Source organism: Neobacillus niacini, assembly GCF_030817695.1.
Classification (GTDB): domain Bacteria; phylum Bacillota; class Bacilli; order Bacillales; family Cytobacillaceae; genus Neobacillus; species Neobacillus niacini_F.
Genome location: NZ_JAUSZQ010000002.1, coordinates 3,656,494 through 3,771,836 on the forward strand (window position 1 = coordinate 3,656,494; position 115,343 = coordinate 3,771,836).

The window sequence follows — 115,343 nt, forward strand, 5'->3', positions numbered from 1 at the left end:
AGCCGTATCAATTTGTCCAAGATAGGAGTTCTTTGTATGATATGGAGTTGGTTCTCCAATATAGTCAAATCCAGTCCAGATAAATTGCCCCAGTGAGAAAGGTGCATCTCTATCGGCAATAATACATGCTTCTGTTGACTTTGCCCCCCAGCTTGTTGAACTATTCCCAAGGGCGGAACATTGCTCGTCATCATCAGCAAGTATCGATTTTTCAAATGGAAAGTGATAGATTCCCCTGCTTTGTACGACAGATGCGGTTTCACTGCCATAGATAATCCAATCAGGATGCTCTGCATGATGTTTATGATAATATTTTTCTGCATAATTATATCCAGCAACCTTCACGATATCAGCACATTTTTGTGCATTTTCCCACGGCATATAATTCGATCCAATGGTAACCCTTCCATTTTCCTTCGGATCAAATTCCAATACAAATGCCCTAAGCATTTTGGTTACTTCTTGCCCTCTTTCGTCAGCATGTGTATCATAAATTTCATTTCCAATACTCCACATGATTAAGCTTGGATGATTTCGGTCACGCATAACCCAGCTTCTTATATCCCTATAAGCCCAATCTTTAAAAAATCTAGCATAATCATAAGGTGTTTTGGATCTCTCCCACATATCAAATGCTTCCGAGACAACAAGGATTCCCATCTGATCAGCCAGTTCCATCAATTCTTTTGCCGGCATATTATGAGCAGTTCGAATGGAATTTACTCCCATGTCTTTTAAGATTACAAACCTTCTTTTAAGCGCGGTCTTATTAAATGCAGCTCCTAAGGCTCCTAAATCATGATGTTCACAGACGCCGTTCAGCTTCATCCTTTCTCCATTTATATAAAAACCTGAATTTGGGTCAAGGACGATGGTACGAAATCCCAGATTTTGAGTAATCGATTCAATTTCTTTCCCTCCTTGATTGACCAGGAGCATAGTGGTAACAATTTGATATAGATTAGGTTCATCCGGGCTCCAGAGATATGGATCATCCACAAGAATACTTTGCCGGTTACAAGAAATAGGATTAGTTCCCGCAGCTACTTTTTCAGAAGAAATAGCTATCATTTTTCCCTTATAAAGAATCGTATGTGAAATTTCTACCTCCTCGTAGATTTTTACTTCTGTATCAACTTCTACTTGCCACCCATGGTCGTTTTTAGTGGTTGAGATGTATATACCATCTGTTATTATATGATTCTTGTTTCTTTCCTTAAGCCAAACATTACGGTAAATCCCAGCTCCTGAATACCACCGGCTATTGGGGCTTTGATGAACCACTTTTACTAAAATCTCATTTTCGTCTTCTATCAACTGTTTTGTAATATTATGTTCAAAAGAGGAATATCCATTTTTCCATTCTCCTGCAAGTTTTTGATTTACGTATACAGTAGAATCCATATAAACTCCATCAAAACACAAGAGTATCTCATCACTTTCTTTGTTCCATAGAAATTTTTTTCGATACCAGCCAATACTGTTTTCATATAGATTTAGTGTATTATAAATCAGCCAGTCATGGGGCAAGTCTACTGGCTCAAATGCCAAAGTAGTATTTGATGTATTTTCAAGGCTGCTTTTGGCAAATTCCCATCCATCGTTATAAAGTACTTTCTTATTCATGTATGGTACACTCTCCCTTTCTTCTGTGTAGTCATTTCACATTGTTTAACAATTAAACAAAGTTTAGCTTAATGAATATACTAACAGAGGTTGAAGGATATGTATCTATATTTTCTAATTTTTTTGACTATTATTTTCCATCCGTCGAGCCCAAGTGAACAAAAAAATCGGATGAGCAACCTCATCCGTTTTTTAACCTTTTACTCCGCCTAGGGTTAACCCTTTAACAAAGTATTTTTGCAGGAATGGATAAACCATAATGATTGGAAGACTTGCAACGATGGTCATCGTAGCCCTAATGGATGTTGGCGAAACCATGTTGGCACTTGCATTGGCATTGGCAAATGCGTCTGCAGCGGTTTTACCAGACATCGAAGCATTTGAATTCTGCAGAATCTTCATTAGCTCATACTGAAGGGTAGACAGGTTTGCACTTGATGAATTGTATAAGAATACATCAAACCAAGAATTCCATTGGTAAACCGCTACAAACAATGATACAGTCGCTAATACCGGCAGGGACAACGGCAGGACAATTTTTATAAAAATGGTAAAATCCCCCGCGCCATCTATTTTTGCAGATTCGAATAAACTTTCTGGAATTCCCTCGATAAAGGAACGAATCACGATTAAATTAAATACTCCAATAATGCCTGGAATAATATAAACCCAAAAACTATCTAATAAATTTAATTCTTTCACTAATATATAGTTCGGAATCAATCCACCGTTAAAATACATCGTTAAAACGAACGCAATCGTCACAAATTTCTTAAGAACGAAATCCTTTCGGCTAATGGTATAAGCGACCATTGCCGTACCCAAAACGGATGTTAATGTACCAATAATGGTTCTTAAAACTGAAATGAAGAAAGAATTTACGATACTCGCTTCACCAAAAACGTGTTCATAATTTGCCCAAGTAAATTCTCGCGGCCAGAGATAAATACCTCCCCTTAACGAATCACTAGCTTCATTTAAGGAAACAGCCAGCTGATTAAGAAATGGATATAACATCACCACGCATAGCAAAACTAAAAAAGTATAATTGAAAATATCAAATAAATAATCGCCTACACCGGAGTAATGTCGAGTAGCTTTGAAAAATCGTTTCTGTGCCATATAGTTCCCCCCTAGAATAGCCTTGGCTGACCAAATCGTTTGGCAATATGGTTTGCGGTAAATAAGAAGATGAAACTCACAACGGTTTTAAAGATACCGGCAGCGGTTGCAAGTGAGAAGTTCCCCATTGACATACCGTACTTTAATACATAAATATCAAGGTTTTCTGAGTAAGCTAGGTTCATAGGATTTCCTAATAAATACTGTGCTTCAAAGCCTGATTCTAAAATGTAACCTAAGTTCATGATGAGCAAGATGATAATCGTTGGCTTTAAAGATGGTAGTGTAATATGTCTAATTCGTTGGAATCTAGATGCTCCATCAATATCGGCAGCCTCATATTGTTCTGGATCAATCATGGTAATAGCTGCTAAATAAATAATCGTATTCCAGCCTACATTCTTCCAAACCTCTGTTAGTCCGTTGATTACCCAGAACCATTTTTCCTTACCAAGCCATAGAATGGGTTCATCAATAATCCCCAAATTTACCAATACGATATTAACGATTCCGTTTTCGAGCGAAAGGCTGTAAGAGACAATACTTGCGGCAACTACCCATGATATAAAGTGCGGCAGATAACTGATGGTTTGTACTGACTTCTTAAACCTTGTATGCCTAATTTCATTAATCAGAAGGGCAAGACAAATAGCTGTAACGAAACCTAATACCAGGTTAATCGTGCTCATGCCGAGTGTATTCCGAAGGACGCGCCAAAAATTATCATCGGTAAATAAAAACTTAAAATGTTCTAACCCTATCCATTCCTGGTCAAATAAACTTCTTGCTGGCTTAAAGTCCTGAAAGGCAATCGACCAACCCCACAACGGAATATACTTAAAAATAATTAACCAAACCAAGAATGGCAGACTCATGGCCAACAATGCTTTTTGTGACATCATCCTCTGAAAGAAGGATTTTTTAGATTTTGTAGAGATGGAAACTGAAGGATTTATTACTTCTTTTACAGCTGCTTTGGAACCAATCTGCATTCTTACCCCTCCTCTTTCTGAAAAATCTATACCCTAAAATCATAAGCTGCCCCCTTAGATACTCCCTTAGAAGGGAGCGGCTTATGATTTTAAGATAGGTGAAGCTTTTTAAGGATAAAGCCGATATAGCCAATTGGGCGATATCGGCCTCCTTATTTAACATTCTATTAAACTATTTCTTCGGAGCTGCTTTAATACGATCTTCTACGACCTTGTCCATAAACTTTTCTAATGCTTTTGCGTCTAAAGTATTAAATTCTTTGATATATTCATCCCAAACTTTATCAAATTCACCCGGCTTAGCTAGAACTAATTTAGGGAAGTAAACTTTGGTTAAGTCTGTTTTTCTCTGACCGAAGATTTGAGCAGCAGAGCCTTGTTCAATAACGGCACTCCAAGTTGGATACCATGGACGATCGTCCGGATCTGCGAATAAATCAGAGAATACCTTTGCGCCATATGCTTCTAGAATCGCCTTATCACCATCAGTGTAGGACACTTGAGCAACTTCAGGCTGTTTTCCTGGAACCCATGCGTTTCCGTCACTATAAAGCATGTCGCCCATTGGCCAGTAATATTCGAAAGTATTTAAACCAGACTTATCACGGTAATCTTCATCACTTGTTTTTGCATACTGCTCTTTCGTCTGGAAAAATTTCCCTTTATCATCCACACTATAAGTCTCGTCTTTAATACCCCAGAACATTAACTTTTGGTTTTCTTCTTTCACCATGTTATCGAAGTACTTAATGATGCGTACTGGATCTTTCGCACTTACTGTGATACCGACACCACGGTTATTAATGAAAGCAGGTGGGTCGATGTATTGATCTTTTTCTCCGTCAAATGTGATTGGAAGCGGCATATAACGCAAATCGTCATTTCCAGCTGCTTTTAAGTTATCTAATGCTTGTTGAACCTGCCAGCCGTAATCAAAGAATCCTAATACTCGTCCAGAAGCTAGCTTAGCAAGATATTCATCGTAGTTAGCTACGAATGATTCTTTATCAAATAAGCCTTTGCTGTTTAGGTCGTTTAACTTTTGTAGATAACGCTTTGTAATATCGTTATCAGCATATACGTCAGTTTTGTGTGTCTTCATATCTACAATTACTTCACCATCATTTGGGTAGCCTGCTAGATGGTTAGGAACGTTAGAAAGTGCAAAGAAGCGCCAGTCATAAGTTAAAGCTGTAAATCCAATTGTAGAAGCTCCATTTACTTCTGGATGTTTCTTTTGGTAATCTTCAATTAAAGCAAAATATTCATCTAGTGTTTTAATTTTAGGATATCCAGCTTCTTTTAAAATGCCGCGTTGAATCCAGAAAGCACCTTGCATAATATTCGGGTCTTTAATAAACCCTTGCTTAGCAGCGAAAGGAAGGAAGTTAATCTTTCCGTCCTTATCTTTCATTTGCTCCCAATGTGGTCCGTATAGCTTTTTAATATTAGGACCATGTTCTTCAATCAATTCTGTAAGATCAATAAATGCACCTGCGTCTAGTACTTTATCAATTGCGATATCTGGAACAAGAACATCTGGATACTTTCCACTTGCGATCATTGTCCCAATTTTTGTGTTAATGTCACCAACTAGGTACTCTGTTTTGAAGTTAACTCCGGTTTGATCTTCAAATATTTTTCCGATAGTCGTTTCATTTGTGTTCCCGTCTTTCCCTGGGGAAGCTGCATTAAAATAAGTAAAGGTTACTTTGTCTTTCGAATCACCAGATCCGTCTGCATTACCGCTTGTTTCTTTATCCTTTTCACAGCCTGCAACTGCGATTAACAGGATAAGCATTAAGACTACCGAAAGAAACTTTTTTGCCATTTTTGAACCCCCTTTTTATTGTGAAAGCACTTTCATTTTATAATCTAAGGGTCTTCAGCACCATTTAAAAAGTATAGGTATTACTTAATAAAGTAAAGATTTTTCTCTGAATGACTAGTGATCGGGCTTTCTATTTGAGATGGCAATTGAATCATAATGGTTGTACCATAATCTAGATGACTATCAATATTAAAATAAAACTGATCTGGATAGTATAGTTTCAACCGATAATAAACATTTTTAATACCGACATTCTCCCTTATATCCTCCTCACTTTCTAAAGAGGATAATAACTGCTTTCTCTTTCCTTCGGATATACCAGCCCCATTATCTTTTATTACACAGGTTACAGTTCCGGCATGTAAAGAGATTGATAATGAGATTTTCCCATTTTGCTTTAGAGGTTCAATACCATGAATGCTAGCATTTTCAATGAACGGTAGAAGTGCCATATTTGGAATCATACATTCTTCAGCGTCTTCACCCACCGTAATCTCGTAATCTAATTTATCTCCGAACCGATATTTTTGGATCTCTAAAAAGCTGGTTATTAGATTAATTTCATCCTTAATAGGCACGAAGTCCTTTCCCCATGTAAGAGAGTTACGAAAAATTTTAGCCATGTTGTGAATAATTTTTGCTGTTTCTATTTCATCCTTCATCAAGCTTCTCATTCGAATCGTTTCTAGCGCATTAAACAAAAAATGAGGGTTGATTTGGCTTTGGAGTGCACTCAACTGTGCGCGGTTTCGTTTTATTTCTAGATCCTTGTTTTGAATATTGACTAATAAGACATCATTAATTAAATCCTTAATCTTTTTGGTCATACGATTGAATTCACTTGTTAATTGGCCTATTTCATCTTGATACTCCTGATCATGAATTAACTCAAAGTCCTGGTTCTTCATACGCTTTACATGTCGTAAGACCCTATGTAATCGAGTCAAAAACGACCTAGAAATAATGACAATAATAATGGTAGGAGCTAAAAAATTAATTAGGGCAAGCAAAATAATAAAGAGTTTTGATTTATTAACCGTTTTAAGCATGGTTTCCTCCGAGATTGTTCCAACAACGGCCCAGTCACTTAAATAAGAGCCATTATTAAGATTGGCACGGATAGTAACCAATTTATTATCCTTTTCTATTTGGTGAAAATTAATCGGCTTGTCCAACTGTTTTATGGAGGGATTGGTCGTGTATTGAATCTCCCCTTTTTCATTAAGTAAATATACTTCTCCTTTAAACGTCACATTGTTAAAAATATCTCTTATAGTTGCAGGATTTATTTCAACCTTTACAAACTTTTGTTTATCATTGTAAAAATAATCCAAATTACGGATAATACTAAAGGTTTCAAAATTCTGATTGGAAGGTGTATCAATGAGAATTTGTGAGCCATTACTATTTTTTAAGGCTTCTTTGAAGTGTGTTAATTCTTGTTGAAGGCTGGCAATTGAATAAACCCCTCCTGAATAGATAATGGAAGAGTTATCCGTATAAAAGCGAATTGAGTTAATAGATGGGTTTATGGGTCTAGACTGATTAAAGTTCCGTAAAAAACTATTATGTTTTTCGATATAATCTATATCTGAGACATAATCCTTTTCTAAAAATAGATTTAGATTTAAATTCGTATATAACGAGGAGGAAATCCCTACCGCCTCGTCTATAATTGTTTTAAATTCTCTATTAATCTGCTGCAATGCCAAAGTGGAATCTTGCATTTGCTGCTTTTTAACATTTTCAATGGTTACGATGTAAAAGATTACATTGGTTAAAACGATTGGAATAAATACCGCAAAAAAGTACATGACAAGCATTTTATTTTTTAATCGAATATTATGAAAACTCCTGCTAGTCTTCATTTTCCTATCACATTTCTTTCGTTCATTAATTTATTCCGATACTCAGAAGGAGTGATATTTTCAAACTTACCAAAGATAGTGACAAAGTAATCAGTATTATTAAATCCCACACATTCAGCAATTTCATAAATTCTTTTTTCTGATTGACGCAGCATTTTTTTCGCTTCATTAATTCTTACTTGCAGTAAATAATCCTTGAAGTAGATTCCATAGGTTTTCTTAAACAGTTGTCCTAAATATACTGGATTCATAAAAAACTTTCTTGCTATGGTTTTTAAGCTAATGTTTTCATGGTAATGGAAGTCAATGTATTGTTTTATTTTGTGTACTTCGCCATTAGCAGACTGTTTTCTTAATTTAGATATTTCATCTTTACACTCTATCATAAAATTAATGATTAGTTCCTTTAGCTGAGGTAATGTCAAGTTGTAATTATGTAAGGTATATATAATACGATAGGAATGTAAACTTGAAGGTTCTCCTCCCATTTTCCTTATAATTTTTAAAACAGAATGTACAAAACTATTAAGAGAAGCTAGAAAAGCCGTGTGAGATAAGTTTTTTGATACTAGAGATTGAAACAGGGTCTCTAGTGATAGAATGATCTGAGTTGTTGATTCTTCTTCAATATGTTCAACTAATGATTGATAAATGGTTTCGTCGGGTTCAGCAAAAGAGATCGGTTTATCGACAATGTCTTCAAAGATAATGATTCCATTTTCGTTGTTTGTATATTTATGCTGTTTTGCCATTTCAACACCATCTGCTGATTGTTTCAACAACGTAAGACTCGGAACAGCTTCACCAACATAAAAGGTAAAATCCTCCGATAGTCTGTTTGTAAGTTCCTTTTTTACCCACGTCATAAATTTCTTAATGCTCATTTGAAACCTTGCTAAGTGATTAGAGGTAATAAGGACACCTACAGCACACTGTCCTGCCTTTTGAATCCATATTCTTTCATGGCTGCTGCAAACATCCTGAATGACATTAGCTAATGTCAATTGGATCCGTCTTACCCTTTCCTCATTGTTTAAAGTAGACTCGCCAAGTATTCCATTTACTTCAATTAGTAGGTAAATGAACTCATTAGGGTTTCCTACGGAAAGAAGATTTAAAAGGTCTACTGAATGAGCATTGTCCGCTGCATTCCCTAATAGGAGATGGTTAAACACGATTTTTGCTTGTTCTTCCAGCCTTTGTTCATGAAGCTTTTTTTGTTCGTTGATGGTATTCGAAAGTGATCTTAGTGTTTGTTCAATTTCATCCTGATCGATTGGCTTTAAAACAAAATCATATACACCGTATCTTAATGCTTGTTGTGCATATTTAAAGTCACTGTGTCCACTGATAATAATAAATTTTGTTTGAACTCTTTCTATTTCGATTGCTTGCTTAATGAGCCCAATTCCATCAAGTACGGGCATACGGATATCAGTAATAATAAGATCTGGGTTTACTTCATGCATCATCTGTAAGGCGTCCTCGCCGTTTGCGGCCTCACCAACCACCTTAAAGCCGCAGTCTTCCCAATTGATTAGATTTCTTAATCCTTTGCGGAAAAACATTTCATCATCTACTAATATTACTTTGTTCATCTCCGACACACCCCTGTTTCCATAAGAAGTAATGAATCTATCATTTTATCCATGTCTTAACGGTTTAAACTTTGATTTAATAGTTTAAAAATGTGCTAATAGTCTTAAACCGCCAGTACATTTAACTAGTAAAAGAATGTCAACTTGATAGCGCTTACAGATATTTCACAAGAAGGAAAATAATTAATTAATTTACCTTCTATTAATTTTATTTTATTTTATTATAGCTACAGAAATATAGTTTGTCTATCGGACAAACAAAGTCCTATCACGAAATTTTTCAAAACTTATAATATATTTAAAAACTTATTTTCCTAAAAATAAAAAAGAGCAGGCTTTTAAAAGCTTACTCTCACACCGTATGATAAATTATTTAATAATCTTAACCTCTTGCTCATCAATAACCACTTTTTCATTCTCCGCTAAGTTAGTAAAGATAACTGGCGTAATAATAGAAGGTACTTTGTCTTTAATTGTTTGAAAGTCAGCTTCGAGCAACTTTTGACCCTTTTTTACCCTTTGTCCATCACTTACAAACGAAGTAAAGCCTTCCCCATTTAAAGATACGGTTTCAAGACCAACATGAATCAAAATTTCTCTGCCATCAGTAGACTTTACGCTGACCGCATGTTTGGTAGGAAAAACACTGATTACTTCACCATCTACCGGAGATACAACCGTGCCATTTGTTGGATTTACAGCAAAACCATCGCCAATCATTCTTTGAGAAAAAACTGGATCAGGAACGACCTCTAGAGGTACGATTTCCCCTTCTAATGGCTGCATAATCGTAGTATCCACTTCTACCTTTTTACCTTTAAATAAGTTTTTAAACATAAATAATACCGCCTTTTTGAACATAAGTTATTTTCCTCATTATTTTCCCCTAATTTTATTCCTTTATCAAAACATCCGCTTAGGACAGATTTTTTGAAATTTTCTCTATAATCAACATTACGTTTTGACACAGTAACAAAAATAACCGCACGAGATGATTGTGCGGACATGATAGGGTTAAGAAGCTATTTTACTAAAACTACTACATAGGTTTTTTAATGTGTACAATCTTGCTGTTATGATAAATAATTCATTGTAGTTGTTTTTTACGTATTCATCAATGATGTTAATTCCTTTCTTGAATTGCTCCACTAAATAAAGCGTGTATTTTTCATCCCAATCAAACTGGTTTATTCTAATCAGTTCATCTGCTACTATTTGAAACTTATATTCTTCAATCAGAAATTTAATTTGCAATAATTTATTGTTATCAATTCTAAAATTGTTCTTATTTCTTTGATTTTGAACAAATTTAATAAAACCATTAATATTTTCTGCCAATATAATTGCTTTTTGCATTTCAGGCTGCATTTTATCCTCTCCTCAAAGTCTAAACTCTAATTATATCTATAGAGAGTGTATGTTTAGGCATTATAGGATGATACCAGGTTTCACTCGTTCATCCTCATTCTTTTCCTAGCTTTGAATTGTTCATATTTTGAGGGCTTTGGATGTGAATACAAGGCATTAATGGATGCTCTAACACTTGAACAATAACCACAATTGGAACATTTACCGTCTTCAAACAATCTTAAATTCCTACACTCTGGACATTTTACTATTTCCATAGACATCCCCTCCACCGCTCCTTTACTGCTTTTAGTCCTATTTTATGAAGGGATGAGTGAATATATTTTTATAGTTAACGAAAATAACCAAAAAACGGTCATAGTAAACCCTCCTCCAGCCGGGTCCAGAATTTTATACCCCTTAAAGCTTCCTCTCATCAGGCAAAATTAGATCTATCCCACAATGCTTGTCCACTAAAAATAGCCTGTACAAAAAACGCATATTTCATCCTGAGAGGCGAAATTCGGCCCTGAGAGACGATTTCATTGAATGAATGGGTGGTATTTTTCCACATGCTCACTAATTAAGTCAAATACACATTATTTCCCTTTTTTCCCTTGAAATACATTTCTCACGTGTTAGTATAAGGTCATTGAAAAAACCAAGAACAAAAATACGAACATACGGGAGAGATTGCATGCTTGAAAGAAAGACGATTGCATTTATAGGAGCTGGGTCGATGGCCGAGGCTATGGTTTCGGGTATCGTAGCTTCTGAGAAACTGGCTCCAAAAAATATTTTTGTAACCAACCGAAGTAACCACCACCGCTTATTAGAGCTACAAAACATATACGGAATAACAGCGGTAAAACGGGAACATTTAAACTTAAACTCTATGGATATCATCGTCCTCGCTATGAAGCCAAAAGATGTAGAAACCACTTTACACTCAATTAAAAACACCTTAAAACCACATCAACTAATCCTGTCTGTACTAGCTGGGATATCAACTACATTTATTGAAAAAAATGTACCCTTTGGTCAACACGTCATTCGTGTTATGCCGAATACTTCCAGTATGATTGGCGAATCGGCTACGGCCATTTCCGCTGGAAAACACACTTCAAAACAAAACATTTCACTGGCTATAGAACTGCTTCAATGTATCGGTGAAGTTTACACGATACCTGAAGAAAAGATGGATATTTTCACGGGAATTGCAGGCAGTGGACCTGCGTACTTCTATTACTTAATGGAGCACATGGAAAAAGAAGCTCAAAGGAGCGGTCTTAATTCTCAAATAATTCGGAAAATCATCGCCCAAACGGTCGTTGGTGCAGCAAGAATGATACAAGAACAAGGTACGTCACCCGAAATACTAAGAGAAAATGTAACCTCCCCTAACGGAACAACGGCAGCTGGTTTAGCCGCTTTAAAGGGGCATGGCGGCGGAAAAGCAATTACTGAGGCGATCAAACAAGCAGCTATCCGTTCCAAAGAGATTAGCCTTCAGCTGGAAAAATCTGAAATTGGCACAGGGGTGATCGGATGATTTCGACTTCAAAGCCACTTAGAATAGTTATTAAAATTGGCAGCAGCTCTTTAACAAGCCGCCATGGGGAGATAAGCCGCAGAAAAATCGAAAAGCTTGCCAATGAAATAGTATATCTCAAGGATCTTGGCCATGAAGTGGTCCTAGTATCGTCCGGTGCTGTTGCTGCTGGATACCGCAGACTCGGCTGTCTAGAAAGACCAAAAACACTACCAGAAAAACAGGCTGCAGCCTCCATCGGTCAAGGATTATTAATGGAATCCTATTCTGAGCTTTTTTTATCAAACGGGTATGTTGCTGCGCAAATATTAATTACCAAGAGTGATTTTCTCGAAGAAGACCGCTATCGAAATGTCCGAAACACCATAAACGTTTTATTAGAGAGAGGTATTGTTCCAATCGTCAACGAGAATGACACCGTGACCATTGATCGGTTAAATTTCGGTGACAACGATACCCTTTCGGCAAAGGTTGCTGGATTAATAGACGCCGATTATTTAGTCATTTTATCCGATATAGATGGGCTATTTAATGAAGATCCAACAAAAAGCACCAATGCCAAATTGCTGGAGTATGTAACGGAGATTACACCTGAAATTGAATCTGCTGCGGTTGGTTCTGGAAGTTTGCTAGGAACTGGAGGAATGAGATCGAAAATTGAAGCAGTTAAGATTGCTATGGCTTCTGGAATTACTACATTTCTCGGAAACGCAGCCCGCAAAAATATTGTCATTGACGGAGTATTAGGTAAGGCTAAGGGTACTTATTTTAAAAGTAAAAAACCTTCGGCCTATACAAATCATAAGGAAAAATGGATAGCCTTTAACTCCTGAGAATGATGGCCAACCGACATAGTTCCAAAAAAAGAGGAGGATTTGATGAATTTATTAAATGAAAAATCAACGGTGGAAGTACAGGCAATACGGGCAAAAAAAGCAGGGAAAGTGTTAAGCCTTTTATCAACAGAAGATAAAAACCATGCTTTATATGCTATGGCTCAGAGATTGGAAACAGAGTTTGAATTCATCTTAGCTGCAAATGAGAAGGACTTACAGGCAGTACGCGAAAAAGGGTTCAATGAAGCCTATATAGATCGTTTGGCATTATCAAAAAAAAGAGTCTTTGAATTTTCGGATGGACTGCGTCAAGTTGCTGTACTAGAAGATCCTACTGGGAAGATTCAACTAAGTAAAAGATTGGAAAATGGACTACAGGTTTCAAAGATTTCCGTTCCGTTAGGTGTGATTGGAATGATTTATGAAGCAAGACCAAATGTCACCGTGGACGCCACAGGGCTTGCCTTAAAGTCTGGAAACGCAATTATTCTAAAAGGTGGATCATCTGCGATAAATTCTAACCGAGCAATTGTGGAAGTTATCCACCGTTCCCTTTCAGATAGCAAAATTCCGAAGGAAGCCGTTCAATTTATTGATAGTACGAACCGGGAGGATTCACAAGCATTGTTCACAATGAGAGAACATATTGATGTACTAATTCCACGTGGCGGTGGTTCCCTTATTCATGAAGTGGTTAGCAATGCAAGTGTCCCCGTGCTAGAAACCGGGGTCGGGAATTGCCATCTGTACATTGATTCAGATGCAAATGCGGCGATGGCGTTAAAAATCTTAGTAAATGCTAAAACCGATCGTCCTGCTGTATGCAATGCGATTGAAACAGTGATTGTGCACCGGGATTGGCTGACAAAGCATAAAATGGAATTCATCAACACTTTGTCCAATCATAAAATTAGTGTTCATGGGGATGAACATACCTTAGCTGAGATTCCGGATGCTACCCTTGCAAATGGGGAAGATTGGGCAAATGAATATTTAAATTTACACATTGCCATGAAGGTTGTACGGCATGTTGATGAAGCGATTGAACATATCGAACTATACGGAACCAAGCATTCGGAAGCAATCATTACAGAAAACGATGAAACGGCTGATTATTTTATGCAACGAGTGGACGCAGCTGCCCTCTATCATAATGCTTCAACAAGATTTACGGACGGTGGTGCTTTAGGCTTCGGGGCTGAGATTGGAATATCTACTCAAAAACTTCATGCTCGTGGTCCAATGGGATTGGACGCTCTGACAACCGTAAAATTTATCATGAATGGTAATGGGCAAATACGATAACGATAAAATAGTAGTTTTTTATAAATAATAGGTATAGAAAACAAATTGAAAGGTGGTGATGACATGGAATACGTTATTACAGATGCAACTTGGGCATGGCTGATGGTTCCTATGCTCTCAATTATTGTACTATCCGTTATAACTTATTTTACAGAAAAAGGAGAAGGTTAAATGACTATTAACGTACCGACGTTAATTTCAATTACTATTTATTTAGTTGCTATGTTGGTTATCGGGATTGTAGCAGCAAGATTGACAAGAGATTTAAATGACTATGTATTAGGCGGAAGGCGGCTTGGTGCAGGAGTTGCTGCCTTAAGTGCAGGAGCCTCTGACATGAGCGGCTGGTTAATGCTCGGACTCCCCGGAGCGATGTATATAGGGGGCATGAGTGAAATATGGTTACCAATTGGATTATCTATTGGTGCCTATCTTAATTGGCAATTTGTCGCTAAACCATTACGTGTTTATACAGAAGTATCAAAAAACTCCATAACACTTCCTGACTTCTTTGAAAATCGATTCCGTGATGATTCTAAAATTCTGCGTGTCGTCTCTTCAATTGTTATTCTCGTATTCTTCACATTCTATACATCTTCTAGTCTTGTAGGTGGAGCTATTTTACTAGAGAATTCATTTGGAATGGATTATAAATTAGCCTTATGGGTCGGCGCAGCGGTTATTCTCTCTTATACCCTCTTTGGAGGATTCCTAGCAGCAAGCTGGACAGATTTTATTCAAGGTATTTTAATGTTCATGGCTATGATTATTGTCCCCATTGTGGCAATATATGAACTTGGCGGCTGGAATAAAACGGTTCAAAAAATTGGCTCCATTGACCCTTCACACCTAGATGTATATTCAGGTGCGACAGTGGCAGGTGTTATTTCATTATTAGCTTGGGGGCTTGGCTACTTTGGGCAGCCACATATCCTGGTCCGTTTTATGGGCTTACAGTCAACCAAGGATGTTCCGAAGGCACGTTTAATTGGAATGGTGTGGATGATATTTTCCTTATTTGGTGCAGTGTTTGTAGGTTTCGCAGGTATTGCTTACTTTGCGGATTTTCCGCTGAGGAACCCTGAAACAGTCTTTATCATGTTCTCACAAGTTTTATTTAATCCTTGGGTAGCTGGTTTTTTACTCGCAGCCATTCTCTCAGCAATCATGAGTACTGTAGACTCACAACTACTCGTTTCTTCTAGCGCATTAGCCAATGATTTTTACAGATCACTATTCAGAAGAAACGCTTCCCAAAAAGAAGAAATGATTGTTGGCAGAATTGCTGTTCTTGGAATTGCCATTATTGCAATTCTGTTAGGATACGACCCTGAAAGCAAGGTTCTAGAACTTGTAAGTTATGCCTGGGCAGGATTTGGGGCAGCCTTTGGACCTGTTATTATCTTAAGTCTTTTCTGGAAACGGATGACTAGAAATGGTTCCCTTGCCGGGATGATTATGGGCACTGTTACGGTTATTGTCTGGTCCATGCTGTCAGGTGGATTATTTGATGTATATGAATTAGCACCGGGATTCTTATTTAGCATTGTATCAATTATCATCGTAAGCCTTCTTGATAAAAGTCCTTCCAACGAGGTTCAGGAAGAATTTAATACCTATCGTTCAGAGTTAAAACAATCTTAACCGTAAAAGCCCCCTTGAATCGTGCTTGTGCACACTTTGATTCCAGGGGGTTTTCTTAGTGAAATTTTTTTGCAATTTTATTATGTGTTACTTCAATTTTCCCGGGCAGGACAAACAGATATTCAATGAGGCTTTCAAGCAAATCCATTAATAAAGCAGTAGTCTCGTAATCCATTTCCGTTTCTAATTCAAGCATCCGATGTAAGGATCCATCTGTTGTAAGCAGATGGCTTAAAGATTGAATTGGTTTTGCGAGATCAACTTGATTTGGGAGGATTTCAAGCTGCTGTGATAAAGGCTGTCCTTTACTTTTTTCTTTAAGAAAATGTTTAAGGATACTTTCAATGACACGTTTAGACATAACGGCAGTAGCTGAATTTTCTCTAGATTCAAATACATTTATGCTTGAGCGATAAGCTCGTATAAGGTCTTTTGGTATATTAGGGAGACTTTCTAAATGATTAATGAGATGTTTGGAAGCTTGGATGTCGTAGATATACGTATCAGCATGTTCATTCTCTTCATCCTTGGTCATAATTATAAATACCGTTGATTTTTTACACGTAGGACAACTGGACTCCGTTAGTAATCCATTCTTACTGCTCTGGAAGTTTGCATTAATCATAAATTCGGTTATATTTCGGCACTGAGGGCACTCACTTTTTATGCTCTTTGGAATTTTTAAATTTCCATATCGAATGTAAGAGCTGACGGAACCAGGATTGATCTTTCTCATACCTTAGCCTCCCTTCTTTTCCACTTCATGTAAATATAATTTCTTATTTATTCTATACTTTATTAGTTTTCCCCTAAAAAGAAAAATCATGTTCTATTCGGACAAGCAAAAGAACTTCAGAAATAAAGAAATTAAAAAAGCAGCGTACCTTTGAAGGTAAAGCTGCTTTTTGTGCGATATATATTTATTAACAAAGAAGTGCTCATCCGATTAGAATGTCTATGTACATTATTTGCTTGGAGCAACAAGTACACGTACGCTATCTTCAACTCGATGCGCAATATTTAAATGAGTTTTTTTAGCTTGTCTTAAATATTCGTCTGTGACAGTTTCCCAAGCATTAAGTGCTTCATTTGTATAATCAATGAATGCCTCGCTATTTTGTTCAAAAAGTTCCTCAGTTCTTTCAATTAAATCAAAGGCTGAGTTAATTGGAGTTAAATAAAACTCCTCAAATTTACTAGCGGCTTCAATTACGTGACTAAAAGTTTCAGTGACTTCATGAGCAGATTCATTTGTTTTAAACATGTTGTTTTGGAATGATCCTTTACTCAAATCGCTATTTAATTTTGTTGCTTGCTCAAAAAGGCCCATTAAAGTTTTACGGTATACTCCACTGAACTTTGTTGTTTCTTTTACAGCCTTTAAGTAAAGTTCTTGGCGTTGTTCTCTATAATCTCTTGTAAGAGATACTGCACCTTCAAATTGATTCCAAAATGTTGCAATAAATGAATCCGTAACATAACTTGGTTCATTTTGCTTTACTTCTTTTGGGACCTCAACTTTCTGAACCTCGACTTTTGGAACATCCACTTTTTTATCTTCCTTTTTCAGGACTTCTTCTCTTTGATGAATCACCTTTTGTACCATCTTCGTTCCTCCTCATTTACTTAGTAAATTTCTCTATTTTACCCTCCCTATGAAACGGAGGTATGTAGAGCCTTAAGAAAACTTTTTAATAAATTGATTGAGCATAGATTGGTTTAGCTCGAGTTGTCTGGCATTACTCTTTAAGGTACTTTACCAACATCATTAGTAAAAATACTATAGGTGTATTTTACACATATGAGTCATGCTTAGTCAATTACATATAAAAATAATATACATAAAATTCATTGTTTTATCTATTTTTTGGCTATTAAGAAAATTATGATAGATCCGGCTGTTATAGCTAATTATTGCTTTTATCAACCTCAGAATTTGATTCAATTATACTTACTAGTTCGTCAATGATATCGTTTAGCTTCATCATGCTTGTATCTTTCTTAAGAATATTAGAAGTTTTAAGTAGCAAAATTTCTTCTTGCTCACTCACAATAATACCTCCATTCATAAAATTATCACTAACTTCGGATTACTATTACTCATATATGTAATTTACATTTATAATAACTCATTTCATACATATATGTAAATTACATATATGTATTTTTTTAATTTTTTTTCATGACCAAATCAATAATTTTGAATAATAATATACCCGCTGCCAAAAAAGCGGTGTATTGTATCCTCATGCAATACATTACTTCTTTATATTTAATGCACATATGAACGAAATATATGTTGGAACATATTGTTCATTAAAATTTAGAGTTTTCTATATTAATATAGTAGTTGTATACATCTAGTTTGAGGAGGATTTTATGCTTAAGAAAATAATCGCACCTTTTGTTTCCTGCTCAATTTTAATGTCTGGTATTTTATCCGTTTCTTCGTTAGCTCCAATAGAAGCAAGTGCTTCTTCCTATAATGAACTGGCAGAACGTCCTTTTATGGGGTGGAGCAGCTGGAGTTCGATTCGAAAAAATCCAACAGAGGATAAGATTAAAGCAGCTGCAGATGTGCTGGCATCAAAATTTAAATCGCACGGCTATAAATATGTTAATCTTGATGATTATTATATGCTCGATTGGAGGACTACCGTAGATGAATATGGCAGGTGGGCCGTTGACCCTAAGAAGTTCCCTAACGGAATGAAAGCACTTGGGGACTATATTCATAATAAGGGATTGAAGTTCGGCCATTATGTAACACTTGGGATTCCAAAAGCAGCGGTAGATCAAAACACACCAATTGAAGGTACACCTTATCATGCAAAAGATATCGTGGACTTTAGCAAACCCCAAAAGAAAAACTTTAATTATGAAGAAATGTATGCCATCGATTTTTCAAAGCCTGGTGCACAGGAGTTTATTGATTCCTGGGCAAGGCTGTTTGCATCCTATGGAATCGATTATCTAAAAATTGATGGTGTTAGAAACCAAGATATAGCCGATGTCGAGGCATGGGCTAAGGCACTCGAGAAAACAGGCAGACCCATACATGTGGAGTTGTCCAATAACCTCGATATTAAACATATCTCTACTTGGAAACAATTATCCAATGGCTGGCGTACAGATCATGATGTCGAAGCATACGGGACACCCTACCTTGCTTCGTGGAAAAAAGTAACGAGAAGATTTGATGATGTTGCCCAGTGGCAGCCTCATGCAGGTCCTGGCGGCTGGAATGACTTAGATTCACTGAATGTAGCAAATGGCAGCAAGGATGGTTTAACAAATGATGAGAAAATATCATATGTTTCTTTATGGGCGATTGCGGCGTCTCAGTTTGTTATTGGAAACGACCTGACAAAGCTGGATGATTTCGGACTAAGTCTATTAACCAATGATGAGATTCTAGATGTCAATCAGAGTGGTGTTGCAGGGAAGCGATTATATAAAAAGGGTGACACTCAGGTCTTTTACCAAAGCCTTCCCGACGGTTCCTATAATATAGCTCTTTTTAATACTGGCTCATCTAAACACGATGTAACTGTTAAATGGGCAGAGTTAGGGATTGAAGGAGCTGCATTGGTACGTGATTTGTGGAGTCATCAAGATTTAGGAGGTATGGGTAAAGGCTTTACAGCTAAACTATCCACTCATGCTTCACGTATGATCAAAGCAGTGCCAGCTTCAGCACTTACTGTCTCCCCTGCAAGTGGAGAAACTGGGTTAAACCCTTCAAAGGTCACATTAAACTGGGAGGCAATTCCTAATACCCACAGTTACCATGTGCAGGTGGCGACAGAGCCAAGTTTTAAAAATATTGTTGTTGATCAAACCGTATCTGTACCAACTGCAGATGTAAAGGACCTTTATAAAGATACTCGTTATTACTGGAAAGTATCCTCATTATCAGGAGAAAAGGTAAAACAGATTGGAATTTATTCCTTCCATACGGAATTAACGAAAGTTCCAAACGGGCCAGATTGGGTGTTGGCGGACAGGAAAAATAATGATTCTGTTTCACTCAGCTGGAATCCAGCATTTGGGGCAGAATCCTACACAGTCTATCGAAAAGAAGTTAATATCCTTGGTTTAAGCAGCGACTACAAACCCATTGCAAAAGATATACTAGACCCAAACTTTATAGATAATAGCGCCGAGCTGAAAAGTGGCGTCACCTATTCTTATAGGGTAACAGCAGTCAACAAAATAGGTGAAAGTAAAAAATCAACGGAAGGGATTTCAGATAATCAATCCTCTGTAAAGATGACTGCTCTTCTTATTGTTTCTTTTACCTTAGCAGCAGTAGCAATTATTTTTATTATTGCTAGAATCAAATCTAAATCTACTAAACAAGCTGAATTGGCAAATAAACGCGCTTCCTAGTCCAATTATATGAATGTCTATGCTTACCTTATAAAAATGGCGGGGCACCCTTTATTATATCGAAGGGTGCCCCGCCATTTTGTTTATTTAGCAAGATTGTAACATATCTTCATTCATCCTTTAACTGATGATACCCCTCTGCAACAAACTCCCAATCACGTAAAAAGTATGACCATAAGTTGGGGCGGCGCCTAACCGCCAGCGGGTGGTAAGCCACTGTGGTTTGATAGCCTTGAACATTGTGCCATGTTCCGCGTAATGCTTTTACGTCTGCTTCCAAGTTACGAAAAAAGGATTGGACAGCCACATTTCCTAAGCATAGAATAAGTTTGGGCTTTTTTTGTACAATTTGTTGTTCTAAATGAATCATACAGGTTTGGCGTACCTCATCCTTGTCATAAGCACGCACTGGCCTTCTTTTGAGGATATAAGTTACGTACAAGTCGTCCTTTTTTAAGCCAGCTTCACCTGCAGCTTGTTGTAAAGTTTGTCTTGTTCCGCAAACAACTGGTTCCCCTGCACGGTCTTCCCTTGCTCCAGGATTATCTAGAATAACCATAATCGGTGCTTCTGGATTACCTTCACCCCAGACCATACGTGATCCGTGCTGATAAAGACCACATTCCCGGCAATTTTCAATGGTTTTTGGGGTCGGTTCCTCTGGCCATAATTCAGGACAAAATGTAGACATACCTTCCATCTCCTGATACTCGTTTTTCATTCAATGAATGTTTTTTTTCCAATAATCAATTACGTACTCAACTTGTTTTTTAGCTACTATATTTACCGCGTAATACACGATATCTTTATATTTCATTTTTCGTATAGGATTTTTTCTAACATTGTGCAGATCTCTCATAACTGCTATATCTGGGAGGGTAAATGCCACTAAAATAATTGCCTTATTTCCATTAATCCCCCAAGTACCTCTCGAACCTAAAACTAGAGGCAAGGGTTTATTACATTTCTGAAGATAATTGTAAACCCACTCTTGTTCGCTAGATTTTTATTATCCATTCAGTCCTCACCTTTTATTGTGAAAAAACAGCCAATATAAATTGGCTGTTTCCTTAACGATCAAGTCCCTTTTTAGTCTTACCAACATTATCATTTGGTGAGTCACCGGTACCGTCTTTACTTTTGCTATTAGGGGTTCCGTAAATTTGGTTATCCGCAGTTACTTTAGCTCCTGTTTGAACATCATCTTTCGTCTTCATTTTGTCATCTCCTTTAGTTAATCAGTTATATTATCTATAGCGTGTAACAGAAATATACAGAAGAACTAAATCTATCAATTATGATTGAATTTATGGTTTAATTAGAATGGAACTAACATAGAGGAGCTTTTTATATGAATCAGGAATTTCTTTATATTATTATCATCATTGCATTTGGGTATCTGTTAAAACGTCTAAATATCTTACAAGAAAAAGATGGAGAAGTGATTTCAAAAATTATTTTTAAAATTACCCTTCCCGCCTTAGTGCTTGTAACATTCGATTCCGTAAAAATAGAAACTTCATTAATCGTACTACCCGTGATTGTACTGATATACGGAATTATAACAGCCATACTAGGCTTATTAGTGTTTAAAAATGAGGATAGAGAATTAAAGGGTTCTCTCCTAATGCTATCTTCCGGGTTTAATGTAGGCTTATTTGCATTTCCTTTAGTTTATGCAATCTGGGGGATAGATGGCTTAACTTATTTTAGTATGTTTGATGTTGGAGCATCATTTGTGGTCTTTGGAATTTGTTTTATTTTAGGCAGTTATTTTTCAGAAGAAGGTCTCAGGCTTAACCCAATGGAAATTCTAAAAAAACTGGGCAAGTCTATTCCATTAATGACCTACCTTATCGCAAGTATTTTAAATCTTATCCATATCCAATTACCAGACTTGATCATTAATATTGCAGATAAAATCTCTGGAGCAAATATGCCGTTGTCCTTATTGTTATTAGGACTCTTTTTAAATTTTAAATTCGATAAACAATTTATTAAGCCTATGGTGAAATTTTTAACTTTTCGTTACGGTTTAGGGATTATAGTTGGTTCGGTCTTATACTTTATGCTTCCCTTCGATACCATGTTTCGATATACCATTCTAATTGGACTGTTACTGCCGGTTGCAGCTTCTGCCTTAACATTTGCAGTTGAATTTAAATATAGTACCAACAGCACCCGCTTTATTGCCACGATGTCCAATATAACAATTTTAGTTAGTATTGTTATTTTGTATATATTCGCAAACTTTATATAGTGAAGAATCAAAACCCACTAGGTATGAACTTAGTGGGTTCAACTGTTTGTTTTAAATTTTCTCGGTTTAAGATGATTATCTAAAACTTGGGGTAAATTAATAGAGGAGGTAATGAAATGATTGTTTACCATGGGTCGATAAAAAATTTTCGAAATTTCACTAAAGAAACGGTAGTCCAAAATTTAGGTAATGATATCAATACGATTGGATTTTGGTTTACTTCGGATATCCATACAGCAAAACCTTTTGCAATTGGTTCTGAGACGTTGATAGAGAAATCAAAGAGCGAGTTTTGGGAGAATGGAGAACCAAAGATCATACAATATGAAAAAACTGTTAGCGGCTATATCTATAAAGTTTATATAGATGAACCTAATTTAAAGATTTACGAATCAAATAAAGAGGAATCATATGATCTGTTTATGAGGGAACGTGATCTATATTGTGATTATTTAGGTGCAAAAAAAAGAAACGTAACCTGGAAAGATACTGCCATCCTTTTAAATAAAGAAGAAGCCAATACAGCATTTCGAAAGAGCCTTATGAAACAGGGATATGAAGGCTTGTTAATAAAAAAGGCTCTCATCCATAATATGATTACAGATTTGTACTGCATTTTTTCAGAGGACTCACTGCTTATCACAGAAGTTATTCCTTTAGACGTTTTAAACAAATAAATGAAGACGGACCCCACTAGAGTCCATCCAAAATAAAGTTCAATATTTTTAAAGACTTTTTGCGTTAAATGTGTCTCCGCCCTTTAAGGTACCGGTTTTGAATCCTTTATTAAACCATCTTTTCCTCTGCTCAGAGGTTCCATGTGTAAAGCTATCAGGTACAACGTAGCCTTGTGCTTTTTTCTGGATATTATCATCTCCAACCGCATGTGCTGCATTTAGTGCCTCTTCAAGGTCGCCCTTTTCTAGGTAGCCCTTCCCTTCTGCATAGTGCGCCCAAACACCGGCCAAGTAGTCCGCCTGCAATTCAAATCGAACTGAATACTCATTGGTCCGCTTCTCGGCTGGTGAAGCTTCTTCTTCACTATGTAAAAGGGTCTGGACATGGTGCCCTACCTCATGGGCAATTACATACGCCATCGCAAAATCACCCGGTGCTTGGAACCTTTGCTTTAGTTCCTGATAAAAACTTAAATCAATATAAAGTTTGTGATCACCCGGACAATAGAATGGTCCCACAGCGGAATTAGCCGCACCACATGCCGACTGAACGCTATCTCTAAACAAAACGAGCTTGGGATTTTCGTATACCATGCCTCGTTTTTCGAATTCAGCAGACCATACATCTTCTGTATCCGCAAGGACTACAGAAACGAAATCAGCCAATTCCTCCTCTTGTGTGGATACATTCATATGAGTGTTTGGATTGGTTGGAGTAGTGTTCATTAAATCTCCTGGGTTACCTCCGAGCAATGCAAAGAGGAGAATGACCACAATACTCCCAATTCCTCCTCCAATCACCGTTTTTCCACCCATGCCCATACCTCTGCGGTCCTCAACGTTTGAACTTTGCCGTCTTCCTTTCCAAAGCATTATTTTATCCCCCTAACGTATTAATGATGAATAGTGTTTCCCCTTTTCTAGTCTCTATCAAACAAAACATCATTGGTTATTAGACACAAAAAAATGTTCAGGAGAATATCCTCCTGAACACTTTAACAGCTAATATATTAATTGTTTTCATTCCTTTAGTCGAGGTTTAGCAGGATCACAATTTGGCGGCTCGATGTTTGCGGATTCTGCTAATTTCATTAGATAATAACATTCTTCCCGGTACATATGATCAGCCATTAACGGTGCAAAGGTTCCCAATGCTTGATTACTTAGTTCTAATTCTTCTAGTTCTGTTAAGAAATTTTGAAATAACTTAATTTCTAATTGTGCGTCATTCGTCATTTTTGTCAAAGCTGGAAAGGTAGTCAAATTGGTTCTTAAATATCCTGCCAACTCTACTGCTTTTAGATAAAAACCTTCAAAGTCTTTCTTAAATGCCTTGCTTTTCTCTCTTAGTTTCTTTTCAACACCATCTAAATTTGAATAGATAGCGTCTGAGTGACCAGCTGCGTCCAATAACCAAAGAAGGTGATGATGAAGTTCATGATAAACGGGAGGAACTTTCCCCTCTTTTAAATGATTTAATATTCTTAAATATTCTTCTAATTCATTAACCATGTGATTTATAAAAGTAGGTGAAAGGTGAATTTTTATTTTTCCTACAAGGTGTTTTCTTATCAATTCTAACTTGAATTCCCGTAATTTTAGTACCTCTGGTTCTACTTGATCTGCTAGTTGTGTCAGGGGTGAAGATTTTGCACGTTCTAAAAGTGTATCAAATATGTTAATAAAATGTGCTGCATGCTCAATCTCAACTTTTTGAATGGGGGCAAGAGCTTCAAATATAAACCTAGAATGATCACCTAATATTTGAAGCCAAAAACGGTGTTCAAATCTGGCTGACCTTTCAAAAACTTGATTCATTTCTATTCCTCCTAGGAAAAAAAATACCCATACTAAGTTGATATTTATTCCCCTATGGCAGGACTTATGCACTTTGCGATTATGGCGGTTAAATGAACTTAGTTTTTGCTTTGCCGATTTTACTGGCGGATAGCCGAATTTACTTGCGGATAGCTACACGTACTTGCACGCAATAGCAGCGCGTCAACAAACTTTCTGCAGCGCTGTAAATCATGTTTTTGTGGCCGAAGTTCAACTTTCAAGGTCGCAGCTAAGTTTGTGTGAACGTACAACATATCTCGAAACTGATCAACCGCTCCACAAAACCTGGGATAACAGCTATCGCCTGTTCCAAATACCGCTGTTGTCATGTCTTTTCTACTAATCGATTCAAGCGCATGATATAGATTCCTCATTTCCCTTGGGATATCACCATTTCCCCACGTGTACGTTCCGATAGCTATTGCGTCATAATGAAATAAGTCAGATACAGAAAACTCTTCTATAGTGTAAAAAGATAACTCGACTGACTTCGTTAATAAGATTTGATAAAGATCCTCGGCCAATTCTTTCGTGTTTCCTGATACCGATGCGTAAACAATCGCAACTGATAATTTAGAGTTCGTCAAATCCATTTGATTGTGAGACCTTTGAATAGGTTCTGGACTTTTGTTCAAAGAAATCCGACTTTGTTTCATTCAACATTTCATCTCCAAAAATTTGAATCCACGGCATCGGATTGCTTCTTTCTTCATAAAGATTTTTCAAGCCAAGCTGTCTCAATCGTTTATTTGCTAAATATTCTACATAGCCATCAAATTCTTCTAAATCGATTCCTTTGATTTCGGCTAAGATATAGTGAGCCCACTCTTTTTCCAGCGCAACCGCTTCGTTAATGGCTTGATAGATATAGTTAATATTTTCGTCTGTATGAAGCTCCGGATTTTCAGTTAAAAGGATTCGAATAAATTGTGCAATAAAGTAGGCATGCTGCATTTCATCCCGTTGAATATAACTAATCATCGTACTTGTTTTCAGCATTTTTTGCTGACGTGCTAAATGATAGAAAAAGGCAAACCCGGCGTAAAAATAAATCCCCTCCAGGTTAATAGAGTTTACACATAACTTAAACAACGTTTGCGGCGTTGGATTTTGTCTAAATTCCTCGTAGGCATCTAAAATAAGTTGATTTCGTTTTCGGACAATGTGATCACTTTTCGCTTGATTAAATCGTTCATTTTGTTCACCGATAGGAATAAGTGAGCTTAGTATATAAGAATACGATTCATTGTGAACGGCTTCTTGTTGTGAAATAACAGCAAAGATCGCTTTAAAACTGGAGTCTGTCACATAATCCATTGCTTGGCTCATGGTTGGGGTCTGCAAGCTATCTAGTGAAGCAAGCTGTGTATTAATACGTAGAAACACATCTTTTTCTTGATTACTAAGAGAATCCCATTGTTTTATATCATCCTGCATATTAATTTCCTGCGGTTTCCAAAAATTTGATAATAGAGTTTGATATAAGTCGTACATCTTTGGGTAGGCAATATCATTCCAGTTAAGAATACCTGATGACTTTCCATTTATGATTCCAGTGGATTTGTTTGGAAAATCAGGATTTAGTAATTGTATTTTGGTTAACGGTGTATGAATCATCATTTTCAATCCCCCTCATTTCTTGTCTACTAACTTTGACATGCCTCACACTCTTCTATCTCCGATTGAGATGTACTTCTTATGTAATAAGTCGTCTTTAAGCCCTGCCTCCATGCTTCCTTATGAAGATTTAATAGCTCTACCGCTTTAATATCATGACGAACATAGAGGTTGAAGCTAATCGATTGATCGATATGGCGCTGTCTGGCCGCGTTTTGCCTAATACTCCATGTCTGATCCAATACATGACGAGTTCGTCGATAAAAATTGTAACTGTTATGGTTTAAATCAGGAGCCGTTACTTTAAATTTGAAATTTTTCTTCTCCTCCGCGTATTCCACTGCATACAAAGGGTCAATCCCATCTGTTGAACCGCCGATCTTTGCCGTAGAGGAGTTTGGAGCAATCGCCATCATCCAGCCATTTCGGACCCCATTCCTCGAAATCTCCCCCATTAATTGGTTCCATCGGTCAGATTTATACCCTTTGCGTTCAAAATACTTGCCTGATTGCCACTCCGAACCTTCAAATTTTGAATAGCTGCCTTTTTCCTTAGCCAATGCCATCGACGAAAGAATCGTAAGGTAAGCAATATCCTCATATAAACGATCTGCATATTCAACTGCTTCGTCAGACTCCCAAAAAATGCCTTCTAACGCCAGGAGGTGATGCCAGCCAAAGGTACCTAAGCCTACAGGACGATAGTGCTTATTCGTCACTTCGGCTTGCCCAACTGAAATGGTATTGAGATCAATGACATTGTCTAGCATTCTCATCTGAATAGGAATTAATCTTTCTAGTACATTCCCTTTTACAGCTTTCGGCAGATTAATAGATGATAGATTGCAGACAACAAAGTCCCCAGGTTTACGAACAATCACAATATTTCCTTCTTCATCCTTATATTCTTTAACAATCGTTGTGGCAGACATATTTTGTGTAATCTCTGTACACAAATTACTGCAAAAAATCGAAGCACGTCCATATCCTCTTGCATGTTTGTTTGGATTTTGACGATTGACTTCATCCCGATAAAACATATAAGGCGTACCAGTTTCTAATTGAGAAATCATAATTCTGGCCATAACATCCATTGCCCGATAGGTTTTTCGAGGAAGAAAAGGATGTTTTACTGCTTCTTCATACTTTTCCGTAAAAAACTTTACATCACACTCGTCATAAAAATCTTCTAAGCCTAGGGGATTCCCGTCTTGGTCCTTCCACCCCATTATTTGTTTTACTTGATGAGGACAAAAGGTATGCCATTCTCCAACACTTCGACCATTTTCATCTACCTCTTCTAATTTCTTCATAAATAAGTCAGGTATGGATACACCTGTAAAAATATCATGTGCCTTTCGTCTTTCGTCACCATTATTTGTCTTTAAGTCTAAAAAGCCATTCATAATATCCTTATGAAATACATCTACATATACGGCAATCGCTCCCTGCCTTTGGCCCAATTGGTCGACACTCACAGCAGTATCGTTAATAAGCCGAATCCATGGAACCACCCCAGAGGAATTACCTTTAAATTTCTTGATATCTGAACCTAAGGCACGTACCTTGCCTAGATAAACACCTAGCCCGCCGCCGTCTTTACTTAATCTAGCAATATCCCAATTGTTCAAATAAATTCCATCTAAAGAATCGTCTACTGTATCAATAAAACAGGAAGAGAGCTGTCCAAAGCTTTTTCCGGCGTTTGATAGAGTTGGTGTAGCAACGGTCATAAATAAGTTACTAAGTGCCCAGTATGCTTCTTTTACAAGGTTTACCCTGTTTCCTTTATGTTCTTTTCTCATTAATGTCATGGCGATGATCATAAACCGTTCTTGAGGTAACTCATAGAGATTTCCTTGGTAATCCTTTGCTAAGTAACGATCTGCTAGTAAAAACAACCCTATATAATTAAACAAATGGTCCCGTTCAGACGTTATTTCTGCGCCTAATAATTCAATCTCTTCTTTTGAATAATCTTGTAATAGATCCTCAGAATAGATTCCTATTTTAGTTAATTCAGCAATCAGAGTGTAAAAATTCCCGTATTTTTTTTCCGGCTTGTATCCCCTGCTGCTTGACGCATTTTGATAAAGTTCCTGTAAATAAAGATTTGCTGCTAGAAAGGTCCAGTTTGGATCACTCATTGAAATTTGATTTAATGCATAAAAAAGTGATTGTTCATATATTGAAGGGTCTTCAAGATTGGCGATTTTTTCCATTAATTCATTTGTGTTCAGATTATATTTTTCAGAAGCACTTTTCACTGCCGCCAAAACCGAATCATTTACTGAATAAACACTGTTTACTGCCATAGCAATTTCCTCATTTCTTTTCATAATGACTTCGTGAGAGAAACGACAAAAAACCCATCTATGAAGATGGGTTTGATAACGTGGAATAATCTATCATACAGGCTCAATCCCTGTAATAGTAGGATACCCTCGTTATATCTTCCCAGCTCCCGAAGAAGATAATACGTAATAGAAATGGCAGGTCTCCTGACTTGTGCTTCTTCCTACTCAAATCCCTTCCCGTCCGTAGACAGTGGATATGATTATTTCGTCAGCACTTACAGTTGCGGGTACAGTTCTGGATTCTCACCAGATTCCCTATTAAGTCTATACAGACACCATTTTTATTGGTTATTATCTATATTTAGTGTTTTGATTATTAATAAATACTAAATATTGTATAGATTCAACTATAATATACTATTTTCACTTTGACAATAATTAAATAATTCTCAGAAAATTATATACCAATGGTTTTTAATATGGTATATTAATTGGCAATTACATATCGTGTAAGAATTGGTGCCAAGCTGAGGCTTGGCTTAAAAGGGAAGAACGGTGCAAGTCCGTCGCTGTCCCGCAACTGTAATTCGGAGTGAATCACGCTATACCACTGTCTTTTGACGGGAAGGTGTGAGGAGCATTGATGATAAGCCAGGAGACCTGCCAATTTGTAGTACACACCAGATACCTACGTGGAAATAGGTGGTGACATTCATTTGTACGACAAACGAGTTATGAGTAGTATTGTTTAGTAAGATATTTAAACATACCTTTAACTTGATTGTATAGCCATTTCCGGTTCCGGGAGATGGCTTTTTTGTATTTGGAAATATGTAAATGAAAAGGAGGAATCGTAAATGAATTTAGCTAGTACAACCATTGGTTACCCATACATTGGTGGTAATCGTGAGTGGAAACGTTGTGTGGAATCATTTTGGAAGGGTGAGTTATCAGAGGAGCAGTTTATCTTTGAGATGAAGACCATTCGCTTGAATCATTTGAAGCACCAGCAATCTTTAGGATTAGACATCATAACGGTTGGAGATTTTACATTTTATGACCGTATGCTGGACCTTTCGGCAATGTTCGGTTTAATTCCAGCCCGTTATAAGTGGACTGGCGAACAAGTAAACCTCACGACTTATTACGCAATGGCGCGTGGAGCAAACGATGTGGTCGCTTCTGAGATGACGAAATGGTTTAATACAAACTATCACTACATTGTACCTGAGTATGAAGGCCAGCCACTAGAATTAACTCAAAACTATATTTTAGATTATTTTTTAGAAGCAAAGTTCGAACTAGGTTTAATGACCAAGCCGACGCTTATAGGCCCTTATACCTTTGTTCAATTGTCTAAAGGCTATGATTCCAAATCCAAAGCATCTTTTATTTTAAGACTCTTGCCTCTTTATGCTCAAGTACTCCAACAATTAGTAGATGCAGGAGCAAAGTGGATTCAGGTGGAAGAACCTGCATTAGTCCTTTCACTAGCACCTGAAGATATCAAACTAGTTCAACAAATTTATAAACAATTAGCAGAAGAGGTTCCTAAAGCGAAACTGATGTTACAAACCTATTTTGAAGGATTAACAGCATATGAAGATCTTGTTCAATTACCAGTTGCTGGGGTTGGTCTCGATTTTATTCATGGTGCAGATGACAATATGGCTTCACTCCGTAAATACGGTTTCCCACAAGAAAAAGTATTAGGGATTGGAATCATAAATGGGCGCGATATTTGGCGGGCAAATTTGGCTGAAAAAGCATTACTCACAAAAGCTATTTTATCCTTAAGCGGTGTAAATGAAGCCTGGGTTCAATCTTCTTGCAGTTTACAGCATGTGCCTGTCACCACTAAATCTGAAAAAACGTTAGATACGACGTTACTAAATGCATTGTCCTTTGCAGATGAGAAAATCGTCGAGGTAACGCATATAACATCCTTCCTTTCAGACGAGAACTGGTCAGGAAGTAAAAGTGTGTCACAAAGTATACTGGCAATTCAAGCCTTAGAGCAGCATGAGGCGAGGAATAATCCACGTGTGAAGGAGCTTTTATTACGAGTCAGACAAGAGCATTTTACACGGTCAATGCCCTTTAAAGAGCGTCAATCTTTACAACAAGCAGCGCTGCAATTACCGGATTTTCCAACCACAACGATTGGAAGTTTCCCTCAATCTGATCAAGTAAAACGAACTCGTACAGCATGGCGTAAAAAAGAATTAAGCGACACTAAATATGCTGCGTTTTTGAAAAGTGAGGCCGCACGCTGGATTCAAATTCAGGAAGAAATTGGCCTTGATGTCTTCGTACATGGTGAATTTGAACGAACAGATATGGTAGAGTACTTTGGTGAAAAGCTGAAAGGATTTGCTTTTACAGAAAAAGCCTGGGTCGTATCGTATGGGTCACGTTGTGTGAAACCACCGATTATTTATGGCGACGTCGAGTGGACATCCCCAATGACTGTGAAGGAAGTAGCAGAAGCACAGCAATTAACGTCTAAGTATGTTAAAGGGATGTTAACAGGACCTGTGACAATATTAAACTGGTCATTTGTTCGTGATGATCTTACTCGTGAACACGTAGCCAACCAAATTGCCTTAGCGCTGAAGGAAGAAATTCAAGCATTAGAAAATGCTGGCATTGCCATTATACAGGTAGATGAACCTGCTTTACGTGAAGGCTTGCCATTAAGGAAAGAGGACTGGAAGGAATATTTGTCATGGGCAGTAAATGCATTTAAGCTCGCGACTTCTAATGTCAGAAATGAAACACAAATTCATACACATATGTGCTATTGTGAGTTTAATAACTTTATAGAGCCGATTCGTGCCCTTGATGCAGATGTCATTTCAATCGAAACATCTAGAAGTCATGGGGAACTAATTCAATCACTAAAACAAAATCCATATGAACTTGGTATCGGTTTAGGTGTTTATGATATACACAGCCCCCGTGTGCCAAGTGTAGAAGAAATCGACACTATATTAAACGAAAGCTTAGAGATTATTTCAAAAGAACAGTTTTGGGTGAATCCAGATTGTGGTTTAAAAACACGTCATGAAGATGAAACAATCGCATCGTTAAAAAATATGGTCACAGCTGCACGAAAACTCCGTCAACAGCAAGAACAAACTGTTTCCTAAGCGTAAAGATAAACTTTTAAGGCGCCATTTTCGGCGCCTTAATTGATCGCGTCCTTTACAGAATCGAACGAGATACACTTTTCCCTAGTAACAATGTTTCTATAGTATTAAAAGAAGAAACCAACCGAGTTCTCGCTTCTGAATCTAATTCATAACGATTATTGCCTAATTTTTTTATTTGATTATCTAAAATAAATACTCCTTTTAAAATATGGGTTGCACCTAGAGCTGTAAGGACAGGTTTAAGAGCATAATCAAGCATTAATAAGTGACCAAAAGTTCCACCAATAGCAATCGGTAAAATGATTTTTCCTTCGAGACCATTTTGCGGAAGAAGATCCAAGTAAGTTTTTAAAACTCCTGAAAAGGATGCTTTGTAAACCGGAGTCAGAATCACCACCAGATTTGAGTGCTCAACTTTCTTATTTTGCTTAATTATTTCTTCACTATCAAACTTCGCTTGAATTAAATCTTCTGATGGAAGATTGCGGACATTAATGATTTCAGGTGTTATTCCAACCCCATTTAAATGATTTATTACACCATGTAAAACCCCATTTAATCTCGTATGTTCTGAAGGACTGCCAGAAATAATAGTCACTTTACTCATTATTGTATACTTCCTTTCCCGTTGGATTTTTATTATCAAAATCATTACTTCATTGATTTAACTTTTTGGTTGAATTAGGTCCAGTTAATTTGATAGAACCAATATCACTGTGGGGATGACTAAGGGATTTAAATTTTCTATATTCATTTTCCAGGTCTGTTAGTGATAGCTCAAAGAGGTGTTTGTCTTCTTTCTTATAAACATTATAAGCAATCAGTTTTTTTATTAATTTTTTGCGCTTATTTTCAACAGCATTCCGAAGAATTTCTCCCATCCGAATCACTCCTATTTATAGTTTTAATAAATACAACGTTTTCGTATGGATAATAATCATTCGACACCTTAACTATATTGTCAGCTTAATAATTTCCTTGAACTTTCATAAGTCTAACCGAAAACATTTTACTAGAATTTCCTGATTTTTAAATTCCTTACTTTTATCTCGCTTAAAGCCGAACCATTCGTAAAGTCGAATAGCATGATACATTCGATCACTGGAATGTAAATACAAGCTGTTCGCTCCTATTTCCTTTGCGTAGGCCATACTTGCTTTTAATAGTGCTTGTGCTACACCACGCCCTCTTGCCTCAGGATGAACACCTAACAATCGAATAATGGGAGAAAAAATTTCGAGTTCTGGCCTTGCATATGCCTTTTCGGAGGATTGAAAAAGCTGCAAGCTGCCAAGGATATCCTGATTGCTTTTTGCCACTAATATCTTATTGACATCAGGATTATCAACAGACGCTTGAATATTTTCTAAATACATTTTCCAAATTTCAGGATCTTTATAGGAATGTTCATACTGTTGATAACTCTTTACTAATAAATTCCTTACCTGTTCCTTTTCATCTTCTCTTATCTCATCGATGATGATTTGGTTTGTCACCAAAGCATTCACCTTGCTCCCTATGATTGATTGTTAATTCACCTGTTCTTTTAGCGTTGTAAAAAATGATTCACCAGAAATTCGTTGTAAAAAACGACGGGTACGTTCCTCCTTTGCTGCATGAAAAATTTCCAATGGTGTCCCTTCCTCTACGATTACTCCTTCATCCATGAACAACACCCGATTCGATACTTCTCTTGCAAAACTCATTTCATGTGTGACAACCACCATCGTTATACCTTCTTGTGCAATCGATTTAATAACAGAAAGAACATCTCCAACTAACTCAGGATCAAGAGCGGATGTAGGTTCATCGAAAAGAATCACCTCTGGATTTAACGCTAAGGCTCTAGCAATCCCAACTCTTTGTTGCTGCCCGCCTGAAAGCTGAGAAGGATAGTGATGCAGTTTATCACTTAAACCCACTTTCTCCAGCACTCTTTCACTTTGTTGTCTTGCGTCTTTTTTCTTTACCTTCTTCGCCACAATTAACCCTTCCATCACATTTTCCACAACTGTTTTATGTGCAAATAAATTATAATGCTGGAAAACCATGGCCGATTGTTTTCTAATCGCGAGCATTTCTTTTTTTGTGGCTTTTTCTGAATCAACGATTATATTTCCTATTTGAACTATTCCTGCATTTGGTTTTTCTAAGAAATTGAGGCATCTTAACAACGTCGTTTTGCCCGATCCACTTGGACCAAGGATGGTAACGACCTCCCCTTTTTCAATTTTCAAGTTAATTCCTTTTAACACTGGCAACTGATTAAATGATTTTTTGATACCTTGTAAATAAATCATGACACGCCTCCTCGATTATAAGCAGTCACCTTTTTTTCAAGTAAAAAAGATATCCCTTCTACTAGAATCGTAATACCCCAATAGATAATACCAGCAGCAATAAAGGCTTCTAGAAATTTCAAGTTAACCGAAGCCACAATATTTGCAGCCCCCGTTATTTCTTTCTGAGATACTAGAAAAGCAATGGATGAAGTGTGTAAAAAGCCAACAAAAATATTCGTGAAATTCGGGATAGACTGAGCTAAAGCCTGTGGTAAAATAATTCGAATCATCGATTGAAACTTTGTCATTCCAACAGAATACGCAGCCTCCATTTGCCCATTTGAAACGCTGATAATACCAGATCGAATAATCTCAGATAAATACGAACCTGCAGCCAATGTTAAGGCTATTAATACAAACAACATAATCGGGATTTTATTTGTTTGAATACCTAAATCAAACTTGAGTGAAATTTGATCGAGTAATAATGGGAAGCCAAAATAAATGACCATTATATGCATGATAATGGGTGTTCCTCTGAAAAAGGACACATAGCCATTTGCGACCCGAAAGATATATTTCACTTTATATATTCGAATGAGAGCAACACCAATGCCGATTAAAAATCCAGCCAGCAATGGAACTAAGGTTAGGATAAGTGTAATAGGAAGCGCCTTAATAATTTCTTTAAATGCTGTCCAAATAAATGGAATATCTATTATCATGTATTCAATCCTCCTTCCTAAGCGATGGCCGTTGCATCAGCCTTCTGATAACGATTGAAATATTTTTCTAGTTTGCTAAATATTTTTTCAAACATTACGACGATAATATAGTAAATAATAGAAAGAGAGAGATAAACTTCAAGTGCATGTGCGGTTGCAGCAATCAGGGTATCTCCTCTACCCATCATGTCCATCACTCCGATGGTAAACGCAAGAGATGTATCCTTTAATGACCCGATCACTGAATTTGCCATATTCGGAAATGCAATCCTTACAGCCTGCGGGAGAACGATTCGAAAAAAGTTCTGGCTGCTTGTCATCCCAACGGAATAGGCTGCTTCAGTTTGACCATAGTCCACTGCTCGAATTGCCGCTCGAAAAATCTCAGCAAATCCCGCTCCATTACTAATGGCGTAAGTAATAATGACAAAATAAATGGCGTCCATCCTCGTAATATCAATCTTAAAGAACAACATGAGCACCGCTGGCAGGACCATAGAAAACCAGGAATAATTGTATTAATATCGGCGTTCCCCGAATAAATGAGACATATATAATAACTAGTTGATTCAAAAGTGGTATTTTAAACAGCCTCGGTATCGCTGCTGCAATACCGAGGACGAGACCTAAAATAATAGATGCGGCTAATATTTGCAAAGTTACTCCTAGGTAATGAATAAGTGGCGGAATAAACTCAAAGATTAATAAAATATCAAATGCTTTCCCCATGTTGGTTCAAACCTCCAAACGCTTCTCCAACGTATTAAAAATTAACTGTATAGTCAGCTCCTAACCATTTTTTACTTAGCTCACTTACTACTCCTTCTTCTTTCAATTCAACCAGTGCTTCGTCGATTCTTTTTTGTAAAGGTGTTTCATCTTTTCTAAGAAGGAAATATACCTTCGAATTAAGCAGTGGCTCACCTACTACTTTTTGCTGTGCATCTACGGCATCATTACTGAAGTCCACAGAAAATGGTGTCGTAATGGTTGCGTCTGCTCGACCAGTTTTTATTTGATTAATTGTAGAATCAGGTCCATTCCCTGCATAAACGATTTCAATTCCTGCATTATTTTCTTTGTTGTATTTTTCCAGGAAAACAGCTGAATTACTGGTGGCACTAACAATTGCCTTTTTCCCTTTTAAATCTTTTATAGATTGAATGTCATTGTTATCTTTATGAACCGTTACATGAAGCGGAAAGATATTATATGGTTCTTCATTAAACAGAAATTTCTCTTGCCGTTCCTCATTTACTTCCATTTGATGTGCCACAAAATCGATCTTATTTGTTTCTAAACTTAATAAAAGATTAGAAAATTCCATCGTTTTAAATTCAAATTCGTACTCAGGCAGCTTTTCATCAATTTTCCGAACTAATTCAACATCATATCCAGTTAACTTCCCATCCTCATCAATGAAGCAAACATTTGGGAACTGCGTCCCTGTACCGACTATTATTTTTTGGACTTTCTTGTCTCCATTTGAAGTATTCGAGCTGCTATTTGAAGTTTCTTGAGTACCGCATGCACTAATCAGCAGCGCTGTCAGGATCGTAATAATCACTATTATTTTTTTCTTCATTCTAATAACCACCTTCGTTTACTTTGTCTAATACTTTTTCGAGATGTTCAATTCCTACTTTCGTTACCGCCTCATATACCTCCCCTTGACCAATTTCAACGACAGGTACATGTCGGACACCGTACTTTACTTCCAAAATATCTCGGCGCTCGTCGTGATGGGTAACATCAATCGTTTCGTATTTAACCCCTTTATTTTTCAAAAATTGTTTAACCTCACGACAATAGTGACAACCTTCTTTAGCCCAAACCACAACCGATAATTCTTTTCCCATCTCTTTTAAATCCTCCCTATTTTTAATTATTGTTTTTTTATCTAAAAAGGCTCTCCATTCAAGATTAATAGAATCTTAAATAGAGAGCCTCTAGTTGACTAGTCGGCAAATATACTTATCGCTTTTACTAATTTTTTGTTTAGTCAATGTGTTGTCACCTTTTTTGCATAGCGGTTTTCTGGAAAAGGAATTCCTAGGTTACCGCGTAATGTTTCAGCTTCGTATTCTGTTCTAAATAGTCCTCGTTTTTGAAGAATCGGCACGACATAATCTACAAAATCGTTCAATCCATTTGGAACCGCAGAACCAATAATAAATCCATCTGCGCCATTAACTTCAAACCATTCCTGAATGAGATCAGCTACTTTTTCAGGAGTCCCAATAAACGTCGGCTTTGGTGTTGTCTCTTGTAATGCAACTTGCCGAAGTGTTAAATTTTTTGCCTTTGCTTGTTGTTTAATTCTATCAGTATGACTTTGGAAGCTATTTTTACCTAAATCTCCTAGTTCAGGGAACGGTTCATCTAGAGGATATTGTGAGAAATCATGATGCTCGAAATATCGACCTAGATAATCTAGAGCTTTATCAATTGATACTAGATTTGCGATTTCTTGATATTTTCTTTCAGCTTCTTCCTCCGTTTCACCAATAATTGGTGCGATCCCTGGAAGGATTGCGAGTTCATCTGGATTACGTCCCAAAGCTTTTGCTCTGTTTTTGACATCCTGATAAAACTCTCGTGCGGCTGATAATGTTGGATGACCTGTAAAAATAGCATCCGCTTCTCTTGCAGCAAGGTCTTTTCCTGCCTCTGAGGAACCAGCTTGGAATATTAATGGTCTTCCTTGTTTAGATCTGCCAATGTTAAGTGGTCCCTGTACAGAGAAAAATTCTCCTTTGTGATTTAATTGGTGTAATTTATCTGAATCAAAAAATACCCCGGTTTCTTTATTTCGAACAAATGCATCATCTTCCCAGGAATCCCAAAGACCTTTAGCCACTTGCAAGTATTCTGCAGCAATTCTGTACCTTTTCGCATGATCAGGATGTTCCTCGATTGTTTTGTTAAAGTTTAATGCCGTCTTCTCTAAGGGAGAAGTAACAACATTCCAGCCAGCCCGGCCATGACTGATATGGTCTAGCGATGCAAATTGTCTTGCAACATTAAAGGGTTCACTATATGAAGTAGACAGTGTTCCCACAAGGCCTATTTTTGAAGTAACTGCTGCAAGGGCAGACAAAATCGTTAGTGGTTCGAAACGATTTAAAAAGTGCGGAATCGATTTCTCGTTAATATGCAAGCCGTCGGCAATAAAAACTAAGTCGAATTTTCCTTCTTCGGCCTTTTGTGCCTGATTGGTATAGAAGTCTAAACTCACACTTGCATCCGCTTGAATATCAGGATGTCTCCAGCCAGCAATATTTCCTCCAACCCCATGAATAATAGCGCCAAATTTTAATTTTTTTTGAATAGACATTTAATATCCTCCTTTTTTAATTCCAAGTTATTAGATAGGAATACTTATAATCGTTCTTGTGATTTATCCTATCACGTAAAGAATTAAGATTCCATACTTTACCTGATAGAAAAATATATTGTATTGATTCATAAAATCTATCAAAAAAAATAAGCGATAATTTGGACCACAATACGATCCATCCCTACAATACCAAGCTACCTATTAACATTTATTTGACTTCTTTTTATTTCCTCACGTATAAAACACCAAGACCGCTTCGAAAAGCAAATCGGAATCCCAGATTCTTGTGCCTTTCGTTTTATGGCTCCTGTGAGATTATGGTTGATAAAGTCTGTTAACACTAAGATTAAATCTACTTTTCTTGGTATATCAGTGCGTACCATCTTTTTTTTCCGTCCGTTTAAATGGATTACTTCTCCGAAGCCCTCTCCTTCTAAATTTTTAAGAATATTACCGATACGATCTCCTCCAATAATTAACAGCGACTTCATGGCCAACCCTCCTTTTAAATACGTTAGCAAAATCCAACTAAACCTACTACTGAACTAGGAATTAATATGATAAAAAAGTACTTCATAAATGATAATGAAGACAGTTTGTTAATTATTTGATTTGTGACTTGGTACTCCTCTTTATTAATGGACTTCCTCCTATACCGATGTTGGTTGTTCATTTTCCCAAACAGTACTAGGAATTTCTCGTCGAAGTACTGGAATGACTTCCTCAGCGAATCTTTCAAGCTGCTCATGTTGTTCTTCTTTACTTAATCCTTCAACACTGATACTTTGTACCTGGTGTCCAAATGCTTGATGATATTTTAGGATCTTCTCTATCACTTGATCCGCACTTCCTACTAAAGCAGACCCATTATGAATGTGATCTTCAAGATCCTTGAATGGAGATTGATTGAACTTTGAGGCTTCGGTGCCCATAAAAATATCATAATATGGACGATAACGTTTAATGGCTTCTTCTGTTGTTTTTGCCAAATATAATCCTCTTGCACCTGCACCAACAACCGCTTTCTTAGGATCATGGCCATGATATTCGAGTCGCTCACGATAATGATCAATTAATTCTTTATACTTAGCCATCGGATGAAACGTATTAGATGAGAATATCGGTTCACCGTTTTTCGCAGCGAGCTCAGTGGATAATGGACTGGACGCACTGCCATGCCAAATTGGAATCTGTTTTTGATATGGTCTTGGTTGGGTCGTTACATTCGTTAATAATGGTCGATACTTCCCCTCCCAAAAGACATTTTCTTCCTTCCACAATCGTTTTAAAAGTCCATAACGCTCAGCTAAAGACTCCCACTGCTCCTCCTCGCTAATACCAAATAATGGGTAATGGCGTGGATCATTTCCTTTACCAATCATCAACTCTAATCTTCCACCGGAAAGATGATCGAGCGTAGCATAATCCTCTGCTACACGCACTGGATCAAGAACACTTAAGACCGAAACAGTTGGCAGCAATCGAATTTTTGAAGTTTTGGCAGCTATGGCTGTTAACATCACTGCCGGTGAAGAAGACAAAAACGGTGCACCATGCCTCTCACCCACTCCATATCCATCAAAACCAAGAGATTCAGCATAAACAGCCTGGTCGATTACATGTTGTATTCTTTGCTGTGCTGTTAATACCTTACCTGTTACAGCATTTGGATGGTTCCCCATTAAATCAAACAAAACAAATTTCATTGTAAACACCTCCGATTACTTAATCATTACGAGCAATTTATTTAATTTAAGCAGGATCATGACATGCAACCCAGTGACCACTATGAATCTCCCTAAAGATTGGCTGTTCCTCCCGGCAACGTGCAGTAGCTGCTGGGCAACGGGTATGAAATCTGCACCCAGTTGGCGGATTAGCCGGAGATGGAATTTCCCCTTGAATGGTAATCCGTTCTCTAGAGAGAGTTGGATTGGCAATTGGGATCGATTCAATTAACCCTTTTGTATAATGATGGGCAGGATGTAGGAATAATTCTTCACTTGATGCCATTTCAACCAATTGACCTAAGTACATGACACCAATACGATCAGATATATGCCTTACAATATTCAAGCCATGGCCAATAAATAAATAGGTCAATTCCCACTTTCTCTGTAAATTCTGCAATAAATTCACGATTTGTGCCTGAACAGAAACATCTAATGCAGAAACAGCTTCATCCGCTAAAACAAACTGAGGATTGAGGGCTATAGCTCTGGCTATTGCTATACGCTGACGTTGTCCTCCTGAAAATTCATGTGGATACCGGTCATAGTCACTTTTACTTAAACCAACCAGCTCTAATAGCTCCTGAACCCTATCCTGTTTTTCTTTATTACTAGAGTTTTCATGAACTTGAAGGGGTTCACCGATTATGTCTCCAACCCTCCAGCGTGGATTAACTGAACCATATGGGTCTTGATAAATCAGCTGCATATCTTTCCGTTTTTCCCGTAATGCTTTTGAACTCAGTTTTGACAGGTCTTGCCCCTGAAAAATTACTTTTCCGCTGGTTAGTTTTTCTAACTGCAATAGAACTCTGCCTAATGTTGACTTTCCACTGCCTGATTCTCCGACTAGACCAAATGTCTCGCCTTTTTTAATCGAAAAAGACACATTGTCCACTGCTCTTATATATGATTGATTACGAGAAAATACATTCTTACCAATTGGATAGTATTTACTTAACCCTTGAATCTCGAGCAAGGATTCAGAGGAATGTTTAGACTGACTTGGAAGAAAATCTTTTTGAATTGGCACTTTTACTTTTGTTTCTACTACACTTTGTTCTCTTATGTGTTTATCTACTATTTCCTCTGCATGCCAGCATGCGGTCTGGCGGTTATTCACCTCTACTAATGGAGGTGCCTCGATAAAACAACGTTCCGCTGCATAAGGACAGCGCGGATGAAACTCACATCCATTAGGTAAATCGCTTAAAGCTGGAATAGATCCTTTAATCGAATAGAGCTCTTTACTCCTATCACTATCCAAAGTTGTTATTGATTGCAATAACCCATATGTATAGGGGTGATGAGGCATTTCAAACAAATCATTGACATTTGCATGCTCTACAATTCTTCCAGCATACATTACTATAATTCGGTCAGCCATTTCTGCTGCAACACCCATATCATGAGTAATTAACAGAATGGACATCCCCATTTCTTCTTTCAATTCCTGAAGCAAATGTAATATTTGCGCTTGAATGGTAACATCTAGAGCTGTTGTCGGCTCATCCGCAATAACGAGGTCTGGACCACAAGCAAGTGCCATCGCAATCATAGCCCGTTGCAGCATACCTCCTGACAACTCATTTGGATATTGGTTAAAGCGTATCTCAGCAGCCGATATACCCACACGTTTTAATAAATAAAGAGCTCTCTCTTTGGCTTCTGATTTACTAGATTGCTTATGTTCAAGAATCGTTTCAATGATTTGGCTTCCAATTGTAAATACAGGATCGAAAGCCGCCATTGGTTCTTGAAAAATCATGGCCATTTTTTTCCCACGAATAGATCTAAGTTTTTTATTCGTAAGATGTGTTAGGTCTATTCCATCCAGGACTATACTTCCATCCGATATTTTTCCATTTTCATAATCTATGAGCCTCATAATTGCTTTGGAGGTAACTGTCTTACCACTTCCAGATTCTCCAACTATACAAACAGTCTCACCGGCCTGAATATGCAACGTAACATCCTTGATTGCTGTTACTTCGCCAACTTTTTTGGTGAAATCAACTTTTAATTGCTGAATATCAAGTAGTTTCTCCATTTTTTCTCCCCCTTTTATCTCGTACTGCTTGTTTTAGGATCAAAGGAATCACGGAGTTTATCTCCAATAATATTGATAGCTAGAACAAAAAGAGTAATGGATAAACCTGGAAATGTTGAAATCCACCAGCCTACTGTTAAATAACCTCGTCCCTGTGAGAGCAGTGCGCCCCAGTCAGGAATTTCTTTAATAATCCCAAGACCTAAGAAGCTCAACCCTGAACCAATTAAAATAGAGGTTCCAAGTCCTATCGTCCCCATTACTAAAAGTGGGGAAAAAGAATTCGGAAGGATATGCCAGATGAAGATCTTCCAGCTCGGTGTACCAATAGATCGAGAGGCATCTATATACTGTCGTTTCTTAATACTTATCATTTGTCCTCTCATCACACGTGCAAATGCAGGTATCGATGAGGCTGCAACAGCTAAGACGATATTTAATAAACTTGGACCTAGTGCCGCAGCAATGGCTAATGCCAGAAGAATACCTGGGATTGTCATCAAAATTTCAATTATCCTCATAAAGATAACGTCAACAATACCTCCCATATAACCAGCGAATCCGCCTATAATCCCGCCAATGATACTGCCAATAAGAACGGATGCAACACAAATAATGAGAGAATCCCGACTTCCATAAATAACCAGACTAAACACATCTCTCCCAAAGTAATCCGTTCCAAACAAATGTGCTGCACTTGGTTTACTTAAAATCAGTTCTGTATTCATATAGGTTGGAGAATACGGCGCGATCAACTTGGGAAATAAAGCACATCCGATGAAAAATAAAACAATAATAACAGCAACGTATAAAAATAATTTTGATGCAGAAAATGGTTGCTTCTGTTTTGTTAAAGTCCATTTTGGAACCCGTAGCACTTTTTCAGTATTAACCATTTCTTTCATATGAACTTTCTCCCCCCTTATTGATTACTAACTAGTGCGATCTGCGTACCCGTGGATCAATAATTGCATAGGATAAGTCAACTAAGAAATTGACAATTACATAGACAATGGCACTGAAAAAAACGACCCCTTGAATTACAGGTAAGTCTTTAGCCATAATGGCATCGGCAACAATTCTGCCAATACCCTGCCTTGAAAACACAGTTTCAATCACAACCGTACCAGCCATGAGTTCACCAATATTTAAACCAATAATGGTAATAGCAGGAATAAGTGCGTTGCGAAGAGCATGTCGGTACATAACAACCCTTTCTGAGAGTCCTTTCGCACGAAGAGTGATAATAAATTGCTCATTAATCACTTCGAGCATGCTATTTCGCACCATTCGTATGATTAAACCTGCACCTACAAATCCAAGAGATAGTGATGGCAACACTAGTGTTTCCCAGCCATCGGAGCCCATAGCTGGAAACCAGTTTAAATAAATAGAAAAAATAAGAATCAGTAAAATCCCTGACCAAAATGTTGGCATTGAAATACCAAATAAACCAATTAATCTAGCAATAAAATCTATCCACTTATTCCTGTAGATTGCTGATAACACTCCAAAAGTTATCCCAATTACCACAGATAATACTGCGCTTACAACCGTTAAAGCAAGCGTTGCCGGAAAGTGTTCTAAAATCTTTGGCAGAACTGGTTCGCTGTTAACTAAAGATTGACCAAAATCACCATGAAGTACATTTGTAAAATATTCTGTGAATTGGACATAAAGCGGTTGATTGAGTCCCAATTCCTTGCGTAGACTTTCTACCATATCAGGCGTGGCAGTGGCAGGATCCAGCATGGAAAGCACTGGATCCCCCGGAAGCAAATAGATTATGAAAAAAACAAGGATGAGTGAGCCTAAAATCGATACCAATGCAGACGAGATTTTTAAAAGGATCTTGTTGGCAAATGCCACATTTATCAGCTCCATTTCTACATTATTTAATCGTTACATCATTGAACAATGGGTAGCCTAATGGATCAAACTTTATCCCGTCTACGGTTTTAGTTGCTGCTACTGTATAAGGGAATACATAAATTGGAATAATCCACGCTTCATCAATGATTTTTTGCTGCACTTTTTTGTAGATTTCTGCACGTTTTGCAGGATCCGATTCTACTGTCCCTTCCTCTAACAATTCATCTAATTCTGGATTAGAGCCGCCCCCTAGCCTTTTTATCGTTGCTTCCTCTTGTGGTGTAGTTGTATGATAAAAGGCTCGTAATGCATTGGGATCAGAATTCACTTGGCTATTTCCGTATAAATCATAATCAGCATTTTGTTGAACAACTGATGCGATATCCTTTGTAATATTTATTTCCACTTTAATACCGATCTTTTTTAATTGTTGCTGAATAATAACTGCTATATCATTTCTCTTCTCACGGTTAGGAGTTCCATCCACATAATTTAATGTTAGTGGCTTTCCATCTTTTACACGGATCCCATCCTTACCTTTTACATAGCCAAGTTCGTCAAGGAGTTCATTGGCCGTATCTAAATCTACCGAGTTTCTATCTTCAAGGGATTTATCATAACCTAAAATACCAGGTGTAAGCGGCGACCATGCTCGAGAATAGGTGTTTAAGTAAAGTGTTTTTACAATCGCATCCACATCAACAGAAAGCTGTACAGCTTTACGGGCTCTTACATCATTCCATGGTTCTTTTCTTTGATTAAAAAACAGTGTATACGGTAATCCAATTGTGTTTACTTGTAACAATTGATTCTTCGGGTCATTTTTTAAAGAAACAATATTTTGCGGCGGCACAGTTTCTGCGGCAAGGACCTGCCCGCTTTGTACACTGCCAATACGCGTTGCTTCTTCTGGAATGATTTTAAATGTAATCTTATCAAGGTATGGTACTTCTTTGTTTTCTACAATGGATGGCCCCCATTGATATTCATTATTTTTTTCAACGACAATATCTGCATTTTCTGTCCAGCTGACAAATTTATATGGTCCAGTCCCTACAGGATTTCTACCGAACTGATCCCCAAATTTTTCTGCAGCTTTAGGTGAGACAATCCCAAGCATCGCCTGGCTTAAATTACTTAAAAATGCAGAAGATGGTGTTGAGAGATTAATTTTAATTGTATACTCATCCAGTACTTCTGATGATTCATATGGTCTAAGAAGTGCTACTGAATTTCTAGCTTGTGTTTTTGGGTCAATAATTCGGTCAAAGCTATATTTCACAGCTTCCGCATTAAATGGGGTGCCATCGTGAAACGTTACGTCTTCACGCAGTTTAAACGTATAGCTTTTTCCATCCTCTGATACTGTCCACTCTGTAGCTAGCCATGGCTTGATTGAGTTATCAGACTCCTGTACTACTAAGCTATCAAAAATCGTCCTGAAAGCACGAACCGCAACGGCTAAACCGCTTCGATGCGGATCAAGTGAATCGGGAGATGTTGCGAGTGCATAGGTTAATTCCCCACCTTGCTTAGGTTGTGCTTCGACCTTTTCGTTCGTTTCTGCCGAACTATTATTTGTACTAGTATTATTTGCGCAGCCAGATAACAGAAGCAATAACCCCATTGAGATAGATATTACCTTAGTCCAATTTATTAGTTTCACATCAAACGCCCCTTCGCAATGTTTAAAATGGAAGTCTTACATCCTACTTCGCACTTTAAATTTTTCATATTATTTTTACCCGAATACTCGGATTTAAATTTTAGTACATCCTTAATTAAACAGTGCTCACTGGTTTAAAAAAATTTTACTTGCAATATATGGGTAATCTTCTCTAATCTCTATTCCCGTATTTTGATTCGTGTTACGAGGACTCAACAACTGAAATGATTTAATTCTTTCTTCTTCTTTTTCTACAGGTGTATGTAAAATAAATTCCTCCACCTGATACTTCCGATGAAGTTTTTCTAAATTTTCGTTTACATAGTTAGGGGTCCCAGCAACTATGTCTGCTTTTTGTTCTGTGATTTCAAATGGTTCGCCTGCCTGATTACCAAACACTTCTGCTTGCTCAATAGATTGTAATGTCACCGAGCGTCCGCTCTGAAGATGGACTTTAACTATATTTCTGTCTCCTGCCAGTTGTTCTGCTTCTGATTGAGTTGGAGCAGCAATAACAGCCAATGAGATGATGAATCTTCCATTTGGAAAACCTTCGTGATACACCTTTGCCGCCTGTTCCAATACCTTATCATCACTATTAATAAATTTTGCAAATACAAATGATATCCCTTGATCAGCCGCTAGCTGAGCGCTATTAACACTTGCACCAAGTAAAAAAATTTCAGGTTTTTTCTGAGGAATCGGTGTTGCTTGAATTCCAGTAAGAGGGTGTGCCCCACCAACGGAATTTTCAATTAATTCATGTAAAAAAGATAGCCGTTCAGAAAAGTCCTTTCCATCATTTACGGTGCCATACTGGAGCGCCTTTGTTGATAGTGGAAGACCACCTGGTGCTTTTCCAATACCAAGATCTACTCTTCCAGGAGCGAGAGTTGATAAGACATGAAAGTTTTCAGCCACCTTATAAGGACTATAATGCTGAAGCATTACCCCCCCTGAGCCTACTTGAATCTTATTCGTTCGAGCTAATATATACGAAATCAATACCTCAGGAGAGGAACCTGCCAATTGATCTGTATGGTGATGTTCGGATACCCAAAAACGTGAGTAGCCCCATTCTTCTGCTTTTTGAGCCAATTGAACGGTATTCTGTAACGCATTAAAAGCAGTGCCCCCTGGAAAAATGGGACTTTGATCTAAAATACTTAGCTTATAGCTCATGTTATTTCTCCTCCACGGTTTTATTCCGACATATTTGATATGAAAAGTATGTTTTGTGTTGATTCTCATCCTATCACCGAAAACAATAAAATGGCAATACTTTACTTGATAGGAAAATATTTAATACTAATCAAGAAAATCTATCAATTGATTTCTAATCTATTTGGATTTACTTGGTTTCTTTAGGGGAATTACATTGCTTTGCTCATAATCATTGATAAATTCAATTAGCCTTTTTGAGAGACCTCCATGACCAAATCGGATAAATTTAGGTTGTTCTTTTAACATCTTGTCTTTGACAAAATCCAAAAACGCTAAAATCTGAATTCTACGATAAAGAACATTGACAATTCCATATTCGTAAAACCATTGATCAATCGTATTATAAACACCTCTGTTAACCCGATACTGTCGATTGCACCAAGTAAAAAACTGTAAATCTGGTAAATTAAGATACTTACTTGTTTCAAAGGAGAGTTCCTTTTTTGTTTCTGCAAATAGTCTCACATCATTACTATATTGCGTTGTCATTCTTATCATCCTCTCTCTTTATATCCAATAATTCACACTTGAATAGTAGGAATTAAGGCTGTGCTTTTCCCTCTTACACCAAGAAATCATTGCTTGTTATTTTATTGTGTTTAATCCTAACACCGAGAAGATTGTAAATGCAATACGATAGCTGATAGAAAAATGTAATCTTTACATTTAAAAATTTTATCAAAAGACAGGATCCTTTTCCTTCTCAAATTCTTTAACTGACTGAAGAATATCATTCCAGAGATCGGGGTACACAAAACTATTATTTAAATGTGTCGCAAATATATGCTGATTTATTTGAAGAATATGAGAAACATCTACTTCGATCAGGCGCCCTCTTTCAAGCTCTTCTTTAATGCATAGGTATGGTAAAAATCCTATGCCATTTCCACTAAGAATAATAGATTTAGCTACTTCCAGATGGTCGACTAAAAATTCTATGCGAGGATTAACATTCGCCATTTCAAATAATTTATGGATCCGAGTCCAGTCAAAAGCGCCACATTCAAAAAATACCATGGGTTCATTGGCTAGCTGCTGAACAGATATATTCTCTTGATATTGAAAGGAATGTCCAGGATAAACAACCAGCCGGACAGAATTATTTAGAAGCTCATGCTTTTGTATTCCACGATGGGTAACATCCTTCATAAAGGCGATATCGACCTGCTTCTGAAGAAGTTTATCGAGCAATACATCGTTTGTCGCCGAATAAAATTTAAAACGTAATTGAGGATTTGCTTTCTTCAAGAAAGGAAGGGCAAAAGGAATAAAGTATTGTGAAGTAATAATGTTAGCCCCAATGATAATTTCTTCAGGATTATCTTCCCTCTTCAATCGTTTCTTCCCTTGATCATAGGTACGAATAATTTGCTCTGCATATGGGATAAAAGCTTTTCCCTCCTCGGATAAAGTCAAACTTCTCCCTTTACGCAAAAACAATTCGATGCCAAGATCACGTTCTAACGTTTTTATTCTCGCAGTAACGGTTGGCTGTGATAAATACAGAGCTTCAGCTGCTTTATGAATACCCTCCAGGTGGACTACATACATAAATGCTTCAAGATGATCAATATTCAATCCCCTCAACCCCTTTCCAGTTTTAATCAATAAAAAAGGCTCCCTTACGTGTAATACGTAAAGGAGCCTTTGGATGTCCAATCGGCAAATTAACATTATTGATGAATTTTCTAAATTTTACTCCAATTAATCCAATAAGTAAAGTAAGAAATGAACCATTTTTTAAATCAATTTCCAAAAAATCCGTTTTCGATTAATTATATTTTTTGTCAAAGTCAAACTCCACTTCCTCAAGTTTGACCACTTTTGTTTTCTTAATCAGTTTATAGCCAAAATATAAACTAAGGAAAAACGGAATGCCTAAGTATGCCGCTACCACACCGCCCCAATCTATCTGGTCGGAAAGAAAAGCTTGGAAATTCTGAGCTAATATAACGATAATTCCACAAGCGATCGCGAAGATTGGCCCAATCGGAAACCATTTTGCCTTATACGGTAACATGTCTAGCGAATGACCTTGAGCGATAAGGGCTTTTCGGAATCGATAATGACTGATGGAAATACCGAGCCAGAAGATAAATCCAGTTATACTGATTGCGTTCATTAACCAAATATAGACCATACCATCACCGAAAAATGAAGCCAAAAAGGCAAGCGCACCTATAGCACAGGTTAGAATAATACCTGCAACGGGAACTCCACGGTTGTTAAGTTGCCCAAATATCTTCGGCGCTTGTCCCGTCTTCGCCATCGAATACAACATGCGTGTTGAAGCATATAGACTAGAATTACCAGCTGATAATAAAGCAGTTAAAATAACAGCATTCATGAGTGAAGCAGCAAAGGCAATCCCAGCCTTTTCAAAAATGAGGGTAAATGGACTTACCATCACATTATCATTTTGTAAATTCGGATTAGTATAAGGAATAAGAAGCCCGATTACAGCAATCGCCAAAATATAAAAAATTAGGATTCTCCAGAAAACATTTTTAATCGCTTTTGGTACATTTTTTGCAGGATCCTTACTTTCACCTGCCGTAACCCCCACGATTTCTGTACCTTGGAAAGAAAAACCTGCTGCAATAAAAACAATAAAAACACTTAAAATACCGCCTGAAAAAGGAGCTTTATCCACTGTAAAGTTTTTAAACCCTACTGCTTCTCCTCCCATAATGCCGAAAATCATTAGCAAGCCAACAATAATAAATAGTACGATCGCTGATACCTTAATTAAGGATAGCCAATATTCCCCTTCCCCATAACCCTTAACAGATAAATAGTTTAATAGAAAAATAAGCGCCAAAAATGATGCACTCCATACCCAAGAAGGACTATCCGGAAACCAAAATTTCATGATCATGGTTGAGGCAGCTAATTCAGCAGCAATGGTCATCGCCCAGCTAAACCAGTAGGTCCATCCAATCGCAAAACCAAATGCTGGATCCACAAATTTCGTTCCATACGTGCTGAAGGAACCGCTTACCGGCATAAAAGCAGCCATTTCTCCTAAACTCGTCATGATAAAAAATACCATTGCACCCACTATAGCATATGCAAGCAATGCTCCCCCGGGGCCGGCTGTGCTGATGGCTGCGCCGCTGCTGAGGAACAGTCCAGTACCAATCGCTCCTCCGATTGAAATCATTGTTAAATGCCTGGATTTTAACTCGCGTTTTAATGTCTGTTCACTTTGTTGATCAACAGTTTGCTGGAATTTTTCCATTTCACGTTCTGGTAACATTTACTTCAGTCCTTTCATTTTGTAATAGAAAACGGTTACAAACGGATGAATGCTTTTTCCTTTTGAAAAGTAATATCCCCCTTGTAGAGAAACCTATTAAAGGAACAAAAAAGTGTCTACAAGTCATGGTAAATAGACTTGTAAACACTAAATAATCGTGCCACAAGTTCCACCTTCCTTCTCATAAACGCCTACGAGGTTAGCTGTCGGATTCGGGCCTCCTGAGTAGCCCTACCTTTAAAAAGGATTCACCCCTTGGATTGATAAATCCATATGGTTCCCCCGTGCCTAAACGGTTTCAGCGATTTAGAAATTTGAAACTATTTTCAATATTATAATAGTTGCTATTTTATGAAATGTAAAATATTTTTTTGCAAAAATATAAAAAATAGCCTTAAACTGCCTAAAACATTGTAAATACTTTTAATAATCGGAAAATTTTTTACTTTATTTTATTCAACTATATCAAAATCATTATAGTAGATCACCTCACTGAGAAATTTACAGCCTTTTATACTCTTGTACGTCGCTCTTGCTTCCTCTTGATTATCGAACTCAAACATTTGAATATTCTTTTCTAAATACACGGTAATAACCCACATAAAACATCCCTCTCTTCAATTTTTTCAATGCTGAAACTGAGCCTAAAAAATTCCGGATAAATCAATTCATTTTTTTTATTTTTTACTGTTGGCAACATAAAATCGTTTTATATACCTGTTCTTCTTTAATGCAATAAGTGTGCCAACTAGATTTCCAATAGAAATATACATTTACCTATTATTATCGAGGAATTACCGCAAAGACTTTTTGCTCTATGCCAAAATATTTTGCATAATATGTTTAAAAAGACAAAAATTCTCTTTAAATTTGCCAATTTCGGGAAATATACAGAAAATGAAGATACAAATAAAGAATTATTTTTATTTAAATCGTTAGGAGTTTAATAAAATGGAGAAAATTGCTATTATTTCAGATATTCATGGTAATATCCCTGCACTAGAATCGGTACTGGGTGATATAGATTCTAGACACATTAAACGAATTTTTTGCCTTGGTGATTTAGTTGGCAAAGGACCACAATCAAGCATGGCAATTCAAATGATCGAAAAGAATTGTGAAATGGTGGTGAGAGGCAATTGGGATGATTTCTTTCCTAAACCACAGGAGTCCGACACCATCAAGTGGCACCAGAGCCAATTAACGAACAGACAAATGAATAATTTAAAGGAACTGCCGTTTTCATTAGAGTTTATGATGAGCGGAAAACTAGTCAGAATGTTTCATGCTTCACCACGGAGTGTGTATGAAAGAATACAACCATGGGACTCTCTTGAACGTCGCTTAAGTATGTTCGAAAACACAGAACACACAGAAAATATAGCAGGAAAAAGAGAGCCTGATGTTGTTTTTTACGGAGATATCCACAATGCCTACCAGCAAACTATTAAAGGTAAGACATTGTGTAACGTCGGCAGCGTAGGAAATCCGCTTGATCTCACTCAAGCTTCCTATGCCATTCTTGAAGGAGAATATAACCAAAGCGAAAATGGAGTTTTTTCGATACAGCTAGTTCGAGTTCCATACGATATCGAATCATCCATACAAATAGCGAAAGAGATGGAAATGCCCGAGCTTGAGGATTATATTCAGGAATTAACAACAGCAAAATATCGGGGATTAAAAAAGTGAAGACAAAACAAGTACCTCTATCATGTGAGGTACTTGTTTTATGTTTAACCTATTTCGTCGCTGGAGAAACAGAGACTTCCGGTGATGTTACCTTGTCATAAAAATTGACAAATCTATCACGGTCTTCGCTGTCACGGTAAGCCATAGCGACACGTGGATGTTCATTGAGGACACCAGAAATCATATAAGGAATGATGTAACCCCACTCCCACTTTTGGCGCATTTCCAGCATGTGCTTTTCAATCATTCCAAGTACTGGCTTCAGTTCGTAGCTTGGTTTTTGGATGTAGCTGACAAGAAGTTCTGTGTTACAGTTACCTGCAGCACGTCCCATGCCATATACAGAAGAATCTAGGTATGTAACCCCGTTGTTCAATGCAGCTAATGTATTGGCAAATGCTAACTGCATGTTATTATGCGTATGGATGCCAAGCTGTTTGTTAGGGATCAACTCTTTGAATTTTTTTACTTGGTGCTCAATATCCGTTGGATCCAAGCTTCCGAAAGAATCAACAATATATACAACATCTACAGGACTTTCCCTCACCATATCAAATGCTTTCGTAAGCTGCTTTTCAGGTACGCTAGATAAAGCCATAATATTAAGTGAAGTCTCATAACCCAAATCATGAAACATTTGTACAAGCTCTAACCCTTTATCTACTTCACGGATGTAGCATGCCACTCGAATCATATCTAAAACACTTTGTTCACGTGGTAAAATGTCATTCGGATCTACACGGCCAATATCGACTAGAGCAGAAAACTTCGTGAATTTTTTCTCAGGGAAGATCTCTTTCAAAAAGTTATCGTCGAGAAATCTCCATGGATTTGGCTCAGTGGCATTTAGTAGTTTTGGGGAGTTCTTGTAACCAATCTCCATGTATTCAACACCAGCCGCACTTAAGCTATTATACAAGTCTTGAACAAATTCAACACTAAAATCCCAATTGTTAACTAAGCCCCCATCTCGAATGGTGCAGTCTAAAATTTTGCTACGATGTCCCATGAAAGTAATCCTCCTGTATATCCTTTTTTGTCAGTATTTGTAAGTCATTTACTTTAAAGTACTAAAATTCTTACTGTGTTTATATCATGTTTCCTTTGGGCGAGTCAATGCTATTTTCCAAAAATTCATTTATTTTACAATAAAAAGCCATTCCCTCCTACACGAATGTTGGAGAAAATGGCTTGTTAATTCACTCACACTGCTTTGGGTAATGTATTGATTTCTTCTTTTTTACCATTCCCTTTTTGCAAACTGATCATTGCTATAAAAGAGATACAGTAAAGTAATGCTAGGTACGTCATCGCTACCGTTACATTTGCATGCTGCAGGATATAACCTACTAAAATAGGAGATAATCCCCCTAAAGCCCTGCCAAAGTTAAAGATTGTATTCGTTGCGGTACTACGAATTTCTACTGAATAATACTTGCTAATTAAAGCTCCATAACCTGCAAACATTCCATTCGAGAAGAACCCGACAATTGCACCGCCAATTAGAAGTCCTGTGCTGCCTGAAGCAAAGGAATATAAGAAGACCGCAACAGCGGAAGCCGCTAAGAAGATTCCATAGGAGCGTTTCATTCCGAAACGATCCATAAATTGGCCAAATGTTAACATACCTGCAATCATACCCGCTGCTGTACTGATGGTCCAAAGAGCCGAGCTTGAAACGGATAACCCTTGAGATTGTTGAAGCATGGATGGCAGCCAAATCATTAAACCATTATAACCGGCGATTTGAACGGTTGCCATTATGGCTAAAGCGAATGTTGTTAATGCAATTTTAGGAGTAGCAAATAGTTGCTTTAATTTTCCTTGTTTCTTAATGAGTTGCTTTTTCTTTTGTGAAGCCAGCCATTCAGGTGACTCGTCTAGTTTCTTTCGTACGATAAAGGCAAATATAACCGGAGCTAATCCAACGAAGAACAATCCTCTCCATCCCCAAGAAGGAAGGATCATCGCACTAAGAAGTGCCGCAAGGATAACTCCGTATTGAGCACCGACACTAACGTATGATGACGCGCGCCCCTGTTTATTTTTAGGCCATGCCTCAGCGACTAGCGCCATTCCAATCCCGTATTCACCACCTGCTCCTAAGCCAGCAATAAACCTAAATAAATATACTTGTTCAATATTTTGTGCGAGCCCGGTTAACGCCGTTCCGACTGCAAATAATAGAATTGTATAGGTAAAAATTCTAACTCTCCCAAATTTATCTGCTAAAATACCGAAAATAACTCCCCCAGCTAACATTCCTAAATTAGTAATGGAGGAAATAAGTCCACCAGCTGCCATATCAATTTGAAACTCCGCAATAATCATCGACATGGCAAAGGATATAAACATGATATCCATGCCCTCTAATGTTAAACCCGCTACTGATGCAACTACTGTTTTTTTACGATAATCCATTCTTGTTGTCTCCTTTCGAGCCTCACAGGACTCAAATTAAAAGATTTTGCTCAAAAAGAAAATGCCTTTCCATCCAAGGGACAAAAAGGCATTCATAGACATAATAAATATGTATGAATTTAACATTCGCCTTTTTGGCCTCTCTGGACCAGATTTAAAGGGATTTAATTTCAACTAATAGTAACATGATAATAATAAGGTGACAATATTTTTTATAATATACCATTAATCTCCAAAAAGTAACAACTACCTACCGAAGTAATCCATTCAAGTAAGAAAGGACCTTTCTATTGTATCGTGAAGGACCTTTCCTATTTTTATTTATTCTCAAATATAATAATCAAGTATCTTTCTTCCAATTGACTTATTTATACCACTACTATCATTTTCCACATTAGGAACGACAACTGAAATGGATACCTCCGGATTTTCATATGGAGCATACCCGACTAAGGTTAAATTATAGTTATAGCCTACATTTCCATTAGAAACTTGAGCTGTACCCGTTTTTCCAGCAGGATCATAGGAAGCACCCCTGAATGCCGATGCTGCGGTTCCCTGATTTCCGTTCATGACGAGATGAAATCCATTCTGAACCCGCTCGATATAGGCGCGGTCCATATCCACTGTATTTAAAACAATGGTTTGAAATTCTTCTATAACTTCTCCAGACTTACCGTTTTCATTACTAGGTTCACGTACTTCCTTCATGAAATGTGGCTGAACTCGCTTGCCGTCATTAGCAATGGTTGATATATATTGAAGTAGTTGAAGAGGAGTGTACGTATCAAATTGACCAATGGCGAAATCCATTAAATTCCCTAATTTTTGTACCCCGCCATTATAACCTGTTGCTTCATCAGGTAAGTCAATTCCTGTTTTTACTCCAAGGCCAAATTGACCAAAGTACTTTCTCATCATCTCATAAGCTTTTTCTGGATTTTTAAAACCTAATTTTCTGGCATAATCATAATCCCCGATTTTCATCGCAATATGGAACATATAAACATTGGATGACCGTTCAAGTGCGGTTAAATCATTGATATTCCCCATATTTACGTAAGATTTTTTAACAGGTGTTCCACTAATTTTAATGGGAGAGTCGACGAATGTATCCCCGGGTGAGATTACACCAGTTTCATATCCAGTTAACACTGTTGCTCCTTTTACAGTTGATCCCATTGCATAAGAGTTATAAAATGCGCCATATAATTCATCAGCTATTTTATTATCAGATTCCTTTTTCCCTGCAATCGCTAATATTTCACCAGTAGTCGGATTGCTCATTACCACGTACGCACTTTGAGCACCTTCGTCCTTTTTTAATTCTTCTTCAATGATTTTTTCCACCTCTTGTTGAAGCTTTAAATCAATGGTCAAAATCAAATCTTTTCCGGATTCCCCTGCCGTTACCTTCACGTCAGAGATCTTACCTGTAATATCTTCAACATAAGTTTGTTTTTCTTTTGTTCCACGCAGTACTTCTTCGTATTGCTGTTCTAGAAAGCTGGTTCCAACCAAGTCACTCAATGCATAATCATCACTTTTGTACGAATCTGCTTCTTCTTTGGGAATTTGTCCTACATTTCCAAATAACTGACGAAGGGTGTCACCATAAACGTATTTACGTTCAGAATCAATTTTCACCTCTACTCCGGGAAGTTCCTCTAAACGCTCATTCACTGTGGCAATTTCTTGGATTGTTAATCCAGATTTGATTCGATTTACCGAAGATGAATCTACATCCATTTCTCTTTTAATAGCCAGTACTTCCATTTCATCGGCAGGTATACTTGCTAATTCTTGTTCGGTAATTCTCTCTAGAATAAGTTGATATTCTTCACTATCATCTAGGTTCTTTTGTTCTTCGCTCGTTAATTTTGCATAAGCTTCCTGTTTTCTCGTTAAAATCCAGTAATCCTCTTTATCCCGCTCTGTTACTTTTTCTGTTGTCATATTAATGATTCCAGCTAACGTCTTGGCCAAATCTAGTTTGTCCTGCTGGGAATCTTCGCTTGAAGGATTTGCGTAGGTTAACGTATAAATAGGTTGGTTTTCAACTAACACATTTCCGTTACGATCATAGATTTTCCCACGGGGTGTATTCCAAGAATAGACATTTTTTGTAGTTTTTTGACTCTCCGCTCTATATTCTTCCCCTTGGACAATTTTATTTTGCCCAAACGAATAATCAATATGGAAAATAGCAAAATGACAATAATAAATAGAATACGTAACCGAGAGCTAAGTAGTTTGTTTGGCTTTTTCTCTATCATTCTTTTCCTCCTTCCTAATACGTATAAAAAAGGAAGCTTGGTTAAATCCATGATACCGTCAAGATATGAATAAAATATTAATAATACTGTAATAGACTTTGAACCTTTAGCGGCTATTTTTTGATGGCGCAATTTTTCAAAAAAAAAATAGGATAGCCAGCTAGCTACCCTAAATTCAATCGAACTAATTTTATTTTGACTTGTCAAAGAAATGTAGCTTTCCACCCTTATGAGGAAATAGATTTAGTTCCTTTGCTTTATCTGCATGGTTTGTGATAATTTCCTTAAAAAGTTCGTCAGCAGATTTATTTTTTGTTTCTATTCCCAACTTCTCTGCTGCTTTGAAAATCCTTTTTTCCCGGACTTCATGGGCTATGGTGTGAAGATCCTTGTTATCAGTTGAAATCCCCAGCTCTTTGGCATCTTTTTTAATTTTTGTTTCATGGACCTCTCTAGCTAAATCATGTAAATCTTTTCCTTCAGTGGCGATTCCCAACTCTTTTGCATCCTTTTTAATTTCGGTTTCCCATACTTCCTTCGCTAAAGCTTCAAGGTCTTTACCATTGCTGTCGATCCCCAGTTCCTTAGCCTTTTGTTTAATTATTGTTTCCTTAACTTCTTTTGCAATGGTCTCTGTGTCTTTTCCATCTGTTTCAATCCCCAGTGATTCTGCCTTCTTTTTAATAAACTCAGGATCATGCTTGAAATGTCCACGACCATGGACTTCTAATTTTCCCTCTGTTGCTGCGTAGGTCTGGACTGAACCAAAGAGCCCAAACAATAACGCAATGGCACAAAAAGACATATACATCTTTCTCATCGAGTATATTCCTCCTAACATAGTTTGGGTATTACAGATGATAGGTTGTCCAAGGATTGTTACCAAATTATGAACATACTGTTAAAATTTGTAACTATTTTGCCGAGTGAGGAAAAATCTTGAATTAGTAACGTAGATAATAATAGTTCTCGTCCTAACACTCTCCGTTCATTATTATTATCTATTTGAGGATGAGAAAGATACTGAATAACTATACCTTCAAAATTTACTAAAAAACTGAACATATATGGATTTTCCTTTAAAGCTATTTTTTGTCATTTCTCCTCCCGAATAGTTCCACTTAGATGAGCCACGATATATGTGTAAGATATTTTTTTGAGGAGCTGACAAAACTGTGAAAAAAGGCTTGATTACTTTCGTTTTAACCTCCACTCTCATCGGTTTAACTGGCTGTGCCGGAGATAATCAAAATGCAGGCGGGGATAACAACGGTGGAAACTTAGGGGTAAATAACGTTAGAAACAACATGAGAAACAATGATAACAATGGGATTACCGGAAGAAATGTATCAAACCAAAATTTAAAAGTTTCAACTCGTGCCACCAACAATGTAGAACGTTTAGGAGAAGTGGACCAGGCCCAAGTAATTATCCGTAATAACGACGCATATGTCGCTGTGCGGTTAAACAATCAGCAAGGTACTACTGGCGATCGTACTGGAACAGGTACAACGAATAACATGGGTGGAAATGGCAATAATGCTGGAAATACCCAAAATACCGGCAATGGTAATGCTGGGATTACAGGAACCAACACAAATGCTGGCAATAACGGGACGACCGGAAACAACACAAACGCCGGGAATACCGGGATTACTGGAAACTATACGAACTCTGGGACCACTGGTACTACAAATAACAACTTGAACACCGGGGCTGGCGCAATAACAGGAAACAACACTGGTGCTGGGACTGATCGTATAACTGGAACCAACGCAAACACCGGCAATACTGGGACTGGCGGAACAGGAACAAATACAGGCAATACTGGCACGAATATGTCTGGTAACAATGGAACCGGCGGTACCAACTATAAAGAAGTATCCACTCGCCTTGAGCAAAGAATCGCTGACCAAGTAAGGGCAGCTGATAAAAAAATTCACAAAGTGTATGTTTCATACGACAACGATTTTTACAACCAAATGAACACCTATACCAATGATATTCAAAATGGACGAAACAGAGACGGTATCTGGGATGATTTTACTGATACTGTCGGAAGGTTCTTCGATTTATAATCCAATGGGAAAAACTGTCGAATTCACGAATCGGCAGTTTTCCCGTTTCAATTAAAAAAATTAGGTTCTTTCCAACACACATTCGTGAGGAGGAACCTCAATAAACCCTTCGATACTTGGCTGTCTCATGGCCCCGCCTTCGGTCCACTCAGCGAATTTTATCTTAACCGTTTTTACTGGCCGTACCCATGTAGCATGCGCATGGCGTGGAGGTGTCTTGCTAAATGGATGTTCATCTGTCACCAATCCGCTTAACTCTTTCGTTAAATCTTTCCAGTTATTGACGGTCATTTTCCCAGTCCCTGTATGGCCCACGTAATTTAGGTTCCCTTTATTATCATACAAGCCGAGCAGGATGGAATTTACGGTATCATGCCTCAATGTAAAACCTCCGATGACAGCGATGATATCACGATAATTTTTTACTTTAAGCCAATCATCCCGCTTTTTTCCAATTGAATACGGCGAACTGATCCTTTTCATTATAATCCCTTCCATACCTTGTTCCTTAATGGCATGAAATAAAGCTTCAGCTTCAGTCATAGAAGGAACTAGCTGAATATGTTCGTTAGGAGTGATAATGTCCCCAAGTATTTGATTTCTTTCATGAAGCGGTTTGTTATGAATCCACTCGCCATCCAAAAAAAGCACGTCAAAAATCATATATATAATCGGAACAGATTCTACAGCCAGTTTTATGCGTTCTAAATTCCGCAAACCATCTCGTCTCATTACTTGCTGAAAGGATGGCCTTCCATCTTCCCCTAATGAGATCACTTCTCCATCTAAAATCACGGAATTACTTGAACAGTATTCATGAATGGGTATAATCTCTGGAAAATGAAAGGTCCGTTCATTCTTTTTTCGATTATAGAGCCGTACTTCTTGATTATCGGAATAGGTAAGAATTCTAACACCGTCCCATTTAACTTGTGCAATCCATTCCTCCCCTGTCGGAATAGCATCACTGCTAACAGGCTCCATTGCAAAAATCGGTTCCAGTTTGATCCACCACCATTGTTAAATAATACATAGTTTTAACCATTATCACTGAAAATATAGAGTAGAACAGGAGGTTTTACGTATGGGACAAATAGAGGTTGATGGCCATCTCATTGAAATTACACACCCTTATAAAATTATTTGGCAAAATCAAGGCATTACAAAAATGGACTATATTCAGTATTTGCTAGATGTTTCTTCTTATCTAATACAGCATGCCAAAGAACGATTATTAATGATTTGGGTTTATCCTCACGGTATATCTGGCAAGAAAATTGAAAAAAGATCACTTCCCGAGACGGCACCACAATGGGTCTGCCATACTTTCTATAAGGGAAAGGAGAGAATCTTGTTAAATGATCGGGCCACCTTAGTCTGGGCCGCAAACTATGGTGCGATTGAATTTCATGTTCCATTTGATCGACACGATAAAACCGATTACCCGCTGGAAATGGTATTCGATTTAGATCCTCCTGAGGATAATAGCTTTAATCTTGTGTTAGAGGTAGCAATTAAGTTGAAGCAACTTCTGGAATCACTTGGTCTAGCCTCGGTCCCTCGTACATCAGGTTCCTTAGGCATGCAAGTATTTATTCCGATTCAGCCCAATTATACATTTGAACAAACCAGAAAGATCAATACCTTTGTTGCTCAGTATTTTGCTGAGCAAATGCCGCAGCACGTAACCCTTGAACGAATCGTTTCAAGAAGAGGAACCAAACTTTATTTCGATTACTTGCAGTTATGGCGTGGGCGGACAATGCCAGTGGTTTACTCGGCGAGAGCAAAATCTGAACCAACCGTAGCAGCTCCTCTGACTTGGGAAGAGGTTGAAGCGGGGATAAGGCCGACAGATTTCACAATTTTAAACATGCAGCAAAGGATACAAGTAATGGGGGATTTGTTCAATCCCGTAACATCAGAAAAACGTAATCAATCACTAGATGATATCCTTAAATTTATTGAAAGAAATAAAGTTTAACGATTGAGAAACAGACCTTATTAGTTCCTAAGTGCCTGTATTGCGCTAAGGTTTTTAGGACAAAACTAGAACCGGAGAAGAATGCAAACCATAAGAAAAAATCTAAGAACATTTGATAAGGGAAGGAAAAATTTTGTTAAAGGAGGAAATCCAATGACCAAAGAAGAGGTAGTGAAACTTTTAGTACTGATTGAATCCGTTTATTCGAATTGCATATTTAAGGACGATACAGTTCTGCAATGGTTCCAATTTTGTTCTCAGATGGATTTTGAGAAAGTGTTCGCGAAACTGAAAAAACACATTCGGAAAAGTCCCTTTCCTCCTGCGTTTAGTGATATTGCAGTATTCTATTTTGATGAAAATCATTTTCTTGCAACATTACAGGAATGGATGGCGGAAGAATGCGAATCTAAATCAAACAAAAGAGTACCCTTACCTGCCTGGCTTACCGAATATTCACCAAGAAAATCATAGACCATCCTCGGTACAGGATTAACTAAGCTTTTCCATTTGAGAACATTACTTATTTAAAAAGATCGTACCGATTGCAATTAGAACAAGACCTAAAATAGAATAAACTGAGATCTTCTGCTGTAAAAACAATATAGATAAAAATGTAACAACAACTGCATATACCCCCGTTTGGATACCACCAAGCATGACCGTATTTCCAAATACTTTGCTGCCTTGAATGAAACCCCATGAAAGGACAATGTTTCCCAAAAAAGAAAGAGGAAGAAAATATACATTAAATCTAATGCTGTCTTTTAAAGTTGGTTGAAAAAAATAAGCTGATAGTATTGGTAATAAGGAAAAAACAATAGCACCAAAAATAATTGCCCCAATTACTAATAATTTCAAATAAACACCTCTTTTACTCTTTTAGTGTTACTTTCTCCAAAGGCGGATAGCATATTCTATTTCCATTGTAATATCGATCATTTATTAAGACGGCAAAAAGGCACCTTCCTTTTCAGGAAGGTGCGCAAACTTTTGGCTTTATTTTGTCGTAAAACTAAAAAGCTTTTCTAAATGGCGAACGATTTCACCTTTATCAGCTTCAACAACTTCTAGATACTGCGGTTTATTAAACAATTGGCTGATTTGTTCAGGGAATGTCTGCTGGATATGACAACGCTCAATGGATTCATTAAACTTTGCCGGATGAGCAGTTGATAACGTGACACAAATCTCGCTAGGTGTATTACAACTTTCGTATGCAGCTACCCCACAAGCAGTATGTGGATCTAATAAATAACTGGTCTCGGTATTGTACTTACTGATTGTTTGCAAGCATTCTTCCCCATTCACTCCATGTGCCGCAAAATCCTCTTGCACTTTATAAAGCAGCTCGTCGCTTACAACAATTTTTCCTTCTGATTTGAATTTCTCCATTAGGTCCGACACGGCCTTTGGATCTTCTTCAAGCAAGTAATAAAGATAGCGCTCAAAATTGCTTGCTACTTGGATATCCATAGAAGGGCTGAATGTGCTGCGGAATTCACCAGGCTTGTACACTCCCTCTTTGATAAAACCTTCTAAAATATTATTTTCGTTGGTCGCAACGATGAGTTTACCAACCGGCAGTCCCATTTTCTTGGCAAGGTAACCAGCAAAGATATCTCCAAAATTACCTGTCGGAACACTAAAGTTAATATTCTTTACATCCGTTTCTTTTTTCACTTGGAAATACGCATAGAAATAATAAACCGTTTGCGCCATGATTCGAACAAAGTTAATAGAATTGATCGCACGCATATGGTATTTGTTCTTAAAATCCACATCTGCAAACAATTCCTTGATGATTCTTTGCCCATCATCAAATGTTCCTTTAATCGCTAAATTGAGGACACTTTTGTCATCAACCGTGGTCATTTGTAATTCTTGTACCTTACTTACTTTGCCAAGGGGGTGCAAAATGCAAATGCGAATGCCTTCTTTTCCTCTGACACCCTCAATCGCGGATGCGCCCGTATCCCCTGAAGTAGCGCCGAGAATATGAATAGACTCGCCTGTCTTTTTGGATACATAGGAATATAAATTTCCTAAGAATTGAAGCGCAATATCTTTAAAAGCAAAGGTCGGACCATGGAATAGTTCTAGAACATACATGTTATCCTTCAACTTTTGAACGGGTGTTACCTCTGGATGGCGGAAGGTTGCATAGCTTTTCTCAATTAATTCTTTCAACTCATTGTCTGGTATTTCACCATCAACATAATAGGAAAAGATTTCGTATGCTAATTCCTGATACGTTAACTTAGACATAGCTTCTAACTTTTCTGCAGGAATTTGTGGGATTTTCTCCGGTACTAATAATCCACCATCATTTGCCAGTCCCATTAGGACTGTGTCGATAAAACCAATTTTACTTACATTGCCGCGTGTACTAACAAAGTTCATAGCTGCCTCCAATATATTTTAAAAGTTTTATTGCCCCTGTTTAGAAGTGTAAGAATGTGACCTTTTAAAGTGCTAAAATATAAATTTCATTTTAACATAATTGAGTGAATAGTCTAGAAATTATTGTTTGAATTTTCATTAATTATTAACATTTTGTGCTTTTTATTTCATATTCAGATTTTTGATGTCTTGAAACAAACTTATTATTAGTAATCCAGAAACGCCATGGATAATCCTTGGCTTCACCAGAGTTGTCAATTCCAATCCTTTTTCCGACTGATATACTTTCCGGGCAAAAACCTTTAGCAATATATAAAGGTAGAAGTGTAAGTGAGCTACCGTAGTCCTCCATTGTAATGCCCAATGATTTTGTCAGTTTTCCAGGGCCATTAGTCAAATTATTCAGGTCTTGAATTCCTCTCCTGGTTTTCATCAGTTCAATACCATACCGAGGTTCAAGAGCGCGGACCAGTACGGCTTCAGGGTTTTCTTCACCGCCACTGACCACATTGAAAAGGCAGTGGGTATGCATTTGATAGGTATAGGCAAGTCCAGAACGATGGAACATGACCTCCGTTCTTGCCGTCCGCCTATTATTGTAACTATGCGCAGCTTTGTCACCTGGGCCGATATATGCCTCTGTCTCTACTATATACCCTGCGGCCATTCCCAGATTAGTTTCTTTTACAAGGAGGCACCCGAGCAATGCCTTTGACAGTTCTAGAGTAGGCTGTTGATAAAATACCTGGGGTAGTGGAACGATTTCTTTTTGACATTCACCCATGACAGTGCCCTCCCTAAAGATGATTTTCTTATTGTTTTACCCATATTAAGGAGAATTAAAAACAGAGTATTTATTTTAGAGGAAATGTAAAAACACACCCTCCTGCGCGGAAGGTGCCTTGTTAGTAATCTAGCATTGGTTAATATTAACCATTATAAATTTCCTTTTTTAGAAAAGCACCAACTTAACGTGACAGTATCTACGACCATGATAAGTCAGTTTCTTATTTTTCTACAGGTTCCCCAGCTTTTCCCCAATGCGTTTTCGGAATCTCAGTTACGAGTACTCTTATATTTTCTTTTGGAGCATCCAAGGTTTCCGAAACTGTATTCGTTACATTTCGAATTAACTCAGCTACTTTTTCTTTTGGTCTTCCTTCCATCATTTGCACTTGTATAATAGGCATGAAAATCCCCTCTATTTACGATTTTTTAATCTGTTACGGTGAATGATACTTCGCCGAAACCATCAAATTTTCCAGTAACGACATCGCCAAAGTTTAACTTAACGGCTGCCGTAATGCCGCCAGTCAGAATCACATCACCCTTGCGAACTTTCTCACCCTTTCTTGCCAGCATATTGGCAAGCGTAGCCACAGAATGGGCTGGGTGTCCTAGGACTGCAGCTCCAGCACCTAATTCCTTGATCTCACCGTTAATTGAAAGCGTTGCTCCGACAAGATCGAGTTCAAATTGTTCCGGTTTTTTCAAGGTTGTTCCAAACACAACCCGAGAGGTTGAGGCATTGTCCGCAATAACGTCCGGCAGCGTAAACTGGAAGTTTTCATAACGGCTGTCGATGATTTCCAATGCCGGAAGAACGTATTCCGTTTTCGCGAGAACCTGCGCCCCGGTTATTCCAGGACCTTCAAGATCTTCTCCCATCACAAAAGCAACCTCTGCTTCTACTTTAGGATGAATCACATCACTTAAACGGACTTTGCCGCCATTTTCAATCAACATATAATCGAAAACATAACCATAAATAGGCTCTTCAATGCCCATTTGCTTCATCTTGGCAAAGCTGGTTAAACCCATCTTTGGACCAACGATTCTTCTGCCTTCATTTAATTTGCGGTTTACGATTTCTTGTTGAACAAGATACGCTTCCTCCACCGTCAAATCGGGCTTCAGGCTCACAGTAACCTTGGGAACTTCACGCCTTTCCTCCTCCGCTGAAACGAGGTAATTGGCTATTTCCTTGTATTGACTCATAAAAATTTCTCCTCCGTTCTAAAAATGGACGCTTACCTGCCCAATATGTGCGAATCTTGCCGTAAATGAATCTCCTGTCCGAGCTTCTATTGCTGCCGATAAGGCTCCTGAGAGAATCACTTCACCTGCACGCAACGGGATATCAAATTCTGACAGCTTATTAGCCAGCCAAGCAACACAATTTGCTGGATTGCCTAATGCCGCCGCTCCAACCCCTGTATTGACTAACTTACCATTTTTATAAAAAGCCATTCCGATTAGTTCAAGATCAATGTCTTCAACCTTAACTGGCTTCCCTCCAAGTACATAAAACCCAGAAGAAGCATTATCAGCAACTGTATCGGCCAGTTTAATCTTCCAATCCTTTACTCTACTATCAACGATTTCAAGCGCTGGAACAATATACTCCGTTGCCTGAAGAACATCTAGAGCAGTAAGATTTGGTCCACGTAATTCTTTTTTTAAAATAAAGGCAATCTCCGCTTCTACCTTTGGCTGTAACACTTTCTTGGTGGAAATAAAACCTCCGTTTTCAACCACCATGCTGTCTAATAGATGTCCATAATCCGGCTCATCCACACCTAATAGATTCTGCATGGCCAGGGAAGTTAACCCGATTTTTTTTCCTACAATTTTCTGTCCTTGTTCTACCTTTTTCTTTATATTTTCCAGCTGGACATAATAGGCTTCCTTTACTGTCAGCTTAGAATCCATTGAAGTAAGCGGTACAATTCCCACTAGTGTGGACTCTGCTTCTGCCAATGTTTTAGCAAACTCTTCTATTTTACTCGTCAACTTACTTTCACCCTTTCTAAAGCTAAATTTATATATTTTCATAATTTAATGGTAACGCTTGCGAGTTTCAATTACAACACTTGTGCTATATTCAACTACTAGGCAATGATCAGAAACCAACGCCGCCATAAATTCATTAACTATGCATATTTATATCACTACTTAGTTGTTTTGAGGTGGATGGTGATATGTACCCAATTTATTATTAATATTCCGAAAAATATAAATATTATATTGAAAATAAAACCAATAATGATTATAATCTCTAATTAGAGAACTATGATTACTAAAAGTAAAGTGTATTTTGAATTCTCTCATATTTTGGTAAGCGTTATCAATGAAAATTCATTTTTTAGGAGGAAGAAATATGACATCGATTAATTCTGCCGAAGTTATTGCCAACAGCAAATTCAACCGCTTTCATTTAGGGTTACTATTATGGAGTTTCATCATTATCTTGTTTGATGGCTATGATCTGGTGGTCTATGGAACGGTTGTACCAAGTTTGATAAAGGAATGGAATCTTTCATCGGTGGAAGCAGGAGCAATCGGGACCTATGGGTTATTTGGAATGATGTTTGGGGCAATCTTTTTCGGTACATTAGCTGACCGTATCGGCAGAAAGAACGTGATTGCAATAACATTAGTACTGTTTAGTTTATTTACATTCCTTTGCGGCTTTGCTAAAACCCCTACTACTTTCTCAACCTTTCGTTTCTTAGCTGGCTTGGGTTTGGGCGGAATCATGCCAAATGTTATCGCACTATTAACTGATTATGCACCGAAAACAATGAGAAGTATGATTGTAAGTATCGTATTATGTGGATATTCTGTTGGGGGAATTCTTGCTCCCTTAATAGGGATCTTCTTAATGCCAACATTCGGATGGGAAGCAATCTTCTGGTTTGCGGGTGTTCCTCTACTATTTTTGCCTATCATGTATAGACAGCTGCCCGAAACAGCCAGCTATCTTATCCGTACAGGTAAAAAAGAAAAATTGATTGCAACCCTTGCTAAAGTAAGTCCAGAATCGCATTTTAGTCAAAATGATGAGGTTATCGACTTAAAAACACAAGGAACTAAGGTTCCTATAATAGGATTATTTAAAGAGAACCGAGCCTTCAGTACGGTTATGTTTTGGACAGCGTTTTTCAGTTGTTTATTGATGGTTTATGGTTTGAATACTTGGCTTCCAAAATTGATGATGGAAGCAGGTTATGGATTAAATTCAAGCTTAGGGTTTCTCATTGCCCTCCAAGGCGGAGCCATTATCGGGACACTCATAATCGGACGACTTTGTGATAAATACGGTTCAAAAAAAATGCTTGTTCCCATGTATGCCTCAGGCGCCGTGGCTCTGACACTTCTAGGATTCGGAGGAAATACATTAATAATCTATTTATTAGTAGCTATTGCCGGGGCTGCAACCATTGGTGCACAAAATATTGTGCAAGCATACGTTTCTCAATACTATCCGCCATCTATAAGATCTACAGCATTAGGGATGGCTTCTGGAGTCGGCAGGACCGGTGGTATGCTTGGTCCCCTATTAGGAGGATTCCTATTATCCGTTTCTTTACCCATTCACTTAAACTTTATCGCCTTTGCGATTCCTGGCTTGATTGCAGCCGCCGCCCTCTTCATGGTGCCTATCAAAAATGCCTATCAAAATGAAAACGATGCCAAAGAAGAAATAACTAAAGTTCATGTAAGTTAATGGATTAAAAGAGTCTCCCCTTGTAAAAAGGGAGACTCTTTGCATTTTTAAAAACGATTAAGTTATCAAGGACATTGGAAAAACAACTTCACTTCCATTATCCAATTCCGAAGAGTATTTTTGATAGATAAACTACAATCGTAACAGTAATACCGCTTAAGATAGTAGTCAATAGGACTGCTTGTGAGGCATACTCTGGATAATTATCATACTCAAGTGCCAATAAAGCACTATTTCTTGAAGAAGGAAATGAGCTGGCAATAAATAGTGCCTGAGCAGTTATTCCTGTTAATCCAAGACAAAATATAACTACTAACCCAATGAGAGGAGAAATAATCAGCCGGCCGATTACAATCCAAACTATGGGTCTAGAAATTCGTGTAATTTTTAAAAATGCCACTTGAGCTCCAAGTGTGACGAGAGCAACTGCCAAAAACGCATTTGATGAATTTTCAATTGGCTTCCACAAAAACGGAGGTATATCAATATGGAGGCATTTCAACAATATCGCCAGTAATAAAGCGTAAATAACCGGAAGACGGATAATTTTTCGTATAATATCTCTACCGCTGCTTTGGGCAGAGACGCTGTTGAAGAATCCATATGTAAAGGTAAGGAGATTCTGAAAAATAGAAATAATAATCTGTATCGACATACCAGCTGGATTAGCGGCAAAAACTAGTTCACTTACAGGGAGACCATAATTACCTGAATTACTCAATACCATGCTGTTTTTAAAGGTTGCTGTCAGCTTGCGGTCAAACTTATTGGCTTTGGCAACGACCATACTAGTAAGGATAAGGGCAATATTAAAAACAATTAGAAATACTAATGTTTGGCTAATTAACTCGCTTGACATTTTGCTCTGATAAATATTTACAAAACAAACAGCGGGCAATAAGAAATACACCGTCAATGTTGACAGTGTAGATAAATCCATCCTTATTAAACGCTGTAGTACAGCGCCTGCCCCAATTAATAGAAATATCGGAAAAATGATGTCCATCAAGATATGAAACAAAATATTCATACAACTAACCTTCTCTCCATCTAATGAAAAAAAGAAAAAATGCAAGTTATTAAAAAATAAATTGCATTTTCCTATTTCTTATACCACCTGATCATTAAAATAAATTACCTCAGATAGAATCTTACAACCTAAAACATTATTAAAAACTTCTCTGGCTTCTTCTTCTGAATTAAATTCAAACATTGAAATATTGTTTCCCTTTGAATAAACAGTGATTATCCACATAACATTCATCTCCACTCTATTTTAAAAAGGAATAATTGATAAACCAATAGCGACAACAATCATTACCAATGTCGAACCACAGGCCCATTTTAGAAATGTACGCTGTAATTCCCCAAAATCTTCTCCAACCAAACCGACCAATAAGTACGTTGAAGGTACAAGCGGGCTTAATAAATGAACCGGCTGCCCCAATAATGACGCTCGGCCAATAAACTCAGGGTCAATTCCATATACACTTGCAGCTTTGGCTATCAAGGGCAAAATCCCATAGTAAAAAGCATCATTTGACATAAAAAACGTTAAAGGTGCACTAATGATCGCAGTAATAAGTGCAAACTCAGAACCAAGTACATCTGGAATATATGAAATCATGGTGTTAGCCATGGCATCAACCATTTTCGTTCCTGAAAGAATTCCAGTAAAAATACCTGCGGCAAATACCATTGAAACTACTGATAAGGCACTATCAGCATAATTTGCAATACGTTCTTTTTGATCACTTATTTTTGGATAATTTAGCGTAATCGCCAACGCGAATCCAAGCATAAACAATACAGTTGTTGGCAGTGCTTCTTTAATTAAAGCTACTAAAAGAAGGATTGTAATTAAATAGTTAATAAGTATTAGCTTTGGGCGTTTTAGGTAAACGTCCTCAGATGTTGCCGCCGTCATAGCCATCGTGTCGTAATTCACTTGAAGTATTCCGATTCGTTTCCGTTCTTTTCTCCCAAGACAGTATGCCATGAACAATACGAACAATATCCCCCCCGCCATGCTGGGTATTACCGGGGTAAAGACATCTGACATCTCAAGATTTAATGCGGTCATCGCTCTAGCAGTAGGTCCGCCCCATGGAAGGAGGTTCATAACACCTGAAGCAGATACAGCAATTCCAGCAAGAATTAATGGTTTCATGCCAATACGCTTATACAAAGGCAGCATGGCAGAGATGGTAATGATGTATGTAGTTGTTCCATCCCCGTCAAGGGATATTAAAAGAGCAAGTACTGCAGTTCCAATAGCTATTTTTACTGGATCTCCCTTTACTATTTTTAAGATGGTAGAAATAATAGGATCAAATACTCCTGCATCAATCATGATGCCGAAAAAGAGAATAGCGAACAAAATCATAATTCCCGTTGGAGCAACACTTTTTATGCCTTCAAGCGCCATTGGCCCCATCTCCTTACCAAAACCGCCCAGCAATGCAAAAATGACAGGAATCACTATAAGGGCAACCATAGCGGGAAGCCGTTTCGTCATAATTAAAATCATAAAAGTGATAATCATTAAAAACCCTAATATTGCAAGCATCGTCTTCACCCCTTTTGTTTGTAAATTAAATATAATCAAAAAATTCAGTTGTGAAAACGTTACCAAAATAAAGTTATTAACGTAAATTAAATTGATTTTGTACATATTGTTCATGGATGAGGGGTATTTTTCCAAATCGAGATAACTCATTGTGGATTACTTAAATAACTATGTAAATAACAAAAGGAGGGTCGGTCCCCCCTTTTACAACACTGAATAATATTTCCTTTCCGGTCTCCCCACTATTCCATAAACCACTTCTGCTCTTACTTCCTGATTGGAGGAGAGATATTCCAAGTACCTTCGTGCCGTTATCCGAGAAGCACCAATTTCCTTCCCTACCTCTTCTGCAGAAAGTCCCTCTCTTCTGTCGTGGAAAACAGCCTTAACTTTTCCTAAGGTAATTTCGTCAATTCCTTTTGGCAATCCCGCGCTCTTTGTTGGTGCTTCACTTTTCCCTTTACGGAAAAGCAAATCTACGTAATTCTGATTTACTTCTTGTGCGGCTGAAAGAAGTGCATGTTTTTTAATATAATCCTGAATAACTTCATCAAATCTTTCCCTGCTTACTGGTTTGATTAAGTAATTCTCAACACCATAGCTTAATGCTTTTTCAAGGAATACTTTATCTGTTGCTGCAGTTATCATAATAATACTGACTTTCGGGAAATTCTCCCGGATTGTAGGGAGTAACTCAGAACCAAGCCTATCCGGCATATACACATCTAGAAGCAGTAAATCTGGAGTTTTCTGCTCTAATAATTGCAAAGTTTGCTCACCATTCAAGGATTTGCCAACTACCTCTATTTCCTTAAACTTTTCCAAAAATTTCTCATGTATATCAGCTATTCGAAAATCGTCTTCCGCTATAGCCACTTTTATCTTATCCAATATTTTCATCCCCTTGCACATTCTTCGGGAGATAAACGGTGAAAACAGTTCCGCTTTCTGAATTGCTTTGCACCTCAATAATCCCATTCAATTCCAATACTGCCTCTTCAGCATTTGATAAGCCATATCCCCTTGGCTCAGTGCCAGTCTTAGAGGTATAACCTCTTTCAAAAAGAAAAGGAATTTCTACATCACTTATTCCCTTGCCATTATCTGAAATCTCAAAAATAATATCGCATCCAATATCTGTTGCGAAAAACTTAACCGTCGGATGATTCTCACATTCATAGACTGCTTCAAAGGCATTATCTAGTAAGTTTCCAAGAATCACGATTAAGTTTGATAGTTTAACATGCGATGGTAAACTATCCAAATAGCTATCTGGAATAATATCAAACTTAATTTTCCTTTCTGATGCTTTTCCTAACTTCCCTAACAGGATGGCCTGCACTTTTGTATCTTTAATTTGGTTAAAAACCACTGAATTCTGAAATTGTAGTGTTTCTGTCTCACTTTGTATCATGGCGATTGCTTGGTTGTATTCACCAAGCTGAAGCAGGCCCAATAAAACATATAATTTATTGGTAAACTCATGCGTTTGGGCACGAAGATCTTCCGAATAACTTTTTACTTCGGATATGGTATTTAACATTTGCTTAATTTCTGTTTTATCACGAAAAGAAGCGACAACCCCCTTAATACCTGTTTCATCGATGATTGGAGTACTATTAACAATAACCGTTTTATCTTTCCAGACCATTTCTATATCTGTTTGAGCGTTTCCTGAACGTAATACCTCATACAAATATTTTGAAGGAAAAAGTCCATCCACTTTCATATTTTTGACTGTTCCCTGAAGCTGCAGAAGCCTCTTCGCCTTTTGATTCATCATCGTAATGCAGCCTTTATTATCTATCGCTAAGATACCTTCTTTTACGGCATGCAGGACAGCGTTTTTCTCTTTATATAGAGTTGCAATTTCATAAGGCTCAAGCCCCATGGTATCCCTGCGGATGTTACGTCCTAGTAACATACTGCCTAGAAGGGATATTAAAAGGGCGAAGAAAGAAACAATGAGCACTCTCGTGATGTTATTTAAAATTTGCTGCTGGACATCTTCAAGAAGAAAACCGACAGAAACAATTCCGATTATCTCTCCTTGATCATTAAAAATAGGAGATTTACCTCTAATAGATGGTCCAAGTGAACCCTCTGCCTTTGAGATATAATATTCCCCATGCATAAGTGCTCTTTTATTATCTCCGCCTTTCATCTTCTGCCCAATTTTTGTAATAATAGGATGCGCATATCTCGTTCCGTCTCTATTTCCAATGACTACAAATTCTGCACCTGTTTCTTTTCGAATTTTTTCCGCTATAGGCTGTATCGTTTTAGAAGGGTCGCTCGTTTGAAAGGCCTCAATGATCGTCGGAATAAATGAAACTGTTTTCGATAATTCCAATGCGAGCCTTCCCTTGTTTTCCTCTATTTGTTTACTTTCCATATAACTATAAAATCCTGTCATTAGCAGGATTAATAATAAACTTAGCGAGAGAACCAGCCCGAATATTTTTGTTTGCAGGGTAACCTTTATTGACTTCAGGCAGAAAACCTCCTAGTAAAATAAAAATATTAAATCTTAGTTGCTTTGCTTGAAACAATATAAACTCGTTCTGGCCGGCCTACTGTTCCGTATGATAAATCGGCTTCAATACTTTCATTAGATACTAAATGTTCAAGGTACCGTCTTGCGGTGGTTCTACTTACACCTATTTCTTTCGCTACACTTTCTGCTGTTAGTCCATATTCAACCCTTCCGAGAACCTCCATCACTTTTTCAAGTGTTAGCGGGTCAATTCCTTTTGGGAGATAAGACTTTTCGTTACTTGCGCCATCAACTTCTTTTCGTAATAGCTTGTCTACCTGCTGCTGTGTCACATGGGTGTTTTCTTTCCCTAATTGTAGTACCTTTGTGTGATAATCCTTATATCTAAGTAACGATTGTTTAAAGCGGTCAAAAACGACCGGTTTGATAATATAATCGAATACACCAATACTAATAGCCTCTTGGACTTGATTGATTTCTTTTGTGGCTGTAATCATAATAACATCCATTTGTTTGGTTTGCTGTTTTGTTTCCTTTAATAAGTCCAGTCCATTCATGTCAGGAAAATACACATCCAGCAAAAGTAAATCCGGCTTCAAGATATCAATTAAGGTTTTTGCCTCAAGATAACTCGCAGCAATGCCTACGGTTTGAAAGCCTTCAATCTGTTCAATATAACGTTTTTGAATCTCTGCTATCCTCAAGTCATCCTCAATAATTAACAATTCGATATCCCTGTTCCCCATTGTGTACATCCCCCATGCTTTTTGGAATCGCCACTGTGAAAATTGTACCTTCTCCCACATTAGATGAAAAGGTAACATATCCACCTAAACTATTAATTGCGGTTTGAACTAGACTCAGCCCAATCCCGGCATTACTGTTCTTGTCCTTTGTTGAAAAGCCTTCTTTAAATATCTGGCCGTTATCTTTACTATCTATTCCTTTTCCATTATCTTCTACCTCTATAATTAGCTCTTTACCAAGGTCGGTCAAAAATAGAGATACTCTTTTTTCGCCATTATTTTCTTTTACAGCTTCAAAAGCATTATTAACAAGGTTGCCAATAATGGTTACTAATGAATCTCTACTGATTTCATATGGGATATCTTTAAAGCTGCTCTCTCTATCTATTAAAAAATTAACCTTCAATTCGCTTGCTAGACTTACCTTTCCTAATATAAATCCAGCAATAATTGGATCGGGTATTTCCTTCATTAAAAATTGAATGAATCCCTGGGTGACATCCACTTCTTTTGAGATGAAATCAATGGCTTCCTTATATGACCCAAGTTGAATCAAGCCTAGTAAGGTATAAAGACGATTGGAATATTCGTGGGTTTGTGCACGCAAACCTTCCGCATAAGCTTTTACATGGGATAATTCCTGTAGTAAATGAGCCAACTCCGACTTATTCCGCAAACTCGCGACAGCCCCAATCACATCACCTTTCTTATTAAAAATCGGAATCCGATTTGCCAAAAATACATCCCCAAGGATGATAATTTCCTTATCATATTCTGCCTGTCCATTTCGAACTACTTCAAGTAGATTTGTATTTTCTAAAACCTCTTCAATTCTTTTTCCACGGAGCAGCGTCTCATTTGGTACGCCTAAAATTTTATGAGCTGTTTCATTCACTACCGTGATTCGGCCATCGGTATCGATTGCAATGATCCCTTCATGAATTGACTCTAATATGGCATGTTTCTCTTGGTACATCCAGGCAATTTCTTTCGGTTCTAATCCAAACATCGCTTTTTTTATATTTAAAGAAATGAGCAATGCAGCTAATAATCCACCAATTAAAATAAGGAATGTAGCAAAAAAGATTTTTTTCTGTATTTTTACAACTTCCTTTTCAATATCCGTTTGGAGATAACCGACAGAAACTACTCCAATAACTTCTCCCTGATGAAAGATTGGTGCTTTTCCTCTTAGAGACGGACCTAGAGTCCCGATAGATTCTGATATGACAGGTTCTCCCTTAAATACAAGACCATTATCTCCCCCAACCATTTTTTGTCCTAATCGTTTCGGGTTGGGATGTGAATATCGAATTTCATTCGTATTCCCGATCACAATAAATTCTGCCCCAACCTGTTTACGAATGCTTTCTGCGATGGGCTGGATAACATCCGCAGGATTTTCCGCTTGAAATGCCTCCTGAATATCTGGCATACTTGCAATCGATTGAGCCACAGATAAGGCTTTGGAACCTATTTCATGTTTAAGATTGGTTTCCATGATATTCTTAAAAGTAACCTCAAAAATAATCCCGATTGAGATAATTAGAAGAAGAATGACTAACATTAATTTTGAATGTAAACGCACGCAATCACCTCAATTATATTATAGTAAAAAAACTCCTTAAATAAAGGAGTTTTCGCATTATTATAAAAATTTAACCTTCAATATTAATAATTACATCTTTCCCTCTTCTCTTCATCATGAATGGGATTAATAACCAAAGCAAGGTAATGATAAGAAAAACGAGTGAAATTGGTCGTGTAAAGAATACACTAAAGTCTCCATTAGAGATCGTTAAAGCTCTTCGTAAATTATTCTCTACCATAGGGCCTAACACCAATCCAAGAACGAGCGGAGCGATTGGATAATCGTTCTTGCTTAAGAAATAACCAAGAAGTCCACAACCCAATAATAGCAAAAGATCGTTCGTTGATACTTGGACTGCATAGACACCAAAAATCGAGATTGCAATAATAATAGGAATCAAGAATTGCTTTGGTGTTTGAATAATTTTGGCAAACACTTTGACAAGTGGGAGATTTAAAATTAATAGCATGACGTTTCCGATAAACATGCTGGCAATCAGTCCCCATGCTACTTGAGGATGGTCTTCAAATAATAACGGTCCCGGCTGGACGTTATACATCATCAGGGCGCCCATTAAAATGGCCGTTGTCCCTGAACCTGGTATCCCTAATGTTAATAATGGAATCATCGCCCCACCCGATGCCGCGTTATTCGCCGATTCTGGTGCCGCAACCCCTGCAATGGTTCCTGTTCCAAATTTTGAAGGCGTTTTTGAGATCTTTTTTTCTAGAATGTAAGAAAAGAAGGAAGCAAGTGTTGCCCCAGCACCTGGTAATATCCCCACAAAGAAACCTAAGATTGATCCACGGGCAATGGGTCCTGCTGATTCTTTCAGTTCATTCTTAGAAGGAAGTAAATTATTAATCTTTGCAATCTCCGTATCTTCCTCTTCTTTTTCCAAAATGGTTTTAAAAACCTCACCGACAGCAAACAACCCTACCGCAATCGTTAAAAACTCAATTCCCTGATACAGCCATGGAACATTAAATGTAAATCTAGCAATACCAGATACGTTGTCGATTCCAATCGTACCGAGTAATAAACCGAAAACAGTCATAATTAAAGCTTTTGTTACCGATTTTCCTGCTAATCCACTGACAGCCCCCAGCCCTAATAGCATTAAGGAAAAATATTCTGCTGGCCCAAATTTGAGCGCTACTGCTGATAATGGTTTCGCTAATGCAATCAGTGCCACAAGGGTAATAATCCCCGCCACAAACGAACCGATTGCCGAAATGGATAACGCACTTCCTGCTCTCCCTTTCTTAGCCATCTGGTAACCGTCCAATGTCGTAACAACAGAGGAAGATTCGCCTGGTGTATTTAATAGTATGGAAGTGGTTGATCCTCCATACATCGCTCCATAATAGACGCCAGCTAACAGAATAATCGCGCTGGTTGCTGCTTGTTCTGGAGGAAGGCCGCCCGTGATAGACGCCGTCACTGGAATGAGAAGGGCAACGCCGCTCATCGGTCCAATTCCGGGAAGCACACCAACAGCAGTTCCAATTAAGACCCCAACAAAGGCAAAGAGGATATTATACCAAATAAGCGCTGTTGTAAATCCCTGAAATAAATAATCGAGTGTACTCAATTTATGTCCTCCTATCTTTCTCGCTTAAAACCAAATTGGCCAGTCTGGCAGTGTACCTTTTAAAACCTCTACATATAAAAAATAAACAAGTCCTGAAAAACATGCTGATATGATAAGGGATTGAATCACCTTCGACCGCTCCATCGTTTGAAAGCAAACGAATAAAAATAGAAAGGTAGTGATGACATATCCGATCGTTTCTAACGTTAAAATATAAATCAATGTCGCTGCAAAAATGATTAGGAAAGGCTTGTACTGTAATTTTTCTTTCTTCCCCTGTTGATTCTTCGTGACGAATGTTTCATAAAATAAACGGATACTTAATAAAACAAGTGTGCTGCCAAGAATGAAAGGAAATATATTAGGTCCTACTGCACTTCCATAGGACGAGCTTTCGAGTTGCTTACTCCCAATAATAAAAAGAACACCTACTGTTAGAAACATAACTGATGCAACGTAATCAAATTTTAATGCCATTCATAATCCCCCTCAGAAAAAAAATAGGGGAAGGAAAAAGTTAACTCCTTCCCTTCTTTTTTACTTTTGCATACCTAATGCTTTTAATAATTGCTGGACTTGACTTTCTTGCTCATCTAAAAACTTTTTGAAATCAGAACTGTTTTTATACTCCAATTCCCAGCCTTGTGTCTCTACTTCTTTTTTCCACTCAGGAGAGTTTATGAGCTTATCAATCGCTTGTTCCCAATAGGCTTTGGCTTCTTTAGACATTTTTTCCGGACCAAATACCCCGCGCCAAATCGTAAACTCTGCATCGACACCCTGTTCTTTTGCTGTTGGAACTTCTTTAAAATCACCCGCTAAACGCTCGTCTGAGGTAATCGCCAACACGCGCACCTTACCCGCCTTTAAAAATTCTTTAACACTTGAGGCATCGGTACCAATGACATCTGCGTTACCGCCAAGTAGTGCGGTAATCGCTTCACCGCCTCCATCATAGGAAACGTACTTAACTTTTGTCGGATCTACCCCATATTTATAGGCAGGTAAAATGGAAATTAAATGGTCCATGGAACCTGGTGCTGATCCACCGGCAAATGTTAGTTTACTTGGATCTTTCTTTACCTCTTCCAAAACTGATTTTAAGTCTGTAAATTTGGAATCCGATGCTACAACAATTGCCCCGAAATCTTTTGTCAACTGAGCCAATGGTGTTGTATTCTTGTAGCCATATGGACTATTTCCTTCTTTTTTCAAGTTGTTAATAATAATCGGTGGTGAATTGACAAAGAGCATATCATTATTTTCAACTTGCTGGGTGGCGTACTCAGCCATAAAGACAGCACCGCCGCCACCAGGCTTATTCTCTACCGTCAAAGGCTGATCAACTATCTTCGTTTCACCCAGTACTTTCGTAAACGCCCGAGCGGTTAAATCCCAGCCGCCCCCTGCCCCTGATGGCGCGACAACTGTAATCGCTTTCGTAGGATAGCCGGTAGTTTCTTCCTTCTTACCTGGGCTTGCTGTTTCATTACTGCTGCTGCAAGCACCAAGGCTGAGCGCCAATGCTCCTGCAAACATTACTGCTGAAATTTTTTTAATAGAAAACATTTCAATTCCCCCTTGTAAACGTTTTCTTAATTTTACAAAACTTTTGAATATTTAATAGATTGTACATTTAAACAGCATTAAAAACTTATTAACCATTTTGTTCATTTTGTTCACGAGGTGGAGGCAAATAAATTTTTATTTCCCCGCTGGCAATCAAATTAAGGTGAAAGAATCCTTAGCTTAAGAATATTAAATTGCTATATCGGAAAGGATATTGTTGAGGTGTTTATATGAATCTAGATCGTGCAAAAAAAATCCTTTTTTCCGAACAAGAAATAGCCGTTCACTATCACGGAATTCCTGTCTGGATTGAGAATATTGATGAGACATCAAACAAGGCGGTTGTATCCGAACGAGGAATTCATAGTGAAAGACAGATCGTGCCGATAGATGAATTGGAAGAAACAGGAGAGTATTATACTGAATAGGTAGTATCTAAAAGAACCTTTTAAAGAGGGAACATGTTCCAATCTCCTTTTTCTTCAACTAATTCTGCATATCTTGTACAAACAAAAATCCCACCTTTATGTGAGATTTTTGTTTGTTTTTACTGGTTCCCCTTTTGCCTCAAATAACGTTTATCATTCATGAATAAACTCCAAAAGTAAATAAAGCCAGGGAAAAGGATCGCAAATCCGACGATATAAGTGATAAACACGGCTCTAAAGGAGTTAGGGTCAGTAAAGGCCGACTCAATGGTAACATTCGGATAGATGATATAGGGCAAGTGGGCCTTTCCATAGACATAGCTGGCAATCAGATATTGAATAGTAACCGCAATTACAGCGAGTCTTGGCATGCCTCTTTCCCCTTTTTGAAAAGGGTTTGGTGCATATAACCCGAAGCCGATAATTAAAAAGAAGCCAACCGAGATCAAAAGTAAAGGAAGATCTTCCATCATTTTAGTATATAACCAACCCACTTCATTTTTTAGGGTAATCATAATTAGCAATGCCATAATTAATGATATCGGACCAAGTATTTTTCCATCCCGAAGGTACACTCGGTACGCCTCCATTTCATTCGAAGCCTTCGAATAATCAGCTAATAATAAAGAAGAGAGAAAAAGTGTACTCGTTATCGCAAACCCAATAAAGGCATACTCATTGGGGCTTGAAAAAAGCTTGTTAAGGTTTAGATTCACCGTGCCATCTGCAAAATCAACATAGTGGCCATGCGTAATCGGCAACACACTAATTAACAAGCCGGGAATAATAATTCCTGCAATACCGGAAATATAAGTTAGCGGCTTCTTATATTCCGTAGCTATATTTGAAAAAACTAAAAAAGCACTTCGTAATGCAAGTAATAATAGGATTAAACTACCGGGAATTAGTAGTATCGTTCCCAAGATATTTGCGGCACTTGGAAAAAGGCTGTAGACAGCAACAACCAATGCAACAATAAAAGTATTTGTTACTTCCCAAGTAGGTGATAAATAGCGATTGGCAATGTTCGTTGCTTTCGTTTTTTCCCTATTGATGTAAACCATTGACCAAAAGCCGGCTCCAAAATCCATTGTGGCCATGACAGCATAAATAAACACGAACCCCCAAAGTACCGTAATTGCAATAAGAGCATCAGCCATTCGTTTCTCCCCCTATGAATTTGAACTAAATAATGGGATGCTTTTTTTCTCTGCACGCTCAATATCATCCAATTCTGTGTTTTTTCTAAAGAAGTAGAGTAATACCAGCACGACAGAAAGCCCTAAGATCATGTAGACAATAATAAACGATATAAATAGAGTACCTAAGTTAGTTGCAGTCGTTGCAGACTCTGCCGTCGATAAGATATGGTAGATTACCCATGGCTGACGTCCAGTACAGGCAAAGATCCATCCACATTCAATCGCGATAATGGCCAGAGGACCTGTCGTTACCAGCCCCCACAGCATGAGCTTAGGATAATGTGCTTTTTTTAAGAATTTTCTCCAGGCGAAAACTAGTAAAGGAACCATAATAAGTGCTGAGCCAATAAACACCATTCCATTAAAAAGAGTATGAATGAATAATGGCGGCCATAGCTCCTCTGGATAATCGTTTAATCCCACTACCACCGTATCAAAGCTGTTTCCCGCGAGAAAACTCAGTGCCCAAGGAATCTCGATAGCTCCTTTAATTTCTTTCGTTTCCGGGTCGGTGAAACCACCTATTGCCAAGGGCGCATGGGATTGTGTTTCAAATAACCCTTCCGCTGCTGCTAACTTTTCCGGCTGGTATTTATGTAAATATTGAGCTGATTCATGTCCATTTAAAGCCGTTAGAAAAGCAAAGATACCACCTACTACTAGACTTAGAACCAGCGCTTTTTGATGAAAAAGATAAACTCTCGAACCGATTTTATTTTTCATCATTTTAAAAGATGCAACAGACGCAACCACAAAAGCTCCCACCACATAGGCAGATAATGCCACATGTCCTGCTGTTACAAAGAAGCTTGGGTTAAAAAAAGCAGCCCAAGGATCAATGTCTAGAAATTTCCCATCCTCATAACGAAATCCCGCAGGTGTACCCTGAAAAGCATGGACGTTCGTAATTAAGACAGCGGAGGATAGTGCTCCGATTGCGACCAACACTAAGCTAGCAATCCGCATCCAAGGAGCAATTCTTTCTGCTGCATAGACGTAGATCGACATAAACAACGCCTCAATAAAAAAGGCATAGATTTCGATTTGAAAAGGAAGAGGCATCACACGACCAATTACTTCCATAAAACCAGGCCATAGTAACGATAATTGAACGCCAGCAATCGTACCAGTCGGGATCCCAACTCCGAGTAAAACGGCAAATGCTTTCGTCCAGCGTTTCGCCATTACCACATAATCTTGATCCTTTGTTTTTTGATAGATAAGCTCTGCAGCCAAAATCATAAGCGGCAAACCGACCCCTATCGTGGCAAATATAATATGAAAAGCCATTGTCGTTCCAAATAAGGAACGGGCTATTAATAAATCACTCAAATTGAATTCCCCCCCTTGCGTATCATGGTCTTGATAATTATTTCCAAAAGGACCATTAATATGTAAAGTTTGTGCTTTCTAAAATCTTTTTTTATAAGAATATTTGCCTTTCGGGGGGGACATCCTTAATTAGGGTTACACAAAATAAACCTTTTGGAGGATTACATTATGACAATGACACTTGGAGCACACGAGGTATTAGAGTTACATGAAGTATTAAATGATGCCATTCACGGAATCAATACATTACGCCTTTACCGACCACATGCAAAGGATCAAACTTTGCAGACTATGATAGAGATGCATATGAATGCCTTATCAATGGAATACAACAGTTTGATTCAGCTTATGAATCAGCAAGGTGCTGGAAATATGATGTCTCCTCGCCATATGGCAAGAACACAAGGTTTTCAGCCAACCTATGGGTTACGGAACCCTGAAACACAGACACCTGCAAGCTCTGTAGAAGATATAGATGATTATGATGTTACTTCATGTCTTATTAATTGTCATAAACACGCTGCAGCGATGAAAATGAAAGCAGCGTTAGAAATGGCGAACCCTACTCTTCGCCGTACCATCCAACTTGGAGCCAATGCATGTGCTGATATGGCGTATGAAGCATTCCAATATGCTAATCAAAGAGGATATTATCAGATTCCTACTCTTAAGGATACAACGCAAAGCAACTATATGCAGTCATACGGTACAATGCCTATGCCGCAAATGACACAAATGAACCAGATGAATCAACCTGGGAATATGACGATGTAGGTTAATATGAGACTGCCTTTATAAAAAATAAAGGTTAATTATTACTAAAAATCTCACCTCCATTTTGAAGGTGAGATTTCATTTATATTTACATATTGTGACCCATAGTCGGCATATTAGAAACAATCGTTGGATCAACCATTCCAGCGATCATAGCAATGTGTGCAAAGATTAGAAACATACCAACTAAGAACGCGTGAACTTTTAATTTTTCCTCTTGTGATTTGTTTTTATAAAAAATATTTAAATCCAAAAGTGCCATGCCCAGCAATGGGATTATTCCAAGTAAGTAAAACCCTACTGCAACCACATCAATCCATCCGTGCCATTCTCCTTTTGATGTTATCGGAATAACAGCATTAAATAGTAAGTAAATAAAAATACCAGTGAAATAAATTCCTACAAAAATAGATGTTATTTTGTTAACCAATCTTAATTTACCAGTTAGATTTCTAGTAAACAAAATTGCTAATTCTGTTACAGCAATTGTTTCAGCACAAATAACCGGAATGGCCATAAAAATAATCAGATTCCATGGCTGATTAGCGGCTAGTAAGCCCATATAATGTGTCATGTTCATCGTTTAAATCCTCCTAAAATCGTCTTTGTTTTGTTTCGATACAGATAGATTGTAGGAGTATGATATAAAGATACGATGAAGAATCTGTGACAAAAACTTGAATAAACTCTTCTTAAATAATAAGTAGCTCAGTGCCATATCGATAACAGAATAATAAATCCCAAACAGCAACCTTACCATCTAAAACATACAAATAATAGCAGATGATAGATTAATATTATTTTAGTTAAAATAGTAATAGCTGCAGAACAGGACTTTTGTATCTGCAGCTTAATTTTTTGGTTTCCAAAGTTGTTCAAACATAATCGCTAGAAATGTTCCTACTAATAAACCGTTTTTACCTATAGTTTGAATAATATATGGTAGACCATTAAAGATATCTTCAGGTAATAACATGATTCCTATTCCTACTAGTAAGGATACCCCAATTATGGTAACATTTCTGTCATTTAATGGATGTTTATTCAGTGAGCGAATTGCTATACCAAGCATATCGATTATTGTGGCTAGAAGGGCTGCACTGGCAACTGGTAAAGGCAATGAAGCTAATAAGCCAACAATACTTGGAAACAATGAAATGGTTACCATAATCCCACACGCACACAGAAAAGGAATAATACGATATTGTTTTGTTAATTTCACGAAACCAGCTGTAGCTGGTAATGGTACAACAGCAATCGTCGAGAATACGGCAGAAAAAAGATGAGAAACTCCCCCTATCCACGTTCCCCGATTTAGCTTGTCATGAAATTGTCCTTTATTATTTGGGATTGCTTCCTCCGCAGCAGAAATGGCCGCAAATGTATTAGAAATAAGTAAAAAGGTAAACAAAATAGCTGTAACGTATACACCCCCAGTTAATGTAGGGTATCCCCATGGGAAAATTTCTGGGATCTGAATGAAATCAGCTGATATTGAAATGGTTTGATGACCTCTTCCAAAAATAAAGAATGTAATCCAGCCTGCCAAGATTCCTAATAAAATTGCATAGTTTTTTAACCGTCCCTTAGCTTTAGAGGAAAGTATAATGATAAAGAAAAAAATAAGAATTGATAGGAGAAAGCTCACCCCATCCATCTCGCCCGTGTTCCTATCCATTGATACCATTCCCTTAATAAAGACTCCACTTAATTGAATGGCTAATATAAAAAGAAAAGTGCCAGTTACAATTGGTGAAAAGAGAAACAGTAAATGCCGCACCCACTTTGTTATCCCTAACAGAAATAATAATAATCCAGCAACGATTAATCCCGCCTCTAGTGTTTGTAATGTCTCCATCATTGTCAAACCTTGCTGTGCCCCAATGCTAGCAAAAATAACAAAAATACTAACCCAGGAACCAGCTGGACCATCGGCTATTGGATACCTATGACCAAATTTTGCCTGAATAAACGAACTTAATGCTACAATAAAAAACGTTCGCTGCATCAGCGCTGAAGTTTCTGCTCCAGTAAGCTGAAATACATTTCCAATTACGATTGGCAGCGCAATAGAATTAGCTAGCAAAAAGATAAACCATTGTAACGTACTTAAATATTTGTTTTCCGTATTCATGATGGCTTTATTACCTTTCTAACTTCAAAAATGTCAATGTCCGGCACCGTATTGAAACAGCGCCGGACATTATCAATTATAACAACATATGATTCTTTGTTAATCTTATACAATTTGCACAAATCTTTCATTGGTTATCCAGCACAAAAAGATTCTAGGTTATTTAGGCATCATATAAAATTACTTATGTTAAATTGTGTCCAAGCAACTGCTTCAGGATATGTGTACCTGCCTTTTCATTAATGGCTTTTTTTAAGCTTTCTGGATTGGTGATAATAACTCTTGAACCATTATTCTCTAAAAAGCTAAGGCTTGCCTCGATTTTTGGAAGCATGCTTCCCGGAGCAAAATGATTTTCAAGAACATATTGTTTGGTTTCATTGACAGTTATTTTATCGAGAGCTTTTTGATTGGGTTTTCCAAAGTTAATACAAACTCTTGATACACCTGTCGTAATAATTAATGTTTCTGCATTAATTTGCTTTGCTAATAGGCTTGTTGCAAAGTCTTTATCAATTACTGCGTCTACTCCAACGTAGGTGTTATCACCCGTTTTCACAACAGGAATTCCCCCGCCGCCGACAGCGATAACCACATAACCAGACTCAATTAATGATTTAATCGCATCTTTTTCAACGATATCAATCGGTTTTGGAGATGGGACCACTCTTCGATACCCGCGGCCAGAATCCTCAACAAAAACCCAGTCAGGATGTTCCTTTTTCATTTCTTCTGCCTGCTTAATTGTAAAGAATGAACCAACAGGCTTTGTTGGATTCTTAAAATTAGGATCATCGCTACTAACTTCAACCTGCGTAATAACAGTTGCAACTTTTTTATTAATCCCTCTTTTAGCAAATTCATTGGTTAATGCCTGTTGAATTTGGTATCCAATTCCACCTTGGGTGTCTGCTACACAATTTACTAGAGGCATTGGCGGCATACTTGCTATCTCATTTGCAATTTCAGATCTTCTAAGTCCAAAGCCAACTTGTGGTCCGTTACCATGTGTAACAACGACATTGAAGCCTTCTTCCACCATATCAACAATGTTCACTGCCGTTTCACAAACAGCTTCGTATTGGTCTTGAACTGAGTCACGACCATTATCCTTAACCAACGAGTTGCCTCCGATAGCAACAATAACTAGTTTCCCCACTGATTTACCTCCTATTTGAGCAAATCAAGAGATTGTTTCTTATGCAAATGATATAAAGGGTTCGTTGGATCATTGGCAATCGCATTCTCAATTGCTTCAATCGCTTCTTTATGCCTTCCTAGCGATCGGAGACTATTTGCCTTATGGAATGAGAAATCGTACCGATGTGGCTGAAGTGCCAGTAGTTTATCCATTTCCGCAACTGCTTGTTCATGTCTTCCTAATTCTCTTAAATAATTTGATTTGTGATAACGGTAAAAGGTTTCGTTTGGATCCATCGCACAAGCTTTATCATATTCTGCTAATGCTTCATCACGTTTCTTCATTAATCTAAGGCAATTTGCAGTATAGAAATAAAAATCAAGATCATTTGCATCAAGAGATAAAGCTTTATTGTATTCTTCAAGGGCCTCCTCATATCGCTTTAATTCTTGTAAGCAATAACCCTTATAAAAATATAAATCAAGATTTCCCATGTCATTTTCAAGGGCTCTATCAATTTCAAAAATTGCTTCTTCATACTTATCTTCTAAATAGAGTGATTTTACTTTTTTGATAGCAACATTCATCTCTACATATTCATTATTAAGAATCTTTACCACTTTTTCCTGGGCTAGTTCCTTTGCATGTTGGAGAGATGATTTCCCATCACGATCAGGCAAGTTTACATCCGCACCTTTTTTTACTAAAAGGTTAATAATGTCCGAATACAAACGGCCGCCATTACCGAGAATTACAGACTCTAATAATGCTGACCAGCCTAGGTTATTAACATGATTTACAGGTACACCAGCTTCCAAGCACTTTTGGACGGTTTTTAAATAGCCCTTTTCGCTTGAGGGTAATAATGCTGTTCCTCCAAATCGGTTCACACTATTTAAATCAGCTCCATAATCAAGCATTAAACTTAATATTTCATGAAAACCGTTTGCTCCTGCGCAAATAAACGGAGTCAATAGCGTGATATCCCTCGTGTTTACATCACTTCCTGATTCTAATAACAATTTCACAACAGCAATTTGATTTTTTTGTGTCGCTGCCATAAGAGCAGTACGTCCCTCATTATCTTTAAAGTGGACGTTTGCGCCTTTTTCTATTAGCTTTTCAACTGTAGCAAGTTCTCCTCGTTCACTTGCATAAATAAGCTCTGAGTTTTGCGAATGATTTTCCATATAGAATCTCTCCTCCGCTGTGAACTTCTGGTGGTAAAAAATCCCCTGCTCTCGACAATACCAGAGCAAAGTGATTTTCCTTGATTTATTAAACTGAACCTTGCGATTTTTAAGCAGCCTTTTCTTCACTACTAACTTGAGATTTGCTACGATCCATAGCATACTTGACAAGGAATAGCCCAGCTACCATGAGATAAGCATAGACAAACTGCTTCGATGCTGGCTGAGCAAATCCTACCGTTCCAGCATGAATGATACCAAATAGAGACAGCAGGGCTGCAATTACAGCTGCAATAGCTGCACGAACAGGTTGATTTTTGATTGCAAAGATGGCTAAACATCCCCACATTAAACTACTGATTGGGGCACCATTTCCTAAGTGGACTAACCCGTTATAATATACACCCTTAGCGGCAAGGACCTTGGCACCTACTGCTTGGCCAGTTGTTCCAGCAGCGGATAAAACATTATTAGCTAGTGATAATGCCCAGTTTGCAATCCAAGGGAATAAACAAATAAAGATTACTGGAACTTCGAGTTTTGGCGTTTCACGAACTACCTGGTTTGCCGTTACAATACCTACATAAACCAAGATTGGTACAATCGCGACCACTGGTATAATTGATAATAAAAGCGCACCAATATGAACTGCACCCGAATTGTTGGACACTTTCTAACAATGAGGGGTGTAGTTTTTTTATAGTTAAATTTAGTCCGGAGGATAAATTAGCGGCAGTTCAACGCTACTTAAAAGGTAATGACAGCTATCGCACGATTGGGGCTCAAATATTAAAGACCTGGAACTAGAAGAATTTTTCATGAAACGGCTCGCAAAAATTTATGAACACGATAATTCACATGGAACTAGGAACTAGCTACATTATTACTTTAGAGAACTACTTTCTTAACAACCTTAATATCAGCGAAACGGCAAAATCGATGTTTTTGCATAGAAACACGCTTATCTACAGAATCGAAAAAATTAAAGAAATATTAAATTCTGACCTAAAAAATTCAGAGGAACTGCTTCAAATCCAAATAGCATTAAAGATTTTTAGACTGTTAAATAAAAAACTACGAATAGAATCATAAGGCTAAACAAACCCCGTTAGTAAAAGCTAACGGGGCTATTGATTTACAGTTGTCCTGATACTACTTTTCCTTTAAAAATAACTGCCTCGCGCTTCGGTGTTCTTGCTACCGCTTCGGCTGAACATGATGCATGGACAAGAACAAGACTTGCTTCATCTCCTTCAAGCGGCCAGGCAACTTCGCCATCCTTGGTTAAAGGTGTTGGTCCGCCTGTCGCAAATTTTAACGAATGTGCTAATGAGCGTTCATCACTTCTTCGATAAAGTTCACCGTAACGTGTTACCTTTTCTAATACATCCCCTGTTCCATATGGTCCCCAAGAATCATAGAAACCGTCGCATCCTAAGTAGACATTTACTCCCTTTCGATCTAGCAAATCTATTGGCGGAAGGGTTCTTGTAATGGGAATGGTCGACATGATCGACACGCCCAGCCCGCTTAATTTATTTGCGATTTCTTCCTGCTGAGGTACCGGCACCTCTCCTAAGCTAAATGCATGGCTGACCGCAGCGCGATTATGCCATTTCGCTGCCTCTACCATTTCTGCTAATTTATCCACTGTATAAAAACCGACATGTCCATTATCATGTAAATGAATATCAATATCAGCATCAAATTCTGTTGCAAGATTCATTACTTCATAAAGTGATTTTTCTATATTACGGTCAATTCCAGCTGGGTCTAGGCCACCGACTAAGTTTGCTCCCGATCTCATTGCTTCTTTCATCAATGGAATCACATTTTCTCGTAAAAGACCGTGTTGAGGAAATGCTACGATTTCATAGGTTAGCTTTTCAGAATAATTCTCAAGCGCAGATTTTACACCCTCTAGGTTTTTTAAGCCAATATAAGGATCGATGTTCACATGCGTACGGATATGAGTGGAACCATGGGAAAGAAGCAACTCAATCATGGCACTAGCCCGTTGCTTAGCTGTTGGTGCTAATTCCTCAAGCTCCATTGCTTCCAGCCGTAAACGCTCTTCCAAACTTTTTGCTGGAATTGGAGCTTTCCAATCAAGAGAAAGATAGGTTTTATCTAAATGATTATGCATTTCTTTAAACGTAGGAATAGCAAGTAATCCCTTTCCATCATAAGTAGTTTCACCTGGCGGTATGACAAAGCTATTACTCTGTTTCTCTACAATTTTCCCACCCTGAAACTTCAAATGAAAAAGCTCCGTTTTTGTTTCATAAACACCTTGTTCATCCTGTATATATCCCGTTTCTAATTTTACATTTTTCAACCAATATGGAGTTGTCATTCCTATTCCTCCTTTAAACCTGTACTGGATTTGATTCTGCTAATTTACTTTCAACCTTTTTCCCTTTGAAAAATAATGATTGAACAGAGGCCCTTCTTGCCACAGCTTCAGCCGAGCAGGATGCATTTACAAGCATCATAGTGGCATCATCTCCAACCTTCGGCCAAACTCTGTCTCCGTTTTCATTTAATGGAGTTACCCCACCCGTTCCATATTTCAAAGTTCTTGATAGAGAATACTCATCAGACGTGCGGAATCGTTCTGCTAGTGTCCCAAGCTTCTGAATGGTATTTCCAGTTCCAAATGGCGACCAGTGGTCAGTAATACTGTCATGTCCAACTGATACTGTAATACCAAACTGATCAAGTGTTGGAATAGGAATGGTAGCACGGTTAACTGGTACTGTGGTGGTCACATCGATCTCCTGATCCTTTAAAACTGCTGCCATTTCAGTGAGGGAATCCCCTTGGAGATCTCCCAAAGCAATCCCATGGCTGATCGTCGCTCCACCTTTAAGACCAGCTTCTTTTGTATAGTGAGCCATTCTTTCAAAAGTAAATGCCCCTAATGTGTTTGGATCATGTAAATGAATATCGACACCTTTATTATTTTCTACGGCAATATCAAAAATGGTATATAAGGACTTTTCAATATTTCGGTCAACGGTTGCAGGGTCAACACCGCCGACTAATGTTGCACCATTCTTCATTGCATCACGAATTAATTGAACGGAATCACTTCTCAATAAGCCATGCTGCGGGAAAGCAACAATTTCATAAGTAAGAACATCCTCATATTTTTTTAAAGCGTTAACGGTTGCCTCTAAATTTCCAAGACCGATTATAGGATCGACATTACAATGAGTGCGAATATGGGTATGCCCGTTTTTCAGATATAACTCAATCATTTTTTCTGCCCGCTCTTGTGCTGTTGGCAGAAGCTTTGGGAGTAATTCCTTCTCCTCTTCTAATCTCGTAAAAATACCATTTGTAAGTGGAGTACAAGCTTTCCATGGCCCGCCGTAATAAGTTTTATCAATGTGTATATGCATATCTCTTAATGATGGGAGCAGCAATTGCTGCTTGGCGTCAATCTGCTTTGCTTCATCATTCGGGACTGAGTGTGTAATATCTGCAATTTTTCCATTTTCAATTTTTAAATGGCATATCTCTGTTTCGGTACCGGCAATTCGGTCGTTTTCGTATTTAAAGCCCTTTTCCAAACGGACGTTGATAAGCCAAAATGTAGTCATTCCGATTCCCCCTAATTATAAAATTAGGAAAAGTACTTTTCTTCAAAAGTACTTCTCCCTAAAAAACTGCCTTTACTTAATTACTACATCATCAATCATCAGGTAGTTTGCAGCATTCAACCAAAAACCGCTGACACTCTTATTATGAGCTGCCATGTGCTCATAGTTACGAATTGGAATATAGACTGCATCGTCCATTTCTACTTGCATAACTTCTTCATAAAGCTTTAAACGCTTTGCTTCGTCTGTTTCTTGACGTGCTGCTTCAATCTTTTTGTCTACCTCTGGATTACTATAGTAAAAGTGGTTTCCAGCTGGTCCCTGTGAAGCGGTATGGAATAAATTATATTGATTGTAATCCCCATCGCCTGTTGCATTACCCCAGCCGCCGATAAATAAATCATGTTCACCATTATTGATCATTTCAATATAGGCACCATATTCCATTACTTGAATTTCGACATTCACGCCAATCCCTTTTAATTGAGATTGAATAACCTCAGCCATGTTAATCCGTTCTTTACGGTCGCTTGTTAACAATGTAAGCTCAAGACCGTTTTCAAAGCCTGCTTCCTTTAATAACGTCTTCGCTTCATTTAAATCATAGTCGTAAGGCTTCACCTTTTCACTATGTCCATAAACCTTAGGACTCATTGCTACGTTTGCAAGAGTTCCAACATTATTGTAGACACCTTTAATAATTGCTTCTCTTTCAATTGCATGACTGATTGCTTTACGTACCTTTACATCATCAAATGGTTTTTTCTTTGTGTTGAAACCAACATATTCTACAGCTAGTCCTTCTGTACGGTGAAGACCCATTGTCTCTGAAGCTTCAATTCGCTCAATTTCCGTTACGGGAACCTGGTCATTAATATGTGCTTCCCCTGTTTCAATCATCGCAAGACGGGTTGCATCCTCCGGTACTACTTTAAATACCACTTTATCGATATTTGGTTTCTTGCCCCAGTAATTTTCATTTTTCTTTAAAGAGATTTCTTGACCGCTCTTCCATGCCTCAAAGACAAATGGCCCCGTTCCTACTGGGTGCTCAGATAGTTTTTTAGGGTTTTCGGCTAAAGCCTTTGGACTGATCATGCTTCCTTCCTGACTGGCAAGGATGGATAATAGAGGTGCATATGGGTAAGCGAGTAATAACTGAACTGTAAACTCATCTACCACTTTAACTTCTTTAATCATTGCAAATTTCTCACGCTGAGGTGATCCCGTATTTGGATCCAACAAACGATCAAATGTTGTTTTTACTGCCTCAGCATTAAATGGCGCCCCATCATGGAATGTAACATCGTCTCTTAATTTGAATTCCCATGTTGTATCATTTACTACTGTCCATTCTTTTGCTAGTAACGGTTGAATTTTGAAATCCTTATCTGGAACCACAAGTCCCTGATAAACCTTTTGGTAAATAATATTTGCGGACGGAATATCAGTAATAAAATGTGGATCTAGTTTGGTTGCGTCAGAAAGTCGAACTACAGTTAATGTTCCACCCTGTTTTGTTTCCTCTTTGCTGACTGCTCCTTCCTTAGAAGAATCTGATTTCGTTGAACACGCTTGAGCTACTATCAGCATTAAACCAATTAGTACTAATAGTAGGCCATTTTTAATAGAACGTTTTTTTCTTTCCACTTTTTGAGCCTCTCCTTTTTTTTTTAAATTAATTAAAATTCTGAAATAAAAGGGACAATAATTTTACGAGTCCTTCTAATCCTAATTTGAATTATAGAAGATGATAAGCTGAAATATTTACAGAATATTTACAAGAATTTTAACTATTTTGACAAATGATTTAAAAAATATTTACTTTGACCAGAATTTTGATAATTTTGTTAATAAACCAAAAAAAAATTAAAGATTCGAAAGGGGGCTCACGACAGCTAGAATTCACAGCGTTCTTTCAAAAAAAACTTAAGGAGGTTTAACATGACACAAGCAGTAAAAACAGAACAACCAGTTGTAATTACGCAAACAATGAATCATCCGAAAGAATCAAAATTAAGAGATTTTCTTTCTATCTTAACAATGAATAAAGCTGCAATGGTCGGCGCTATCATCATCTTATTCTATGTTTTCATTGCACTATTCGCACCATTACTTGCTCCATATGATCCATATGAAATTCAATTGGAAAATAAATTAATGCCGCCATCTGCCGATCACTGGATGGGAACAGATGATAAAGGAAGAGATATCTTAAGCAGGATTTTATATGGTTCTAGACTTTCAATGGGAATTGGGATAACCGCAGTAATTTTCGGTGCATTCTTCGGTATCATATTTGGACTTATCGCTGGCTACTATGGAAAATGGATTGACTCTATAATAATGAGAATTATGGATATCCTGCTAGCTTTCCCTGGAATTTTATTAGCATTAGCGATCATCAGCGCACTTGGTCCCGGATTAATCAATGTAACGATAGCCGTTGGTGCCTATTCTGTTCCATTATTCGCCCGGATCGTCCGCGGTTCCACCTTAGAGGTAAAACGACTCGAGTATATTGACGCCATCCGCTCACTGGGAGCAAACGATGCAACCATTATCTTTAAACATATATTACCGAATATACTTTCACCTATTATTGTTCAAGGAACACTGAGACTTGCAACGGTCATTCTCTCAGCAGCGGGTTTATCCTTCCTTGGCCTTGGTGCCCAGCCTCCATCTCCAGAGTGGGGAACAATGTTAAGCGCCGGCAGAGATTTCTTATTCTCAGCACCCTATATCGCTATTTTTCCAGGGCTGGCTATTTCTATACTAGTTTTAGGGTTTAATATTTTTGGTGATGGATTACGTGATGCGTTTGATCCGAGAATGAAGAAATAAAGGAGGTTGATTGAAAATGTTAATGTTTATTTTACGACGTTTAATGCAGACAATCCCTGTCGTGATCGGGGTAACGTTTGTTGTATTCTTTATTATGCAGCTTGTTCCAGGTGACCCCGCTGTATTGCTCGCAGGTGAAGGAGCTTCAAAAGAATCGATTGAGGCAATTCGCGAGCAATTAGGATTAAATAGACCTTTATTTGTCCAGTATTTTGATTACTTACTAAACGTTTTTCGCGGGGATTTCGGAGTATCTCTTAAGAATAGCCAGCCTGTCCTTGATGAAATCTTAATAAGATTGCCTATTACAATTGAACTTGCCTTTTTTAGTATCCTTATCACAATCGTTTTAGGGATGGCAGCGGGAATTATTTCTGCCATTAAGCCCTACTCACTTACAGATTCATCCGTAATGATAGTTGCTTTATTAGGTATTTCATTGCCAAGCTTTTGGCTTGGGCTAATGTTAATGTATTTCTTCTCAGTAAAGCTGCAAATCCTTCCTGTTGCAGGTTGGGACAGTCTCCTTCATATTATCCTCCCCGCTCTGACATTAGGTGCAGGCGGTGCAGCCATTGTGGCCCGAATGACGAGATCAAGTATGCTCGAGGTTATTCGTCAGGATTATATGCGAACTGCACGAGCGAAGGGATTACGTGAACGAGTGATTATTTATAAACATGGCTTACGTAATGCATTAATTCCAGTTATTACAGTTGTTGGCCTACAGTTTGGCGCTTTGCTTGGCGGTACGGTACTAGTTGAATCTATTTTTGCGATAAATGGATTAGGTAGAATGATTGTTGACTCGATTCGTATGCGGGATTTACCAATGGTACAAGGCGGAGTATTAGTTGCCTCTCTCGTATTTGTGGTCGTGAATTTGCTAGTCGATGTACTTTACCGATTCTTTAATAAACGCATTGAATTAAATTAACAGGTGGTGAATATGGTGGCTGAAAATAAAAATCCGATATTGGAAGTAAAAGGATTAAAAACACATTTCTTTACAAAGCGCGGAGTTAGTAAGGCCGTTGATGGCATCGATTTTACATTGCATAAAGGTGAAACCCTTGGAATTGTAGGCGAATCCGGATGTGGAAAAAGTATAACGTCCCTGTCGATACTGCGTCTAATCCCCTCCCCCCCTGGTAAAATTGCAGGTGGACAGGTTCTGTTTAAAGGAAGAGATTTAGTAACTATGTCTGAGGATGAAATGAGAAAAGTCCGTGGAAATGAAATCTCGATGATTTTCCAGGAACCCATGACATCATTGAATCCTGTTATTCCAGTTGGAGAACAAATCGCAGAAGCATTAAGACTGCACCAAAAGATGGGCCGCAAGGCAGCATGGGAAAGGGCTGTCGAAATGCTTAAGCTAGTCGGTATCCCTTCTCCGGAAAAAAGAGCAAAACAAGAGCCCTTCCAATTAAGCGGCGGAATGCGTCAGCGTGTCATGATTGCGATGGCATTAGCTTGTACCCCTGAGGTATTAATTGCCGACGAACCGACAACGGCGCTTGATGTAACGATTCAAGCCCAAATACTAGAATTGATTAAAGAGTTGCAAAACAAGCTTGGTATGGGGGTCATTATGATTACCCACGATTTAGGTGTAGTTGCTGAAACCTGTGATACCGTAGCAGTGATGTATGCAGGTAATATTATTGAACATGCGACTACAGATAAGATTTTTGCGAACCCTAGACATCCATACACACAGGGTTTACTGGATTCATTGCCAAAAATCCATGAGGACCAGGAAGAATTAACAACAATTGAAGGAAGTGTTCCAAGTCCCTACAATATGCCGGCTGGCTGTCGATTTGCTTCAAGATGTCCTCATCAGCAGCCAATTTGCCATCAACAGCAGCCAGACCTAGTTGAGCAGAATGATGGTGTTAAGGTTCGCTGCTGGATGTATACAGATCAGTGGTCAGAAAACGTTGAAAAAGAGGAGGCTGTTAAATAATGCAGGTGGCAGCAGAAAAGAAAGTATTATTACAAGTAGACCATTTAAAGCAATACTTCCCTGTTAAAACAGACTCCCTTTTAAAGCCAAAAGCTTATGTAAAAGCTGTAGACGATATCTCCTTCCATCTTTTTGAGGGAGAGACTTTAAGTATCGTTGGTGAATCCGGCTGCGGTAAATCGACAACGGGACGAGCGATATTAAGACTTGATGAGCCTACAGACGGAAAAGTTTTATACTCAGGGAAAGACATTCTAGGTTTTAATAAAAAGGAAATGCGTAAGCTTAGAGGAGATTTACAAGTAATTTTTCAGGATCCATTTGCTTCTCTTAACCCGCGGCAGACAGTTAAGCAAATCTTGAATGAAGCCATGGCCATCCAAAATGTGGTGGTAAAAACAAAAAGAATGGATCGAATGATTGAACTACTCGGCTATGTTGGTCTCCCTACAGAGGCTCTTGACCGCTACCCTCATGAATTCAGCGGTGGACAACGGCAGCGAATTGGGATTGCCCGAGCCCTTGCGGTAAATCCAAAATTAATTATTTGTGATGAAGCAGTTTCTGCCTTAGATGTTTCCATCCAGGCACAAATCTTGAATCTATTAAAGAAATTGCAAAATCAGTTTGGGCTGACCTTTCTATTTATTTCTCACGACCTAAGTGTGGTAAGACATATTTCCGATCGGGTCATGGTTATGTACTTAGGAAAAGTCGTTGAGATTGCAGATAAAAAAGATTTATTTGATTCACCTCTTCATCCATATACACGGGCATTACTTTCGTCCATTCCAGTACCAAATCCGGATTTAAAAAGAGAACGTGTTATCTTGAAAGGAGATGTCCCCTCCCCTATTAATCCGCCGACAGGGTGCCGATTCCATACCCGTTGTCCATTTGCAACAGATAAATGTAAAGCTGAAGAACCGTCGTTAAGAGAATTAGGTACGAATCATTTAGTCAGCTGTCATTATGCTGAGAAATTTATATAACAATTTATTTTCAAATCAAATGAAAATACTATAAAATAATATATTAAAAAAGGGAGCATGAACAGCCTCCCTTTTTCTTCATCTAAAGGAGAATTTCGGTTATGCTATCAGTTGAAGCTTTCTCCCTCAATATCATGATTGCTGCACTTGCACCATTACTTGGAGCTTTTACATTACTTTTTTTATTCATTTTCGAAAAGCGAATTGACCTCCTGGAAAAACAAAAAAGGGAAATTGCATTAGAAAGAGAGCTCCAGACAGCACTTTATAACCAGTTAAATCAGGAAATTCAGCCTCATTTCTTTTTTAACACCTTAAATTCTATATTAAGTTTAGCAAGGCTGGACCGAAAAACAGAATTAATCCGCTCAATTGAAACTCTATCAAAACTGCTTAAGTTTAAATATCTAACAAATAGTACGTTTATTACCATTAATGAGGAATTAACTTATGTTAATTATTATTTAGAAATACAAAAAATCCGTTTTAGGGACAGGCTTCATTATGAATTTTCAATTGATCCAAATGTGACACAGGCTGTTACCATTCCCTTTTTTATTCAAACCTTTGTTGAAAATGCCTTTAAACATTCATTTGAAAAATATAGTGGTGAAGCCTTTTTAAAAACCATTATTGAAAAAAAAAGCGAAGAAGTTCATATAACCGTCTGGAACAATTCCCTTGAAAGTCTTGAGGAACTGACGGGCGAACGAGGTCTTGGTTTAGAAAACATTACAAAAAGGCTAAACTTAGTATTTCCAAATGGGAATACATCTGTACAATTGATTAATTCTGATAATGGGACCAGTGTCATAGCCATTTTCCCGTTCGTGTTGATCTCAGAGATGAAAGGAAGGTGAAACATTTAATATGAATATCCTACTTGTCGATGATGAACCACTTGAATTAGAACAGCTCGAGTATTTAATCCTTAAAAAGTTTCCAAACTGGAAGATTTATACGGCTCAAGATGCATCTATAGCGCTGCAAATCGTTAAACAGCATGATATCTTTCTTTGTTTTCTTGATATCCAGATGCCTGGGAAGACAGGATTAGATTTAGCAAAGGAACTAACACAATCCTATACAATTGACATTATTATGGTTACTGCTTTCCAAAATTTTGAGTATGCGCAAACTTCGCTAAGACTTGGAGTCGTTGATTACATAACCAAACCGATTATTGAGGACGAACTGATAACAGTATTAAGCAGATATGAACGATTAGGGAATTACTCTGAGCATATTGTAAATGCGTTAAAAATAATTCACCAAGAGTTTAGTGAAAAATTAACGCTCAATTATTTAGCTTCCAAAATTCATATTAACCCTGCCTATTTAAGCAGAAAGTTTCAAGAGGAAGTGGGAATGGGCTTTTCTGAATACCTTAATGAATTCCGGTTAAAGGAGGCTCAAAAAATGCTTATTGAGTTTCCTGATTTAAGTATTAGTACGATTTCGGAAAGGTGCGGTTTTAACAGCCAGCATTATTTCAGCCAGATTTTCCGAAAAGTGACAGGACAATCACCAAGGGATTATCGGTTAAGGGAGTCATTCTATTGAAAAAAGATGATTATCAATTATATATCTCAGGGGCTATCAAACTCAGTGTGAGTTTTGGAGTGGTTAGTTTATTGTCTCGCTGGGTTACAGGAAATACAATCCTTTCCTCTCCAGAAACCTTGGTTAAATACGGCCTGATTGGTGGAATTGGATACTCGCTGGTTGGAGCTTTATCGGCAATTTTATTTGGATTTTTTGCGAAAAAGGTTCAAGATCATCATCCTAACCAGCAAACCATCGGAGATGTAATGAAACAAAAATTAACACCAAGTGGATATTGGTTTATGATTATACTTCTTTTCCTAACCAGTTTTCATTCCTTATTTATCCAAGCTATGGGCGCGGGTATTCTAATTCACATGATTTTTCCAATTCCTCATTTTATTGGAATATTGCTCTTTTTAATATTTTGCTTTTTTATTGGAGGTGTTGGAGGCATGCAGCGCCTTCACAAGGTGGCAGGAGTGAATGTCTCCCTAATTTTTGCTGCAGTCATCATTATTCCAGTCTACTTTTTTATTCAAGAAGGTGTTTACCCTGTTTATGACGGAATTAAGCTCTATCATCCATATTTATTGTATGTAAAAAATTCAGATGCCATTTGGTTTATTTTTACTGCTATCTTTGTTTTTTTTGGCCAAATTTTGATTGATCGTGCCACATGGCAAAGAATATTTATCCTCAAAAAAGAAAAAGTTCGAATTACCTTTACCCTTACAGGGTTAATTTGGGCAACAATCCCGCTTGCTCTAACATCCCTGTTAATGATCACAATTTTTGGCGGAGGCTTTGAAGACATCTACACCCTATTCTTTGAACTAGTCAACAAAATTCAATCAACCGTTCTGATTGCCCTATTTGTTGTCTTTTGCTTTAGTTCAATTGCTTCAGCTCTTAGTGCAGAATTACATGCAACCACAAGCCTTTTTGTTAAAAATGTGATGAACATGTTATTTGTACTTACAAACGATGAAAAATGGAAATATACCTATATTTTCTCAGGAGCAATCTGTTTATGTTTACTAGTGATCGTCAGCATTCTTACACCTAAAACGCTCACATTATTATTTTTCACCGGGAATATTTATGCTGCTGTGATATGTCCTATCCTATATATTATTCTTAGTAAAAGTGTTCTGCCATTCATCATCCCCTTCTCTTCCTTCATCGGTGCAGCAGGAGGCTTTGTTTTACTGATGAGTACACAAGATTTTAAGGCGATTTGGCTAAGCTTTGCTATATCAGCCTTCATTTGTTTCATCGTCTTCGTTTATAAAATAGTCACAAGAAAGAATACGACTGATTTATTGGGTAAATCTCTTAAATAAAAGGCTGGTACTAAAGGTCTATGACCTATTAATACCAGCCTCTTTTTATTGGCCTTTATTTAATCCTAACATCATTAATTTCTAAATAACCGGCTGCACTGATTCTAAAGCCCTCTATCTTTTTTGAAACAGCAGCTACGTTTTCAATGACACGTACAGGAACATATACAGCATCCTGCATTTCTAATTCTTGTGCCTCCGCATAAATCTGTATGCGTTTTTCTGGATCACCCTCTATTCGTCCAGCATTAACTAGTTGATCGACCTTTTCATTACTGTAAAAGAAGACATTACCAGCAGGTCCCTTTGAAGACGAGTGGAAAAGATTATATTGATTGTAATCGGCGTCACCAGTTGCATTTCTCCAGCTATTAATAAACATTTGTGATTCGCCTCTATTTCTTTTCTCAATAAAAGTTCCAGCTTCAAATACCTGTATTTCTACGTCAACACCAATCCCTTTTAACTGTGATTGAACAACTTCTGCAAGACTTATTCTTTCCTTTACATCATTCGTTGACAAAATTGTTTTTAAACCATTAGGATATCCTGCTTCTGCTAATAATCTCTTAGCTTCATTTAAGTTATATTCATAAGCTTTCAAACCAGCATGATATCCAAATACTTGTGATCCTAATAGAGAATTCGCTTTTTTTCCTACGTTATTAAATACACCTTTGATAATAGAATCCATTTCAATAGCATGTGCAATCGCTTTGCGGACACGGATATCATTAAATGGTTTTTTCTCTGTATTGAAACCAATATATTCCGTACCAAACCCTTCACTCCGATAGACTTCCATTGCTGATGAAGCAGCTACTGTATCCATCATTGTTACAGAAAGCGGCTCTGCTATATGTGCTTCACCTGTCTCAATCATTGAGGTTCTGGTTGTTTCCTCTGGAACAATTTTAAAAATAACTTCATCAACTTTAGCCTTTTTCCCAAAATATTGATTGTTTTTAACTAACACAATTTCTTTGCCTGGGGTCCATGATTTAAATGAGAATGGTCCGGTTCCATTCGGTTCATTAATGATATTCTTTCCGAATTTTTCAATCGATTTAGGGCTGATAATTCCGCCTTCATGACTGGCTAATATCGAAAGTAACGGTGCAAACGGCTCACTTAAGATGAATTGAACCGTATAATCATTGATGATTTTTATTTCACTAACCATTTTAAATACGCCTGCTCTAGGTGCATTGACATTCGGATCTAAAAGCCGGTCAAAGTTCGTTTTAACAGCGCTCGCATTAAAAGGAGTCCCATCATGGAATTTCACATCATCTCGCAATTTAAATTCCCATGTTTTATTATCAATCTGATTCCATGATTCTGCCAGCAAAGGTTGGATATCTGCATTTTCATCCCTGCCAACCAGCCCTTCATAGACTTTTCCATGGGTAACACTTGCAGCATTGATGGTGTTCATAAAATGATGGTCTAAGTTTTCAGCGTCTGCCAAACGTACAATGACTAATGACCCTCCTTCAGTAGACACCGCACCTTCTTCATTTCCACTTTTGCTGGAACTCTTGTTAGTCGAACAGCCTGTAATCATAATGGCCATTAACATCACAAGGAAAACTTTCCCAATATGTAATCTAACTTTCACAATGTTTCCCCCTTGTTTTTTAATATTACTGTCTATTTAAATTATAAAGAATATTCAGATTATTTTTCTCGAAAATCTTTACTATCTTTTTAGATATCTTTACTAGTTTACATATAACAGAAGAGGGATTATCCTTTTGGATATCCCTCAGTATAAATTCAGTTCAAAATTATTACTTTATTGATCCAGATACGATGTTTCCTTTGTAAAAAACAGCTTTTCGAGGTGCTCTCCTTGCGATGAATTCTGCGGAGCAGCTCGAGTTTACTAGAATCATATTTGCCCTATCACCTGGTTTTGGCCAAACCTGTGACCCATTAGCATCCAATGGACTTATTCCCCCAGTAATATATTTTAGAGATTGTGAGAGTGCAAGCTCATTCGTCCATCTGTAGCGTTCAATAAGGCGGCCTGTTCTTTCTACAATATCGCCATTCCCTGTCGGCCACCAAGAATCGTAGATATTATCATTCCCGATAGCTACCTCAACCCCATTTTCCGTAAGGAGATTAACAGGAGGAATATTACGCCCAATAGGAAGACTCGTCACAATTGATATTCCTGCTTCTCGTAAGATACCAGCCATTTCAATTGCCTCCTCTTTTGAGACATCTCCTAATCCAAAAGCATGGCTGATTGCGACACGTCCCTGCCATCCCGCCTGCTTCGTTAAATAAGCGAGCCGTTTCATTGTGAACGTCCCTAGGTGTCCAGGGTCATGCAAATGCAGATCAATGTCAGCATTACCTTCCACCGCAATCTCTATTAACTGTACTAATGACGCTTCGATATTATTATCTACTGTTGCCGGGTCAACCGCTCCCACAATCCCTGCACCGTTTTTTACAGCCTCTCTAAGCAATTGGACAGTACCAGGTCGAAGCAGACCATGCTGGGCAAAGGCAACAACCTCTGCGCTTAGTCTATTCGAATATGTTTCTAAAGCCTGTTTGACCCCTTCTAAATTCTGTAATTGAACCTCAGGATAGATGTCTACATGTGTTCTCACGTGTGTGGACCCATTCGCTAACAATGTTTCAAGCAGTGCTTCCGCGCGCTTTTGTGTACTGGCAGGCATAGCAGCTAGTATATTTTTCTCAATCTCACATCGTTCTAATACCCCTGATGCCGGGATACATGCCTTCCAAGCCTCACCCATGTATGTTTTATCAAGATGCACATGTTTTTCAATAAAAGATGGCAGCAGCAGCAATCCCATAGCGTCAATACTTTGGCAATCATCACCAATTGACTCTGAACCTTTGATTATTTTTGAGATTGTCCCGCCTTCTATATATAAATGAAATAACCCTGTTTCTGTTGCGGCAACCCTTCCATTTTCCTTTACATAACCCGTTTCCAAACGAACATATTTTAACCAAAGACGATTAGACATCTATAAACACCCTTTCTACTAACAAGATAAAAGGGCATATCCATGTTGGATATCCCTTTTATCACTATTTTTTATTTAATTGAAACATCATTGATTTCTAAATAACCTGAAGGACTGATCGAAAAGCCATTAACATTTTTAGCTACTGCAGCAAGGTTTTCAATTACTCGGACTGGAATATATACAGCATCAGCCATTTCCAATTCCTGTGCCTGTGCATACAATTCAATACGTTTATTTGAATCTTTTTCTTTTCTTCCAGCATCGATTAATTGGTCAACCTCTTTATTGCTGTAGAAGAAAGTATTTCCAGCCGCTCCATGAGAGTTGGTATGGAAGAGATTATATTGATTGTAGTCCGCATCTCCAGTAGCATTTCTCCAGCTAAGGATAAACATTTCCGAATTACCACTGTTTACTGCTTCAATAAATGTACCATACTCTAATACCTTGATATTTACTTTAATGCCAATTCCTTTTAGCTGTGATTGAAGAACTTCAGCCATATTGATTCTCTCTTTACTGTCCATTGTCTTTAATGTTGTTTCGAAGCCATCTGGATAACCTGCTTCAGCCAACAATTTTTTAGCCTCATTTAGGTTATATTTATAGGCGCTCATATCAGGATGGTAGCCAAAAACCTTTGAACCTAATAAGGAATTTGCTTTTTTACCAACATTATTGTAAACACCCTTGATAATAGAATCCATTTCAACTGCATGTGAAATTGCCTTACGAACACGGATATCATTAAATGGTTCTTGTTGGAAGTTGAAGCCAATATACTCAGTTCCAAACCCTTCACTGCGGTAGATTTCAGCTGCGGAGGATGCTTCAACCGTAGTCATCATTGGTACGGATAGTGGTTCAGCAATATGAGCCTCTCCTGATTCAAGCATGGAAATTCTTGTCGTTTCTTCTGGTACAACCTTATAGACAACTTTATCTACCTTTACCTTTGTACCCCAATAATCGTTGTTTTTGTTAAAAACTATTTCTTGACCAGGAGTCCATGATTCAAAGACAAATGGGCCTGTCCCATTTGGTTCATTGATGATATTTTTCCCGAATTTTTCAATTGTCTTTGGACTAATAATACCGCCCTCATGACTAGCAAGGATGGATAATAAAGGTGAAAATGGTTCAGATAAAATAAATTGAACGGTAAATTCATCGACAACTTTAACTTCTTTTACCATTTTGAATACAACTGCTCGTGGGGATGCCACGTTTGGATCTAACAGCCTGTTAAAGTTTGTTTTTACTGCCTCAGCATTAAATGCTGTACCATCATGAAATTTCACATCATTCCTTAGTTTAAACTCCCAGGTTACATCATCGAGCTGTTTCCACTCTTTTGCTAGTAGAGGCTTAATTTCAGCATTTTTATCACGCCCTACAAGCCCTTCATAAATTTTGCTATGGGTAACGCTCGCGGCATTAATGGTTGACATAAAATGATGATCAAGGTTCTCCGCATCCGACAAGCGGGCAATCACAAGAGTTCCTCCTTCATTCGAAGCAGTTCCGGTCGTTTCTTCCTTTGTGCTGGCACCTTGTTTTGTTGAACATCCAGTAATAATGAAAATGATCAACATAATCATAAGAAATTTTTGATACGTCTTTGTTTCCATAAATCGAGCCCCCTGTATATTTTTTTATAAATCTTTTTTCAATTATAAAAAATATTCAGAAAATATATTTCAAGAATATTTACTTTATTTTTAAATATCTTTACTATTTTTCAATTTATATTGAATTTACCTTCTTAAAGGACGGCGGAAACAACTCCTCTTCTGGAAGTGATTGGTAATCCCTTTCTAAATATCCTTTTCTCATCTTGTCAAAATACTTTTGACCCTTGTTTTTAATTTCATTTAAATCAATATCAGGGATGATTTGGTCCTTCATCACTACCCTGCCGTTTATAATTGATAAAATAACGTCTCTGCCAGTGCCGCTGGCGACCGTCGTACGGATTGGATCATCAACAACACCTATATGGAAGCCATCTAGACTAATGGCAATAATATCGGCTTTTGCCCCAACTGAAATCCGTCCTAAGTCCTCTCTGCCAAGAAATTTCGCACCGCCTAATGTAGCTGCCCGGTAAAAATCTGCATAGGAACTATCCTCAACCTCTTTTTCAATGTATCTAGATAACATGCTGCCAGTTCGAATATTTTGAAAGATATCCGGCGGAAATGTATCTGTACCGAGGGCTAAGTTTATTCCTGACCTTTTGTATTTAGCAAAAGATTCCATCGCACCCATGTGCCTTCCGATAATAAGCGGGCAGTGGATAACCGTTGTGCCGGTTTCTTTTAATAGAGTAATATCATCCCCTTCACCTGCAGTCGCTTCACTATACCCGGCAATAAAATGGGCATGAGGTATCCCTGTATTTGGGCCTAAAAAACCTAAGTTATACAGATATCGAATGGGTGTCACACTATGATTTTCAAGGATTGTATGATACTCAAAACTACCTTGTGCCGCATGAAGCTTGATTGGAACATTTAATTTTTCACTAAAATATTTAGTCTGTTTCAGACTTTCTTCTGTTTGACATTCTATTCGTTCTGGTGCGAGCATCCCTCTTACTAATCCGTCATATGCTCCATCAAAATCTTCCACAAATCTAACGGCTCGCTTCAGCCCTTCTCTTCCTGCTTCTTCATCCCAAAATAACTTGATTGTCCCATCCGGCTCTACTACTCTTATCCCAGATTGGTAGCTTGGTCCTAAGTAGATTCTAAGCCCCAGCTTACCCGCATGGTTAGCTGCTGCCGCTAATTCCTCATAGGTTTCAGCCCATTTTTTATAAAAGACAGAAGTAATCGGCATGGCAGTTGTAATTCCGTGCAGTATTAACTGTGAATAGGCATACAATGATTTAAAGGCTTCCTCATCTTCATCCATTACTTCATGATAGCCTTCTTCAACATAACGCTTTGACCAAAGAAGGTTTTTTGTTCTGGCGGTAGTGGCTTCTAGGTGTAAAATATCATGATCAATATCACCCAAAGCATTCAAGTCAATAAATCCTGGACTAATAATGGCATTTCCAGTGTCAATAACCTCTCCCACTTCATTTGGGTAGTTTTTACCAACATAAATAATCGTGTCATTTTCATATACAACCTCTGCATTTTCTAAAATGACATGGTCAACCCCATCAAACCCTATTACATATCTTCCCTTAAGTTTTGTTTTCATTATAGTTCTCCTTTCATTTATTAAGGTTATCTTTTTCTAAATAACATTCCTCATCGACATAACCTCGGGCATGGCCCCAAAAATACTTGGTTGGCTGCATGTACTTTTCAAGTCCAGCTCGTTTAATTGTTACGTCCGCCTCTTCATTTGCCTCGTACAATACTTTACCTTCATCAACGGTGTGTACGTTTCTCCCCTCCATGATTACCTTCCCATCTACAATTACATGTTCAACATCATTAGCAACTGCTTGGTAGACAAGGCGATGAACATGCATAAATTCAGGAGTTAAGTGAGGCTGGCGGAGGTTAACAGTAATGATGTCTGCTTTTTTTCCGATTTTCAATGAACCAAGTTCATCATCCCAGCCGATGCATTTAGCCGCATCAATTGTAATCATTTCTAATAGTTTCCCCGGAGGAAGGTAGGATTCGTCTCTTAAAGCAGCCTGGTGGACAAACTGTGTTCTTCTCATGGCCTGAAACATATCAAAACTTGTGCATGGGGATGTCCCATCTGTAGAAATGGCAACTGTTGCTCCCAATTCAATTAACTCAGGTACTGGAGTCCTGGCACTAGCTTGGGTAATGCCAGGCGATGCACTTATATTTGTCCCGGTGTCCGCCAAGATTCTTGCTTCATCAAATGAAATCCCCCGGCAATGCTGAAGGTGTACATCTGGCCCTAACAACGCATTTTCCCTGTCCTGAACAGCAAGATGAATCATTCCTCCAAATGCATCCGAATGAATCCGTGTCTGATACTTCCTAGCAATCTCGCGAATCCTTTTTGCTTGGTATCGATCATGCTCCGTTAATCCATGCAGCCGGGCAGGTGAAGTTGGACCTGATGGTTCAACGGAGGTAACAATAACAAATGGAGTAATAAAAGCTCGGGTCCGGTCTTCATTGGCATGGTTTAATGCTTCAATAACGGCTTCGGCACCTTGAAGTACCTCCTCATACGTCACTTCCTTCGTTATTCTTTTACTATCAACCCAGCGGCTGAATAAATGCGGCCAAGGTGGATTACAAGGTCCAGTACAGACAACCTCTCTAATCCCCACCTCCGCGTATGCTTTTGCATGATTGATTGCAAAGACTGGGTTATCTGACCGCGGCATTGAACCAATGACGGACACCCCTGTGGTTATACCAGCTTTTAATCGCTTTAGAGCAGAAAGCTTTCCCTCGTAATACCAAAATTCATCAGTAACGAAATGTTTATACGTTTTGGTTAAAATCGGCATCCAATCATCAATATAGTCGATTGCAATCGTCTTGAACAGCGAATGCCCGCCATGACCATGAACATCAATTAATCCGGGCAATATACATTGATGACTACAATCTATCACTTTTACCGCCTCATAGTTGGATTCCAAGATTTCGGAAGCACCGATATCTAGAATTCTGCCTCTATGTATAGCAATGGCTCCATCTTGAATGATTCGTCTGAAAGGGTCCATCGTGATAACGGTACCGTGAATTAGCAGCAAATCTATCATTTTCTTCCTCCTATTCTGGTAAATTTAGATGATTAGATTCATTATAGAAAAACAAGAGTCAGATTATTTTCGGAATTATTACTCTTTTTTAAAATATTTCTACTTCTTTTCTGTTACATATTTACTTCAAATAGCCTTTTGTTTAAATTTAATTAAATACAGTGGGAGATTTTTTACAGAGGGGCAGTGTGAAATGAATGTCTTATTGCTTGATGATGAACCACTTGAACTTGAACAAATAGAATACTTGCTGCAGTCTAAATTCCCATTATGGACATTTTTTAAGGCTTCTGATGCCGTTCAGGCCCATTCCATTTGTCTCAATCAAACAATCCATTTAGCCTTTTTAGATATTAATCTTCCAGGGAAATCGGGGCTGGAATTTGGAGAGGAACTTAGAACGATTAATAGTCATGTTGAGATTATTATTGTTACAGCCTGCCAGGATTTTAACTACGCCCAGCAATCTATTCGAATTGGGGTTGTTGACTATTTAACAAAGCCGATTATTGAGAGTGAATTATTCGGTATTCTATCAAAATATAAAGAAATTCATGTTTCTCAAACTTACTCGAGCTTAATTGTAAGTTCATTAAAGGTGATTCATGATAGATACTCTGAAAAGATTTCACTAACTGATATAGCAGCCGATGTACACGCGAACCCCACGTACCTCAGCCGGAAATTTCATGAAGAAGTAGGAATTTCCTTTTCTGAATATCTAATTCAATATCGGATCCAAACAGCGAAACGGTTATTACTGGATAACCCAAACTGGACGATATCCGATATTGCAGAAAGTTGTGGATTTAGTAGTCAAAACTACTTCAGTACCTTGTTTCGAAAAGTAGAGGGTATCTCACCAAAGGAATTTAGGTTAAATGAATAAACCCGCCTGGCAGAAGTGATGAATCTGCTCTACCAGGCGGGTTTTGGAAAAATACTAACTCGGACTTTTGATGCCTTGAAACAAATTTATTATTCGTAACCCAAAAGCGCCAAGGATAGTCCCTTGCTTCTCCAGAGTTATCAATTCCTATCCTTTTTCCAGCAGAAATGCTTTCCGGACAGAATCCTTTTGCAATATATAAAGGTGGCTTCGTCATTGAGCAACCATAGTCCCCCATTGTAATTGCCAATGATTTAATCAATTTACCTGGCCCATTTGTAAGTTTGGTCAGGTCTTCAATACCTCTCCTCTTTCTCATAAGATCGATGCCGTAAACAGGTTCTAATGCGCGGATTAATATGGCTTCAGGCTTTTCTTCTCCACCGCTTACTACATTGAAAAGGCAGTGAGTATGCATTAAGTAGGTATAGGCCAAACCGGAATGATGGAACATAATCTCTGTTCTTGCTGTCCTTTTGTTATTAAAGCTATGGGTAGCCCTGTCTTCAGGACCGATGTAAGCTTCTGATTCTACAATATATCCAGCCGCCATTCCCTCTGTCGATTCTCTTACAAGGAGGCATCCGAGCAATGCCTTTGCAAGTTCAAGAGTAGGCTGTTCATAAAATGCCTCTGTTAGTGGAACAACTTCTTTAGTAATTTCCTCCAAGTGATCTGCCTCCAAAAAGGATTTCTTCGTATTTAACTTTACCAGTTATATACCAAATACAATACCCGTAAGTGGGTATCCTAATGAAAGTTTGAAATGTCCGGAGGTGTCCCTCAGGGTTGTCTGTTAATGACCGTTATGTCACGTATATATTAAAGAGAAGGCCAACTAAGGCGTACAACAAGGAAGCGATTAGAAATATTTGTATCAACCATCTTGAAGCCCAGCTTCAGGTGAAGATTTGATGATTGTGAAATATAAGGGGCGAATTATTTCGTTAATTGTGGTTATTTGTGCAATTGCAATTTGGAATACCATCTATTATGGAATATACAATTATCAATATAATTTCCTGCTAGATACATGTTACACCATTGTTGTTGCAGGGACCTTTTGGTGGCTCTCTTCTTATTATGATAGATCTAGAATTCTATTAAAAAACCTTTCTGAGAGTGAAGAGAAATTCAAAATACTTTCAGACTCTACGAATTATGTTTTTAACAATTTAAATCAAGCTGTTTTTCAAGTCGATCCGCATGGAAACCTCACACGATTAAATCATGCATGGGAGACGCTTACCGGTTTTAAACTTCAAGAAAGCTTAGGAGAAAATCTATTTTCATTTATCTATCATGATGATCGCTGTCTAGCAAATAAAGAGGCACACAAATACATAGAAAATAGGGCAACATCTATTCAGGAAGAAGTAAGGATTAAGAAAAAGGATGGAGGGTTTATTTGGTTAGAATTAAATACGAAAATAAACTACAACTCTTTTGGAATATTGGAATCTGCGGTTGGCACGCTGACAGATATAACACATTGAAAATTATCAGAAAGTAAACTATTACAAATTAATGAGAACCTTTCTATTCATTCCGAGAAATTGGGTGTAATCGCTCAAATGTCTGCAGCTATAGCACATGAAGTACTCAATCCATTAACCTCTATTTTCGGGTTTATTCAATTATTAAAGGAAAATAAGCACCTAAGTGATGAATATATTGAAGTAATTTATTCTGAAATAGACAGAATTAATCTGGTACTAAGTGAAATGTTATTATGTGCAAAGCCTGAGGTAGTTTCGTTTAAAAGGATCGACCTGACCCAAACAATAGGTAATGTATTTACACTTATTTCATCTGAAGCCAATATGAAAAGTATACAGCTTTCCTTACAACCGTCCCCTCACCCAATATGGGTATATGGTGAAGAAAATCGATTAAAACAGGTTTTTATCAATATTTTTAAGAATGCGATAGAAGCAATGGAAACGGGTGGGAAAATCGAAGTAATTTTAGATGAACAAAATGATTTTGTTTCTATTTTTGTGAAAGACCATGGACCTGGCATACCGAAGGAAATTTTAGGGATGATTGGCCAGCCTATCTATACATCAAAAGAAAAGGGACAGGACTTGGGCTGACGTTTTGAATTAAAATCATCGAAAATCATAAAGGTAAAATTCATATTACCAGTGAAGCGGGACATGGAACCACGTTTGAAGTTATACTCCCGGTTGATCGAAATAATTAATAGCACCTCACGGAAGGTGCCTTTTCAACTCTGCCCCTCTTTATTAGCGTTTTCCACAGAAACTGGGGGTGGGACATAAAGTCCACTCATAAGTTCTATCAGTTTTTTCCCCGTCAATGGCAATGCTTCTTCATCATAAACCATGTAGAAATTCCGAAGCAATCGGAATTCTTTTATTTTAATTCGACGGAGTGTTTTTAATTCCAGCTCTTTTTTTACGGCTGATTTAGATAAAATCGATATCCCTAACCCTGCTTCAACGGCAGATTTAATTGCTTCAGTGTGCTCAAGCTCTAATATAATCCATAGATTACTAGGATCGACTTGATTTTTCCTTAAGGTATCCTCCATCACTTGTCGTGTCCCAGAACCTTTCTCTCGTATGATGAAAGGCAGCTCTAACAGTTCATGAATCGTAACACAATCTCTTTCTATGAAGTTATCGTTTGGAGGCGCAATAACAATCAGCTCATCCTCGGCAAATGGAACTTGTTCCATAGATGGATAGGATAACATGGATTCAATAAATCCTACATTAATTTCTTGGTTCTTAAGTTTTTCAATAATTTGGCCTGAATTGTATATTTTAAAATGGATTTTCACTAATGGATATAGCTGATTAAACTTTGCCAAAACAAAAGGAAGTACATGTTCACCTATTGTTAGACTTGCCCCTGCCTTTAAGTCCCCGTGAACCTTTCCTTTAAGTTCTTTCAGCTCATTGGTTGTTTCATTGATAATCGAAAATAATTTTTTAACCTGTTTATATAAAATTTCTCCTGCCGGAGTTAACGACATTTTTTTTGTTGTCCGTTCGAATAACTGACATTCCCATTGTTCCTCAAGCTGCTTGATTTGTATGCTTACAGCTGATTGAGAAATATGCAAATCTTTTGCTGTTTGTGAGAAACTTTTGTTGTTGGCAGCCACATAAAATACCTTTAAATAATCTAAATTCATTCTTTTCCCCTCATATTAGCAGTCTATTCAAACCTAAAAAAAATGAGTTTTCTAAAACAATCGATATAGAAATAATAATATAGGAGAAAGGCAAAGGAGTCCAACGAACCCTAGAATTGCAACAACAATCGGTTTAAAACCAACTTTTCTAAAATCGGACCATTTTATACTTAATCCGAGTCCTGCCATGCCCATCGCAAGGAAATAAATGCTGAGTAGCAGCAGTATGTTAATAATATGATCGGGAATTAACTGTAATGTGTTAATAAAACTCATAAGCAGAAATCCGAAGATAAACCAAGGGATCGGAAGTTTTTTTAGATTTCTCTCATGTTTTTCATTTTTTCTATTGATAAAAAAGCTTATTAAAAGCGCTACTGGAATTAGAAGTAATACTCTCCCAAGCTTAACAAGAATAGCAGTTTCACTTCCTAGCTCGCCGCCAGGAACGGACGCAGCAACAACATGGGCCAATTCATGCAATGTAGCTCCCACTAACAATCCATATTCCGTATTGGTTAAAGGCAAGTACGGATAAAGAAAGATAAATAACAAAGCTCCTATTGTTCCCAGGACAGCAATACAAGAGACAGCAACCGCAGTTTGCTCTTGTTTACTTTTTATTAACGGTGCAACAGCTACAATAGCTGCAGCGCCGCAAATTGCTGTTCCCGCTGCCACTAAAATCGTTAACTCTTTATTGGTTTTGAAGATTCTTCCAAGAGTTAAGATGAACATTATGGTAAATGCAATCACTAGGATATCAATGAGGATAACCGAAACCCCGGAGTCAACGATTTGAAACAAATTTAATCGGAAGCCTAAAAGGATAATACCTGCTCGCAATAATTTTTTACTGCTGAATTGAATCCCCAAGGATACATTTATTGAGGTAGGTAAAGGCAGTGTATTGTTCCATAGTGCTCCAAGTAGAATTGAAATAATCATGATTCCCATAATCGAGAATAAAGGTAATTTTGCTATTAATCCTGCTAAGATAGCTAAACTAAATGTCAGTAATATTCCAATCCCATATCCTTTATAATCAAATTTATTTTGTGGCTGGACTTCTATATGCTGCAATTCTCGAATTTTTTCAGCACCCATTCTTATCCCTCCATCCTATATATAGGGTATCATGGTTTCGCCCCTGCATTTTTTTGATTCTATAAAGGGATTTATTAAATAGTTTAATAAAGCAGTCACATTTTATTAGCGATTATTATATTACCTTCAAAAAAACACTCTTCCATCAGGAAAAGTGTTTTTTTGATAAATATTTTATTAATTAGAACCTATTAGGAGTTTTTTCATCAATATTTAATTCGTTACACCTTCACGTTTGCGCTTTTTCTCCATTTGTTTTTCATGCGCGCGGGAGTGAGCACGATGGCGGTCTTCTTCCACTTCATCAGACATTTGAACACCCATAGGTACTGTAGTTGCCGCAATTTCTTTGAGCCCTTGCTGGTCTTTCTCAAAAACAAATGATGCCCTTGTAGAAATATCTGCTCCCTGCTCGGTTACAAATGGGACAACACGGTAATCGGCACGCCATTGCTCAGGAGTGACCTGGCAACGAACGTAACCACGGTAATTATTAAAAAATTTGATATGAGGGTTATCCGCTAAAGATTTGGCCGTATCTGCACGCCAATCTGATCCGTTCCCACCAGAAGAAATCGATGTTCCAACAAATTCTGCTCCAAAAATCGGAGCCTCTGGATTGTTGTAATCTGTCGTTAGGTTAGAGGCCCAGCTTGCATGAACATCCCCAGTAAGAACGATAACATTGTTGATGTTATTACCAGCAACAAAATCGGTAATACGCTGACGCGCGGCCGGATATCCATCCCATGAATCCATACTGAATTTTGGTGCTGTGATGCTTCCAGATTTACGCTGCGCAAAGAATATCTGCTGGGCAAGGACGTTCCAATGAGACTTAGAGTTTCCTAGATTACCAAGCAGCCATTTTTCTTGTTCTGTTCCAAGAAGAGTGCGCTTCGGATCCAAGGATTCCGGTGTATGAGCTTTTGTTCCATCGCCATTCGCCTGGTCATCACGGTACTGACGTGTATCAAGGACATAGAAGTTGGCCAAATCACCATATGTAAAATCCCGATATAATTGCATACCGCCATCATGAGGCAATGACGACCTTCGAAGCGGCATATGTTCGTAGTAAGCCTGGTAAGCTGCGGCACGACGCTTGATAAACGCCTCAACAGACTGGCCTTTTTCTGGAATGACATTTGCGTAGTTGTTTTCTACTTCATGATCATCCCATGTAACAACCCACGGGAATGCAGCGTGTGCAGCCTTGAGGTGTTCATCTGAACGATATTGAGCATGACGATTGCGGTAATCTTCAATCGTGATAATTTCATCGCCTTTGTGTGCACGGACATTGCCTGTTGGTGAAAGATACTCGTTTGTACCGTATTCATATATGTAATCACCAAGGTGGAATACAAGATCAAGATCCTCTTTCGCCATATGCTTGTACGCAGTAAAATAGCCGTGTTCATACTGCTGACAGGAAGCGAATGCGAAAGTCATGCTTGCTGCGCTGGCTCCTGCTGCCGGTAAGGTTTTTGTTTTTCCAACAGGGCTTAGTTCATTTCCGGTTTTGAAACGGTAAAAATAAACACTATTGGCATTCAAGCCAGTCACTTCTACATGGACTGAATGTGCGAGATTAGGTGAAGCATGTTCAGTTCCTCGTTTGATTACGTTTCGGAAATTTTCGTCTGTGGAAAGCTCCCAATTAACTGGAACCACATGATTTGGCATTCCGCCGCTATTTAATGGATCCGGAGCCAACCTTGTCCATAAAACGACACTGTCTGACAATGGGTCACCTGAAGCAACACCCAGAGTAAAAGGATATTCGCTGAAAATCGGAGCCGCATCTACTTTAAATCCTCCTAGTGATTGAGCAATGGTCAGCCCAAGTGACAGCCCTGCGATCTTTCCTGCACCAGAAAGAAAGCTCCGACGGTCTAAATTCTTTTTCAAATTTTGTTCGTTAAACTGCTTAATCATTTCATCCAAATTGGTCATGATTTTTCCCCTCTCAGAATACTTATTTCTACAACGACCTTGATTATAACTAGGATTTATTAAAAGATTATAAAGATTGTAAATAGAAAAATAGTATGGTGTTCGATAGGTGGTTCATTTATAATAGGACTTTTAATTTAGAAAGGGATAAAAATTACAACGATAATTTCGATGTCATTTAATCAACAGGAAATTCTATCGATTTTAACTAGATATTTACTCCTGTTTTTCTTCATATTATTTTCATATAAAACTTACAAACTTTTATTCAAATAAAAATATGCACGTCACATAGTTGGCTATCTTAGGTACCTCTTTGTCAAAAAAATCTCACTTTCAGAAAGTGAGATTTTTACGTTTAGTCCTCGATTATCATTGTGTTATTATACCTGAGTGACTTCCTCTCCCTGGTAAATCCTAAATGCCGGTACAATCGTATCCGAGACAATTTCTTTTCCTTTTTCACGAATGAAGTCCAATTTATAATAGGCGTCGAATCTTTGACTGATTTCCGTTTTAACCAGTTCAGGCGGGGTAACCACGATAAATTGAAACTTCAGTTTTTCGGCAACGGCGAAGATTGGGTCAAGGACATGTGCCGAGGCCGCTTGACCAAACGGATTATCACAGACTAAAGGAACCCAGCTTTGATCGGTTTCACTTTTAACGGATAATAACATCATCATCATCACCATTCGGGCTGATAACTTTTGTCCACCACTGCCATCCGATTTCGTTTTAGATCCTTGATTAATCGTCTGCCAGGTTGAATAATGCTCTCTTTGCGGCTTCCCGTACATAAAGGCATTATCCGTTCGCATGTTATAGACAAGTAATTCAGGATATCGGTTACGAAGGGACACGAATAATATTTGCTCATCACTAATCAGCTGTTTGATTTCTTCGTCTAAGGCCCGGTTTTGATCATCAATCATATCGAATTGTTTCGTAATTTTGTTAATCGCAGAAACAAAATGCTGCTTCAGCAGTGGTTCGATATCTTCAGGCTTTTTAGGTAAGATGTCTTCTCTGAGCTGGACGAGCGGAAAGGATCCTCGTTCATTTTTCAGCTTCATTTTCCCCACCATCGAACGAATCGCCTCTGAAATGCTCAATACTTTCATGCTGGCGCGGCTTGCCCAGAAATTTTGTGCCCTCTCTGCCCTTTCTTTATCGCGTTCTAATTGTTCCAATCCGCTTTGTGAAAAACGTTTCATATTTTTAACAATGCTTTGGATATGCGTATAATGCCTTGTATCCAAATGGTCTAGTGTTGTTAATATTTCATTTTTAAAACGAATCTCCCAATCCTTGCCTTCGATAGTGAGCTTTAAATTACGCAATGATTGATCAATTTTCGCATGCTTTTCTTGGCCTTCTTCTTGAATACCTTGATGTTTTTCACACCAGGATAAAATACATGCTTTTCCTTGACTCTTAATTTTTTCTACATCATCATTCGTAAATGGTGCTGCTTCCTCTTTTAGGATAACGGAAAGTGTTAACAAATCCCCTTCATAACCTGCAATATTGGTTTCTGTTTCTTTTTGAACTTTCTCAGCCTTCTTTACTTCCTCTTTCGTTACTTTCGTTTGGTCTTTTATTTCTACTTCTTTGACTTCTAAGTCAAGGTCTTCCCAGGCTTCCGGTTGTTTTTCATGCTTTTCTACTTTTTTTCCTAATTTTTCACGTTGTTCAATTGCGTGCTTTAAGGAGGTTTCCGCAACAGTTACCGCTGTTCCTTGTTCCCGTTCTTCTTTTTCTGCGGTCTTCACTTCCTTCTGAGCATTTTGCAGCATGTTTTCTAATATACTGATTGGTTCCTCTGGTTCAGATGCATTTTTCCAATCCTCATCATGAGCATGAAGTTTTTTCTCTAATTTCTTCTGCTGCTTTTGTTCCGTTTCTTTTCTTGCTTGAAGAACGAGTAAT

At 37.9% G+C, this 115,343-nt stretch carries 104 protein-coding genes, 2 pseudogenes and 3 riboswitches (2 of these 109 only partly in view); of the genes and pseudogenes, 27 read left to right on the plus strand and 79 right to left on the minus strand.

Annotated features, from left to right (window positions below):
• The 8 genes from QFZ28_RS18580 to QFZ28_RS18615 all read right to left on the minus strand — a co-directional run.
• Nucleotides 1-1,626: the 5' end (the start) of a glycoside hydrolase family 2 TIM barrel-domain containing protein gene (locus tag QFZ28_RS18580; protein ID WP_307196023.1), read on the minus strand. Its footprint begins 1,797 nt before the window's first position; the window shows 1,626 of its 3,423 coding nt (coding positions 1-1,626); it begins with the start codon at nucleotides 1,624-1,626; the stop codon falls past the left edge of the window.
• A gap of 192 nt (nucleotides 1,627-1,818) precedes the next feature.
• Nucleotides 1,819-2,748: a carbohydrate ABC transporter permease gene (locus QFZ28_RS18585; RefSeq protein ID WP_307196024.1), complete on the minus strand. Its 930-nt coding sequence runs from the start codon at nucleotides 2,746-2,748 to the stop codon at nucleotides 1,819-1,821.
• 11 nt (nucleotides 2,749-2,759) lie between these two features.
• Nucleotides 2,760-3,740 (minus strand): ABC transporter permease, encoded by a 981-nt coding sequence (locus QFZ28_RS18590; RefSeq protein ID WP_307196025.1) that lies wholly within the window; start codon nucleotides 3,738-3,740, stop codon nucleotides 2,760-2,762.
• Nucleotides 3,741-3,912: 172 nt separating this feature from the next.
• On the minus strand, nucleotides 3,913-5,571 hold the full coding sequence (locus tag QFZ28_RS18595) for an ABC transporter substrate-binding protein (protein ID WP_307196026.1): 1,659 nt from the start codon (nucleotides 5,569-5,571) through the stop codon (nucleotides 3,913-3,915).
• 80 nt (nucleotides 5,572-5,651) lie between these two features.
• The gene (locus QFZ28_RS18600; protein ID WP_307196027.1) at nucleotides 5,652-7,439 is read right to left on the minus strand and encodes a cache domain-containing sensor histidine kinase; all 1,788 of its coding nucleotides are present in this window, start codon (nucleotides 7,437-7,439) and stop codon (nucleotides 5,652-5,654) included.
• The gene (locus tag QFZ28_RS18605; protein WP_307196028.1) at nucleotides 7,436-9,037 is read right to left on the minus strand and encodes a response regulator; all 1,602 of its coding nucleotides are present in this window, start codon (nucleotides 9,035-9,037) and stop codon (nucleotides 7,436-7,438) included. The genes QFZ28_RS18600 and QFZ28_RS18605 overlap by 4 nt, the downstream gene beginning before the upstream one ends.
• 369 nt (nucleotides 9,038-9,406) lie before the next feature.
• Entirely contained in the window at nucleotides 9,407-9,874 is a 468-nt protein-coding gene (locus QFZ28_RS18610) for a PTS sugar transporter subunit IIA (RefSeq protein WP_307196029.1), read from the minus strand.
• A gap of 177 nt (nucleotides 9,875-10,051) precedes the next feature.
• Entirely contained in the window at nucleotides 10,052-10,405 is a 354-nt protein-coding gene (locus QFZ28_RS18615; RefSeq protein WP_307196030.1) for a hypothetical protein, read from the minus strand.
• A gap of 676 nt (nucleotides 10,406-11,081) precedes the next feature.
• On the opposite strand from QFZ28_RS18615, the gene proC reads away from it, so the two are divergent.
• The 4 genes and pseudogenes from proC (at nucleotide 11,082) to putP (ending at nucleotide 15,721) form a co-directional block, all read left to right on the plus strand.
• Nucleotides 11,082-11,936: a pyrroline-5-carboxylate reductase gene (gene proC, locus QFZ28_RS18620; RefSeq protein ID WP_307196031.1), complete on the plus strand. Its 855-nt coding sequence runs from the start codon at nucleotides 11,082-11,084 to the stop codon at nucleotides 11,934-11,936.
• Nucleotides 11,933-12,766: pseudogene (gene proB / locus QFZ28_RS18625) on the plus strand (glutamate 5-kinase); the annotation flags it as partial. The gene proC and the pseudogene proB, both read left to right, overlap by 4 nt.
• 48 nt (nucleotides 12,767-12,814) lie before the next feature.
• Nucleotides 12,815-14,077 (plus strand): glutamate-5-semialdehyde dehydrogenase, encoded by a 1,263-nt coding sequence (locus QFZ28_RS18630; protein ID WP_307196032.1) that lies wholly within the window; start codon nucleotides 12,815-12,817, stop codon nucleotides 14,075-14,077.
• A 171-nt stretch (nucleotides 14,078-14,248) separates the two neighbouring features.
• Nucleotides 14,249-15,721, plus strand: coding sequence for a sodium/proline symporter PutP (gene putP / locus QFZ28_RS18635; protein ID WP_307196033.1), 1,473 nt, complete (start codon nucleotides 14,249-14,251; stop codon nucleotides 15,719-15,721).
• A gap of 55 nt (nucleotides 15,722-15,776) precedes the next feature.
• Here putP and QFZ28_RS18640 read toward each other — a convergent pair whose 3' ends face one another.
• From QFZ28_RS18640 to QFZ28_RS18650, 3 genes are all read right to left on the minus strand, one after another.
• Nucleotides 15,777-16,457, minus strand: a complete 681-nt coding sequence (locus QFZ28_RS18640) for a hypothetical protein (protein ID WP_307196034.1) — start codon at nucleotides 16,455-16,457, stop codon at nucleotides 15,777-15,779.
• A 228-nt stretch (nucleotides 16,458-16,685) separates the two neighbouring features.
• Nucleotides 16,686-17,327 (minus strand): hypothetical protein, encoded by a 642-nt coding sequence (locus tag QFZ28_RS18645; RefSeq protein ID WP_307196035.1) that lies wholly within the window; start codon nucleotides 17,325-17,327, stop codon nucleotides 16,686-16,688.
• 301 nt (nucleotides 17,328-17,628) lie between these two features.
• The gene (locus QFZ28_RS18650) at nucleotides 17,629-17,772 is read right to left on the minus strand and encodes a hypothetical protein (protein WP_307196036.1); all 144 of its coding nucleotides are present in this window, start codon (nucleotides 17,770-17,772) and stop codon (nucleotides 17,629-17,631) included.
• 328 nt (nucleotides 17,773-18,100) lie between these two features.
• Here QFZ28_RS18650 and QFZ28_RS18655 point away from each other — a divergent pair, with 328 nt between their 5' ends.
• Nucleotides 18,101-20,113 carry an alpha-galactosidase gene (locus tag QFZ28_RS18655; RefSeq protein ID WP_307196037.1) on the plus strand — a complete coding sequence of 671 codons (2,013 nt, stop codon included), beginning with the start codon at nucleotides 18,101-18,103 and terminating at the stop codon, nucleotides 20,111-20,113.
• A gap of 109 nt (nucleotides 20,114-20,222) precedes the next feature.
• On the opposite strand, the gene QFZ28_RS18660 is transcribed toward QFZ28_RS18655, so the two are convergent.
• Complete coding sequence (locus QFZ28_RS18660; protein WP_307196038.1) at nucleotides 20,223-20,804, minus strand: uracil-DNA glycosylase; 582 nt, start codon at nucleotides 20,802-20,804, stop codon at nucleotides 20,223-20,225.
• Nucleotides 20,805-21,183: 379 nt separating this feature from the next.
• Nucleotides 21,184-21,330: a hypothetical protein gene (locus tag QFZ28_RS18665; RefSeq protein WP_307196039.1), complete on the minus strand. Its 147-nt coding sequence runs from the start codon at nucleotides 21,328-21,330 to the stop codon at nucleotides 21,184-21,186.
• Between the two features lie 134 nt (nucleotides 21,331-21,464).
• Between QFZ28_RS18665 and QFZ28_RS18670 the strand changes: the two genes are divergently transcribed.
• Together QFZ28_RS18670 and QFZ28_RS18675 are read left to right on the plus strand one after the other, a co-directional pair.
• Nucleotides 21,465-22,373, plus strand: coding sequence for an AEC family transporter (locus QFZ28_RS18670; protein WP_307196040.1), 909 nt, complete (start codon nucleotides 21,465-21,467; stop codon nucleotides 22,371-22,373).
• A gap of 116 nt (nucleotides 22,374-22,489) precedes the next feature.
• Nucleotides 22,490-23,050 (plus strand): hypothetical protein, encoded by a 561-nt coding sequence (locus QFZ28_RS18675; protein WP_307196041.1) that lies wholly within the window; start codon nucleotides 22,490-22,492, stop codon nucleotides 23,048-23,050.
• 48 nt (nucleotides 23,051-23,098) lie between these two features.
• Here the strand turns inward: QFZ28_RS18675 and ypfJ are convergent, their stop codons facing one another.
• The 5 genes from ypfJ to QFZ28_RS18700 form a co-directional block, all read right to left on the minus strand.
• On the minus strand, nucleotides 23,099-23,923 hold the full coding sequence (gene ypfJ, locus QFZ28_RS18680; RefSeq protein WP_307196042.1) for a KPN_02809 family neutral zinc metallopeptidase: 825 nt from the start codon (nucleotides 23,921-23,923) through the stop codon (nucleotides 23,099-23,101).
• 147 nt (nucleotides 23,924-24,070) lie between these two features.
• Entirely contained in the window at nucleotides 24,071-24,868 is a 798-nt protein-coding gene (locus QFZ28_RS18685) for a DUF2935 domain-containing protein (protein ID WP_307196043.1), read from the minus strand.
• 119 nt (nucleotides 24,869-24,987) lie between these two features.
• Nucleotides 24,988-25,482 carry a flavodoxin domain-containing protein gene (locus QFZ28_RS18690; RefSeq protein WP_307196044.1) on the minus strand — a complete coding sequence of 165 codons (495 nt, stop codon included), beginning with the start codon at nucleotides 25,480-25,482 and terminating at the stop codon, nucleotides 24,988-24,990.
• The gene (locus QFZ28_RS18695) at nucleotides 25,463-26,509 is read right to left on the minus strand and encodes a ribonucleotide-diphosphate reductase subunit beta (RefSeq protein WP_307196045.1); all 1,047 of its coding nucleotides are present in this window, start codon (nucleotides 26,507-26,509) and stop codon (nucleotides 25,463-25,465) included. Before QFZ28_RS18695 ends, QFZ28_RS18690 begins: the two co-directional genes overlap by 20 nt.
• A 26-nt stretch (nucleotides 26,510-26,535) precedes the next feature.
• Entirely contained in the window at nucleotides 26,536-28,845 is a 2,310-nt protein-coding gene (locus tag QFZ28_RS18700; RefSeq protein ID WP_307196046.1) for a ribonucleoside-diphosphate reductase subunit alpha, read from the minus strand.
• Between the two features lie 135 nt (nucleotides 28,846-28,980).
• Nucleotides 28,981-29,158: riboswitch (cobalamin riboswitch) on the minus strand.
• A gap of 145 nt (nucleotides 29,159-29,303) precedes the next feature.
• Nucleotides 29,304-29,485: riboswitch (cobalamin riboswitch) on the plus strand.
• Between the two features lie 175 nt (nucleotides 29,486-29,660).
• Here QFZ28_RS18700 and metE point away from each other — a divergent pair.
• Entirely contained in the window at nucleotides 29,661-31,955 is a 2,295-nt protein-coding gene (gene metE / locus QFZ28_RS18705) for a 5-methyltetrahydropteroyltriglutamate--homocysteine S-methyltransferase (protein WP_307196047.1), read from the plus strand.
• Between the two features lie 55 nt (nucleotides 31,956-32,010).
• On the opposite strand, the gene ssuE is transcribed toward metE, so the two are convergent.
• From ssuE to QFZ28_RS18810, 21 genes and pseudogenes are all read right to left on the minus strand, one after another.
• Entirely contained in the window at nucleotides 32,011-32,565 is a 555-nt protein-coding gene (ssuE, locus tag QFZ28_RS18710; RefSeq protein WP_307196048.1) for an NADPH-dependent FMN reductase, read from the minus strand.
• A gap of 49 nt (nucleotides 32,566-32,614) precedes the next feature.
• Nucleotides 32,615-32,839 (minus strand): Fur-regulated basic protein FbpA, encoded by a 225-nt coding sequence (locus QFZ28_RS18715; RefSeq protein WP_307196049.1) that lies wholly within the window; start codon nucleotides 32,837-32,839, stop codon nucleotides 32,615-32,617.
• A gap of 105 nt (nucleotides 32,840-32,944) precedes the next feature.
• A complete protein-coding gene (locus QFZ28_RS18720) occupies nucleotides 32,945-33,454 on the minus strand; it encodes a GNAT family N-acetyltransferase (RefSeq protein WP_307196050.1) in 510 nt (169 codons plus the stop codon).
• Between the two features lie 33 nt (nucleotides 33,455-33,487).
• Entirely contained in the window at nucleotides 33,488-34,258 is a 771-nt protein-coding gene (locus tag QFZ28_RS18725) for an amino acid ABC transporter ATP-binding protein (protein WP_307196051.1), read from the minus strand.
• The gene (locus QFZ28_RS18730) at nucleotides 34,255-34,965 is read right to left on the minus strand and encodes an amino acid ABC transporter permease (RefSeq protein ID WP_307196052.1); all 711 of its coding nucleotides are present in this window, start codon (nucleotides 34,963-34,965) and stop codon (nucleotides 34,255-34,257) included. Before QFZ28_RS18730 ends, QFZ28_RS18725 begins: the two co-directional genes overlap by 4 nt.
• 17 nt (nucleotides 34,966-34,982) lie before the next feature.
• Nucleotides 34,983-35,694: pseudogene (locus QFZ28_RS18735) on the minus strand (amino acid ABC transporter permease).
• Between the two features lie 34 nt (nucleotides 35,695-35,728).
• Nucleotides 35,729-36,550, minus strand: a complete 822-nt coding sequence (locus tag QFZ28_RS18740) for a transporter substrate-binding domain-containing protein (RefSeq protein ID WP_307196053.1) — start codon at nucleotides 36,548-36,550, stop codon at nucleotides 35,729-35,731.
• A 1-nt stretch (nucleotide 36,551) separates the two neighbouring features.
• Complete coding sequence (locus tag QFZ28_RS18745; protein WP_307196054.1) at nucleotides 36,552-36,824, minus strand: glutaredoxin family protein; 273 nt, start codon at nucleotides 36,822-36,824, stop codon at nucleotides 36,552-36,554.
• Between the two features lie 143 nt (nucleotides 36,825-36,967).
• The gene (locus tag QFZ28_RS18750) at nucleotides 36,968-38,302 is read right to left on the minus strand and encodes an LLM class flavin-dependent oxidoreductase (RefSeq protein WP_307196055.1); all 1,335 of its coding nucleotides are present in this window, start codon (nucleotides 38,300-38,302) and stop codon (nucleotides 36,968-36,970) included.
• 197 nt (nucleotides 38,303-38,499) lie between these two features.
• Nucleotides 38,500-38,796 carry a DUF2325 domain-containing protein gene (locus QFZ28_RS18755; RefSeq protein ID WP_307196056.1) on the minus strand — a complete coding sequence of 99 codons (297 nt, stop codon included), beginning with the start codon at nucleotides 38,794-38,796 and terminating at the stop codon, nucleotides 38,500-38,502.
• Nucleotides 38,797-38,955: 159 nt separating this feature from the next.
• Nucleotides 38,956-40,011, minus strand: a complete 1,056-nt coding sequence (locus QFZ28_RS18760; protein ID WP_307196057.1) for an LLM class flavin-dependent oxidoreductase — start codon at nucleotides 40,009-40,011, stop codon at nucleotides 38,956-38,958.
• A gap of 46 nt (nucleotides 40,012-40,057) precedes the next feature.
• A complete protein-coding gene (locus QFZ28_RS18765; protein ID WP_307196058.1) occupies nucleotides 40,058-42,085 on the minus strand; it encodes an ABC transporter ATP-binding protein in 2,028 nt (675 codons plus the stop codon).
• A gap of 14 nt (nucleotides 42,086-42,099) precedes the next feature.
• Nucleotides 42,100-42,990 carry an ABC transporter permease gene (locus QFZ28_RS18770; RefSeq protein ID WP_307196059.1) on the minus strand — a complete coding sequence of 297 codons (891 nt, stop codon included), beginning with the start codon at nucleotides 42,988-42,990 and terminating at the stop codon, nucleotides 42,100-42,102.
• 31 nt (nucleotides 42,991-43,021) lie between these two features.
• A complete protein-coding gene (locus QFZ28_RS18775; RefSeq protein WP_307196060.1) occupies nucleotides 43,022-43,954 on the minus strand; it encodes an ABC transporter permease in 933 nt (310 codons plus the stop codon).
• Nucleotides 43,955-43,976: 22 nt separating this feature from the next.
• Nucleotides 43,977-45,584, minus strand: coding sequence for an ABC transporter substrate-binding protein (locus tag QFZ28_RS18780; RefSeq protein WP_307197067.1), 1,608 nt, complete (start codon nucleotides 45,582-45,584; stop codon nucleotides 43,977-43,979).
• Between the two features lie 165 nt (nucleotides 45,585-45,749).
• A complete protein-coding gene (locus QFZ28_RS18785) occupies nucleotides 45,750-46,805 on the minus strand; it encodes an LLM class flavin-dependent oxidoreductase (RefSeq protein WP_307196061.1) in 1,056 nt (351 codons plus the stop codon).
• Between the two features lie 159 nt (nucleotides 46,806-46,964).
• Complete coding sequence (locus QFZ28_RS18790) at nucleotides 46,965-47,336, minus strand: hypothetical protein (RefSeq protein ID WP_307196062.1); 372 nt, start codon at nucleotides 47,334-47,336, stop codon at nucleotides 46,965-46,967.
• Nucleotides 47,337-47,525: 189 nt separating this feature from the next.
• Entirely contained in the window at nucleotides 47,526-48,425 is a 900-nt protein-coding gene (locus tag QFZ28_RS18795) for a LysR family transcriptional regulator (RefSeq protein WP_307196063.1), read from the minus strand.
• Between the two features lie 22 nt (nucleotides 48,426-48,447).
• Complete coding sequence (locus tag QFZ28_RS18800; RefSeq protein WP_307196064.1) at nucleotides 48,448-48,603, minus strand: hypothetical protein; 156 nt, start codon at nucleotides 48,601-48,603, stop codon at nucleotides 48,448-48,450.
• A gap of 15 nt (nucleotides 48,604-48,618) precedes the next feature.
• Entirely contained in the window at nucleotides 48,619-50,088 is a 1,470-nt protein-coding gene (locus tag QFZ28_RS18805) for an amino acid permease (RefSeq protein WP_307197068.1), read from the minus strand.
• 191 nt (nucleotides 50,089-50,279) lie between these two features.
• Nucleotides 50,280-50,420, minus strand: a riboswitch (cyclic di-AMP (ydaO/yuaA leader).
• 138 nt (nucleotides 50,421-50,558) lie between these two features.
• On the minus strand, nucleotides 50,559-50,708 hold the full coding sequence (locus QFZ28_RS18810) for a hypothetical protein (RefSeq protein WP_307196065.1): 150 nt from the start codon (nucleotides 50,706-50,708) through the stop codon (nucleotides 50,559-50,561).
• Nucleotides 50,709-51,057: 349 nt separating this feature from the next.
• Here QFZ28_RS18810 and QFZ28_RS18815 point away from each other — a divergent pair, with 349 nt between their 5' ends.
• Nucleotides 51,058-51,798 carry a metallophosphoesterase family protein gene (locus QFZ28_RS18815; protein ID WP_307196066.1) on the plus strand — a complete coding sequence of 247 codons (741 nt, stop codon included), beginning with the start codon at nucleotides 51,058-51,060 and terminating at the stop codon, nucleotides 51,796-51,798.
• Nucleotides 51,799-51,847: 49 nt separating this feature from the next.
• On the opposite strand, the gene QFZ28_RS18820 is transcribed toward QFZ28_RS18815, so the two are convergent.
• The 4 genes from QFZ28_RS18820 to QFZ28_RS18835 form a co-directional block, all read right to left on the minus strand.
• A complete protein-coding gene (locus QFZ28_RS18820) occupies nucleotides 51,848-52,807 on the minus strand; it encodes an aldolase catalytic domain-containing protein (RefSeq protein WP_307196067.1) in 960 nt (319 codons plus the stop codon).
• Between the two features lie 194 nt (nucleotides 52,808-53,001).
• Complete coding sequence (locus tag QFZ28_RS18825; protein ID WP_307196068.1) at nucleotides 53,002-54,219, minus strand: MFS transporter; 1,218 nt, start codon at nucleotides 54,217-54,219, stop codon at nucleotides 53,002-53,004.
• A 327-nt stretch (nucleotides 54,220-54,546) separates the two neighbouring features.
• Nucleotides 54,547-56,445 (minus strand): peptidoglycan D,D-transpeptidase FtsI family protein, encoded by a 1,899-nt coding sequence (locus QFZ28_RS18830; RefSeq protein ID WP_307197069.1) that lies wholly within the window; start codon nucleotides 56,443-56,445, stop codon nucleotides 54,547-54,549.
• Between the two features lie 240 nt (nucleotides 56,446-56,685).
• The gene (locus QFZ28_RS18835) at nucleotides 56,686-57,315 is read right to left on the minus strand and encodes a hypothetical protein (protein ID WP_307196069.1); all 630 of its coding nucleotides are present in this window, start codon (nucleotides 57,313-57,315) and stop codon (nucleotides 56,686-56,688) included.
• A 355-nt stretch (nucleotides 57,316-57,670) separates the two neighbouring features.
• Here QFZ28_RS18835 and QFZ28_RS18840 point away from each other — a divergent pair, with 355 nt between their 5' ends.
• Nucleotides 57,671-58,573, plus strand: coding sequence for a YhcN/YlaJ family sporulation lipoprotein (locus QFZ28_RS18840; protein ID WP_307196070.1), 903 nt, complete (start codon nucleotides 57,671-57,673; stop codon nucleotides 58,571-58,573).
• 60 nt (nucleotides 58,574-58,633) lie between these two features.
• Here QFZ28_RS18840 and ligD (QFZ28_RS18845) read toward each other — a convergent pair whose 3' ends face one another.
• On the minus strand, nucleotides 58,634-59,557 hold the full coding sequence (gene ligD, locus QFZ28_RS18845; protein WP_307196071.1) for a non-homologous end-joining DNA ligase: 924 nt from the start codon (nucleotides 59,555-59,557) through the stop codon (nucleotides 58,634-58,636).
• Between the two features lie 100 nt (nucleotides 59,558-59,657).
• Between ligD (QFZ28_RS18845) and ligD (QFZ28_RS18850) the strand changes: the two genes are divergently transcribed.
• Entirely contained in the window at nucleotides 59,658-60,557 is a 900-nt protein-coding gene (gene ligD / locus QFZ28_RS18850; protein ID WP_307196072.1) for a non-homologous end-joining DNA ligase, read from the plus strand.
• Nucleotides 60,558-60,710: 153 nt separating this feature from the next.
• Nucleotides 60,711-61,031 carry a hypothetical protein gene (locus QFZ28_RS18855; protein WP_307196073.1) on the plus strand — a complete coding sequence of 107 codons (321 nt, stop codon included), beginning with the start codon at nucleotides 60,711-60,713 and terminating at the stop codon, nucleotides 61,029-61,031.
• Nucleotides 61,032-61,076: 45 nt separating this feature from the next.
• Here the strand turns inward: QFZ28_RS18855 and QFZ28_RS18860 are convergent, their stop codons facing one another.
• The 6 genes from QFZ28_RS18860 to QFZ28_RS18885 all read right to left on the minus strand — a co-directional run bounded on the left by QFZ28_RS18860 (nucleotide 61,077) and on the right by QFZ28_RS18885 (nucleotide 65,753).
• Complete coding sequence (locus QFZ28_RS18860; protein ID WP_307196074.1) at nucleotides 61,077-61,418, minus strand: hypothetical protein; 342 nt, start codon at nucleotides 61,416-61,418, stop codon at nucleotides 61,077-61,079.
• Between the two features lie 138 nt (nucleotides 61,419-61,556).
• Nucleotides 61,557-62,960: a threonine synthase gene (thrC, locus tag QFZ28_RS18865; RefSeq protein ID WP_307196075.1), complete on the minus strand. Its 1,404-nt coding sequence runs from the start codon at nucleotides 62,958-62,960 to the stop codon at nucleotides 61,557-61,559.
• Nucleotides 62,961-63,105: 145 nt separating this feature from the next.
• Nucleotides 63,106-63,744, minus strand: coding sequence for a DNA-3-methyladenine glycosylase (locus QFZ28_RS18870; protein WP_307196076.1), 639 nt, complete (start codon nucleotides 63,742-63,744; stop codon nucleotides 63,106-63,108).
• A 223-nt stretch (nucleotides 63,745-63,967) separates the two neighbouring features.
• The gene (locus QFZ28_RS18875; RefSeq protein WP_307196077.1) at nucleotides 63,968-64,150 is read right to left on the minus strand and encodes a 4-oxalocrotonate tautomerase; all 183 of its coding nucleotides are present in this window, start codon (nucleotides 64,148-64,150) and stop codon (nucleotides 63,968-63,970) included.
• A gap of 25 nt (nucleotides 64,151-64,175) precedes the next feature.
• A complete protein-coding gene (locus QFZ28_RS18880) occupies nucleotides 64,176-64,958 on the minus strand; it encodes a 2-keto-4-pentenoate hydratase (RefSeq protein ID WP_307196078.1) in 783 nt (260 codons plus the stop codon).
• Nucleotides 64,959-64,976: 18 nt separating this feature from the next.
• Nucleotides 64,977-65,753, minus strand: coding sequence for a 2-keto-4-pentenoate hydratase (locus tag QFZ28_RS18885; RefSeq protein WP_307196079.1), 777 nt, complete (start codon nucleotides 65,751-65,753; stop codon nucleotides 64,977-64,979).
• Between the two features lie 367 nt (nucleotides 65,754-66,120).
• Here QFZ28_RS18885 and QFZ28_RS18890 point away from each other — a divergent pair, with 367 nt between their 5' ends.
• Nucleotides 66,121-67,470, plus strand: a complete 1,350-nt coding sequence (locus tag QFZ28_RS18890) for an MFS transporter (protein ID WP_307196080.1) — start codon at nucleotides 66,121-66,123, stop codon at nucleotides 67,468-67,470.
• 97 nt (nucleotides 67,471-67,567) lie between these two features.
• Here QFZ28_RS18890 and QFZ28_RS18895 read toward each other — a convergent pair whose 3' ends face one another.
• From QFZ28_RS18895 to QFZ28_RS18935, 9 genes are all read right to left on the minus strand, one after another.
• The gene (locus QFZ28_RS18895; protein ID WP_307196081.1) at nucleotides 67,568-68,500 is read right to left on the minus strand and encodes an AEC family transporter; all 933 of its coding nucleotides are present in this window, start codon (nucleotides 68,498-68,500) and stop codon (nucleotides 67,568-67,570) included.
• Nucleotides 68,501-68,746: 246 nt separating this feature from the next.
• On the minus strand, nucleotides 68,747-70,189 hold the full coding sequence (locus QFZ28_RS18900; protein ID WP_373428087.1) for a CitMHS family transporter: 1,443 nt from the start codon (nucleotides 70,187-70,189) through the stop codon (nucleotides 68,747-68,749).
• Between the two features lie 54 nt (nucleotides 70,190-70,243).
• Nucleotides 70,244-70,930, minus strand: coding sequence for a response regulator (locus QFZ28_RS18905; protein ID WP_307196083.1), 687 nt, complete (start codon nucleotides 70,928-70,930; stop codon nucleotides 70,244-70,246).
• Nucleotides 70,923-72,434, minus strand: a complete 1,512-nt coding sequence (locus QFZ28_RS18910; protein WP_307196084.1) for an ATP-binding protein — start codon at nucleotides 72,432-72,434, stop codon at nucleotides 70,923-70,925. Before QFZ28_RS18910 ends, QFZ28_RS18905 begins: the two co-directional genes overlap by 8 nt.
• Before the next feature lie 128 nt (nucleotides 72,435-72,562).
• A complete protein-coding gene (locus QFZ28_RS18915; protein ID WP_307196085.1) occupies nucleotides 72,563-73,282 on the minus strand; it encodes a response regulator in 720 nt (239 codons plus the stop codon).
• Nucleotides 73,248-74,849: an ATP-binding protein gene (locus QFZ28_RS18920; RefSeq protein ID WP_307196086.1), complete on the minus strand. Its 1,602-nt coding sequence runs from the start codon at nucleotides 74,847-74,849 to the stop codon at nucleotides 73,248-73,250. The genes QFZ28_RS18915 and QFZ28_RS18920 overlap by 35 nt, the downstream gene beginning before the upstream one ends.
• Before the next feature lie 91 nt (nucleotides 74,850-74,940).
• On the minus strand, nucleotides 74,941-76,467 hold the full coding sequence (locus QFZ28_RS18925; RefSeq protein ID WP_307196087.1) for a tripartite tricarboxylate transporter permease: 1,527 nt from the start codon (nucleotides 76,465-76,467) through the stop codon (nucleotides 74,941-74,943).
• Nucleotides 76,468-76,491: 24 nt separating this feature from the next.
• Entirely contained in the window at nucleotides 76,492-76,944 is a 453-nt protein-coding gene (locus QFZ28_RS18930; protein WP_307196088.1) for a tripartite tricarboxylate transporter TctB family protein, read from the minus strand.
• A gap of 60 nt (nucleotides 76,945-77,004) precedes the next feature.
• Nucleotides 77,005-78,036, minus strand: a complete 1,032-nt coding sequence (locus tag QFZ28_RS18935; RefSeq protein ID WP_307196089.1) for a Bug family tripartite tricarboxylate transporter substrate binding protein — start codon at nucleotides 78,034-78,036, stop codon at nucleotides 77,005-77,007.
• A gap of 230 nt (nucleotides 78,037-78,266) precedes the next feature.
• On the opposite strand from QFZ28_RS18935, the gene QFZ28_RS18940 reads away from it, so the two are divergent.
• Entirely contained in the window at nucleotides 78,267-78,464 is a 198-nt protein-coding gene (locus tag QFZ28_RS18940) for an H-type small acid-soluble spore protein (protein WP_307196090.1), read from the plus strand.
• A 119-nt stretch (nucleotides 78,465-78,583) separates the two neighbouring features.
• Here QFZ28_RS18940 and QFZ28_RS18945 read toward each other — a convergent pair whose 3' ends face one another.
• Together QFZ28_RS18945 and QFZ28_RS18950 are read right to left on the minus strand one after the other, a co-directional pair.
• On the minus strand, nucleotides 78,584-79,624 hold the full coding sequence (locus QFZ28_RS18945; protein ID WP_307196091.1) for a cytochrome d ubiquinol oxidase subunit II: 1,041 nt from the start codon (nucleotides 79,622-79,624) through the stop codon (nucleotides 78,584-78,586).
• A gap of 12 nt (nucleotides 79,625-79,636) precedes the next feature.
• Entirely contained in the window at nucleotides 79,637-80,998 is a 1,362-nt protein-coding gene (locus QFZ28_RS18950; RefSeq protein ID WP_307196092.1) for a cytochrome ubiquinol oxidase subunit I, read from the minus strand.
• 168 nt (nucleotides 80,999-81,166) lie between these two features.
• Between QFZ28_RS18950 and QFZ28_RS18955 the strand changes: the two genes are divergently transcribed.
• The gene (locus QFZ28_RS18955) at nucleotides 81,167-81,772 is read left to right on the plus strand and encodes a spore coat protein (RefSeq protein WP_307196093.1); all 606 of its coding nucleotides are present in this window, start codon (nucleotides 81,167-81,169) and stop codon (nucleotides 81,770-81,772) included.
• 88 nt (nucleotides 81,773-81,860) lie between these two features.
• Here QFZ28_RS18955 and QFZ28_RS18960 read toward each other — a convergent pair whose 3' ends face one another.
• The 5 genes from QFZ28_RS18960 to QFZ28_RS18980 all read right to left on the minus strand — a co-directional run bounded on the left by QFZ28_RS18960 (nucleotide 81,861) and on the right by QFZ28_RS18980 (nucleotide 86,907).
• Nucleotides 81,861-82,352: a DUF6803 family protein gene (locus QFZ28_RS18960; protein ID WP_307196094.1), complete on the minus strand. Its 492-nt coding sequence runs from the start codon at nucleotides 82,350-82,352 to the stop codon at nucleotides 81,861-81,863.
• Between the two features lie 270 nt (nucleotides 82,353-82,622).
• Entirely contained in the window at nucleotides 82,623-83,906 is a 1,284-nt protein-coding gene (locus tag QFZ28_RS18965; RefSeq protein ID WP_307196095.1) for a purine/pyrimidine permease, read from the minus strand.
• A gap of 184 nt (nucleotides 83,907-84,090) precedes the next feature.
• Nucleotides 84,091-85,065 carry a carbamate kinase gene (arcC, locus tag QFZ28_RS18970; protein WP_307196096.1) on the minus strand — a complete coding sequence of 325 codons (975 nt, stop codon included), beginning with the start codon at nucleotides 85,063-85,065 and terminating at the stop codon, nucleotides 84,091-84,093.
• Between the two features lie 11 nt (nucleotides 85,066-85,076).
• A complete protein-coding gene (locus QFZ28_RS18975; protein WP_307196097.1) occupies nucleotides 85,077-86,237 on the minus strand; it encodes an ankyrin repeat domain-containing protein in 1,161 nt (386 codons plus the stop codon).
• A 109-nt stretch (nucleotides 86,238-86,346) separates the two neighbouring features.
• Nucleotides 86,347-86,907 carry a hypothetical protein gene (locus tag QFZ28_RS18980; RefSeq protein ID WP_307196098.1) on the minus strand — a complete coding sequence of 187 codons (561 nt, stop codon included), beginning with the start codon at nucleotides 86,905-86,907 and terminating at the stop codon, nucleotides 86,347-86,349.
• A gap of 269 nt (nucleotides 86,908-87,176) precedes the next feature.
• On the opposite strand from QFZ28_RS18980, the gene QFZ28_RS18985 reads away from it, so the two are divergent.
• Complete coding sequence (locus QFZ28_RS18985) at nucleotides 87,177-87,329, plus strand: helix-turn-helix domain-containing protein (protein WP_307197070.1); 153 nt, start codon at nucleotides 87,177-87,179, stop codon at nucleotides 87,327-87,329.
• Nucleotides 87,330-87,372: 43 nt separating this feature from the next.
• Here the strand turns inward: QFZ28_RS18985 and QFZ28_RS18990 are convergent, their stop codons facing one another.
• From QFZ28_RS18990 to QFZ28_RS19000, 3 genes are all read right to left on the minus strand, one after another.
• Nucleotides 87,373-88,593 carry an amidohydrolase gene (locus QFZ28_RS18990; protein WP_307196099.1) on the minus strand — a complete coding sequence of 407 codons (1,221 nt, stop codon included), beginning with the start codon at nucleotides 88,591-88,593 and terminating at the stop codon, nucleotides 87,373-87,375.
• A 13-nt stretch (nucleotides 88,594-88,606) separates the two neighbouring features.
• Complete coding sequence (locus QFZ28_RS18995; protein WP_307196100.1) at nucleotides 88,607-89,845, minus strand: amidohydrolase family protein; 1,239 nt, start codon at nucleotides 89,843-89,845, stop codon at nucleotides 88,607-88,609.
• A 72-nt stretch (nucleotides 89,846-89,917) separates the two neighbouring features.
• On the minus strand, nucleotides 89,918-91,438 hold the full coding sequence (locus QFZ28_RS19000) for a glutathione ABC transporter substrate-binding protein (protein ID WP_307197071.1): 1,521 nt from the start codon (nucleotides 91,436-91,438) through the stop codon (nucleotides 89,918-89,920).
• A gap of 399 nt (nucleotides 91,439-91,837) precedes the next feature.
• Between QFZ28_RS19000 and QFZ28_RS19005 the strand changes: the two genes are divergently transcribed.
• The 7 genes from QFZ28_RS19005 to QFZ28_RS19035 all read left to right on the plus strand — a co-directional run bounded on the left by QFZ28_RS19005 (nucleotide 91,838) and on the right by QFZ28_RS19035 (nucleotide 98,547).
• Complete coding sequence (locus tag QFZ28_RS19005; RefSeq protein WP_307197072.1) at nucleotides 91,838-92,692, plus strand: ABC transporter permease; 855 nt, start codon at nucleotides 91,838-91,840, stop codon at nucleotides 92,690-92,692.
• A gap of 16 nt (nucleotides 92,693-92,708) precedes the next feature.
• Nucleotides 92,709-93,629, plus strand: a complete 921-nt coding sequence (nikB, locus tag QFZ28_RS19010; protein WP_307196101.1) for a nickel ABC transporter permease — start codon at nucleotides 92,709-92,711, stop codon at nucleotides 93,627-93,629.
• A 12-nt stretch (nucleotides 93,630-93,641) separates the two neighbouring features.
• The gene (locus tag QFZ28_RS19015; protein WP_307196102.1) at nucleotides 93,642-94,664 is read left to right on the plus strand and encodes an ABC transporter ATP-binding protein; all 1,023 of its coding nucleotides are present in this window, start codon (nucleotides 93,642-93,644) and stop codon (nucleotides 94,662-94,664) included.
• Nucleotides 94,664-95,656 (plus strand): ABC transporter ATP-binding protein, encoded by a 993-nt coding sequence (locus tag QFZ28_RS19020; RefSeq protein WP_307196103.1) that lies wholly within the window; start codon nucleotides 94,664-94,666, stop codon nucleotides 95,654-95,656. The genes QFZ28_RS19015 and QFZ28_RS19020 overlap by 1 nt, the downstream gene beginning before the upstream one ends.
• 101 nt (nucleotides 95,657-95,757) lie before the next feature.
• The gene (locus QFZ28_RS19025; protein ID WP_307196104.1) at nucleotides 95,758-96,516 is read left to right on the plus strand and encodes a sensor histidine kinase; all 759 of its coding nucleotides are present in this window, start codon (nucleotides 95,758-95,760) and stop codon (nucleotides 96,514-96,516) included.
• A 10-nt stretch (nucleotides 96,517-96,526) separates the two neighbouring features.
• Complete coding sequence (locus QFZ28_RS19030) at nucleotides 96,527-97,219, plus strand: response regulator transcription factor (RefSeq protein ID WP_307196105.1); 693 nt, start codon at nucleotides 96,527-96,529, stop codon at nucleotides 97,217-97,219.
• Entirely contained in the window at nucleotides 97,216-98,547 is a 1,332-nt protein-coding gene (locus QFZ28_RS19035) for a sodium:solute symporter family transporter (protein WP_307196106.1), read from the plus strand. Before QFZ28_RS19030 ends, QFZ28_RS19035 begins: the two co-directional genes overlap by 4 nt.
• Before the next feature lie 55 nt (nucleotides 98,548-98,602).
• On the opposite strand, the gene QFZ28_RS19040 is transcribed toward QFZ28_RS19035, so the two are convergent.
• The 5 genes from QFZ28_RS19040 to QFZ28_RS19060 form a co-directional block, all read right to left on the minus strand.
• Nucleotides 98,603-100,129, minus strand: a complete 1,527-nt coding sequence (locus QFZ28_RS19040; protein ID WP_307197073.1) for a glutathione ABC transporter substrate-binding protein — start codon at nucleotides 100,127-100,129, stop codon at nucleotides 98,603-98,605.
• A gap of 211 nt (nucleotides 100,130-100,340) precedes the next feature.
• Nucleotides 100,341-101,564 carry an amidohydrolase gene (locus QFZ28_RS19045; protein WP_307196107.1) on the minus strand — a complete coding sequence of 408 codons (1,224 nt, stop codon included), beginning with the start codon at nucleotides 101,562-101,564 and terminating at the stop codon, nucleotides 100,341-100,343.
• 71 nt (nucleotides 101,565-101,635) lie between these two features.
• Nucleotides 101,636-103,198: a glutathione ABC transporter substrate-binding protein gene (locus tag QFZ28_RS19050; RefSeq protein WP_307196108.1), complete on the minus strand. Its 1,563-nt coding sequence runs from the start codon at nucleotides 103,196-103,198 to the stop codon at nucleotides 101,636-101,638.
• Between the two features lie 115 nt (nucleotides 103,199-103,313).
• On the minus strand, nucleotides 103,314-104,783 hold the full coding sequence (locus QFZ28_RS19055) for an amidohydrolase family protein (RefSeq protein ID WP_307196109.1): 1,470 nt from the start codon (nucleotides 104,781-104,783) through the stop codon (nucleotides 103,314-103,316).
• 13 nt (nucleotides 104,784-104,796) lie between these two features.
• The gene (locus tag QFZ28_RS19060; RefSeq protein ID WP_307196110.1) at nucleotides 104,797-106,290 is read right to left on the minus strand and encodes an amidohydrolase family protein; all 1,494 of its coding nucleotides are present in this window, start codon (nucleotides 106,288-106,290) and stop codon (nucleotides 104,797-104,799) included.
• A 193-nt stretch (nucleotides 106,291-106,483) separates the two neighbouring features.
• Here QFZ28_RS19060 and QFZ28_RS19065 point away from each other — a divergent pair, with 193 nt between their 5' ends.
• On the plus strand, nucleotides 106,484-107,179 hold the full coding sequence (locus QFZ28_RS19065; RefSeq protein ID WP_307196111.1) for a response regulator transcription factor: 696 nt from the start codon (nucleotides 106,484-106,486) through the stop codon (nucleotides 107,177-107,179).
• Here the strand turns inward: QFZ28_RS19065 and QFZ28_RS19070 are convergent.
• On the minus strand, nucleotides 107,163-107,840 hold the full coding sequence (locus tag QFZ28_RS19070; protein ID WP_373428150.1) for a DNA-3-methyladenine glycosylase: 678 nt from the start codon (nucleotides 107,838-107,840) through the stop codon (nucleotides 107,163-107,165). The two genes, QFZ28_RS19065 and QFZ28_RS19070, sit on opposite strands and share 17 nt — an antisense overlap.
• A gap of 128 nt (nucleotides 107,841-107,968) precedes the next feature.
• Here QFZ28_RS19070 and QFZ28_RS19075 point away from each other — a divergent pair, with 128 nt between their 5' ends.
• From QFZ28_RS19075 to QFZ28_RS19085, 3 genes are all read left to right on the plus strand, one after another.
• Entirely contained in the window at nucleotides 107,969-108,094 is a 126-nt protein-coding gene (locus QFZ28_RS19075) for a hypothetical protein (protein ID WP_307196113.1), read from the plus strand.
• The gene (locus QFZ28_RS19080) at nucleotides 108,094-108,675 is read left to right on the plus strand and encodes a PAS domain-containing protein (RefSeq protein ID WP_307196114.1); all 582 of its coding nucleotides are present in this window, start codon (nucleotides 108,094-108,096) and stop codon (nucleotides 108,673-108,675) included. Before QFZ28_RS19075 ends, QFZ28_RS19080 begins: the two co-directional genes overlap by 1 nt.
• A 78-nt stretch (nucleotides 108,676-108,753) precedes the next feature.
• A complete protein-coding gene (locus QFZ28_RS19085) occupies nucleotides 108,754-109,275 on the plus strand; it encodes an ATP-binding protein (protein WP_307196115.1) in 522 nt (173 codons plus the stop codon).
• A 134-nt stretch (nucleotides 109,276-109,409) separates the two neighbouring features.
• Here QFZ28_RS19085 and QFZ28_RS19090 read toward each other — a convergent pair whose 3' ends face one another.
• From QFZ28_RS19090 to QFZ28_RS19105, 4 genes are all read right to left on the minus strand, one after another.
• Nucleotides 109,410-110,345, minus strand: coding sequence for a selenium metabolism-associated LysR family transcriptional regulator (locus QFZ28_RS19090; protein ID WP_307196116.1), 936 nt, complete (start codon nucleotides 110,343-110,345; stop codon nucleotides 109,410-109,412).
• Between the two features lie 51 nt (nucleotides 110,346-110,396).
• Entirely contained in the window at nucleotides 110,397-111,452 is a 1,056-nt protein-coding gene (locus QFZ28_RS19095; protein ID WP_307196117.1) for a YeiH family protein, read from the minus strand.
• A gap of 213 nt (nucleotides 111,453-111,665) precedes the next feature.
• On the minus strand, nucleotides 111,666-113,411 hold the full coding sequence (locus QFZ28_RS19100; protein WP_307196118.1) for an alkaline phosphatase D family protein: 1,746 nt from the start codon (nucleotides 113,409-113,411) through the stop codon (nucleotides 111,666-111,668).
• Between the two features lie 383 nt (nucleotides 113,412-113,794).
• A protein-coding gene (locus QFZ28_RS19105; protein ID WP_307196119.1) for a hypothetical protein crosses the window boundary here: on the minus strand, nucleotides 113,795-115,343 show its final stretch. 2,912 nt of this gene lie beyond the right edge of the window; only the last 1,549 of its 4,461 coding nucleotides appear in the window; the start codon falls outside the window, past its right edge; its stop codon occupies nucleotides 113,795-113,797.

Excerpts from the sequence above, each read along its gene's own strand:
- QFZ28_RS18930 (WP_307196088.1), bottom strand. The coding sequence starts at position 76,944 with ATGGCATTAAAATTTGATTACGTTGCATCAGTTATGTTTCTAACAGTA.
- QFZ28_RS19080 (WP_307196114.1), top strand. The coding sequence starts at position 108,094 with ATGATTGTGAAATATAAGGGGCGAATTATTTCGTTAATTGTGGTTATT.
- QFZ28_RS18895 (WP_307196081.1), bottom strand. The coding sequence starts at position 68,500 with ATGAATATTTTGTTTCATATCTTGATGGACATCATTTTTCCGATATTT.
- QFZ28_RS19065 (WP_307196111.1), top strand. The coding sequence starts at position 106,484 with ATGAATGTCTTATTGCTTGATGATGAACCACTTGAACTTGAACAAATA.
- QFZ28_RS18715 (WP_307196049.1), bottom strand. The coding sequence starts at position 32,839 with ATGGGAGAAATTCTTCGGAATGCTGTTGAAAATAAGCGCAAAAAATTA.
- QFZ28_RS18675 (WP_307196041.1), top strand. The coding sequence starts at position 22,490 with ATGATTGTTTACCATGGGTCGATAAAAAATTTTCGAAATTTCACTAAA.
- QFZ28_RS18730 (WP_307196052.1), bottom strand. The coding sequence starts at position 34,965 with ATGATAATAGATATTCCATTTATTTGGACAGCATTTAAAGAAATTATT.
- QFZ28_RS18975 (WP_307196097.1), bottom strand. The coding sequence starts at position 86,237 with ATGGAAAATCATTCGCAAAACTCAGAGCTTATTTATGCAAGTGAACGA.
- QFZ28_RS18685 (WP_307196043.1), bottom strand. The coding sequence starts at position 24,868 with ATGAATCAAGTTTTTGAAAGGTCAGCCAGATTTGAACACCGTTTTTGG.
- QFZ28_RS18645 (WP_307196035.1), bottom strand. The coding sequence starts at position 17,327 with ATGGTACAAAAGGTGATTCATCAAAGAGAAGAAGTCCTGAAAAAGGAA.
- QFZ28_RS18965 (WP_307196095.1), bottom strand. The coding sequence starts at position 83,906 with ATGAATACGGAAAACAAATATTTAAGTACGTTACAATGGTTTATCTTT.
- QFZ28_RS18890 (WP_307196080.1), top strand. The coding sequence starts at position 66,121 with ATGACATCGATTAATTCTGCCGAAGTTATTGCCAACAGCAAATTCAAC.
- QFZ28_RS18755 (WP_307196056.1), bottom strand. The coding sequence starts at position 38,796 with ATGAAGTCGCTGTTAATTATTGGAGGAGATCGTATCGGTAATATTCTT.
- QFZ28_RS18880 (WP_307196078.1), bottom strand. The coding sequence starts at position 64,958 with ATGAGTCAATACAAGGAAATAGCCAATTACCTCGTTTCAGCGGAGGAG.
- QFZ28_RS18600 (WP_307196027.1), bottom strand. The coding sequence starts at position 7,439 with ATGAAGACTAGCAGGAGTTTTCATAATATTCGATTAAAAAATAAAATG.
- QFZ28_RS19040 (WP_307197073.1), bottom strand. The coding sequence starts at position 100,129 with ATGTTAATGGCCATTATGATTACAGGCTGTTCGACTAACAAGAGTTCC.
- QFZ28_RS18695 (WP_307196045.1), bottom strand. The coding sequence starts at position 26,509 with ATGATGATTCATACACCGTTAACCAAAATACAATTACTAAATCCTGAT.
- ligD (WP_307196071.1), bottom strand. The coding sequence starts at position 59,557 with ATGGAGCCTGTTAGCAGTGATGCTATTCCGACAGGGGAGGAATGGATT.
- nikB (WP_307196101.1), top strand. The coding sequence starts at position 92,709 with ATGTTAATGTTTATTTTACGACGTTTAATGCAGACAATCCCTGTCGTG.
- QFZ28_RS18805 (WP_307197068.1), bottom strand. The coding sequence starts at position 50,088 with ATGGAAAAATTCCAGCAAACTGTTGATCAACAAAGTGAACAGACATTA.
- QFZ28_RS18815 (WP_307196066.1), top strand. The coding sequence starts at position 51,058 with ATGGAGAAAATTGCTATTATTTCAGATATTCATGGTAATATCCCTGCA.
- ypfJ (WP_307196042.1), bottom strand. The coding sequence starts at position 23,923 with ATGCTTTGGAAAGGAAGACGGCAAAGTTCAAACGTTGAGGACCGCAGA.
- QFZ28_RS18740 (WP_307196053.1), bottom strand. The coding sequence starts at position 36,550 with ATGAAGAAAAAAATAATAGTGATTATTACGATCCTGACAGCGCTGCTG.
- QFZ28_RS18690 (WP_307196044.1), bottom strand. The coding sequence starts at position 25,482 with ATGGATTTGACGAACTCTAAATTATCAGTTGCGATTGTTTACGCATCG.
- thrC (WP_307196075.1), bottom strand. The coding sequence starts at position 62,960 with ATGAACTTTGTTAGTACACGCGGCAATGTAAGTAAAATTGGTTTTATC.
- QFZ28_RS19085 (WP_307196115.1), top strand. The coding sequence starts at position 108,754 with ATGTCTGCAGCTATAGCACATGAAGTACTCAATCCATTAACCTCTATT.
- QFZ28_RS19000 (WP_307197071.1), bottom strand. The coding sequence starts at position 91,438 with ATGCTGATAGTAGCTCAAGCGTGTTCAACGAAATCAGATTCTTCTAAG.
- QFZ28_RS18920 (WP_307196086.1), bottom strand. The coding sequence starts at position 74,849 with ATGTTAGTCATTCTTCTTCTAATTATCTCAATCGGGATTATTTTTGAG.
- QFZ28_RS18870 (WP_307196076.1), bottom strand. The coding sequence starts at position 63,744 with ATGGGTGAATGTCAAAAAGAAATCGTTCCACTACCCCAGGTATTTTAT.
- ligD (WP_307196072.1), top strand. The coding sequence starts at position 59,658 with ATGGGACAAATAGAGGTTGATGGCCATCTCATTGAAATTACACACCCT.
- QFZ28_RS18935 (WP_307196089.1), bottom strand. The coding sequence starts at position 78,036 with ATGTTTTCTATTAAAAAAATTTCAGCAGTAATGTTTGCAGGAGCATTG.
- QFZ28_RS18615 (WP_307196030.1), bottom strand. The coding sequence starts at position 10,405 with ATGCAGCCTGAAATGCAAAAAGCAATTATATTGGCAGAAAATATTAAT.
- QFZ28_RS18945 (WP_307196091.1), bottom strand. The coding sequence starts at position 79,624 with ATGGCTGATGCTCTTATTGCAATTACGGTACTTTGGGGGTTCGTGTTT.
- QFZ28_RS18605 (WP_307196028.1), bottom strand. The coding sequence starts at position 9,037 with ATGAACAAAGTAATATTAGTAGATGATGAAATGTTTTTCCGCAAAGGA.
- QFZ28_RS18955 (WP_307196093.1), top strand. The coding sequence starts at position 81,167 with ATGACAATGACACTTGGAGCACACGAGGTATTAGAGTTACATGAAGTA.
- QFZ28_RS19100 (WP_307196118.1), bottom strand. The coding sequence starts at position 113,411 with ATGACCAATTTGGATGAAATGATTAAGCAGTTTAACGAACAAAATTTG.
- QFZ28_RS18780 (WP_307197067.1), bottom strand. The coding sequence starts at position 45,584 with ATGGGGTTATTGCTTCTGTTATCTGGCTGCGCAAATAATACTAGTACA.
- QFZ28_RS18910 (WP_307196084.1), bottom strand. The coding sequence starts at position 72,434 with ATGGAAAGTAAACAAATAGAGGAAAACAAGGGAAGGCTCGCATTGGAA.
- QFZ28_RS18825 (WP_307196068.1), bottom strand. The coding sequence starts at position 54,219 with ATGGATTATCGTAAAAAAACAGTAGTTGCATCAGTAGCGGGTTTAACA.
- QFZ28_RS18985 (WP_307197070.1), top strand. The coding sequence starts at position 87,177 with ATGTTTTTGCATAGAAACACGCTTATCTACAGAATCGAAAAAATTAAA.
- QFZ28_RS18655 (WP_307196037.1), top strand. The coding sequence starts at position 18,101 with ATGCTTAAGAAAATAATCGCACCTTTTGTTTCCTGCTCAATTTTAATG.
- QFZ28_RS19050 (WP_307196108.1), bottom strand. The coding sequence starts at position 103,198 with ATGGAAACAAAGACGTATCAAAAATTTCTTATGATTATGTTGATCATT.
- QFZ28_RS18790 (WP_307196062.1), bottom strand. The coding sequence starts at position 47,336 with ATGACAACGCAATATAGTAATGATGTGAGACTATTTGCAGAAACAAAA.
- QFZ28_RS18665 (WP_307196039.1), bottom strand. The coding sequence starts at position 21,330 with ATGAAGACGAAAGATGATGTTCAAACAGGAGCTAAAGTAACTGCGGAT.
- QFZ28_RS18660 (WP_307196038.1), bottom strand. The coding sequence starts at position 20,804 with ATGTCTACATTTTGTCCTGAATTATGGCCAGAGGAACCGACCCCAAAA.
- QFZ28_RS18725 (WP_307196051.1), bottom strand. The coding sequence starts at position 34,258 with ATGATTTATTTACAAGGTATCAAAAAATCATTTAATCAGTTGCCAGTG.
- QFZ28_RS18900 (WP_373428087.1), bottom strand. The coding sequence starts at position 70,189 with ATGAGTTATCTCGATTTGGAAAAATACCCCTCATCCATGAACAATATG.
- metE (WP_307196047.1), top strand. The coding sequence starts at position 29,661 with ATGAATTTAGCTAGTACAACCATTGGTTACCCATACATTGGTGGTAAT.
- QFZ28_RS19025 (WP_307196104.1), top strand. The coding sequence starts at position 95,758 with ATGCTATCAGTTGAAGCTTTCTCCCTCAATATCATGATTGCTGCACTT.
- QFZ28_RS18785 (WP_307196061.1), bottom strand. The coding sequence starts at position 46,805 with ATGAGCTATAAGCTAAGTATTTTAGATCAAAGTCCCATTTTTCCAGGG.
- QFZ28_RS19055 (WP_307196109.1), bottom strand. The coding sequence starts at position 104,783 with ATGAAAACAAAACTTAAGGGAAGATATGTAATAGGGTTTGATGGGGTT.
- QFZ28_RS18960 (WP_307196094.1), bottom strand. The coding sequence starts at position 82,352 with ATGAACATGACACATTATATGGGCTTACTAGCCGCTAATCAGCCATGG.
- QFZ28_RS19045 (WP_307196107.1), bottom strand. The coding sequence starts at position 101,564 with ATGTCTAATCGTCTTTGGTTAAAATATGTTCGTTTGGAAACGGGTTAT.
- QFZ28_RS18820 (WP_307196067.1), bottom strand. The coding sequence starts at position 52,807 with ATGGGACATCGTAGCAAAATTTTAGACTGCACCATTCGAGATGGGGGC.
- QFZ28_RS18590 (WP_307196025.1), bottom strand. The coding sequence starts at position 3,740 with ATGCAGATTGGTTCCAAAGCAGCTGTAAAAGAAGTAATAAATCCTTCA.
- QFZ28_RS18610 (WP_307196029.1), bottom strand. The coding sequence starts at position 9,874 with ATGTTTAAAAACTTATTTAAAGGTAAAAAGGTAGAAGTGGATACTACG.
- QFZ28_RS19060 (WP_307196110.1), bottom strand. The coding sequence starts at position 106,290 with ATGATAGATTTGCTGCTAATTCACGGTACCGTTATCACGATGGACCCT.
- QFZ28_RS18670 (WP_307196040.1), top strand. The coding sequence starts at position 21,465 with ATGAATCAGGAATTTCTTTATATTATTATCATCATTGCATTTGGGTAT.
- QFZ28_RS18875 (WP_307196077.1), bottom strand. The coding sequence starts at position 64,150 with ATGCCTATTATACAAGTGCAAATGATGGAAGGAAGACCAAAAGAAAAA.
- QFZ28_RS18770 (WP_307196059.1), bottom strand. The coding sequence starts at position 42,990 with ATGAAAGAAATGGTTAATACTGAAAAAGTGCTACGGGTTCCAAAATGG.
- QFZ28_RS18835 (WP_307196069.1), bottom strand. The coding sequence starts at position 57,315 with ATGAGAAAGATGTATATGTCTTTTTGTGCCATTGCGTTATTGTTTGGG.
- QFZ28_RS18915 (WP_307196085.1), bottom strand. The coding sequence starts at position 73,282 with ATGGGGAACAGGGATATCGAATTGTTAATTATTGAGGATGACTTGAGG.
- QFZ28_RS18700 (WP_307196046.1), bottom strand. The coding sequence starts at position 28,845 with ATGAAAAGAAATGAGGAAATTGCTATGGCAGTAAACAGTGTTTATTCA.
- QFZ28_RS18750 (WP_307196055.1), bottom strand. The coding sequence starts at position 38,302 with ATGTCTATTCAAAAAAAATTAAAATTTGGCGCTATTATTCATGGGGTT.
- QFZ28_RS18990 (WP_307196099.1), bottom strand. The coding sequence starts at position 88,593 with ATGACAACTCCATATTGGTTGAAAAATGTAAAATTAGAAACGGGATAT.
- QFZ28_RS18855 (WP_307196073.1), top strand. The coding sequence starts at position 60,711 with ATGACCAAAGAAGAGGTAGTGAAACTTTTAGTACTGATTGAATCCGTT.
- QFZ28_RS19020 (WP_307196103.1), top strand. The coding sequence starts at position 94,664 with ATGCAGGTGGCAGCAGAAAAGAAAGTATTATTACAAGTAGACCATTTA.
- QFZ28_RS19090 (WP_307196116.1), bottom strand. The coding sequence starts at position 110,345 with ATGAATTTAGATTATTTAAAGGTATTTTATGTGGCTGCCAACAACAAA.
- proC (WP_307196031.1), top strand. The coding sequence starts at position 11,082 with ATGCTTGAAAGAAAGACGATTGCATTTATAGGAGCTGGGTCGATGGCC.
- QFZ28_RS18995 (WP_307196100.1), bottom strand. The coding sequence starts at position 89,845 with ATGACTACATTTTGGCTTATCAACGTCCGTTTGGAAAAGGGCTTTAAA.
- QFZ28_RS18640 (WP_307196034.1), bottom strand. The coding sequence starts at position 16,457 with ATGAGAAAGATCAATCCTGGTTCCGTCAGCTCTTACATTCGATATGGA.
- QFZ28_RS18810 (WP_307196065.1), bottom strand. The coding sequence starts at position 50,708 with ATGTGGGTTATTACCGTGTATTTAGAAAAGAATATTCAAATGTTTGAG.
- QFZ28_RS18765 (WP_307196058.1), bottom strand. The coding sequence starts at position 42,085 with ATGGAGAAACTACTTGATATTCAGCAATTAAAAGTTGATTTCACCAAA.
- QFZ28_RS18585 (WP_307196024.1), bottom strand. The coding sequence starts at position 2,748 with ATGGCACAGAAACGATTTTTCAAAGCTACTCGACATTACTCCGGTGTA.
- QFZ28_RS18760 (WP_307196057.1), bottom strand. The coding sequence starts at position 40,011 with ATGAAATTTGTTTTGTTTGATTTAATGGGGAACCATCCAAATGCTGTA.
- QFZ28_RS19030 (WP_307196105.1), top strand. The coding sequence starts at position 96,527 with ATGAATATCCTACTTGTCGATGATGAACCACTTGAATTAGAACAGCTC.
- QFZ28_RS18745 (WP_307196054.1), bottom strand. The coding sequence starts at position 36,824 with ATGGGAAAAGAATTATCGGTTGTGGTTTGGGCTAAAGAAGGTTGTCAC.
- putP (WP_307196033.1), top strand. The coding sequence starts at position 14,249 with ATGACTATTAACGTACCGACGTTAATTTCAATTACTATTTATTTAGTT.
- QFZ28_RS19015 (WP_307196102.1), top strand. The coding sequence starts at position 93,642 with ATGGTGGCTGAAAATAAAAATCCGATATTGGAAGTAAAAGGATTAAAA.
- QFZ28_RS18595 (WP_307196026.1), bottom strand. The coding sequence starts at position 5,571 with ATGGCAAAAAAGTTTCTTTCGGTAGTCTTAATGCTTATCCTGTTAATC.
- QFZ28_RS18630 (WP_307196032.1), top strand. The coding sequence starts at position 12,815 with ATGAATTTATTAAATGAAAAATCAACGGTGGAAGTACAGGCAATACGG.
- QFZ28_RS18940 (WP_307196090.1), top strand. The coding sequence starts at position 78,267 with ATGAATCTAGATCGTGCAAAAAAAATCCTTTTTTCCGAACAAGAAATA.
- ssuE (WP_307196048.1), bottom strand. The coding sequence starts at position 32,565 with ATGAGTAAAGTGACTATTATTTCTGGCAGTCCTTCAGAACATACGAGA.
- QFZ28_RS19005 (WP_307197072.1), top strand. The coding sequence starts at position 91,838 with ATGAATCATCCGAAAGAATCAAAATTAAGAGATTTTCTTTCTATCTTA.
- QFZ28_RS19095 (WP_307196117.1), bottom strand. The coding sequence starts at position 111,452 with ATGGGTGCTGAAAAAATTCGAGAATTGCAGCATATAGAAGTCCAGCCA.